Raw genomic sequence first — 104,167 nt, 5'->3', positions numbered from 1 at the left:
TTAATTGATAAGCCCTGACTGAAAAGTCAGGGCTTTTTCATATCTGCAATTTTTTCATTATTTTTGATAAAAAATCAAAATTCTTCTGCTTATGAACGGATTTTTCAGCAACAATAAACCTGCCAAAATAATTCCCATCGAAACATAACGCTATACGATGAGGAAATCATGACAATCCCCGCCTTTGGTTTAGGTACTTTCCGCCTGCAAGATGACGTTGTAATCCATTCAGTTAAAACTGCGTTGGAACTTGGCTATCGCACAATTGATACTGCGCAAATCTATGAAAATGAAGCGGCTGTGGGCCAGGCGATCGCTGAGAATGGCGCAGCACGTGGCGACTTGTTTATTACCACTAAAATTTGGATCGACAATCTTTCGGCTGAAAAGTTGATTCCCAGCTTGAAAGAGAGCCTGGCAAAGCTGCGCACAGGTTATGTCGATCTCACCTTAATCCACTGGCCTTCTCCCGGATCAGCGGTATCGTTGAAAGAGAGCATGTTGGCATTGATGGCAGCAAAAGAAGCAGGGCTGACGCGTCAAATTGGTATCTCAAACTTCCCAATTGCTTTGATGAAAGAGGCGATTGACGCGGTTGGCGTGGAAAATATAGCGACTAACCAGATTGAGCTGCATCCCTTTTTGCAGAATCGGCAGGTGGTTGATTTTGCTAAAAAGAATGGTCTTCATATCACTTCTTACATGACGTTAGCTTATGGAGAAGCGCTGAAGGATGAGGTAATTAATACCATTGCACAGAAGCACAAAGCTACTCCGGCACAGGTTGTTTTGGCATGGGCGATGAAGTTAGGTTACGCGGTGATCCCGTCATCAACTAAACGTGAAAACCTGGCGAGCAACATGACAGCGGTTGATCTGCAGCTAGACGATCAAGATATGGCAAATATTGCCGCGCTGGATCGTCATCAGCGCTTAGTGAGTCCAGAAGGTCTGGCGCCAGACTGGGATTAATCACTGCATCCCTTTTCAGCCCTGCACTCGCCAGGGCTGAGCTTTAACCCATTCACTCAGAAAATCGATAAACGCCCTGACGCGTTGGCTAACTCCTAAGTCACTGTAATAGACTGCATTAAAAGGCATCTCAACTGGAATACGCTGTTCAGCAAGCAGTTCAATAAAAGTACCATCAGCTATCTCTTTATCCACCATAAAATCTGATAAACACGCGATACCTTGGTCGCCTAGCACTAGCTGTTTAAGCGTTTCGCCGCTGTTAGATGACATTCCTGGCGTGATTTCATAAAGATCGCCACCTTCATTTGCGACAGGCCAGCGATTTAAGCGTGGCGTTTCAACGAAGCCAAGGCATTCATGCTGAGCCAAATCAGCTGTTGATGCAGGGACACCATATTTCGCCAGATAAGCCGGCGTTGCTACTAATTTGCGATAGCTTATAAAGAGCAAACGAGCGCGCAGTGTAGAATCCGTCAAATTGCCAGCGCGAATCGCCACATCGACTTTACGTTCGATGAGGTTAATAAAGCTCTCTGAGGAGATGAGCGATAGTGTGACATTGGGATAGCGCTCACGAAAGGGTTTAATCATCGGTAGCAACAGATGCAGAATCACGGGTGTAGCAGCATCAATACGCAGTACGCCCTGAGGCGCTAGCTGACGCTCAATCAACTCGCTCTCGGCGGTTGACATCTCCTGCATCAACTTTTGCACGCGGCGAAAGTAATGCTCGCCTTCATGAGTGAGCGCTAGCTGACGCGTAGTACGCGTTAAGAGCGCGACACCCAGCTTATTCTCCAGTTTTTTAACCGTACGACTCACCGCTGAATTGGCCATGTGCAACTGCTCTGCAGCGCGACTGAAGCTGCCGCTCTCCACTACAGCGATAAACACCTTAAGCTCATCTGACGATGCCTTCATTATCCCTCCAAAAGCAAAAGTCTGTTCGAACTTTGCATCTTTTTGTCATTAAAGCATGCGGCAACACTAATGCCCATCAAAACCTTAATGGGAGTTAATCATGCCAATTGCACTTTGGGCGCTGACGATCAGTGCCTGTGCGATCGGAACGACAGAATTTGTTATCGTCGTTCTGAGCCCAACCATCGCTGAACAACTCCGTATTACGCTGCCTGCCGCAGTGAGCGTGATTCTGCATTGTTGAACATTATGGATTGGCGCAAACCCCGTGGATCGGTACGGTGTATGTACCTGGCACGCTGCTGCTAGTGCGATTGAGTGGCCAACCCGATAAAACTCAGACTGCAATAGCGATGGAATAACATGCACAAAAGCCTGCCAACTGGCAGGCTTTTACATTGGTAAGCTGTGAGGCGAATTCCGACAATCAAGAACACCAATTGAAACCCCGCGCTAAAATCCCTATAACAGTCAGGTGAAGTACGAGTCGTAAACCAGTTGGGCGGGAAAGTGCGGAAAAAAACTTATTCAATGCGTTATGTAGCAGGTCAGCCAGCAGAACGGATTTTTCCGCCGGGGGCAATGCTGCATCTTGGGCAGGCATTACCGCCTGGCGCACCTTTGCCAGCTGATCCCACACTGCGAGTTTTAGTCTGGAATATCTTCAAGCAACAGCGTGCAGACTGGATGTCTGTGCTCCAAGGTTTTGGCAAAGATGCCCACCTTGTTCTGCTGCAGGAGGCGCAGGCCACGCCTGAACTGGTCAAATTCGCCACCAGTAACTATCTCGCGGCCGATCAGGTGCCAGCCTTTGTCTTACCGCAACATCCTTCCGGCGTCATGACGTTGGCGTCTGCGCACCCTGTGTACTGTTGCCCACTAAGGGAACGTGAGCCGCTGCTGCGTTTGGCCAAATCTGCGCTGGTCACGGCGTATCCATTACCCACGGGCGAAATGCTGATGGTGGTGAATATCCACGCGGTCAATTTCAGTCTCGGTGTCGATGTCTACAGCAAACAGTTGGGGCCGATTGGCGAACAGATTCAACATCATCGCGGGCCGGTGATCATGGCGGGGGATTTTAACGCCTGGAGCCGCCAGCGCATGAATGCGCTATATCGCTTTGCGCGGGAGATGTCTTTGCGTGAGGTGAACTTCACCGATGACCATCGCCGAAAAGCCTTTGGGCGCCCACTGGATTTCGTCTTCTACCGCGATATGAAGGTCAGTGAGGCTTCGGTACTGGTGACGCGCGCATCAGATCACAATCCGCTGCTGGTTGAGTTCAACTCTCTCTACGGTATCGAGCGTTAAGCTAATACGCTCGAACTCACGCCTCGCAACAGTTAATGTTCAGCTGAAATAATACAGGGAAGGGCGAGTCAGAGCCTGAACAGGCGATATGCAGAATTTAGCAGAAGCAGAAAATGAAAAAGGCTGACAAAAGTCAGCCTTTTCGGGGCATTAGGTATCAGGTGTTGCGCTATTATTCACAAACAGCGTGAGCTTGTCGCCCGGCTGAATGTCTTTAGCGTCACTGTTCCAGCGCATAACGTCTTTGGTGTTCACACCGTGGCGTTTAGCAATACTGGCAAAAGAATCACCCTTACGTACACGGTAGGTGATGCTGTTGCCGTTATCAGCCAATTGCGTGCTCGCTTTGCCGCTCACGGTCAGAGTCTGACCGGTACGAACTGAAGCGCTGCGCAGATTGTTCTGCTGTTTCAGTGCACTGACGCTTACGCCAAGCTTGTTGGCAATGCCAGACAAGGTGTCGCCTTTGCGTACCGTATAGCTGTTTCCTGCCGCACTGACTTTCGCCATCTCGGTAGGCTGCACGGAAGCGATATCACCGGAAGCCAGTGAATCGCGCAACTTAGCAACGTTGGACTTAGGCACCATAATGTAGTGCGGTCCATTTGGCGCAGTGGCACCGTTTTTATAACCGGCATTAAATGTCTTCAGCTTGCTGAGAGACATTCCGGCCATATCGGCGGCCTGCGTCAGTTCAATCTGCTGTCCCACCTCTACGCGAGCTAAAGCACGGCTCTCGTTCGGGGTCGGCAGTTTGATACCGTAACGCTTGTTGTTCTTGAGAATCTCACTCAAGGCCAACATTTTAGGTACGTAAACCGTGGTCTCGCGGGGCAGCGATAAACTCCAGAAGTCAGTCGGCTTACCGCGCGCCTTATTCTGTTTCATCGCCTTCAGCACACGTCCTTCACCGCTGTTATAGGCGGCGATGGTCAGTAACCAGTCGCCGTCAAACATACCGTTCAGACGCTGCATCATATCCAGCGCTACTTTGGTCGAGGCCACCACATCGCGGCGTCCGTCGTACCATTGGTTCTGTTTCAAACCATAGTTTTTGCCCGTTTGTGCAACAATCTGCCAGATGCCGGCGGCATTCGCAGAAGATGTTGCGTGTGGGTCAAAAGCGCTCTCCACTATGGGTAGCAGTACCAGTTCCATCGGCATTTTACGTTTCTGTATCTGCTCGACAATCCAGTACATGTACGGCTCTGCCCGTAATGTTACATCGTGGAGATAGCTCTTATTTTTTAAAAATTTTGTTTTTTGTTCGCGGATCCGGCTGTTTTCCGGAATCCCCATCTTCAACTCGTCACTAATGTGATTCCAGAGATCAGTATCTTCTGCGAGGCTTGTTCCATCATCCTGCCATCGCGGCGACAACAATCGATCTCCGTACTTTCCATTTTCACCTTGACCAGCTGAAGACAGACTCTGGGCATGCTGTACGGGGATATTGGCGTCATTCCTTGATGCCTGACATCCTACCAGCAAGACCGAGGCGAGTAAGATCGCTTTAGCCTTCATGTGTGTGTCAATAGTTCGCTTAAAAGACGAGCAACTATACGTGACGGTCCACCACAACACAACCTCAAATATCAAAAGCGGTCTTTCTTCTCGCGTAGATCGGCGAAAGTTTGCCATAACGCTGATGATGAGACATTAGTGCCTAAAGCCTGTTGTAAATCAGCCTCTTGCGTGCGTAAAAATAAATTTATTTCCCGCTCTAAGGCCAGTTTTGTTGGTAAAGTGATGCGGTTTTCTGCGCGTAAGTCCTTAATTTGCTGATACCTTGCCAAAATTTTAGGGTCATGGGGCAGAATAGCCGCAGCAAACTTCATATTGGATAAAGTGTACTCATGCGCGCAGCAAACGAGAGTATCTTCAGGGAGCTGATTAAGTTTTTGAAATGATTCGAACATTTGCTCTGCAGTGCCTTCAAATAAACGCCCGCAGCCGCCAGAAAACATCGTGTCACCACAGAAAAGATAAGGGGAGCTGAAATATGAGATATGTCCTAAAGTGTGACCGGGTGTTGCGATGACACGGAAATTCAGCCCAAGCAGGGTAAATTCATCACCTTCGGCCACAATACGCTTCGCCCCTTTATCTGCCGTTTCCTGTGGACCGAAAACCGCCAATTCGGGATAGTGCTGCAGCAGCTCATCCACACCGCCGACGTGATCGTGATGATGATGTGTCAGCAAAATCGCCACGGGTTGCCAATGATTGGCCCTGATTTTATCCAGCACCGGCTGTGCTTCGCCGGGATCGACTATCAAACACCTGTTGTCATCGTCCGTCAGTGTCCAGATGTAGTTATCCTGCAATGCGGGAATGCTGGTAAGATTCATAAACACCTCTCAGGTCGTAGAAAAAGGAAAATGGTAGAGCATGAAGCCGGCTAAAACACGCCAAATCCTGACTGCACCGCGCTCCTGGCGCGATATGCCAATGGGAGACTATTTTCGCGACGCGCTCACTCAGCAACTGCAGCCTTATCTCGGCAAGCTGTATGGCTTTCATATGCTTAAAATTGGCAGCCTCAGCGCAGAAATCAACACCAGCCAGTGTGCCATATCGCATCAGGTGAATGTGGGCATTGAGGGCGATGAATTACAGGTTATCGCCAATAACACGCAATTACCCTTTGAATCTAAATCCGTTGATGCCTGTTTACTTGCGCACACGTTGGCGTGGAGTCAGGATCCGCACCGCGTACTGCGTGAAGTGGATCGGGTATTGATCGATGATGGCTGGATGATCATCAGTGGCTTCAACCCTTTCAGTTTATTAGGGATTAGCAAAGGCATTCCGGGTTTGCACTCGCGCGCGCCGTGGAGTGGACGGATGTTCAGCCAGGTACGATTGCTCGACTGGCTGGGCCTGCTGAATTATGAGGTGGTTTACCGCACCCGTTTTCAGGTGGTGCCGTGGCATCGGCAGGGCGGCAGGGTGATCAGCGCGCATTTACCGGCGCTCGGTTGTTTGAACATTGTGGTGGCACGTAAACGTACGTTCCCGCTAACGCCCACCAAAATGAAGAAGAATCTGAGTCAAAGCCAGCTACGGCAAACGGTTAACGTCACGCGCCAGTTTCGTGAAGTGAAGGATCAGGATTCAACCTGATAACCGATATCATCCTGAGTGGGCTTTCCCGCCGCGCTGCGTGCCAGTTCATCGCAGCGTTCGTTCTCCGGATGCCCGGCGTGGCCTTTTACCCATTCCCACTTAATTTCATGGTTGCTGAGCGCCACATCGAGACGTTTCCACAGATCGACATTTTTTACCGGTTTTTTATCGGCGGTTTTCCAGCCGCGCTTCTTCCAGTTATGGATCCAGCTGGTGATACCCTGACGAACATATTGGCTGTCGGTGCTGATCACCACCTCACACGGCTGTTTTAACGCTTCGAGCGCCACGATAGCCGCCATCATTTCCATACGATTGTTGGTGGTGAGGCGATAACCTGTACTGAACTCTTTTTCATGCGCGCCATAACGTAAAATGGCGCCATAACCGCCGGGACCGGGATTGCCCAGGCAAGATCCATCGGTGAATATTTCTACCTGTTTGCGCATCTCTGGTAGACTTCCTTCTGACAAAACGCCAAGTCTGACATAAAACGAGTCCTATGAGCACTGCAAATAACCGCCAGATCGTCCTCGATACTGAAACCACCGGCATGAACATGATCGGTGTGCATTATGAAGGACATCGCATCATTGAAATTGGTGCGGTTGAGGTGATCAACCGTCGCCTGACCGGCAACAACTTCCATATGTATCTGAAGCCCGATCGGCTGGTGGATCCGGAAGCGTTCGGCGTTCACGGTATCGCCGATGAATTCCTCGCTGATAAGCCGATGTTTGCGGATATCGCCGACGAATTCCTTGATTACATCCGTGGCGCAGAGCTGGTGATCCATAACGCATCGTTCGATATCGGCTTTATGGATTATGAATTCGGCATGCTGAAGCGGGATATCGGCAAAACCGAAACCTTCTGCCAGATCACCGATAGCCTGGCGATGGCGCGTAAGATGTATCCCGGCAAGCGCAACAGCCTCGATGCATTGTGCAACCGTTATGAGATAGACAACAGTAAACGTACGCTGCACGGCGCACTGCTCGATGCCGAGATTCTGGCCGAAGTATTCCTGATGATGACCGGCGGTCAAACCTCACTGGCATTTTCTCTGGACGGTGAGCAGAACAATCAGGGCGGCGCGGAGAACATTCAGCGCATTGTGCGTCCGACTTCAGGTCTGCGCGTGGTCAGCGCCAGCGATGAAGAGATTGCTGCGCACGAAGGTCGTCTGGATTTGGTGCAGAAGAAGGGTGGTAGCTGCTTGTGGCGCGTGTAAAACGGCTGATTTTGCGTGCAAAATCGACGTTAAGCTGAAAAAAACGTCAAACGAAACATTCCCACAGAAAAAGCGTTGACGGGTGTGAAAGCTGCTATTAATATGCGCCTCGTTCTCGACGGGGAACAAAGCGCGGAGCGGTAGTTCAGTTGGTTAGAATACCTGCCTGTCACGCAGGGGGTCGCGGGTTCGAGCCCCGTCCGTTCCGCCAATCTATTTAAAGAAGCCGATGCAGAAATGCATCGGCTTTTTGCTTTTTCTAAATGGTGTCGTTTCCCTCATCCCCCGCCTTCTCCCGCAAGCTGGCGAAGGCGCTGATCGCGCTCGATGTTAACCCTCGCAGCGGGCTGCTCCTTCTCTCGCTAGCGGGCGAAGGTGGGATGAGGGCCAGCGCGCGCAACTTAATCCTTCTGTACCGCCACCGTCGCGCGATACGCCGCCACCGACTCTTCGCGATCAGCGCGCGCCAGCCAGCGATAGCAGCCCGCACCCAACGCCACGCCGATAAACCAGCTAAAGTTCGCCACCGCATGCAGTGAAGGAATAAAGCTGATCACCAGACAAATGCCCACCGACGGCAGCAGCGCGGCAATCGCTTTCGGGTTGAAGCCGCCGCGATACCAGTAACGTCCTTTCGGCGTGTCATCAAACAGGTCATCCACGTAGACTTTGCTGCGTTTAATCAGATAGAAATCGGCCACCAGGATGCCAAACAGCGGCCCAATAAACGAGCCCAGCACATCCAGCGTGTAGTGAATCAGTTCTGGCGACTGGAACAGGTTCCACGGCGTCAGTAACACCGAACCGACTGCGGCAATCATGCCACCGGTGCGGAAGCTGATTTTCTGCGGTGAGCAGTTCGAGAAGTCGAATGCTGGCGAAACGAAGTTCGCCACGATATTAATGCCGATGGTAGCGATAATCATGGTCAGCAGGCCAATCGCCACCGCCACGTCGTTACCCACCATGCTGACAGTTTCAATCGGATCGGTGATCATTCTGCCGAACAGCGATTGCGTACCGGAGACAATCACCACGGTGACAATCGAGAACAGCAGGAAGTTGAACGGTAAGCCCCAGCGGTTGCCGCGACGAATTTCGCCCATGCTTTTGCCATAACGCGAGAAGTCACCAAAATTCAGCAGCGGACCGGAGAAGTAGGAGACCACCAGCGCGGTGGCGGTAATCATCTGCCAGGTTTGCTCGCCGGTGCTCAACTGCTTGCTGGCCAGCGTAAAGGAGATACCATCGAAACCGGTTTTGTATACAATCCAGCCCGCCAGCGCCACCATCACCACGTACACCGCCGGACCGGCGACATCAATAAAGCGTTTAATCGCGTTCATGCCGTGCCAGAACACCATCGCCTGCAGTAACCACATCACACCGAAACAACACCAGCCCAGCTGAGATAAGCCGAGCCAGCTGCTTTGCGTCATGCTGCTCAGGGTGGGGAAGAACTTCAGCAGCACCAGCATTAGCGCGTTAGCCGCCAGATAAGTCTGGATGCCGTACCACGCAAAAGCGATCAGCCCGCGAATAATCGCCGGGATGTTAGCGCCAAACACGCCAAACGCCTGACGCGAAATCACTGCGTACGGTACGCCCGCCATCTGGCTCGGTTTGGCCACCAGATTGGCGCACAGCTGCACAATGCAGATGCCCATTAACAAGCACAGCAGCACCTGCCAGCTCGCCAGCCCGAGGGTAAAGAAGCTGGCGGCCACCACGTAGCCGCCCATGCTGTGCACGTCCGACATCCAGAACGAAAAGATGTTGTACCACGACCAGTTCTGGTCGCGCGTCGGCGCCAGATCGTCATTACACAGACGTGGACTGTATTGTGCGTTGGCTTCAGAGGCCACCCGCGAGGTCACTTCAGAATGATTTGGCATGAAACCTGCTCCTCTCAACATCATGGAAAAATAATCACAGCGTGAAACGGTATTGCAGGATCCAGGCCAGAAATGATTTCTTGTATACAAAAAAATAATTTCACGTATACGATGTGCAGCACACAGTCACTTACCGGAGCAGGTAATGAAGAGTGAAACAGGCCAGAAAACGGCTGCCGATCTGAACGATCGCGATGAACCTATCTATCAGGCGCTGCTTACCGCCATCGTTGAGCATCAACTGCCGCCGGGCAGTAAATTGCCGGAAGAAGCCTTATCGGATGTCTTCGGCGTGAGTCGCACCGGCATTCGTAAGGTGCTGCAACGCCTCGCCGCGGTGCAAATGATCACTTTGTCGCCCAGGCGTGGTGCACAGGTGGCGACGCCGGGCGTGGATGAAGCCCGCGACATCTTCGCCACCCGCAGTTTATTAGAGTGCGCCAATCTGCCAGCGGTGCTGAGCCACGTGCAGGCACCGCACTTAGCGGCACTCGGCGTGCTGATTGAAGAAGAGCAACAGGCACATGACCAGCACGATGGTGCCGCGGCGATTCGTCTCTCCGCCGCCTTTCATATTCAGCTGCAGGCGATCTCCGGTAACGCAGTGCTCACCGATATGGTGACGCGCCTGACGCAGCGTTCGTCGCTGGTGATTGCCGCTTACGGTGCACCGTGGCAGCGCGGCTGCCGTTGCGATCATCACGATCGGCTGGTGGATCTGCTGCGGCAAAAAGATCTGCCGGGGTTAACGGCGGCGCTGCAGCATCACTTCGAACATATTGTTGCCAGCCTGCACTTTGAGCGCAGCGGCGAAACCTTGCCTGATTTCACCCGGTTATTTGCCGGTAACAAAGGAGCGGCATCATGAGCCTGATTCAGGTCATCAATCCCAACACCAGCTTAGCGATGACGGAAACCATGGGTACTGCCGCGCGCGCCGTCGCCGCGCCGGGCACCGAGATTCTGGCGGTGTGCCCGACTCACGGCGTCGAGTCGATTGAAGGTCATTTTGATGAGGCCATCGCGGCGATTGGTGTGTTGGAGCAGGTAAAACGCGGCAAAGAGCAGGGCGTGAGCGGCCATATCATTGCCTGCTTCGGCGATCCGGGATTGCTGGCGGCGCGTGAACTGGCAAGCGGCCCGGTAATTGGCATTGCGGAAGCGGCCATGCACACCGCCACGCTGGTGGCGACGCGCTTTTCGATTGTCACCACCTTGCCGCGCACGCTGGTGATTGCGCGCCATCTGCTGCAGCAATATGGCTTCACACACCATTGTGCCGCGCTGCACGCCATCGATCTGCCGGTGCTGGCGCTGGAAGACGGCAGCGGCGTGGCGCAGGAGAAAGTGCGTCAGCGCTGCATGCAGGCCAAACGCGAAGATGGCAGCGGCGCGATTGTGCTGGGCTGTGGCGGTATGGCTACGCTGGCGCAGGATCTCACCAAAGAACTGGGCATGCCGGTAATCGACGGGGTCAGCGCTGCGGTAAAAATGGTGGAGTCGCTGGTGGCGCTAGGCTTTGGTACCAGCAAGCATGGCGATCTCGATTATCCACTCGAAAAACCGCTCAGCGGAGCCTTTCAGCACCTAAACTAACCACTGGTTGAGCGACAGGAACTTACAGAATGAATGATGTATCTGGCAAGAAAGAGTACAGCTTCAACAAAAACTATCCCCGCGATCTGATCGGCTATGCTGGCAACCCGCCGCATGCGCAGTGGCCGGGCAAAGCGCGCGTCGCGGTGCAGTTTGTCCTTAATTACGAAGAGGGCGCCGAGAACAACGTGTTGCATGGCGACGCCGGTTCCGAGCAGTTTCTTTCCGATATCATTGGCGCGGCCAGCTACGCCGATCGCCATATGTCGATGGATTCGCTGTATGAATACGGCTCACGCGCCGGTTTCTGGCGCATCCATAATGAGTTTCAAAAGCGCGGTTTGCCGTTGACGGTGTTTGGTGTGGCGATGGCGCTGGCGCGTCATCCGGACATCGTTGAGGCGATCAAAGCGGCGGATTACGACGTGGTGAGCCACGGCTGGCGCTGGATTCACTATCAGGCAATGGATGCCAAAACCGAGCGCCAGCACATGCAGCAGGCGGTGGACGTGTTAACCGACCTGTTTGGCAAAGCGCCAACCGGCTGGTACACCGGCCGCGACAGCCCCAACACCCGACGCCTGGTGGTCGAGCAGGGCGGCTTTAGCTATGACAGCGACTATTACGGCGACGATTTACCGTTCTGGACGCAGGTCACCTGTCAGGACGGCACGGTTAAACCGCATCTGGTCATCCCTTACACGCTGGAGTGCAACGATATGCGCTTCGCCTCGCCGCAGGGCTTCAACACCGCGGAGCAGTTCTTTACCTATTTGCGCGACACCTTTGATGTGCTGTACGAAGAGGGCGAAACGGCACCGAAGATGATGTCGATTGGCATGCACTGTCGTTTACTGGGACGTCCGGGGAAATTCCGTGGCTTGCAGCGCTTCCTCGATCACATTCAGCAGCATGAGGATGTGTGGGTGTGTACGCGGCAGCAAATCGCCGATCACTGGATCGTGACGCATCCGGCACCGAGCGCTTAGCCCCTCATCCCAACCTTCTCCCGCCAGCGGGAGAAGGAGCCGCTCCGGCCCCGGTTCAACAAATCACTCCACCTAATCATTCCCTCTCCCGCATGCGATAGCCCAATCATTCCCTCTCCCGCGTGCGGGAGAGGGTTAGGGTGAGGGAAAAACCACCCAACTCAACTCATCAAACTCACCTGCGCCGCGACAATCCGCCAGCCGCATGGTAATCGCACCCACGTCTGCTGCTGGCGTCCGATCTTCTCTACGCCTTCACGCGTAAACTCCGTACTGCACACCGCATAGTCATCGCCAAAAGTGGTGATCACCGTATTACGTAACTCGCGATCCAACCCTTTCGACGGACGCGCCGCGCGAAAAGCGCGGATCTCATCAATGCCATACAAATTCTCACCCGCGCCCAAACGCACGGTGCGTTTGTCGTGCCAGAACAGCTCATCCAACACCTCCACATCATTGCTGATCAGCGCTTGCTCATAGCGGTAAAAGGCGGCGGTGACTTCGGCGAGAATTGCCGGGCGATCGATATGTTCAGGTGTCATTTTCAGGCGTCCATTAAGGTGGTTTGTGGCAGCGTCAGCCCTTGCTGTTGCAGCGCCCAGGCGGCGCGCAGTGCCAGATGTTCTTTAAACGGCGCAGCGATCAGCTGCAAGCCTATCGGCAAGCCGCTAGCGGTTTGCAGCGGCACGGTACAGACCGGTAAGCCGAGGAACGAAATCGGCTGGGTTAGCATGCCCATGCTGGCGCGCGTCGGCAAATGCTGGCCGTTGATATGAATGGTTTCCTGGCCGATGGTGGTGGCGGTGCAAGGCGTGGCGGGCGCAATCAGCACGTCAAACTGCTCAAACAGCGGCAGCACCTGCTGCTGGAAGTGGCGGCGGAAACGCTGGGCCTGCACGTACCACGCCGAAGGCAGCATCGCACCGGCCAGCAGGCGCTCACGCGAGTTGGGCTCGAACTGCTCCGGCTGCGTGCGCAGCATCGGCAGGTAGTGATTGCCGCCTTCTGCGGCGGTCATGATAAAGGCCGCCGAGCGTGCGATCTCCGCATTCGGCAAGGTCACTTCGTCGATTGCCTGCAGCGCTTTAGCTGCCACCGCCACGGCGGCACGCGCTTCATCGCTGCACCAGGTTGAGAAGAACCCGCCGAGTACCGCGCTGCGCACGCCTTCTGCGCCCTTGCTGAGCCCTGCGCTAGCTGGCGAGACGGGCTGCGCGGCCTGGAAGGCATCGCTGGCATCGGCACCTTGCAAGGTGTCGTACACCAGGCTCAAATCTTCAACCGAACGGGCAAACGGGCCGATGTGATCGAGGCTGGCGACAAACGGATGGCTGCCGCTGCGCGACAGGCGGCCGAAGGTCGGCTTCAGGCCAAAGATGCCGCACAGTGAAGCTGGCACGCGGATCGAGCCGTTAGTGTCGGTACCGAGCGAGAAGTGCACCAAACCCGCAGCCACCGCCGCCGCTGAACCGCCGGACGATCCGCCCGCCACGCGGGTTAAATCGCGCGGGTTGCGCGTTGCGCCGTAATGGGTGTTTTCCGTGGTAAAACCATAAGCATAGGCATCCATATTCAGCATGCCGGAGAGCAGCGCGCCAGACTGACGCAGTTTGCTCACCGCCCACGCATCCTCGCGCGCCGCCGCACGTGCGCTGAACAGGCTGGCACCGGCTAAGGTGCTGTGTCCGGCGACATCAAACAGGTTTTTCACCGCGTAAGGAATGCCGGCTAACGGCGGCAAGGCTTCACCGCGCTGGCGCAGCTGATCGATCTGATCGGCTTCGCGCAGCATGCGCTGGCCGGTGACTTCGGTCCAGGCGTTGATCGCCTTATGCTGTTCAATCGCCGCCAGCGTGTTTTGCGCGATATCGCGGGCGCTGATCTCGCCCTGACTCAGCGCCTGCTGCAGGGCATTAATCGATAATGACGACAGTTTCATGGATGAAACACTCCCGCCACTTCCAGGCGATCGTCGAGCGGCAGCGCCATCAGCGGCTCGGCCATGGCGGCGATGCGGTTGAACTGCGTCAGCAGCTCGGCGCGGCGCGCATCATCCAGCTCCAGCGCCAGAATCTGCTCCATTTGGGCGATATAGGTGGCCCAGTCCGGTTGTGAACTCATCAATAATCTCCGTTAGAAACCGGCGGCGCTGCCGTTGCTGCGCGGATCGAACGCGCCTTCCAGCATGCCGTTGTTGTGTCTGACGATCGCGCCCGCATGGCCGACCACCTCACTGAAATCGGGTAGCAGTTCAACCTCATGGCCGAGCGCACGCAGCTGCTGCACCGTTTCCGGCGCGATGCGCGCTTCGAGCTTGAGCGAATCGGATGATTGTCCCCACGTACGACCCAGCAGCCAGCGCGGCGCGCTCACCGCCTGTTGTAGCGGATGTCCCTGAATTACGTGACGGGTGAAAATCGCCGCCTGGGTTTGCGGTTGGCCGTCGCCGCCCATCGAACCGTAAACCATGGTGCGGCCATCTTTGAGACGCGCGGCAGCGGGATTGAGGGTGTGGAACGGCTGTTTGCCCGGCTGCAGTGCCAGCAGATGTTCGGGGTGCAGGCTGAAGGCGGCACCCCGGTTTTGCCAGGTGATGCCGGTGCCGGGCAGCACCACGCCACTGCCGAATTCGTGATAGACGCTCTGGATAAACGAAACCGCTAATCCGCTGCTGTCCATCACGCCCATCCACACGGTATCGCCCGGCCCGCGCCCGGTGCCCCACGCAGCGGCTTGTTGATCGTCCACCTGCGCCGCCAGCGTGCTGAGGTGTTCCTCATCCAGCAGACGCTGCACATCAATGTCGATGTGGCGCGGATCGGTGATGTGCTTGTCACGCAGCGCAAAGGCTTTTTTAGTGGCTTCAACGATGCGGTGCACGGTTTGCGCTTCATCGGCGTCAGCCATATTCAGCCGATCGGTAATGCCGAGGATCGCCAGCGACACCAAACCCTGCGTCGGCGGCGTCATGTTCCAGATGTCGCCTTCACTGTGTGCCAAATGCAGCGGCGTGCAGCGCCGGGCTTGGTGCGTCTGCAAATCCTCCAACGTGATCGGCATCCCCAGCGCAGTCATTTCGCGCGCCAGATGGTGCGCCAGTTCACCGCGATAGAAACTTTCCAGCCCGTGATCGCACAGCATGCTCAGCGTATTCGCCAGCGCCGGCTGGGTGAAGCGACTGCCAGCAAGCGGCACGCTGCCGTCCGGTAAAAAGGTGGCGGCAAAACCAGGTTGATGCTGCAACTCGTGCTGTTTGGCGGCGGTGGCGGCGGCTTGCGAGGCGGTGACCGGAATGCCGTCGGCGGCATAGCGAATTGCATCGCGCAGCAGACGGGTTAACGGCAGCGGCGTCGCGCCAAGTTCCTGCGCCAGCGTCAACGCTTCCTGCCAGCCGCTGACGGTACCCGCCACGGTTAAGGCGGCTTTGGGGCCGCGATGCGGAATCTGCGTTTCGCCATGGTAGAAATCAAGATGTGCCAGCGAACCGGCTGCGCCGCTGGCGTCAATGGCGATGGGATCGCCGTTTGGCGGCACCACCAGCCAGAAGCCGTCGCCGCCCAAACCGTTCATGTGCGGGTAAACCACGGCGATGGTGGCTGCGGCGGCCACCATCGCTTCCAGCGCATTGCCGCCTTCGCGCAGTACGGCTAAGGCGCTTTCGCTGGCGAGATGGTGCGGCGTAACGGCCATGCCTAACGGCGCCATGTTGCTCTGTATCATAAAGAACTCTTTTTCTGGGTACGTGGTTAATGGGAAGCAAGAGCTGTTCCAGTTTTGAACGGACATCAATCTGGATCGATTTATGCTAGCTTGTGATGAAACGAAAGTTACAGGACCGATGATGAAACAACTTGATGAACGCCTTCGTAGTCACTATCCGCAACTGTCGCCGCAGGAGCAGCGCATTGCCGACTTCGTGTTTGACCATTTTGATGACCTGATCAGCTACAACAGCGCCGAGCTGGCGCGGCTGAGCGGTGTGTCGAAGGCCACGGTCAGCCGTTTATTCAAGCGTCTCGGTTACGAGAAATATAAGGACATGCGCGACGAGCTGCGCATCCTGCGCCAGAGCGGCATGCCGCTCACCGACAACCGCGATGCGGTACAGGGCAACACCTTGCTGTCGCGCCACTATAAGCAGGAGATGGCCAACCTGACGCAGTGGGTCAACAGCATCGATCCGCAGCAGTTTGGCGAGGTGATTAGCGCGCTGGGCGCGGCAAAACGGGTATTTATCATCGGCATGCGTAATGCCTATCCGGTGGCGCTGCACCTGCGTCAGCAACTGATGCAGGCGCGTCCGCAGGTGCATGTGCTGCCGCAGCCGGGCCAGACGTTGGGCGAAGAGCTGGTGGATATCACGCCCGACGATATCGTGGTGGTGATGGCGTTTCGCCGCCGTCCACGCATCATTCGTCCGCTGATGCAGCAGCTGCAGCAGAGCAACATTCCGGTGCTGGCGCTGTGTGAGCCGCAGGCGCAGGGGATTATTACGCTGGCGCGCTGGCAGCTTTGCGCGCCGCTCGACAGCGTTTCCGCTTTTGATAGCTACGCCTCCGCCATGAGTCTGATTAACCTGCTGGCGAATGCGTTGCTGCATGAAATGTTGTCGCAGGGCCGTCAGCGCATCCATCAAATTGCCGATCTTTATCAGCATCTCGACGAGCTGGAACACCGTTAACGGGCGCCATTATGGTGCATTGCACTAATTTTGATCGTTAATTCCAACGGGCGCAATGCCCGTTTTTGTTGCCTTCAACGCGGTAATTCCGCGTTTTTTCTCCTTTCTTCTCCCGGCACTGCGGTTGGCACATTAGTTGCAGAATGATTCATCAAGAATCTTTTGTTTCACGTAAACTCACCGGGGTGCATAATGAAAAAAGTATTATTAGCGGTAGCGGGCGCGGCATTGCTGATGGCGCAGGTCGGGAGTGCGATGGCCGATCAGCTGCAGGATATCCAAAAGCGCGGCGTGATCCGCGTGGCGGTTCCGCAAGACTTCCCGCCGTTCGGTTCTGTAGGTACAGATCTGCAACCCCAGGGCTACGATATCGACATGGCGAAGTATCTCGCTAAACAGATGAAACTGAAGTTGCAGCTGGTGCCCGTTTCCAGTGCCAACCGCGTGCCGTATCTGCAGACCGATAAAGTCGATCTGGTGATCTCCAGCATGGGTAAAAACGCCGAGCGTGAAAAAGTGATCGATTTCACCCGCGCTTACGCGCCATTCTTCCTCGGCGTATTTGGTCCGAAAGGCGAAACGCTGAAAGATGCGGCAGCGCTGAGCGGCAAATCGATCGGCGTCACGCGCGGTGCAGTGGAAGATATGGTGTTAAGCGATATCGCCCCGAAAGAGGCGCAGGTGAAGCGTTATGAAGATAACAACACCACGCTGTCGGCCTACCTTTCCGGACAAGTGCAGTACGTTGCGACGGGCAACCTGGTAGTGGCGGCGATTGCGCGCCAGAACGCCGAAAAAGCGCCGGTTGCCCAGTTCATGCTGAAAGATTCACCGTGCTACATCGGCCTGAAAAAAGATGAGCCAGCGCTGAAAGAGAAAGTGAATGCGCTGATTGAGCAGGGAATCAAAGACGGCACGCTGAACAAGCTGTCGGAAGAGTGGCTGAAAGCGCCGCTGCCAGCGAACCTCGGCGCATAAAGTATGGCGCAACTTAACTTCGCCGATCTCTGGCCGCACTGGCCAGAGTTGCTGGCCGGACTGTGGGTCACGATTCAGATCACCGTGCTCGCCACCGTGGGCGGTGTCAGCCTCGGTATTCTCGGCGCGGCGCTGCGCAGCGGCAAACCGAGCTGGGCGAGCCGCATCTGGGGCCTGTACGTCGAGCTGATTCGTAATACGCCGTTTGTGGTGCAGCTGTTTTTCATCGTCTTTGGTTTGCCCAATCTGGGTCTGAAACTCACGGCGGGTGAAGCCGCGCTGCTGGCGATGTTGATTAACCTTGGCGCGTACAGCACCGAAATTATTCGCGCCGGGATTCAGGTGACGCCGCGCGGCCAGTGGGAAGCGGGCCGCGTGCTGGGATTGACCCGCACGCAAACCTTTATTCGCGTGGTGTTGCCGCCGTCGCTGCAGCGTATTTATCCGGCGCTGGTCAGCCAATGCATCATTGTGATGCTCGGCTCGTCGGTGGTGTCGCAGGTGTCGTACGAAGAGTTGACCTTCGCCGCCAACCTGATTCAGTCGCGCACCTTTTTGAGTTTTGAAGTCTATTTCGTGACCACGCTGATCTATCTGGCGTTGTCGATTGCCATGCGCCAACTGCTGCTGGCGCTGGGACGTAAATGGTTGGGAGCGCAGCCGGCATGATGACGCAATTTACCGACTGGGACATCCTGCGCAACCTGCTGCTGGCAGCGCGCTGGACAATTTTACTTTCGCTGGTGGCGTTTTTTGGCGGCACGCTGGTGACCTTGCCGCTGCTGTTTATGCGCCTGCTGAAACGTAAATGGCCGATGCGCCTGGTGCGCGCCTACACCGAGCTGTTTCAGGGCACGCCGCTGCTGATGCAGCTGTTCCTCGCCTTCTTCGGCGTCGGCTTGTTCGGCATCGACGTGGCGCCATGGACCGCCGCCTCGCTGGCCTTAACGCTCTACACCAGCGCGTTTCTGGTGGATATCTGGTACGGCAGCATTCGTGCCCTGCCAAAAGGGCAGTGGGAAGCGTCGCGCTGTCTCGGCCTGACCTTTGGTCAAACGCTGTTTCGCGTGGTCGCGCCGCAGGCGATTCGTATCGCCATCGCGCCTACGGTTGGGTTTGCCGTGCAGGTGATTAAAGGCACCGCGCTGGCCTCGATTATCGGTTTCGTCGAGCTGACCAAAGCCGGCACCATTTTGAATAACGTGACGTATGAGCCGTTCAAGGTGTTTGGCCTGGTGGCGCTCGGTTACTTCCTGATGTGTTATCCGCTGTCGCGTTACAGCCAGTACCTGGAGAAAAAATTCAATGCCGCTCATCACCATTAATCAGGTACAGAAGTACTACGGCGACAACCACGTCTTGAAAGGTGTCGATCTCGATGTCGATCACGGCGAAGTGATCTCGATTATCGGCCGCAGCGGATCGGGTAAAAGTACCCTGCTGCGCTGCATGAACGGGCTGGAAGGTTATCAGGAAGGCAGCATCAAACTCGGCGGTATGACGATTACCGACCGCGAATCGCAGGCGCGTGAAATTAGCCGTTCGGTCGGCATGGTGTTCCAGAACTTCAATCTGTTCCCGCACATGACGGCGCTGGAAAACGTGATGCTGGCGCCGCGCCGTGTGCTGAAGAAAAGTGAAGCCGAATGCCGTGCGCTGGCAACGCAGATGCTGGAGAAAGTCGGCCTCGGTGAGCGCATCAATTACTATCCGGCCAATTTGTCGGGCGGTCAGCAGCAGCGCGTGGCGATTGCCCGTGCGCTGGCGATGCAGCCCAAAGTTTTACTCTGTGATGAGATCACCTCCGCGCTCGATCCCGAGCTGGTGGGCGAAGTGCTGAAAGTGCTGGAGCAGCTGGCCGCCGAAGGCATGACGTTGATTCTTGTCACCCATGAAATGAACTTCGCCCGCGACGTGGGCGATCGCGTGGTCTTTATGCATCAGGGGCGCGTCTGGGAGCAGGGCGACAGCAAAACGCTGTTCGCCAATCCGCAAACCGCGGAGCTGAAGCAGTTTATCTCTACCGTGCGCCTCTAAGCTTTCTTTAAGGAATACAACATGGATATCAGCCAATTTTCGCAAATCAATCCGCCACAGCGTCTGTTGATGGGACCGGGCCCGATCAATGCCGATCCGCGCGTGCTGCGCGCCATGTCGAGCCAGCTGATCGGCCAGTACGATCCGGCGATGACGCACTACATGAACGAAGTGATGGCGCTGTACCGTGGCGTATTCCGCACTGAAAACCGCTGGACGATGCTGATCGACGGCACGTCACGCGCCGGTATCGAAGCGATTCTGCTGTCGGCGATCCGTCCGGGCGACAAAGTGCTGGTGCCGGTGTTTGGCCGTTTCGGTCATCTGCTGTGTGAAATTGCCCGCCGCTGCCGCGCGGAAGTGCACACCATTGAAGTGCCGTGGGGCGAAGTGTTTACGCCGGATCAGATCGAAGACGCGATCAAAAAAGTGCAGCCGCGCCTGCTGCTGACGGTGCAGGGCGATACGTCCACCACCATGCTGCAGCCGCTGGAAGCGTTGGGCGCGATTTGCCAGAAGTATGGCGTGCTGTTCTACACCGATGCCACCGCGTCGCTCGGCGGTAACGCGCTGGAAACCGATGCGTGGGGCCTGGATGCGGTCTCAGCCGGGATGCAGAAGTGCCTCGGCGGTCCATCCGGTACGTCGCCAATCACGCTGAGCCCGCAGATGGAAGCGGTGATCCGCAAGCGCAAGTGCGTGGAAGAGGGCATCCGCACCGCCGATCATCAGGATGGCGACGACGAGATGATCTACTCCAACTATTTCGATCTCGGCATGATCATGGATTACTGGGGCCCGGAGCGCCTCAATCACCACACCGAAGCCACCACCGCGCTGTTTGGCGCGCGTGAATGTGCGCGTCTGATATTGGAAGAGGGATTAGATAACGGCATCGCGCGCCACAAGCTGCACGGCGATGCGCTGCTGAAAGGCATTCAGGGCATGGGCCTCGAAACCTTTGGCGATTTAAAAAACAAAATGAATAACGTGCTCGGCGTGGTGATCCCGCAGGGCGTGAATGGCGATCAGGTGCGCAAGCTGGTGCTGGAAGATTTCGGTATCGAAATCGGCACTTCGTTTGGTCCACTACATGGCAAAGTGTGGCGCATCGGCACCATGGGCTACAACGCGCGTAAAGATTGCGTGATGCAAACCCTGAGCGCGCTGGAAGCGGTGCTGAATCATGTTGGCTTCCGCACCACGCAAGGCGCGGGGATGCAGGCGGCGTGGGATCTTTACGGGAGCCGCGCATGAATAAAAGCCTGATGACCGCCAGCGAGGCGCAGATCGCCGCCGCTCGCGTCATGGCGCGCTGTGATGCGCTGGCTGAGATCAGCGAAAGCGAAGATGGCCTGACGCGCGTTTATCTGTCGCCGGAGCAGCTGCGTGCCAACGCGCGCGTTGGCGAATGGATGCAGGCTGCGGGCATGACGACGTGGCAGGACGCGGTGGGCAACATTTGCGGTCGCTACGAAGCGGCGCAGGCGGGCGCGCAGGCGCTGCTGCTCGGTTCGCACCTGGATACGGTGCGCAATGCCGGTCGCTACGACGGCATGCTCGGCGTGTTAAGCGCCATTGAAACCGTGCAGTGGCTGCACGATCGGCAGCAGCGTTTGCCGCTGGCGATTGAGATTGTCGGCTTCGGCGACGAAGAGGGCACGCGCTTCGGCATTACGCTGCTCGGCAGCCGTGGTATTACCGGCAGCTGGCCGGAAAGCTGGGTGACGCACCCGGATGGCAACGGCATCACCGTGGCGGAAGCGATGCAGGATGTCGGTTTCGATGCGGCGAAGATTCACGACGCGGCGCGTGAGGTCAATGACATCGCCGCCTATCTGGAACTGCATATCGAGCAAGGTCCGTGTCTTGAGCAGGAAGATTTGGCGCTTGGCGTGGTCACGGCGATCAACGGCGCGCGTCGTCTGAACTGCAGTTTTATCGGTGAAGCGGGTCACGCGGGCACCGTGCCGATGACGCATCGCAAAGATGCGCTGGCCGCTGCCGCTGAATGGATGGTGTTTATTGAGCACACCACGCAAGAGCACGATCCGCAGCTGGTGGCGACCGTCGGCACGCTGAGCTGCTTGCCGGGCGCGGTTAACGTGATCCCGGGTGAAGTGCAGTTGTCGCTTGACGTGCGCGGTCCGCAGGATGAGCCGCTGGAGCGTTTACTCTCCACGCTGCTGACGCAGGCGCAGGCGATTGCGCTGCGTCGCGGCTTAACCTTCAGCGCCAACGAGTATTACCACATTGCCGCTACCGCCTGTGATGCGCGGTTGCAGCAGGCGCTGAGCCACGCAGTAGAAACCGTGCAAGGGCGCAGCCTGTCGCTGCCGAGCGGCGCGGGACATGATGCAATTGCTATCGCCGAGCGCTGGCCGGTGGGCATGCTGTTTGTGCGCAACCATCGCGGCATCAGCCATCATCCGGCGGAATCGGTACACACCGCTGATGTGGCGCTGGGCGTGCAGGCGTATCTGCAAGCGGTTTGCGATATTGCGCGCGCTAAGGAATAAAGATGGATTTGGTCAACTTTAATCAGCTTTCACCTCAAGCTGCGCAGGCGGCGATTGCGCACTGCGTGGCGATTCCCGCCTGGCAGCAGGCGATGGTGGCGGCGCGACCTTTCGCCGACGTTGCGGCTTTACAGGCCGAAGCCGATCGTTTGGCGCAGTTGTGGCAAGCCGCTGATCTTGAGCAGGCGCTGAGTGCCCATCCACGCATTGGCGACAACGTGGCGGGCGCGGACAAAGAGGCCACGCTGTCGCGCAGTGAGCAGTCGGCGATGCAGCAGGCGGACGGCGCGTTGCAATTGGCGATGCTGGCGGGCAATCAAACCTATGAGCAGCGCTTTGGCCGGGTGTTTCTGATTCGTGCCAAAGGGCGCAGCGGCGAAGAGATGCTGGCGGAATTGCAGCGTCGGCTCAACAATGATGCAGCGAGTGAACAGCGTGAAGCGCTGGCGCAGCTGCGTGAAATTACCCTGTTGCGGCTAAAGGAGAGCATCACATGAGCACCATTACGACGCATATTCTCGATACCGCGCTGGGCAAACCGGCGATTGGCGTGGCGGTTTCGCTCGAGCAAAATAGCCCGGAAGGCTGGCTGCCGCTGGTGGAAGGCAACACCGACAGCGACGGACGCATTAAAGATCTGACGCCCGAACCGCTGGCGCCAGGTCATTACCGTTTGACGGCGGAAATTGGCGACTACTTTGCTGCCGAAGGGCGCGATGCGCTCTACGTGAGTGCGCAGATTGATTTCGTGATTGGCGCCACAGGCAGCCATTATCATCTGCCGTTTCTCATCTCGCCGTGGTCGTGGTCGACTTATCGCGGCAGCTGATAATGTGCGCCACTTCACGCGCTGCGCTTGAAAGCCAGTAACTATCAAAACCTTCGGTTCATCCAAATATATTCCTGGCGAAAGTGCGGCTAATCTTAGTCGCATATTAGAAAGCAATATGAAGCCAATGGAGCCGATAAACATGAGCACGCACGACAATAACGATAATGCAGCAGCCGCAGGCAAGTGCCCCTTTCATCACGGGGCGTCTGAAGAGAAGAGTGTTCTGGCGCGCGGCGCCGGTGGCGGGACATCCAACCGCGACTGGTGGCCTAATATGTTACGCGTCGATCTGTTAAACCAGCACTCCAACCGTTCCAACCCGCTTAGTGACACCTTCAACTACCGCGACGAATTCAGCAAACTGGATTACTCCGCGTTAAAAGCCGATATCCGCGCACTTCTCACCGATTCGCAATCCTGGTGGCCAGCCGACTGGGGCAGCTATATTGGGCTGTTCATTCGCATGGCGTGGCACAGCGCGGGTACTTATCGCACCATTGATGGTCGTGGCGGTTCAGGTCGCGGTCAGCAACGTTTTGCGCCGCTGAACTCATGGCCGGATAACGTCAGCCTCGATAAAGCGCGTCGCCTGTTGTGGCCGGTAAAACAGAAATATGGTCAAAAAATTTCCTGGGCCGATCTCTACATCCTGGCGGGTAACGTCTCGCTGGAAAACGCCGGCTTCCGCACCTTCGGCTTTGGTGCCGGTCGCGAAGACGTGTGGGAACCGGATATGGATGTGGATTGGGGCCACGAAACCGAATGGCTGGCGCATCGCCATCCAGAAGCGCTGGCCAATGCACCGCTGGGCGCTACCGAAATGGGCCTGATCTACGTCAACCCGGAAGGCCCGGAAGCCAGCGGCGATCCAAAATCAGCGGCGCCGGCGATTCGTGCCACCTTCGGCAACATGGGCATGAACGATGAAGAGATCGTGGCGCTGATTGCTGGCGGTCATACTTTGGGTAAAACCCACGGCGCGGCAGAAGCCAGCCATGTTGGCGTTGATCCTGAAGAGTCACCGATTGAAGCGCAGGGCCTTGGCTGGACCAGCAGCTATGGCAGCGGCGTGGGTAAAGATGCCATCACTTCAGGTCTGGAAGTGGTGTGGACGCAAACTCCCACGCAGTGGAGCAACTACTTCTTCGAGAACCTGTTCAAATACGAATGGGTACAGACACGCAGCCCAGCGGGCGCCATCCAGTTCGAAGCGGTTGATGCCGAAGCGATTATCCCGGATCCGTTTGATCCAGAGAAAAAACGTAAACCAACTATGCTGGTGACCGATCTGACGCTGCGTTTCGATGAAGAGTTCGGCAAGATTTCGCGCCGCTTCCTCAACGATCCGCAGGCATTTAACGAAGCCTTTGCCCGCGCCTGGTTCAAACTGACGCACCGCGATATGGGACCAAAAGCGCGTTACATCGGTCCGGAAGTGCCGAAGGAAGATCTGCTGTGGCAGGATCCGTTACCGCAGGCGATTCATCAGCCAACGCCGGCTGATATCAGCGAGATTAAAGCGCGCATTGCGGCTTCAGGTCTGAGCGTCAGCCAGCTGGTTTCAGTGGCCTGGGCTTCAGCCTCCACCTTCCGTGGCGGTGACAAACGTGGCGGTGCCAACGGTGCGCGTCTGGCGTTAGCGCCCCAGAAAGATTGGGCGGTGAATGCCAGCGTAATCAATGATGTGCTGCCAATCCTGCAAAAGATTCAGCAGGAATCAGGCAAAGCATCGTTGGCCGATGTCATTGTACTGGCAGGTAGCGTGGGTATCGAACTGGCCGCTTCAGCCGCTGGCGTGGCAACGCAAGTGCCGTTTACGCCGGGCCGGGTGGATGCGCGTCAGGATCAAACCGACGTTGAGTCGTTCAACTTCCTGCAGCCGCTGGCCGATGGTTTCCGTAACTATCGCCGCAGCGCCAAAGGTTCTTCAACCGAAACGCTGCTGCTGGATAAAGCCCAACAGCTGACGCTGAGCGCGCCAGAATTGACGGTATTGCTCGGTGGCCTGCGCGTATTGGGCACCAACTTCGACGGCGGCCAGCACGGCGTATTTACCGATCGCGTTGGCGTACTGAGCAATGATTTCTTTGTTAATCTGCTCGACATGCGCACCGCGTGGAAAGCCACCGATGAGAGCGAAGAGCTGTTTGAAGGTCGCGATCGTCTGAGCGGCGAAGTGAAGTTCACTGCGACACGTGCCGACTTAGTGTTTGGATCGAACGCTATTCTGCGCGCGCTGGCCGAGGTTTACGCCAGCAGCGATGCGAAGCAGAAGTTCGTGACCGACTTCGTTGCCGCCTGGACCAAAGTGATGAATCTGGATCGCTTCGAGCTGTAATTTAAAAATATAAAAAAACCCCGGCTAGCCGGGGTTTTTTATTACTTCAGCGTATACCCATCCGCATCGCGCCATGCCGGGAAGCGTTCGCGGTAGGCTTGCAGCTCCTCTAGCGAAAGCTCCGCATCAAGACGTGCGCGCGCAAAGGGCTCTCCACTCGCCAGAATCTCACCCAGCGGTGAAATGATTCGACTGTCGCCACTGTATTGATGCTGATTGCCATCGCTGCCGACGCGGTTACAACCGGCGACATAAGCCTGGTTTTCAATTGCACGGGCTAACAGCAGCGATTGCCAGTGCAGCGCACGCGGTGCCGGCCAGTTGGCGACATACAGCGCCAAATCGTAATCGTTGTGGTTACGCGAAAAAACCGGGAAGCGCAGGTCGTAGCAAATTTGCGGCAGAATCCGCCAGCCGCGCCACTCAAATACTTCACGTGTTTCACCCGCCACATAGTGCTGATGTTCATTGGCCATGCGGAACAAGTGACGTTTGTCGTACTGATGCAGCGTGCCGTCTGGCTCGACCAGCAAGAAGCGGTTCACCGCGCCTTTTTCCGTCTGGATTGCCGCGCTGCCGCCGACTAACGCATTGCTGGTTTGCGCGTGCGCGTGCAGCCACGCCACGACGTCATCCTGCGGCAGCGAACTTTCGGCAGCTTCCATAGCAAAACCGGTAGTGAACATTTCCGGCAGCAGAATGATGTCGCGGCCTGTAATGCCTTTCAGCACACCGTCGAAATGACGCAGGTTAGCCGCGCCATCCATCCAGCTCAGGGTTTCCTGCAGAACGGTAATTTTCAAAGCTGACATAAGCGCTCCGCAGCGGCGTCGAGCGTCGCTTCCTGTTTGGCAAAGCACAGGCGAATCAGCTTGTGCGGGAAAGGTTCGGCGCAGAACACCGACAGCGGAATCGCCGCCACGCCGACTTCTTTGGTCAGCAGCTGGCAGAAGCTCACGTCATCCAGATCGGAAATGGCGCTGTAATCGACCAGCAGGAAGTAAGTGCCTTCACACGGCAGCAGCTTGAAACGGCTGGCGGAGAGCGCCTGGATAAAGCGATCGCGGCGCGCGCGGTAGAACTCCGGCAGCTCGCGATAGTGCTCAGGCGCCTGACGCAACATGTCGGCAATCGCCAGCTGTGCCGGCGTATTCACCGAGAAGGTCAGATATTGATGTACCTTGCGGATTTCAGCGCTGATCGCCGCCGGGGCAATGCAGTAACCCACTTTCCAGCCGGTCATGTGGAAGGTTTTACCAAAAGATGACACCGCGATGGATCGCTGACGCAGTTCAGCATGCGCTAACACGCTGGCGTGGCCCTCTTCGGTGAAACAGATGTGCTCATACACTTCGTCGCTCAGCACAAAGATTTCCTGCTCAGCAATCGCCTGCCACAGCTCGGCATAATCGCTTTTACGCCACACGGTGGCGGACGGATTATGCGGCGTGTTCAGGATCACTAAGCGGGTTTTGCTGCTCAGCAGGCCGCGAAATTCGCGCCAGTCAACGCGGAAACCCGGCGGCTGCAGGGCGATGCGTTTTAACACGCCGCCCGCCAGTTGCACCGCAGGCGCGTAGCTGTCGTAGCTTGGGTCAAAGCAGATCACTTCATCACCCTGACGCACCAGCGCGGTGATCGCTGCGTACAATGCTTCTGTCGCGCCCGTCGTCACGGTAATATCGCTGTTGACGTCAGGCGTGTGGCCGTAAAGCGCGGCGGTTTTCTCAACAATCGCCTCACGCAGTGGCAGTACGCCGATCATCGGTGCATATTGGTTGGCGCCCTGACTCACGTGATGCGCCAGGCGCTCCTGCAAATAGCGCGGACCGTCAAAATCGGGGAAGCCTTGCGACAGGTTGATGGCGTTGTGCTGCTGCGCTAACGCACTCATTTGCGTAAAGATGGTAGTGCCGAGCGCCGGTAATTTGCTCTCGGGGATCAGGTTGTGCTGCGTCATTGTTTTGTGGCCTTAAGCGCGAATGTCGTTGCGGAGAAACCCTGTGTTGCTGCCACTATAAACAGGATGTTAACATTTGGCAATCGAGACGCTTAGACGTCTAAACTAACCTGCGGAGTCGGTATATCGCTATGACGGATTTTCTTCCACTGGAACATTTAGTGGCCGCCTGCCACTGGATTGGTGGCAAAGGCTGGGCACCTGCGACCGGCGGTAATATGTCGGTGCGGCAGGACGCGGAGTATTGTCTGCTGAGTGCGTCCGGCAAAGATAAAGGCAGCCTGACGCGCGATGATTTTATCCAGGTTGAGATCGCTACCAACGCCGTGCCATCGGGCCGCACGCCTTCGGCGGAAACCGGCCTGCATACCTTGATTTATCGCCTGTTTCCGCAGGCGGGTGCGGTGCTGCATACGCACACGGTCAACTCGACGGTGCTGTCGCGGGTAGAGAAGGGCGATGCGCTGCTGCTCAGTGGTTATGAGATGCAGAAAACGCTGGCCGGGCAGCAGACGCATCTGAACACCATCGGCATTCCCTTGTTCGATAACGATCAGGACATGACGGCGCTGGCGCAGCGCATCGAAGCTTTTGCCGCCGCTACGCCGCTGCAATATGGTTTTCTGCTGCGCGGCCACGGTTTGACCTGCTGGGGCAAGGACGTGAACGAAGCGCGTCGCCATCTGGAAGGCCTGGAATTTCTGTTTGAATGTGAACTGCAACGTCGCCTGCTGGAGGCCAAATGATCCGCGCCATTGTTACCGATATTGAAGGCACCACCAGCGATATCCAGTTTGTGCATCAGGTATTGTTTCCTTATGCGCGTCAGCATTTAGCGGCGTACGTGCGGGAAAATCATACCGATGAAAACGTCGCCGCCGCACTCAACGCGGTGCGTGCAGAGTCCGCTGCGCCTCAGGCCACGCTGGAGGAGCTGATTACCACACTCACGAATTATATCGATGAGGATCGCAAGTCACCGGGCCTCAAAGCCCTACAGGGCATGATTTGGCGCGCCGGCTACGTTGAAGGCCAGTTCACCGGCCACCTTTATCCCGACGTGCTGCCGGCTTTTGCGCGCTGGCAGCAGCAGGGGATTGGTCTGTATGTTTATTCCTCGGGATCGGTCGCCGCGCAAAAACTGTTATTTGGCTACAGCGATGAAGGTGATTTAACCTCGCTGTTCAGCGGCTATTTTGATACCGGCGTCGGCGCGAAACGTGAAGCGCAATCGTATCGCAATATCGCCGAAAAAATCGGCCTTGCGCCTGCGTCATTGCTGTTCCTGTCGGATATTCATCAGGAGCTGGATGCGGCAGCGGATGCGGGCTGGCATACCGTGCAGTTAATTCGTGGCGCGGCGGATAACGCCAGTCGTCATCACCAGGTCAACGATTTTTCCCAGATTAAACCGGAGTCGATTTAACATGAGTGCATTGACCATTTTTACCGATACCGAAGCCCAGCAACCGGTGTGGCACAGCACCGATGCCGAGGCGATTCGCGAGCGTCTTAACGCGAAAAACGTGCGCTTTGAACGCTGGGAAGCCGATCGCGATTTGGGTGCGGATCCTGATGCAGAGACGGTGATCAACGCCTATCAACATGCGATTGATCGTCTGGTGGCCGAGAAGGGCTATCAGAGCTGGGATGTGCTGAGCATGCGTGCGGATAATCCGCAGAAAGAGGTGCTGCGCACCAAGTTCCTTAACGAACATACGCATAGCGAAGATGAAGTACGCTTCTTTGTTGAAGGTTCAGGGCTGTTCTGTCTGCATCTGGAGGGCGAGGTGTATCAGATTTTGTGTGAGAAGAATGATCTGATCTCGGTGCCCGCTGGCACGGCGCACTGGTTTGATATGGGTTCTGAGCCGCACTTTACCGCGATCCGCATTTTCGATAATCAGGAAGGCTGGGTCGCGAATTTCACCGGCGATAAGATTGCTGATGCGTATCCGCGTTTGGCGTGATTTTATGCCCTCATCCTAACCCTCTCCCACAAGTGGGAGAGGGAACCGATCGTGCAAACAGGCAAGTATGGTTTTCCCCCTCGCCCGCTTGCGGGAGAGGGCCGGGGTGAGGGGAAAATTGCGCCTATTTACGGCAAAAATATCCCTTCCTCTACCTGCGCAGGCGTTACCACACCCGTATCCAGCACCCAACCGCTAATCAACGCCGCTGGCGTCACATCAAAGGCCGGGTTATAGACTGCCGCACTTTCCGGTGCCCACTGCACGCTACCAAAACTGCCTGCAACGCCGGTCACTTCGCTGGCTGCGCGCTGCTCGATAGGGATGGCGTCGCCGTTTGGACATTGACGATCCAGCGTGGTGTGCGGTGCAGCGACGTAGAACGGAATACCGTGATAGTGCGCCAGCACGGCCAGGCTATAGGTGCCAATCTTGTTCGCGACATCACCATTCGCTGCGATACGATCCGCGCCGACCCAAATAGCATCGACCACGCCGCGCGCCATTAGACTGGCGGCCATCGAGTCGGTAATCAGCTGATAAGGAATGTTTAGCTCACCCAGCTCCCACGCGGTTAAACGGCCACCTTGCAGCAGCGGCCGCGTCTCATCCACCCAGACATTTTTCACCAAACCTTGCTGGTGGGCATAAGCGATAACGCCGAGCGCCGTGCCGACGCCGGCCGTCGCCAGCCCACCGGTATTGCAGTGCGTCAGCAGCTGGCTGCCCGGTTTTACCAGCGTGCTGCCGGCGCGGGCGATGTTGTCACACAGTTGCTTATCTTCGGCCACCAGACGCAGTGCTTCGCGGCTCAGCGCCGTGACGAAATCACTTTCGGCCAACGCAGTTTTCATGCGATCAAGGTTATTCATCAGGTTCACCGCCGTTGGGCGCGCCGCGCGCAGCACCTCAAGCGCCGTCACTAATTCTGCGCGCGCTGCGCCTTGCTCACCCAGCAGCGCCAGCAGCAAACTGGCTGAGAGGCCAATCAGCGGCGCACCGCGCACGCGCAAGGCGTGAATGTGTTCAACCAACTGCGCGACGCTGTGCGCGGGCAGCCAGTTCTGTTGTTGTGGCAGCGCCTGCTGGTCAAGGATCCACAGTTGATTATCGCGGACCTCAAGGCTGGTGGTACGAAGTGTTTGCATGGTGTGAAATCCCTGTTGCGTTAATGCTGGCTATTGTGCCAACATGCGTAGCGGATGTATAGACGTCTGAACGGCTTATTACTATCGATAATCGAGGAACAGGCAATGTCGCAATACCGTACGTTCAATGCTGCCGATGCTGTGGAATATGCTCAACAATTTGGCGGCGTGGACGATCCGTCAGCGCTGGTGAGCGCCGAGGAGATCGGGGATGGCAATCTCAACCTGGTGTTTAAAATTTTCGATAATCAAGGCCGCAGCCGCGTGGTGGTAAAACAGGCGCTGCCCTACGTGCGTTGTGTCGGCGAATCCTGGCCGCTCACGCTGGATCGCGCGCGTCTTGAAGCGCAGACGTTGATTGAGCACTACAAACATTGCCCGCAGCACACCGTTAACGTCACTCATTACGATGCAGAATTGGCGGTGATGGTGATGGAGGATCTCTCCAGTCATCGTATCTGGCGCAGCGAATTGGTGAAGGGCGCGTATTATCCGCAGGCCGGTCGTCAGGTTGGCGAATATCTGGCGCAGACGCTGTTCCATACCTCCGATTTCTTCCTGCATCCGCACATGAAAAAAGCCGAAGTAGCGCGTTTCATTAATCCGGAAATGTGCGAAATCACCGAAGACTTATTCTTCAACGATCCGTTTATTGACCATGAGCGCAACAAATATCCTGCGGCGCTGGAATCGCTGGTGGTCAGCCTGCGCAGCGACGATGCGCTAAAAATCGCCGTGGCCGGTCTCAAACACCGTTTCTTCGCCGATGCGGAAGCCTTGCTGCATGGCGATGTACACAGCGGTTCCATCTTTGTCGCCGATGGCAGCCTGAAAGTGATTGATGCGGAGTTTGGTTACTTTGGGCCGATGGGTTTTGATGTCGGCAGCGCGATAGGCAACTTGCTGATCAACTACTGCTGCCTGCCGGGCTTGCTGGCACCGCGTGAGGCAGCAGAAGGGCGTGAACGTCGTCTGAGTGACGTGCAGGATATTTGTAATCAGTTTGCCAGCCGCTTCCTGGAATTGGCGAAAGAGAAAACCCGCGATGTGGCGCTGGCCTATCCCGGTTACGCCGAATCTTTCCTGCGCAAAGTGTGGCGCGATACCTTGGGTTATTGCGGTACCGAGTTGATCCGCCGCACGGTGGGAATGTCTCACGTTGCGGATTTCAAACAGATTGAAGATGAAACCATGCGCACCGAGTGTATTCGCAGCTGTATCACTTTGGGACGCACGCTGATTCTGGCTGCCGATCATGTTGCTGATGTGGATGCGCTGATTGCGCGGATTCGTCAGGCGGGTTAATGCTGGTGTCGGGAAATCAAGCAGGGGCTGCAGAATAACCGGCTGACGCTGCGCAGCAAATACCAGATAGTCAAACTGCGGGGCGACGGGAGAGGTCGTTCCCGAGAGTGGAGAAAGAGAGGCCCTGGAAGTACCCGACAGCCAAAAGAAAAAATGCCAGTCAGGCATAACTGACTGGCACTAGCCCCGTTTCCGGGGCTTTTTTTATTTCACGTTTAAGCTGGATTTTTTAGCTTCATAACGATGCGTTCAACACCCGGCTCATTCGGTAGCAGCTAAAGGGACGATTCAATGACAGTAATTTTCCCTGCGTTAATGTCATCCAGGCGGCCACGCACAATCTTATCGGTGTGAACGTTTAAGTCGATGCTAAAAACATCAGCGCTTGCGATCATTTTGTCACGTTCAGACTGTGGCAAGGCATAAAATTCTTCGAAGTTCATTGGAAAAGCTTTATTTGCTGAGTGAAAGTTAATTACTAACGGATTACGCAGAAGGACGTTCGTTCCATGCGTCCGTGTACTGGATATTACCATCCACGATACGCCAGGTGATTTTTTCATACTGCAGACTGACGCTTTCCGTGTGGTTCAGCTTGTCATTGCCCGACAGTTTTGTGTTGGCCACGCCGCAGTTAACGCCGGTGACTTTCACGTTTTCCATCAGCACGGTGTAATAGCATACCTCTTGGCCCGCATCGCTGATGTTGTAGAAACGAATTTCGGCGCTTTTCAGCGTCTGGCCGGTGGCCGCTGCTTTATAGAGATAAGGCGTTGAGCTATCCACCTCTTTCTCGATCATCATTGATGAATGCTGGCGCGTGCCGGTTATTTTGCCGTTAGCGGTGTCTACCGGCAGGTTAATACCGTGGCTCAGGCCGATAATTTCAATGCTGCCTTCACGTTCGTGAACATCGACAGAACCTCTAATATCCGCGCCACCATCGTCTTTAAGCCATATATACGGAGGAATTGGCATTTATTTGCTCCTTATTTTTTTGATTAACTTCATTGTTAAAATGTAAATAACAACCGTGATGGGAATCACTGTGCATACGGACATGTAGAAATAGATGTCGTAAAAACGATCCGCTCCAATCTCTTCATTCCCGTAGATCATTTGGCCGATTTTCAAGGCTAATTGTTCGTTAAACCATAACTCTGGCGGGCCCAGAGTACGGGCGACAACGAGCATTAGCGCGAGAAAAAAAGCGACTTTGGCCGCTTTACGGGCAAGTGTTTGAATAACCACCGGCAACCACCTCAATGTATCCGCGCGCCATTAAATTTTTCATGCAAGGAACCGGGATCGGCGCTGTTCTCAGAAGGGCATTACGAACTAGCGCATAGTCTGAATTAAGGTGGAGAGTTATACATCCTTCAGATACGCGGCCGGGATGAAGGCGAAATAATCCGCGTTTGACGTCATTAATCCACGTTTCATCATCAATGCTCAGATCGTCACGATATAAAGCAAACCATTCGTCGCGATCAAATTCAGCACCGTTAAAAACGCGGTTATATAAATCCTGTGACTTTGCCTTAGCCCATGACAGCAGGCCACCCCTCCCACGCTCAACAATCCAGTATTTACCCGGTGGGATAGGCCCAACGTTTGGGACGGCCATACATGCAGGAATATTTCTGTAGGCACCTTTCCCGGAAAACGCCATGAAGACGCCCACGCCATACAGATTCAACGGCACGAAATCTGAGCCGTTCAAAATCATCTTACCGATAATTGGCATCGTTAATCCCTAACCTTTAATCCATGTAGTAACTGATGTTTACGTTACATCCCTCAGATTGTCAGGACCAGAAATAATTAGAGTTGGTAATCAATAAAGCTTTTACGATCACGCTTTGCTATTGGCGTTGTTAAAACAACAACGAGAGATAGAGAATCTCAACGAACAACTCCTCCTTTCGCGCAAGACGTGCGACACAAACAGGATATTCGTTATGTCGCAGACGCTGACCGATCAGGATTTTAAGAACGCCGCCACCAAACTCAGCTGCAGTGAAGCCGCCGTGCGCGCCGTCGCCGAAGTAATGAGCTCCGGTATCGGGAAATCAAGCAGGGGCTGCAGAATAACCGGCTGACGCTGCGCAGCAAAAAACCAGATAGTCAAACTGCGGGGGCGACGGGAGAGGTCATTGCCGAGAGTAGAGAAAGAGAGGCCCTGAAGTATCCGACAGCCAAAAGAAAAAATGCCAGTCAGGCTTAACTGACTGGCATTACTCCATGCGGAGGCTTTTTTGTTTTAAGCGGCTTCACTGGCCCGCGGGTTGGATTTCGTCTGCGGCTTTGGCACCGCCAGCGCTTCCGGCGCGAAATCATCGACGTTAATCGCTTTCAGACGGCTGGCTTCAGCACGGATCAAGACCTGCGCTTCGCTCTCATCAATCCAGCCCGCTTTTAGGCCCTCTTGTGCCAGCGCATCCAGTCGGGTAAACGACAGATGTTTTTTCTGCTGCTTGCATAAACGATCGTGAATCACTTCGGCGGCCATCACATCCTGCAGCGCCTGCTCCAGCTGACCGGCAGGATTATGTGCGCTTGGTGCCAGATATTGGCCGCGGCCCAAACGGGTACGGGTCGCAGAAGGCAGCTGCAGCAGTTTCGCCAGCTTGTGGTCCAGTTTATCTGACGGTGCCGGGCAGTGATGACCACCGGCGAAGATCACCAGTCGCAGCGCACCGGCCACCATGCGGTTCGGGAAGTTACGCAGCAAATCATCCATCGCCACTTCGGCCTGATGCAGCGCATCCTGCACGCCCCAATGTACCAGCGGCAAATCGGCTTCGTTGCGGCCTTCATCGTCATAGCGCTTCAGGGTGGCGGAGGCCAGATACATCTGGCTCAGCACATCGCCGAGACGCGCCGAGATACGTTCACGACGTTTCAGGCTGCCGCCCAGCACCGCCATTGATACATCTGACAGCAGTGCGAGGTTGGCGCTCAAACGGTTAAGGTGCTGATAGTAGCGGCGCGTGGCGTCGCGGGTTGGTGTGGCGCTAGTGCGGCCGCCGGTTAAGCCCAGCCACAGGCTGCGTACTTTATTACTGCCTACGTGGCCAATATGGCTGAACAGCGCGCGGTCAAAGGTCACCAAATCGTTTTTCGCTGCGGCGTTCATCTCTTCCAGCACCCATGGATGGCAGCGGATCGCGCCCTGGCCGAAGATGATCATGCTGCGCGTCAGGATGTTAGCGCCTTCCACGGTGATGGCGATCGGTGCGCCCTGATAAGCCCGCGCCAGGAAGTTGTTTTCGCCCAGCATAATGCCTTTACCGCCAGCGATATCCATCGCGTCGATAATCGCGCGCTGACCGCGATGGGTGCAGTGATACTTCACAATCGCCGATAGCACCGCCGGTTTTTCACCGAGCATAATGCCGCTGGTGATTAGCGTTGCGGCGGCGTCCATCACGTAGGCATTACCGGCAATGCGCGCCAGCGGCTCTTCGATCCCTTCCATCTTGCCGATAGAGACTTTGAACTGACGGCGGATGTGCGCATAGGCACCGGTCGCCAGCGCAATGCTTTTCAGACTGCCGGTTGAGTTTGAAGGCAGCGTGATGCCGCGACCGACTGAAAGACACTCCACCAGCATGCGCCAGCCCTGGCCGGCCATGGATGGGCCGCCGATGATGTAGTCGATGGGTACGAAAATGTCTTTACCGCGCGTCGGACCGTTCTGGAACGGCACGTTGAGCGGGAAGTGACGTTGGCCGATCTCTACGCCAGGCGTGTGCGTTGGGATCAGTGCGCAAGTGATGCCAAGCTCTGTAGTCTCGCCCAGCAGGTGCTCCGGATCGGAGAGTTTGAACGCCAGGCCTAACACGGTGGCAATCGGTGCCAGCGTGATATAGCGCTTGTTCCAGGTAAGACGCATGCCCAGCACTTGCTGACCTTGCCACTCGCCCATGCACACCACGCCGGTATCGGGAATCGCGCCGGCATCCGAACCCGCTTCCGGGCTGGTCAGGGCAAAGCACGGGATCTCATCACCGCGCGCCAGACGCGGCAAGTAATGATCTTTCTGCTCATCGGTACCGTAATGTTGCAGCAGTTCGCCGGGGCCGAGTGAGTTCGGTACGCCAACGGTGATCGCCAGAATGCCGGAGACGCCCGCCAGTTTCTGCAGCACGCGCGCCTGCGCATAGGCGGAGAATTCCAGGCCGCCATACTCTTTCTTAATGATCATGGCGAAGAAGCGATGCTGTTTCAGATACGCCCACAACTCCGGCGGCAGATCGGCCATTTCATGGGTGATTTCGAAATCGTTCGCCATGCGGCACGCTTCTTCGACCGGACCATCGATAAAGGCCTGCTCCTCTTCGGTCAGGCGCGGCTGCGGATAGTTGTGCAGCTTCTGCCAGTCCGGTTTGCCGCGGAACAGGTCGCCTTCCCACCATGTGGTGCCAGCGTCGATCGCCTCTTTTTCGGTGCGCGACATCGGCGGCATCACTTTCTGGAAGCTATGCAGCGCCGGTTTCGAGAACAGGCTACGACGCATCACCGGCAGGTTAAATGGCAGCAGAATAATCGCCAGCGGCAGCAGCATCCATGGCGTCCATAGGTCAGCGGCCGCCAGCGCGCCGGTCCACAGCAGCAGAATTACGCTGCTCAGCTGAAGCGAAATTTGGTGGTAGAACAACACGCTAAGCAGGATTAGCGTCGCAACGATTGAGGCAACCAACATAATGAACCACTCCATAAGTAGTAAGAGGTCTGACCTGTTATGGATGTAGGTTTAGAATATGGGGCAAAATTTATCAATCTGTTTACATCGCAATTACAACACATCTCACAAATTCGTTGCAGGATACGCAACAACTGCCAAACTTGCTCGAGACGCCGCGCTTTTCCTTATGGCAGGCGCTTTGCGGCTTAGCCCCATTCCGTTAAACTTGCCGGGTCAATCTTTCCTCTAAAGGACATCTCAATGTATCAGGACATTATTCGCTCAGAACTCAATGAAGCAGCCGATACGCTCAACACGTTCCTGAGTGACGAAGCCAACATTCACGCCATTCAGCGCGCCGCAGTTCTGCTGGCCGATAGCTTTAAAGCGGGCGGCAAGGTGCTCTCCTGCGGTAACGGCGGCTCGCACTGCGATGCGATGCATTTTGCTGAAGAGCTGACTGGACGCTACCGTGAAAACCGTCCTGGCTACCCGGCTATTGCCATTTCTGATGTCAGCCATCTGTCGTGCGTCAGTAACGATTTTGGTTATGACTATGTGTTCTCGCGCTATATCGAAGCGGTAGGCCGTGCAGGCGATGTGCTGCTGGGTCTTTCTACGTCCGGTAACTCTGCCAACATCATCAAAGCCGTGGAAGCTGCGCGCGCGAAAGGCATGAAAGTGATTACTCTGACCGGCAAAGATGGCGGCAAGATGGCAGGTTCAGCGGATATTGAAATTCGTGTGCCGCACTTTGGCTATGCCGACCGCATTCAGGAGATCCACATCAAAGTGATCCATATTCTGATGCTGTTGATTGAAAAAGAGATGGTTAAGTCATGATGCGTTCCTCTCGCCGCGCGCGAGAGGATCTAACTTAAGGCGGTTGCTATGTGCGAATTGCTCGGGATGAGCGCCAATGTCCCCACGGACATCTGTTTCAGTTTTACCGGTCTGGTGCAGCGTGGCGGTGGAACCGGGCCGCACAAAGATGGTTGGGGCATCACGTTCTATGAAGGAAAAGGGTGCCGCACCTTCAAAGATCCGCAGCCGAGCTTTAACTCGCCGATAGCCCGTTTGGTGCAGGAATACCCGATCAAATCGCATTCGGTGGTGGCGCATATCCGCCAGGCGAATCGCGGTGAAGTGTCGCTGGAAAATACCCATCCGTTCACGCGTGAGCTGTGGGGCCGCAATTGGACCTACGCACACAATGGTCAGCTCAAAGGTTATCGTCAGCTGGATACCGGGCCATTTCGTCCGATTGGTGAAACCGACAGCGAGAAAGCATTTTGCTGGATGCTGCACAAACTGACCGAGCGTTATCCGCGCACGCCGGGCAACTGGCCAGCGGTGTTCCGCTACATTGCCGAGCTGGCAGCAGAAATGCGTGAGAAGGGTGTCTTCAACATGCTGTTATCGGATGGGCGCTATCTGATGGCGTTCTGTTCGACCAATCTCTACTGGATTACGCGCCGTGCGCCGTTTGGCAAAGCGACGTTGCTCGATCAGGATGTGGAAATTGATTTTCAGCAGCAGACGACGCCGCAAGATGTGGTAACGGTGATTGCTACGCAACCGCTGACGGGGAATGAAACCTGGCACCGGATAGTGCCAGGCGAGTGGGCATTATTTTGCCTGGGTGAGCGCCAGGAATGATTTCGAGGCAGCATCCGGTGTAGCGATCACCGGCGTGCTGTTCACCGCATATTGGCCGGTGGCCGTCACGTTCACGGTAGGCGGCACACGGTACTTAGCGAAGTACGCATAGCCCGGCTGCAGTTCACGCCAGAAGTTAATGTACGTCGAGTATTTATGACGCTGCATATTGCTGTCTGTCATGCGGAACGGATAGATATTGACCTGAATCTCCTGCTGACCATTACGCAGCGCGGCGTTGGTGTAGGCGAAGATCTCATCCATCGATGCATCCGTCATTGCGTAGCAGCCCACTGACACGCAATCTCCGTGAATCATTAAATAGTTACCGTTATAGCCTTTAGCGCGATCGTACTGATTGGGAAAACCGGTATTAATAGCGCGATAAAAACGGCTATCCGGTTTTAACTGGTTCAGCTTAACGTTATAAAAGCCTTCCGGACTTTTGAAATCGCCCTGACGACGTTTAGGTCCTAAACCGCCAGAGAAATTACAGATGCGATAGCTGTCCAGCAGACGATATTCATTCCCGATTTTGCCGTACAGTTCCAGCGTACGCTCTTCCTTGAAAATCTGAATAAAAACGGGGGTGCCAATTAGTTGTTTCTTTAACTCTTTGCTCACCGGAGCCAGCGGTTGCGTAGGCTCGGGGTTCATTGCCCAGCTAAGGAGCGGCATAAGAATCATCGCAAGCGTTAATGCGATTCTGCCCATTCTGTAGATACCTTGATGTGGAGAGAGACGATGACGCTGTGCGTCCGGGTATTGCATTATCGGAAATATCCGCTATCGCAGCGCAACATTAACATTGTCTGGCTTTTAATCAAGCCAGTGTCCGAGAAAATGGCGCGTTCCTAAAAGGAATACGACCACTAATTTGTAAACTTTAATCTCGCTCTCAACAAATATTGCCGATATTTTTCGCTGCTGTATACTTATCCAGTATCTGGGAGGGCGTATGCGCAAAATTATTCATGTCGATATGGACTGCTTTTATGCAGCGGTTGAGATGCGCGACGATCCCTCTTTACGTGATATTCCTATCGCCATTGGCGGCAGCCGCGTGCAACGTGGCGTGATCAGCACCGCGAACTATCCGGCACGTAAATATGGCGTGCGCAGCGCGATGCCGACCGGCATGGCGCTGAAACTCTGCCCGCATCTGCGGCTGCTGCCTGGCCGCTTTGATGCCTATAAAGAAGCCTCCCGCCAGATCCGCGACATCTTCTCACGTTACACCTCGCTGATTGAACCGCTGTCGCTGGATGAAGCCTATCTGGATGTGACCGACAGCCTGCACTGCCATGGCTCGGCGACATTAATGGCGCAGGCGATTCGCGCCGATATCCTGCGTGAAACCGGGTTGACCGCTTCCGCCGGCATCGCGCCGATCAAGTTTCTCGCCAAGATCGCTTCCGATCTCAACAAACCCAACGGGCAATATGTGATTACGCCGGACGAGATGTCCGATTTTCTACTGACGCTGCCGCTCAGTAAAATTCCTGGCGTGGGTAAAGTGGCGACTAAAAAGCTGGAAGAGATGGGCTTGCGCACCTGCGCGGATGTGCAGCGCGCCGATCTGGCGCTGCTGCTTAAACGCTTTGGCAAGTTTGGCCGTATTTTGTGGGAACGCAGCAACGGCGTGGATGAGCGCAATGTGGTGGTTGAGCGCGAACGCAAATCGCTCGGCGTTGAACGTACCCTGATGGAAGATATTCACAGCTGGGAGCAGTGTCTGGAAATTATTGATTTTCTCTATGCGGAGTTGGATCGCCGCTTAAGCGCCATCAAGCCGGATAAGCAGATCGCCCGACAAGGCGTGAAACTGAAGTTCAATGATTTCCAGCAAACCACGCAGGAGCACGTTTGGCCGGTGCTGAATAAAGACGACATGATCGCGGTGGCGCGTCAGGCGTGGGATGAACGCAGAGCAGGGCGCGGCGTACGGCTGGTGGGATTGCATGTCACGATGGTGGATCCGCAGTTGGAGCGGCAGTTGGTGTTGGGGTTGTGAGATTGTGCGCGCTGCCCCTCATCCCGGCCTTCTCCCGCCAGCGGGAGAAGGAGTAAAACAAACCGCGCCTATCGGTTCCCTCTCCCGCCAGCATGAAAGCGAGAAGACAACGCCGATCGGTTCCCTCTCCCACATGTGGGAGAGGGTTAGGGTGAGGGAAAACTACTTCTTACCGTACTTCGCTTCCAGCGTTGCAAACCATGGCGCGATGAAATCGTTATTTTCGCCCCAGCCTGGAATGATCTTATTCAGCGACGCCACGTTGACCGCGCCTTGCTGGCTATTCAACTGCTGCTGAGAAATCGATGACGCTTTAAACTCGTAAGTCGCCGGTGTGGTTTCGCCTGCAATCTTGTTCGCCACCAAACGCATATTCACTGCGCCAATGGTTTTCGGATCCACCGCCACGGTTTGTACCCACGGGCTGTTTTTCTCGTGCATCAACTGCAGATCCTGATTGGATACGTCGATGCTATACAGTTTGATCTCGCTACGACCATTCTCCTGCAGGGCTTTATACGCGCCCTGGCTGAAAGCATCCCACGAACCCCAGATCGCATCGATCTTGCCTTTCGGGTATTTCGCCAGAATCGCGCCAATCTTGTTGGCGGTATCGCCCTGTACATCAGATGAAACCGCGCCAATCGACTCCAGCTGATGAATGCCCGGATTCTCTTTCAGCAGCTTCTCATACACCACCTGACGACGATCCATCGCCGGGAAACCGGCCACCCACAGCTTGACGATATTCGCCTTACCGTTGAAGTCTTTGATTAAGCTGCCGAGTGATTCCTGCGCCAGCGAAGCATCATTCTGCGCCGTCACGGTGACGCCCTCTACCGGCGTATTAACCGGCGTATCAAACACCGACAGCTTGATGCCCGCTGCGGCAATACGCTGCACCAGCGCCGTGGAGTAGGGATCTTTACCGTGCGACAGGATAATGCCGTCATATTTCTGGCTAATCGCCTGGTTAACGAAATCCTGGAAGCGCGCATCGTCGCCATTGCTGAGGAAAGTGCTGACCTTAAAGCCAAGCTGGCGGCCTTGCTGAATCGCACCGGCGACAAACTGCGTGGTGTTATCGTCCGAACCCAGGTTGCGGATGATGGCGATGCGTACCGGGCCTTCATGGTTAGCGATAACCTCAGGCACTGCGGCATCGGCGAAGGCGGCGCTGGCGTTGAGCAGGCTAACCGCCAGCAGCGAAAGGGTAATTTTTTTCATTATGATCTCTTTCTGATTAAACGCGCCTTAACGGCGCTGGATGTAAGTCATCGCCAGCGCCAGCGCCAGTACCAGACCTTTAATAATGTCCATCGCGTAATAGGGCACCGACAACATCACCAGCCCGTTCTGCAACACACCAAGAATGATGGCGCCCACCAAGGTACCCAGCGCATTCGGTTTGCCCGAACCGGCCAGCGAGAAGCCGATCCACGCCGCGGCAACGGCATCCATCAGATAACCGCCGCCGGCATTCACCTGCGAAGAGCCGATGCGTGATGCCAGCAAAATGCCGCCCAAGCCAGCCAGCAGCGAGGCAAGCACATACGCCAGCACGCGATAGCGCGTGGTACGAATACCGGAGAGACGCGCCGCTTCAGGATTGCCGCCCAGCGCGTACATACGACGGCCATGCTTGGTCAGCGACAGCGCCAGCTGCGCCACAATGGTGACCACCAGCATGATAATCACGATAGTCGGCACCTGGCCGAGCAGGCCAAAGGCGGCAGGAATGGTGCCTTCGGCCATGTCGCCGCTCGGCAGCACCATATTCTCGGTAATGGAACCACCAAAGCTGTAGGTCATCGCCACGCCCTGAATCACAAACAGCGTGGCGAGGGTGGCGAGCATGTCGGGAATACGTAGCACCACAATCAGGAAGCTGTTGAACAAGCCAACCAGCGTACACAGCAGCAGCGTAATAATGATGGCTTCGGTGGTGCCAAAGCCGTGCCAGACGAATAGCGAAATCACCAGCGCATTGGCCAGCGAAGCGGTGGATCCCACCGACAGGTCAAAGCCGCCAATGGTCAGCGAAATCGACACGCCAATCGCAATCACCGTGACGATGGCAATCGAGCGCAGGATGTTAATGATGTTGGTCGGTTCGAGGAAGCTGTCCGAAGCGAGACCAAATGCGGCAATCAAAATCACCACGGTCAGCAACATGCCCCACTTATAGAGGAAATCAAACAGCTGATGGCGCAGAGAAGGCTGCGAGTTTAGGGATAGTTCTTTGCTGCTCACGCAGGTGTTCCTCCGGTGGAATAAAGCAAAAGTGCCTCTTCTGTGGCGGTGTTGCCCTCCATCTCTGCCACAATGCGCCCATCCCAGAGCACACAAATGCGGTCGCACAGACCGACCAATTCAGAAAACTCGCCCGAGGCATAAATGATGCCTTTGCCCTCACGCGCTAAGCCATCGATCAGCGTGAACAGATCGGTTTTGGCTTTGATATCGACGCCTTTCGTCGGCTCATCAAAAATCAGCACATCGGCGTTGTTGCGCAGCCACTTGCCAATCGCCACTTTCTGCTGGTTGCCGCCCGACAAACGACGCAGGATTTGCCCCGGTCCGGTGGTGCGCACATTCAGGCGCTGAATCACCGCTTCCGCCCAACGCCACGCCTGGCGATGACCAAACAGGCTCCAGCGCGAGAAGCTGTTATCGGCGCTGATGCTCAGATTCATGCTCACCGGTTCATCGATGAAAATGCCCTCTTTGCGGCGCTCTTCCGGCACCAGCGCCATGCGGTTTTCTACTGAATCATGTGGTGAACGCGGTCGCCACGGTTTGCCGTGCAGTTCGCCCTTTGTCACGCGGCTTTTGCTGGCACCAAACAGCGCTTTACACAGCTCGGTTTTACCGGCACCCGCCAGACCGGCAATGCCCAGAATCTCCCCTTTGTGCAGACGCAGCGAAATATCCTGCAGTAGCCGATCGTCGTGTAAGCCTTCCACCGACAGCAGCAGCGGCAGAGTCGCACGGGCGCGACGCGGCGGAAAAACATCATCCAGCCGATGTCCCAGCATTTTTTCCACGATCTGCTCGCCACTCAGCGCCGCCATCGGGCTGCTTTCAATCAGACGACCATCGCGCAGCACCGTTAAGCGGTCGCAAATTGCTTTCAGTTCGTGAATGCGGTGCGAGATAAACACCACGCCAATGCCGCTGGACTGCAAGCGGCGCACCACGGTAAACAGGCGCTCGCTCTCATGCTGATCGAGCGGGGCGGTGGGTTCATCCAGGATCAGAAAGCGGCAGTGATGGGACAGGGCGCGCGCCAGCAGGATTTGCTGCTTCTCTGCCAGCGAGCAGCGCTCCACCAAACGGTTGACGTCGATGTTCACTTCCAGCTGCGCCAGTAACGTACGCGCCTGGCGGCGAATCTCACGCCAGCTGTAGACGTGACCCGGTTCGGCTAAACGATCGAGCAGTATGTTTTCGGCCACGCTGAGCTGTGGCACCAGCGCCACATCCACTTCCTGTTGGACCAGATGAATGCCGAGCTTTTTGGCATCGCGCGGTGAGCGAATAGTGACCGGCACATCATCCAGCAGAATCTCACCGCTGTAATGATCGTGTGCGCCAGCCAGCACCGCCATCAGCGTAGATTTTCCGGCGCCGTTAGCGCCCGTCAACGCATGCACCGAGCCGCCTTCAGTCAGAAAATCCACCTGCGCGAGCGCGGCGAAACCGCCAACCGCCTGGAGATATTACGCATCTCCAGGCGGTTGATCGCACTCATTGAACCGGGCCTTTAATTAGTTGAGTTGGGGGCATTTTTTCCTGAACCATCACTCTCGGCAACGAACGAAAGGGCATAAGCTAGCACGAAATCTTATTAGCCATCCAGACATCTGGATGTAACGGTGGCTAAATCTGATGTTATGAGGTGTTCTGGTTTAACCGGGAGGCATATCAACGTTTTTTCAGAGGAATGTGCTAAATGGCGGTGGACGCAATCCTTCGCAGGCATAAAAAAACCCGACCGAAGCCGGGTTTATCGCGAAAGCGCAATCTTACGCTTTTTCTGGCACCACGCTGAGCAGCGCGGTCAGCAGTTTCCAGTACAGACCCACGCTTTCGATGTGAACCTGCTCATCCGGCGAATGCGGGCCGGTGATGGTTGGGCCAATCGACACCATATCCATGTTTGGATACGGCTTCTTGAACAGACCACACTCCAGACCGGCGTGAATCACCTGAATGTTCGGCGTTTTACCAAACAGCGCTTCATAAGTTTTGCGCGTTAGCGCCATCACCGGTGAATCGGCATCAGGCTGCCAGCCCGGATAGCCGCCTTTAGGTGCGCTTTTCGCCCCGGCCAGATCGGCCAGCGAGGTCAGCACTTCAACCACCCAATCTTTACCGGTATCGATCAGTGAACGAATCAGGCAGATGATTTCGGCATTGTCCTGATCCATGGTCACCACGCCGACGTTCAGCGAGGTTTCCACCACGCCTTTCGCCACGTCAGAGTTACGAATCACGCCGTTTGGCGTAGCGTTTAGCAAATTAAGGAAACGATCGCGGCTGTCAGCGTTCAGCGCCTGGCCTTGATGCGCCAGCGCTTCGGTGACCACGGCGATGTTCTTCTCTTTAATGCCCAACTCGTTCAGCAGCGTCGCCTGGAAATGTGCCGCAGCAGATTTCAGTGCATCAACCTTATGGCTGTCGATCGCCAGCGTAGCAAAAGCTTCACGCGGGATGGCGTTACGCAGCGTACCGCCGGTGAATTCGATCAGACGGACATCGAGTTCACGCGCGTGCAGCGCCAGGAAGCGTGCCAGCAGTTTGTTGGCGTTGCCGAGACCATGATGAATGTCGGCACCGGAGTGACCGCCTTTCAGGCCTTTCAGCGTCAGCTTCAGGGTTTCATAGCTTGCAGGAATCGCTTCACGCGTTAGCGGCAGGGTGGTGATGAAGTCGATACCACCAGCGCAACCCATGTAGATCTCACCTTCCTCTTCCGAGTCGGTGTTGATCAGAATGTCGGCCTGCAGCCAGTTCGGCTGTAAACCAAAGGCGCCGTCCATACCGGACTCTTCGGTCATGGTCAGCAGCACTTCCAGCGGACCGTGAATCAGGCTGTTGTCAGCCAGCACCGCCAGCGCAGACGCCATACCAATGCCGTTATCCGCGCCCAGCGTGGTGCCGCGCGCTTTCACCCATTCGCCATCAACATACGGCTGAATCGGATCTTTAGTGAAGTCGTGCACCGTGTCATTGTTCTTCTGCGGCACCATATCGAGGTGCGCCTGCAGCGCCACCGGCGTGCGTTTTTCCATACCGGCGGTAGCGGGTTTACGAATCAGGATGTTGCCAACCTGATCGCGCTCAACCCACAAACCTTGCTCTTTTGCCCAGCCGACAACGTGTTCGGCCAGTGCTTCTTCGTGGTAAGAAGGGTGCGGAATGGAACAGATTTTGGCAAAAATATCCCACAGCGGTTGGGGTGAAAGTTGCGACAATTCAGACACCATGCATCTCCTGTGTCAGCGTGGCGGACATACCGCACGCACGCGGGTTTCCAGTAAAAATCGTCGTCAGAAGATCTGACGTGATGGGCCTGAGAATATCACTGTTTCTCGCCGGGTGCGTAATCAGCCGCGCTAAAAACCTGCAACCAGTAAGACAGATGCTGGTTTTTAAGGCGTCAGATCCTTATAATCTCGCGCAACCTTTTCCCCCTTGCATATTTTTTAAGCCAAGTTTCTTGGCCGGGATTCCTTTATATGAGCGAAAAATACGTCGTAACCTGGGACATGTTGCAAATCCATGCCCGTAAACTGGCCCAGCGCCTGCTTCCTGTGGAACAGTGGAAAGGTATCATCGCGGTGAGCCGTGGTGGTCTGGTTCCGGCATCGCTGCTGGCGCGTGAACTCGGTATTCGCTACGTCGATACCGTGTGCATCTCCAGCTACGATCACGATCATCAGCGCGAAATGAAAGTGCTGAAGCGTGCCGAAGGCGACGGTGAAGGCTTCATCGTGATTGATGACCTGGTGGATACCGGCGGCACCGCGCAGGCGATCCGCGACATGTATCCTAAAGCGCGTTTCTGCACCATCTTCGCTAAGCCAGCTGGCCGTGCGCTGGTGGACGACTACATTGTCGATATCCCGCAGAACACCTGGATCGAGCAGCCCTGGGACATGGGCGTGGTCTACATCCCGCCAATCGTCAAAAGCTAATTGATGCATCGCAAACAACGCCCGGTTATGCCGGGCGTTGTGCTTTCTGCGCCTCGCGCGCGTATGGCGGGTGCAGTACACTCTTAGCCATCGCCACGTTGTTGGCAGGAGAATAGCTGAGATGTCTGATAAAAACCTGAGCGAAGAACTGTTCAAACCGCGTTTTAAACACCCGGAAACCTCCTCATTAGTGCATCGCCAGCATCATGCCGCCGTGCAGGTGCATAACGCCCTCGAAGGGGATACGCAGCGCGGCTGGTATCGCATGCTGAACAAGCTGCTGTGGACGTGGCGCGGTCTGTCGCCGCAGGAGATCAGCGAAGTGCTGGCGCGTATCGCGGTGAGCGAGTTCGAACGCACCAATGAAGCCTTGCTCGATACCGTGATTGGCTATCGCGGCGGCAACTGGAATTACGAGTGGTCGAAGCAGGCGGCGATCTGGCAGCAGCGCGCGTTAGAGAGCGAAAACCATGACGATGCAGGTCAGCATTGGCTGCACGCCGCCAATCTGTTCAGCCTCGCGGCTTACCCTTACATCAAAGGCGACGAGCTGGCCGATCAGGCGCAGGTGCTGGCCAATCGCGCCTACGAAGAGGCCACGCAGCGTCTGCCGGGCGAACTAAAATCCCTGACCTTCCCAATGAGCGGCGGCAGTCCGGTGACGGGATTCCTGCACATGCCGGCGCAGGCCGAAGCGCCGTATCCCACCGTGCTGCTGTGCGGCGGCCTTGATTCGCTGCAGAGCGATCACTATCGCCTGTTCCACGACTATCTCGCGCCGCGCGGCATCGCCATGCTGACGCTGGATATGCCATCGGTAGGATTCAGCAGCAAATGGATGCTGAATCAGGACACCAGCCAGGTGCATCAGCAGGTGCTGCGTGAACTGAGCAATGTGCCGTGGATCGATCACACCCGCGTGGCGCTGCTGGGCTACCGCTTCGGTGCCAACGTGGCGACACGTCTGGCCTATCTGGAAGTGCCGCGAGTACGCGCGGTAGCGACGCTGGGAGCCATGGTGCACAGCGTGTTTGTGGATGCGCAACAGCAGCAACAGCTGCCGGATATGTACATGGATATGCTGGCGAGCCGTCTCGGTATGTCCTCAACTTCCGACAGCAATCTGCGTACTGAACTCAACCGCTACTCGTTGAAGGTGCAAGGCTTACTCGGCCGCCGCACGCCAACGCCGATGCTGGCGGCTTATTGGCCGGATGATATTTTCGGTCCGGAAACAGACGCGCAGTTGATCGCCAACTCCTCGTCGCAGGGCAAGACGCTGGCGATTCCCGCCAAGCCGGTTTTTGCCAGTTTTGACAAAGCGCTCAATCAAATTTGTGACTGGCTGGAAAAACAGTTGAAAGGCTAACTGGCGAAATCTCTGAACTCTGCTACTACTTATATCCGGGATTTTCCATTTTTATGTTAATGGAAAGCTGGAAGTGCAATTTAAAGGGTTAAGGGAAAAGAGATGACATTACCGAGTGGTCACCCCCGTAGTCGCCTGCTTAAGCGCTTCACCGAATTGGGGCCGTATATCCGTGAAGGCAAATGTGAAGAGACACGCTTCTTCTTCGATTGCCTGGCAGCGTGTGTCAACGTCAAGCCTGCACCTGAGCTGCGTGAGTTTTGGGGCTGGTGGATGACGCTGGAAGCCTATGAAGATCACTTCACATACGAATATCATTTTGGCCTGTTTGATAAAGCGGGTGATTGGGGCGCTGCGACCATCAAAGGCAAAGAGAACAATGCCAAAGTGGAAAGCACGCTGCGTAATTTCCATGAGCGTCTGAAAGCGATGCTGCTGGAACAGAAACTCGATCTGCGCCCGGCGGAAGGCTTTAAAGAAGAGCCAGTGAAACTGAGCGCCTGATAGACTTTTAAGGGTTTAAAAAGGAAAGAGCCGGTGATGAGCCGGCTCTTTTTTTATAGACACAACGAGGGTAGAGCTCAATCAGAATTGGTAAGTTAAGCCAACGGCCACAACGTCATCGTTGTTCAGGTTCAGCTTGTTGTTGTCATCCAGCTGGTTGATTTTGTAATCCACAAAGGTCGACATGTTTTTGTTGAAGTAGTAAGTCATGCCCACGTCGATGTATTTAACCAGATCCTCGTCACCGATCCCTTCGATGTCTTTGCCTTTGGTCTGGATATAGCCGAGGGACGGACGCAGGCCGAAGTCGAACTGATACTGCGCTACCACTTCGAAGTTCTGCGCTTTGTTAGCAAAACCGCGGGTGCCGATTGGCGTCATGTTGCGGGTTTCGGTGTAGATAGAAGCCAGGTAGATGCTGTTCGCATCGTACTTGATACCGGCGCCCCATGATTCCGCTTTATCACCGCTACCCAGCGCCTGCAGCTGCTGCTGGTTAGTACGGTCTGAAGAGGTGATGGCCGACATCAGGCTGATGCCGGTGTCAGCGATGGTGTAACCCAGTGATGCACCGTAACCGTCGCCGTTCTGACGAGAAGTATCGGTGATGCTGCCACGGGCGTTAGCGCTGGTGGCGTCGTTTTTGCCCTGATATTGCAGCGCGAAGCGCAGGCCATCAACCAGGCCAAAGAAGTTGCTGTTGCGGTAAGTGGCTACGCCAGTTGCACGCGCAGTCATGAAGTTATCGGTACGCGCTGTACCGTCACCGCCGAACTCTGGGAATACGTCAGTCCAGGCCTCGACGTCATACAACACGCCGTAGTTACGACCGTAGTCGAATGAACCGTATTGGCCGAATTTCAGACCAGCAAAGCCCAGACGGGTTTTGTTGCCTGCGTTGGCATCAGAACCTTCAGAATTATTCGCGTTGTACTGATATTCCCACTGACCGTAACCGGTCATCAGGTCATTAATCTGCGTCTGGCCTTTGAAACCGATACGCACGTAAGATTTGTCGCCGTCGCTTGACGCGTTATCGCTGAAGTAGTGTTCAGCTTTAACACGGCCGTAGAAGTCCAGTTTATTACCGTCTTTGTTATACACTTCTGCGGCGTTTGCGGTGGAAGCCAGTGCCAGCGCTGATACAACTAATGCCAGTGTGCTCTTCTTCATTTTGCTATCAATCCCAATGAGTAAAATTTGTTGTACCCGTGAAAGGTTTTGTAAAACACCGACTTTTTACCGGTTGGTGATGAACGTTTTATGACAGTTTTTCGGCTTTCTTGTTAATCGCGAACTTTTGGTCTACCGCATTGTCAGGGGATTTTTGTGCTTTTCCCCTTGCTGTTGTTGGCTTCCTTGCTCACTCCTGATAAAACGTCCCTTCGCAGATTTTTTTCTTACATGGCAGGAAAAACATGAGTGGCAGTCAGACCCTTGTGGTCAAGTTGGGTACTAGCGTCCTCACCGGCGGTTCACGTCGGTTGAATCGGGCGCACATGGTGGAGTTGGTTCGTCAGTGTGCGCAGTTGCACGCCGCGGGCCATCGCATTGTTATCGTTACCTCTGGCGCCATTGCCGCCGGACGCGAACACCTTGGTTACCCCGAACTGCCGCCTACCATCGCCTCAAAGCAGCTGTTGGCTGCGGTGGGGCAGAGCCGTTTGATCCAGCTGTGGGAACAACTGTTTTCGATTTATGGCATTCACATCGGGCAGATGCTGCTGACGCGCGCTGATATGGAAGACCGTGAACGTTTCCTTTATGCGCGTGACATGCTGCGCGCGCTGCTCGACAACCACATCGTGCCGGTGATTAACGAGAACGATGCGGTGGCCACCGCTGAAATTAAAGTGGGCGACAACGACAATCTGTCGGCGCTGGCGGCGATACTAGGCGGCGCGGATAAACTGCTGCTGCTGACCGATCAGCAAGGGTTGTTCACCGCCGATCCGCGTACCAATCCGGAAGCGGAGTTGATCAGCGACGTGCACCAGATCGATGATGCATTACGCACCCTCGCGGGCGGCAGCGTGTCGGGCCTGGGAACCGGCGGCATGGCGACCAAGCTGCAGGCGGCGGACGTCGCTTGTCGCGCAGGGATCGATGTGATCATCGCCGCCGGCAGTCGTCCGGACGTGATCAGTGATGTGCTGTATGGCAAACCGGTCGGTACGCGTTTCCACGCGCAGCAGTCGCCACTGGAAAACCGCAAGCGCTGGATCTTCGGCGCACCGCCGGCGGGCGAAATCACCATCGATGATGGTGCGCTGGCCGCGATGCTGGAGCGCGGCAGTTCGCTGCTGCCAAAAGGCATCCGTGACGTGCAGGGCAACTTCTCGCGCGGTGAAGTGATCCGCATTCGCAACCTGCAAGGGCGCGATATCGCCCACGGCGTCACGCGCTATAACAGCGATGCCATGCGCATGATTGCCGGTCATCACAGCCAGGAAATCGGCGAGATCCTCGGTTACGAATATGGCCCGGTAGCGGTGCACCGCGACGATATGATCGTCAGTTAAGGAGCAGATAATGTTAGAAGAGATGGGTAAAGCGGCGCGCGCTGCGTCGTACAAACTGGCAGAACTCTCCACCGAACAAAAAAATCAGGTGCTGCTCACCATCGCCGATCGTCTGGAAGCGGAAAGCGCGGACATCCTGGCGGCGAACGAGCAGGATTTGGCGGATGCACGCCAAAATGGCATGAGCGAAGCGCTGCTCGATCGCCTGACACTCAACCCGCAGCGTCTGAAAGGCATTGCCGATGATGTGCGTCAGGTGTGTCGCCTGGCCGATCCGGTGGGGCAATTGATGGATGGCGGCCAGCTTGATAGCGGCCTGCGCATTGAACGTCGTCGCGTGCCGCTGGGTGTGGTTGGCGTGATTTATGAAGCGCGTCCTAATGTCACTGTTGATGTGGCATCGCTGTGCCTGAAAACCGGCAACGCGGCGATTCTGCGCGGCGGCAAAGAGACTTATCGCACCAACGCCGCCACCGTGCGCGTGATCCAAAATGCGCTGACCCAGCACGGTTTACCAGCAGGCGCGGTGCAGGCGATTGAAAACCCGGATCGTGAACTGGTGAATCAACTGCTGAAGCTCGATCGCTACGTCGATATGCTGATCCCACGCGGCGGAGCAGGTTTGCACAAGCTGTGCCGTGAAAACTCCACCATTCCGGTGATTACCGGCGGCATCGGCGTGTGCCATCTCTATCTCGATGAAACCATGGAGACCGAGGCCGCGCTGGAGGTGATCGTCAATGCCAAGAAGCAGCGGCCAAGCGCCTGCAACTCGCTGGAAACCCTGCTGATCCATCGCGATCAGGCGGACACCTTCATTCCGGCATTCCTGCAACGTATGGCGCAAGAGAAGATTGCGCTGCACGCCGACGAAAATGTGCTGGCGCTGCTGCAAAACGGTGCTGCCGAGGTGGTGGCGGTGCAAGCGGAAAATTATGATGACGAATGGTTGTCCAACGATCTGAACGTCAAGCTGGTGTCGGATATTGATGAAGCCATCGCGCATATCCGTGAGCACGGCACGCAGCACTCTGATGGCATTCTGACGCGCAGCATTGGCAACGCCAATCGCTTCGTCAACCAGGTTGACTCATCGGCGGTATACGTTAACGCCAGCACACGCTTCACTGACGGCGGCCAGTTTGGCCTCGGCGCCGAAGTGGCGGTCAGTACGCAGAAGCTGCACGCGCGTGGTCCAATGGGACTTGAAGCGCTGACCACCTACAAATGGATAGGGTGGGGCGACGATACGCTACGTCGCTAATGTTCGCTCCTGCATGATAATGGGCACCGAAAACGGTGCCCATTTTTTTCGCTTTCGATCCAGTTATTCCAAGAGCTTTTTGATTTATTTCTGTCATCTATGGCGGGCTCGCGGCTTTTCACCCATTTTTTCCTTTAGATGCTGGTCTTATTGCTACAGAACAATCCTGAAAACCCCTGTCAGAACAAGCGATATGGCACTGAACACTGGTTTCGCCCTAACCGAAGGGGATAATGATTGTCCAGCTTCATTGATAAAAGCGGTTGGGTAGTAAACTGCCGGTAATATAAAATGAACTGGTAGCAAAAATGAAAATAACATTCAGTCTTTTACTGAAGGCAGATTATTAACTGATGGTTAAAAAAGAAAGTACGAGACAAGCATTCACTGCCAGGCTGATTGCCGCATGCGAAAGCGCGGGAATTGTCGGACATGGACGGAATAAACAGGTTGCGCTGGCTCTGCAAGAGAGGGGATGCAAGATCTCAACGCCGGGGGTGTGGAAATGGTTTAACGGGCAATCGATCCCCGATGATAATAATTTACTGGCGCTCAGCCAGTTACTCGACGTGCGCGTGGAGTGGCTGCAATTTGGCATGGAAAAACCGGCCGCCTTGCTGACGCAGCGCAGTCTGGTGAACCCAAAACATCTGTTTCGCGTGGAGAGTCTGGATATTGGCCAGCACGGTGTGCGCAGCGGCTCCTCGCGCGATGAACTGGTGGAAACCATTCAAGCCATTGAATATGGGCTGGAAGAGGCGCGGGTGCTGTTTAATGGCCGCCCGGCGGAAAATATTCGCCTCATCGCGCTGAACAGCGATTCGATGGCCGGCACCTTTGCGCCGCGCGATCAGCTGTTTGTCGATATCAGCGTGCATCGCTTCGATGGCGATGGCATTTACCTGTTCACGCTTGACGATCAGCTCTATCTCAAACGCCTGCAACTTCAGCACAAAAAGGTCGCGGTAATCTCCGATAACAAGCGCTATGAAACCTGGTACCTCACGCTGGAAGAAGCCAGGACGCTGCAAGTGGTGGCGCGGGTGATCATGAGCCAGGCGCGGGATTATCAAATCCTGGGCTGATCACAAAACGTCAGATTGCGGCAAAAAAATATTTTGGCTGAAATCATTAATTTAACTGACGGTAAATAAAAAATTAACCATTGGTGTTTGCCAATGCATTAGAACCTGTTAATAATTTGAGCATGGATGGACAACATACCTGCTCACGGATGAGCCCGCTCTTAAACAATTGAGGCGCTGCACAAGCGCGATACATACCATCCAAAGTTAGTGAACTTTGGGATGGGGTGGATACGCACTTTGCAGCGTTGTCAGTTGCCCTCTGATTTTCACTCTCCTCTACTTCACCCTGGCCGCGAAAGCAGCCGGGTAAGTTGACGTCGGGTATTTTCCAGAGGAATAACGAACGCGTCGGCCTCAGCCGAATTGCCGTGCCTGCCACCCCATCGCCAAAGACTCATTAACAGGAGGAGTTATGGCGATTATCCAGTACGGAAAGTCAGTATTTTCAGGCAATGCACGCACGCGCCGCCATCGGCGACGCCAGTCCCTCAGCCTTAAGCGCAGCATCGACAGCGCACTCGGCATCGAATACGAAAACGTCACCTTGCGCACTGCTGAACGCATCTGCCAGCGCCAGACGCTGTCGCGCGTTGACAGCGCCGTGCTAGCGCCCGTTCGTGTTCAGCAGGCACAACCCAGCTTTGATAACTGCTGTCTGCCCCACGTCTATTTGTATGCCGTGCGTTAACCCTGCATCACTTTCCCCAGTTTTAAACGGAACGTTCCATTGTTGCTCACTGTTTAACCATTCTTGAGCGTTTCGCTTATATGAAAACGCGCTCAATGTCGTAAACGATCAGCAGGATTTATGTTTTTTGCCGTTTTGCGCAGCCATTTTCAGGCTGTTGCGCCCCGTCAAAGAGGAATTTCTATGAGCCAGATTATTGCCATCCTGAATTTCGAAGAGGGTTACCGCGAAGCGCCTTACCTCGACTCGCTGGGTTTCCCCACGGTCGCTGGCGGCATTCGCATCGGCCCCAAAGGGGCATCGCTTAGCAACTACATCTTCCAGGTGCCGCGTCCCGTCGGCGATGTGTGGAAGCAGTGCATTGTCGAGGGCAAGGTGCAGCAGATGCATCAGCGTGCGCTGGTGCAGCAGGCGCTGGCCAAATGCAATGAGGCGCGCAGCGATGTGCTGATCAGCATGGGATATCAGCTGGGGGTGGATGGGCTGGCGATGTTTCGCGGCATGCTCACCGCCATCACGCAGGGCGATTTCAACAGCGCGGCCAACGCCATGCTCGACAGCCTGTGGGCAAGACAAACGTCGGGTCGCGCACGGCGCCATGCCGAAGTGATGCGCAGCGGCACCTACGACATCTATCGGGGGCTGCTATGAATCTGAAACTGCTGATTTTTGTCACCGCGGTGCTGGCAGTGATTGTGGTGGTGTTGGTGATGCAGCGCTTCACCACGCTGGAGTTCGTGAAACATGCGCGGCTGTTATTCAAAACCTGGTCGGTATGGCTGGCGTCGCTCGGTTCGATGCTCAGCGCGTGGGTGCAATCATTTCCCACCGCTGCGCTTGATGCCTGGAACAGCATGCCGCCCGACGTGAAAGCGATTCTGCCGCACAACTATCTGGGGCTGATTGGCGCCTTTATGGTGGCGATGGGCGTGATTGCCCAATTCATCCGCCAGAAAGGCCTCAACCAGCAGAAAAATGCGATGGAGGAAAAAGTATGACATTGCTCATGACATTGTTCGGCGGCAGCTGGCACTGGGTTGCCGCGCTGGCGGGCGTCATCGCCGCGCTGGTTGCCAGCTACTTCGGTGGCAAGAAAATCGGCAAGGTGCAGCAAGCATCCCAGGCCGCCGTCGAGCGCGCCGATAAAGCCGCGGCGCAAGCGGTAGCGGTTAACCAACAGCAGCAACTGCTGCGCGAGGAGGCCAAACGTGTGGAAGCCAGCAACCTTAATCTTGATGACGCTGCTGCTCGTGACAAGTTGCAGCAATCGAAGTACCACCAGCCCTGAATCTCCCGTCGTCATCGACTCAGCCTGTACCCTGTTTTCCCCGATTTACACCCACGGCAATGACGCCGAGCGCATGGACGTTCGCACCGTGCGCGCCATCAACAACCACAACGATCTTTGGGATCAGCACTGCGGCCAACCGGCTCAGTAACGTTGCTCTCATGCATTTGCATTACCTACCCGAAAAGCCGAGGAGGCTATGATGATCGAAGTTAACTCTTATGCAGAACTGCGCACCACTGTACCGACCAAAAACGGCGATTTGGCATTCTTACGTCGTTACAACGCGGACTCCACCTTCCACGGTGGCGGTGATTTTACCGGTTTTATCGGCACCACCACGGCGGTAGAAGATGGCGGTACGCTGGTGATCGGTAACGGTTTTTACTGGAAACGCGTGATTAACGATCCCACCGAAATCAACGTTTATCACTTCGGTGCCAAAGGCGACGGTTACGCCAACGATACCGAGGCGTTTAACCGTATGCTGGCGTGGACGCAAAGCTACTCAGGCAACATCACCGCATTACCGGTGCGTTTTCCAGGCGGTCGATTCCTGATTAGCCCCATCGACATCAGCGGTACCGAGCGCGCCTTCTTCGGTTTGCAGGGGGATGATGTTGAGCTGGGTTCGCTGCCGCGCACCACCATCATTTCCGACAAAAGCGCCAACACGGTGTTCAAGGTGAAGGCGCGTCGTACCTCAATCCGCGGTATTGCGTGGAACGGCCAGGCATCCGCCGATATCACCACCAACAAAAGCACCATCACTGCCGACATGTGCAGCAACGTGCAGCCGTTCTTCGAAAACACCTGTATCGAAGGCACCACCGTCAATATCTACTGTTTCCGCGCGCAGAATAACGGCGGTACGGTGATTAAAGTGCTGGATACCCTCGACAGTAAATTCGACCAGATTTACACCCTGTATACCTACGGACGCGTGTTTGATGTCGGCTGGTCAAACTCGCCAAAAGGCGCGTGGGATCACTCCACGGCGATTGAGCTGTGTAACTGTAACTTCCAGACCGGTTATGGCGACGCCACGCTCTACATGCCGCGCGTGACGCAGGGAATTATTCGCAACGTGTGGATTGAGCACACACGTAATCCGGGCGATCTCTCTGACGGCGGCTGGACGGTGGATACGCTGAACATTGAGGATTGCGGTACGCCGTTGAATCTCAACAATGCGCGCGTGGTGATCCGTCAGCTCAATCTGCAATCCGGCGCAAAACTCAGCCTGGATGCGGTGGCTGGACGTTGGTTATCCACCTTTGAGTATGGCTACCGTCGCGACGAGAACTACGGCACCTTTATGACCGGATCGCTGCGCGCGGGCTACTTCAGCGGCTACAAAATTACTAATAACACCGATACCGATAACTGGTATCGCGTCGGGCAGCTGTTCTTCCCGAACGCTAACCAGCAGTGGGTAATGGAGTTTATTGGTAAAGCGGATGCCACTCAGCCAACGGGCACTGCCGGCTCACCGGTCAACGTGGCGGCGACCGGGAAAACCTGGGTCAATCTGCAGCGTCTGGAAACGGTGTGGGCTGATGCCTATCACATGGGACAACCTGCGGTGCTGGATATCCGCTACAGCCGCGTCGGCACTACCTATGCGGCGGTGTGGGTAAAACTGCGCGCCAACAGCGGTGACACCATGATGAACCTGAAATGCACCGGCCCTACGCGTTTCGATACCGGTTCCTGCTCGCTGTTCCAGCAGGACTTCTCGGTCGTGACCGATACCACCAAACTGGGCGGTTTCAAACCGGCGGCGCGTTTCGGGCTGCATAACGGTTTGGCCGGTATTGGCGCGAACGAGAAAGGGGTGCTGACGGTCGCGACGGCGGCCGGTACGCCGACCAACAAAACCGCGCCTACGGGCTTTGTGCTGGTCAACATTAACGGTGTCGATCGTAAACTTCCTTATTACGATTGAGGTCCAGCACCTGTTTGGCGAGGCCTTTGGCCTCGCCTTTTTTTGTTTGTGGGGAAAGAGCTCTGGCCATAAAAAAAGCACCGCTGTTTCCAGCGATGCTCTGATTAAAAGAGGCCGATTGCGCTATCAAAAACTGACTTTGACGCCCAGCGTGGCGCTGGAATCGCTGAAGCCTTTACCGCCAACCTGTTGCGCGATGCCGCCCCAGATGCCGACGTGCTGGCTCGGATTCACTTCAAGACCCAGTTTCACTTCGCCGATGTTGCGCGCACCCGCCTGCTCAATCTTCACGCCATCCAGTTTGCTGCCGAAGCGCTGCGTGTTATGCAGCCAGTTCACTTCAGCGTAAGGCTGCGCGGTGGCGGTGTGCATGGTTGCCCGAACGCCGGTGCGGGTTTGCACGTTATTTTTGCCGGTGGCGCTGACGCGGGTGCCGTTCTGCTCGGTATAATCGCCGGTTTTTACGCCCATCCACACCGCCTGCGCTTTCGGCTGCAGGCGATACTGCTGCTGCTCGCCGAAGGCGAAGCTGTAGCCGCCTTCCAGTGACGCTGTCATCCCCTTCGACTTGTAGCTTTCCTGACCGAGACCTTCACCTTTTACGCTGTTATTGAAGGTGTTGTAGGCCAGCCAGCTGTCGACAAAGGCGCCGCTGCGCGTCTGGCTGTCCTGCTGCCAGCCGGCATAGATACCGCCGCTGTAGCCGTTAACCTGGCCTTTGGCGCTGTAGCCGGTGGTTTTCGACAGCGTATTGCTTTTGGCGTTGCCGTAACCCGCCATCACGCCGAGGCTGAAACGGTCGCTGCCATTCAAACTCCATTGTGCGATGTCGCCACCCAGCTGCGTCATGTAGCTGTTGGTGATGCTTTTCAGCTGCGCGGTGCTGTCACTGAAGCGCCCGTGCGCGCCTTCGTTGCGCAGCCACAGCGTGGTTTTTTCCACTTTGCCGGTCAGCGCATCACGGTATTCTGTCACGCCCGGACGATCGGCTGCGCTCAGGGTAAACAGGTTGCTGGCCGCCGCAAGGTTAGCAATATAGCTGCCGACTTCCGGACGAGCACGCGGGGTACGTTTCGGTTGCGGCACCTCCGGTGCAATGACGGTACCCGTATCACCGCCCTCGTCTTTAATAGGATCGACAGGCGTTGGATCAACGGGAACAGAATCGCTAACCAGGCGCCACTTGCCGTTTGTATCCTGCACCAACGCATAATCCCACGCGCCTGCGACAATGCGACCATCCTGCAGGAACTCACCGTTTTGTGTGCCCTCAACGCGAATCAACTCAATGCCCTCCAGCGTGGCAGCACCTTTACCGCCCGCATTGTGCACCTGAACTTTGGTAGTGCCGCTGGCGTTGCCGGCGATATGCAATTTATCGCTAGCCGCGTCGTCACCCGCCAGCGCAAGGTTCATCATCAGTTTGGCGTTGTCAGCGTGGTAGTCGCCCTTAACGGTTAAGGTGTGGAAATCGCCTGCACTGTGATCGAAGATGATGGTGCTGTCTTTGGCCGTCAGGTTGTCCACGGTGGAAGTGCCGGTCATGTTCCACTGGCTGCTACCCGCTAAGCTGAGATCCTGCAAATCATGCGCGGCGCCCTGCCAGCGCGAACCGGAATCCAGGCTGACGCTGCTGGCCTGCGTTTTGCTGCGATCAATATTGGCATCGCCCTGAAGCTGAGAATAATTGCTGGCGTTAACCGCAATGCCGCGCACGTCTCCTCCTGCATCACCGCCATTCGGTGCAAACCCGCTTTCGAGCAGCGTTGTACCGGACAACAGGCTGTTGTCAAGATTCACCGTCGTTAAGGCTTGGTTATAAGCGACGATTGCAGGCCCATTATCTACCGTCAAGATTGTGTTATTGAGGTTGACTTCACCTTTAGTATATTCAGTCACAATTCCAGCGGCGTTATTTCCTTTGATATGTAAAAATGAATTATTAATGTTAGCCGTAGGGTCAGCGGAGCTTAAATAAGAGTTAGAGATGTTTATAGCAGTAACTAGTTTTTCTGGGTTATTAGTGTTATCCATTTCTGCAAAAACATTGTCAGCCGTTAATACGGAGCCACTTTCAACATAAAATGCAGTGCCACCGCTGTTACTGTTTATTTTTGATTTTTTTAAATTTGTTTTTCCACTATAATCTAAGTGTATTCCGTATCCACCACCCAGGATGTCAATATCTACATTTTCTGCTTCAACTTGCCCTGAATCATCGGCATAAAGACCAGCAGAAGCTCTATCAACGGCAATCAATTTACTGTTACGAACGGTTGCAAATCCTTTATTACGGGCAGTTATTGAGCCGCCATTATAAGCCCCGGAAGAAATTGTACTGTTATTGACATTTATCCGGGAGCCCTCATTTGTCGCCCAGGCTCCATTTCCTCTTGCATCAATCTGTATATTTTCAGCATTCAGGACGCCACCGTTTTTCGCAAACATGCCGGTGCTGTTTTTTCCTGTTGTAGTGATGCTCCCACCAAAAATATTCAGTTCCGAACCGGTATTGACCCACGCACCATAGGCACTGTCGCCCGTCGTAATATAGTGGCTATCGATGCTGGTCGTCTTTCCGCCGTTTTCAGCCAGTAATCCGTACGCCCCTTTATCCGTAACGGTGACATGACTGTTGGCCACATTTGCCACGGCTGAGCTGTAGCTATTGATGCCCTGACTGGTAGACACGACGGTCACGCCATCAACATTTACTACGCCACCGCTTTTGGCGAAAATACCGATGCTTTCTTTTCCGGTATTGGTAATGCTGCCACCGATAATGGTGAGTTCAGATCCCTTGTTTGCCCATGCGCCGTAAACGCTGCTACCTGACGTGGTGTAATGACTGTTGGTGCTGGTAACGTTGCCGCCATTTTCAGCCAGCAGCGCGTAGGCTCCATTACCATTCACGTTTACATTGCTGTCGGCAATGACAAGCTCGGTACCTGCACCCAAACCGTAAACGCCATAGGCGTTGGCCTGTACGCTCAGGTTCTTGGCCAGAATGTTGGATCTATCGGCGTAAACGCCCACGCCGGAAGTATTCAGGGTAATATCGCTAGCCATTAACTTGCCGCCATTGCCAGCCGCTAAACCATATCCCTGTGGACCTGTAGTGGTAATTGTACCACCCGTGACATCAATACTTGATCCGGCACCATTAACATAAACTCCATACGCTTTTTTACCGCTGGTCGTGAAGTTCACATTATTGCTGTGCGCGGTGGCGCCTTTTTCAATAAATAAGGCGTGCGCATTGTCATCATTGGTGGCTACGTCCTTATCCTGAATATCAATAATATTGCCTGCGCCAGAAGCATATTCACCGTAGGCGGGGGCGGCCAGCGCTGGCTGGATAATCCCGACGCTGGCAACCGCCATGAAGGCCGTCGCCACGCAGCCTGCGGTGAGGCGACGTGCTGTGCTGGAGCGGGATGATTTCACTTTACCGCGTGCCAGCTCGGAGGTGACAACATAATTACCCTGGCTGTGGTTCCAGATAACCCGATAATTTTTATTCATTTTGACTCTCTGCCTGTAAAAATACATCACGCCGCAATAACACGATGATTCGCACGCGGGATGGTTAAGGGATGGGGATATAACTTGATGGCAGAGAGAATATGAAAGATGCGGCAAAAAACCGGCTAAGACATGTCTTGAATAAAATAAGTACAGAAAGAATTTAATTATTGAGCGGCGTATTTAATAGCAGGAGGTGATGTGTCGCTGTTTATTCTGTTTTAAAAAATTTATTTTTAATGAGGATTATCAGTGAAGAAAGGAGGCAGCTGGCCGCCTCCATAAACATCACCCTTTCGGGAAAATCCACACATGGTTTTCCGGCAATGCCAGATGGCAATGTTGCGGATCGCGCACCTCGCTGCCATAAGCGCGAATGACAAAATCATCGCCTCGGGTGCGGAACAAATATTCCCAACGATCGCCCAGATACATGCTGGTGAGCAGCGGCAGTTCCAGCTGATTTTCGCCCGGCCCCTCGACCAGTTTCACCCGCTCGACGCGGATCACCGCCGTGGCTTCCTGGCCGTTTTGCACGCCTGCGCCCGCCAATCCCCACAACGCCCAGCCTTTGCCCTCGATGCGCGCTTTGCCGTCGCGCAGCTCGGTGATTTTGCCGTGCAGCCGATTGTTGCTGCCCATAAACTCGGCGGTGAACAGGGTTTTCGGTGAGCCGTACATCTCCTGCGGTGTGCCTTGCTGTTCGATTTTGCCGTTATTGAGCAGCAAAATACGGTCGGAAATCGCCATCGCCTCATTCTGGTCGTGTGTCACCATCAGCGCCGACAAGCCCAGTTTGATGATCAGCTCACGCAGGAACACGCGCGCCTCTTCGCGCAGCTTGGCATCCAGATTCGACAACGGCTCATCCAGCAGGATCACCGGCGGGTTGTAGACCAGCGCACGACCAATTGCCACGCGCTGCTGCTGACCGCCAGAAAGCTGGTGCGGATGGCGTTTACCAAGGTGGCCTAACCCCAACTGCACCAACACATCCTGCACGCGTTGGGTGATCTCCGCCGCCGCTACTTTGCGCAGCTTTAACGGATACGCCACGTTCTCGAACACGGTTTTGTGCGGCCACAAGGCGTAGGACTGGAACACCAACCCCAGATTACGTTCTTCCGCTGGGATCTCACTGCGCGGCGTGCCGGCGTAAACCGTGTTGTTGCCAATCACAATCGTGCCTTGCGTTGGCTTCTCCAGTCCGGCGACCGCACGCAGCAGCGTGGTTTTGCCGCTGCCGGACGGACCAAGCAGAGAAACCACTTCGCCGCGCTGCAAGTTCATCGACACGCCTTTCAGCACCGGATTGTCGCCGTAAGTTAAGTGCAGGTTCTCGACCGATAATTCAATCATGTAATTTGACTCCAAATCGCAAGGCAATACCCAAACCGACCACGACCAGCAGGATGTTAATAAACGAGAGTGCGGCGACGATATCTATCGCGCCCGCCGCCCACAGGGAAACCAGCATGGAGCCGATGGTTTCCGTGCCGGGCGAAAGCAGGTACACGCCGGTGGAATATTCGCGCTCGAAAATCAGGAACATCAGCAGCCATGAGCCAATCAGGCCGTAACGGGATAACGGAATGGTGACGTGACGCGTGATCTGTCCGCGCGTGGCGCCGGTGCTGCGCGCCGCTTCTTCCAGTTCCGGCCCAACCTGCAGCAGCGTGGAGGAGATCAGGCGCAGGCCATACGCCATCCACACCACGGTATACGCCAGCCAGACGCTGAAGATGGTGCTGCGCAGTGACCGCAGCCAGACGATCAGGTTATCGCGCAGCCACTGCGACCAGACGAAATCAGACAGCCAGCCCGATTTGAGCGAGTTATCCAGCCACATCGGCAGGAACAGGAACACCCAGAGAAACGCCAGGCCTGCCAGCAAGCCCGGCACCGCACGCGGCACCAGCACGCTGTAGTCGAGGAAGCGCGTGGTGTTATCGGGTTTGCGGTGCATGGCGATACCGATAAACAGATAACACACCACCGCCAGCGCGCCGCCAATTACCCCAATCGCCATCGAGTTGACGATGGCGCGCAACAGGTTAGGCTGCGCCCAGATGGTCTGGAAAGTTTTGATCGACAGCTCATCCCAGAGCGAGACGCCAACGCCCCAGTTTGAGATAAACGCACGCAGTACCACGCCCAGCAGCGGCACGCCAATGGTCACCGTCAGCCAGAAGGCAACAACCGCGCCCGCCACCCAGCGCCATTTGCCCAGCGGCAGCGCTCGCGCCTGCGAAGCTTTGCCTTTCACGGTGACAAAGCGATTGGCGGTGCGCATCAGGCGGCGTTGCAGCATCACCAGCGGAATGGTGATACAGATCAGCACCACCGCTACGGCGGCCATCAGATGATAAGAAGGCGTGCCGAGTTTATTAGTCAGTTGGTAGAGATAGGTAGCCAACACCATGTTGCCTTCGGGATCGCCCAGCACCAGCATCAGGCCGAACACCTCCAGCCCGAGGAAGAACAGCAGCACGGTGGCATACAGCATCGAAGGACGCACCATCGGTAAGCTCACCGCCGTCATCACCTGCAGCGGTGTCGCGCCCGCAATACGCGCCGCTTCTTCCACATCCGATCCCACGCTGCGCAGCGCAGAAGAGATATACAGATAGGCGTGCGGGACGTGCGTTAGCCCGGCGATCACTACGATGCTCGACATGTCGTAGATATTCCACGGCACAAAACCGAACAGCGATTGTGCCCACAGCGAGAAGAATCCCACCGGGCCCGCCGCCACCACGTAACCAAAGCCGAGTACCATCGGCGAGACAAAAATTGGCACGAGGATCAGCGGCTCAATGATGCGTCGGCCGGGCAGATCGGTGCGCACCATCAGAAACGCCAGAATACCGCCCAGCGGAATGGCGATGATCACCAGCCCGAAGGCGAGAATAAATCCGCTGCGCAGCGCTTTATAGAAGTCGGGATCGGTGAAAATAAATTCAAACGACTCGAGGCTCCACGCTTTCGACGGCGAAAAGAACGGGGCGGACAAGAAACTTTGTATCACGATAAACGACAGCGGAACGTAGATAACCAGCGCGGTTATCAGCACCACAACGCCGCGCGGCAGGCTTTGCCACTTTCTCTGCAATGCACGCATATTGAGACCCTGAATGGCGAATCAGATAACAGAAAGAGAAGCGCGACGCAGCGGCCGCGCTTCGGTACTGCCGTTATTTACCGGCGGCTGTGCGCCACTGTTTGATGTAATCCAGACGTTTTTTCGGTTGCAGATATTCCAGCAGGCTTTCATCAACCGGGATCGGTTTCAGCGCGTTACCTAACATTTTGGTCAAGCCATCAATGTCATTTTTGCCTTCAATATCGTTGCGCAGGGAAGGGATGTCGGCCTGATTGGCCAGAATGCTTTGCCCTTTTTCAGACAGCACGTAATCGAGCCACAGCTTAGCCGCATGGCTGTGTTGCGCTTGCTGGCTGATGAACGAGACGCGTGACAGCACCAGCGTGTAATCCTTCGGATAAGCGATGCCCAGCGACGGATCGGTTTTGGCGCGCGCTTCGGCGTAAGAACCCAAAATGTTAAAGCCAATCAGGTTTTCGCCGGATGAAACCCTTTCCATCATGGTGCCGGTGGAAGACTGCACGGCTAAACCGCCTTTCGCCACGTCGGCCAGGGTTTTGAAGTAGTTGGGGTCGGCTTTGGCATCCTGTACTGAGAGCATGAAGCCGAGGCCCGATTTCTCAATATCGTAGGTGGTGACTTTGCTCTTGAATTTGTCGGTCTGGCTGGCGATCAGCTTGGCTAACGCAGCGTGCGAATCGGGCACGTCACCGGCCGGGATCATGCGCTTGTTGTAGATAAAGACCACCGGTTCGTAGGTGGTGCCGTACGCCTTGTTATTCCACACCGCCCACGTCGGCAGCTGCGCCAGTTCAGGGGATTTGTACTCCTGCGCGTAGTCGGTCGCCAGCTTCAGGCCGGTATCCATTGAGGAGCTCCACACCACATCGCCGCTGGTGCCACCCGAGGCTTGTTCACTGATAAAACGGTTGTACAGCTCGGTGCTGTTCATATCGTTATATTCAACTTTGATGCCGGGATAAGTGGCCTCAAAGCCTTTGACCAGCGGTCCGGCGGCTTTGATGTCGGTGGTGGAGTAGACCACCACTTTGCCCTCTTTGGTGGCGGCATCAATCACGCTTTGGTAGTCCGAAGGGTAACCTTGCGGCGGAGCCGCTACGGCTGACATGGAAACAAACACAGTGGCGGCAATCAGAGACAGAGGGAAAATGTTCGACATTATAATTAACCTTTTAGTTACATTTGAGGAACTAAAGGTCAACATAGCCGATCGCCTTTTCCACACAAGAGGTGACGGATTGTTATCTTCACGAAGTGTGATTGTTGGCGTCGTTTAGGCAATTAACACCATAAAAACCACAAGTGGCCGCGCGCGGAATTTGCGCGTGATCACAGGATTTTGCGGTACAGCCGTCGCGGGTGGCCGATATTGCCGTACTGCATCTCGACGCCAATAAATCCGATCTCTACGCAATATTCGAGGTAGCGGCGGCCGGTGGTTTTGCTGATGCCGATGTTTTCTACCACCTGTTCAACCGACCAGCTGCTGTGCGGTGCTGCGTTAAAAAAGCCTTTCACCCGTTCCAGCGTAATCGACTCAATGCCTTTGGTGGATGGCGCAGCAGGCGCGTCACTGGCTGGCAGGTTGAACAGCTTATCCAGCGCCTGTTGATCGACATTCTTCATCTGGCGCAGGGTCTGCACCAGCAGCATGAAGCGCTCCAGCGACGCGCGCAGGCGATGGAAAAACACCGGTTTCAGCAGGTAGTCAAAGGCGCCGCTGCGCATCGCGTGGCTACAGGTTTGCATGTCGCTGGCGGCGGTGATGAAAATCACTGAGCACTCAAAACGCTTCAGCAGCGGATCGTCAATCAAGGTTACGCCCTGACCATCCGGCAAATAGTTGTCGAGCAGCAGCAGGCGTGGCTGATGCGCGGCAATCAGCGCGCGCGCCTGCGCTAGCGTGGCGGCAATGCCGACCACGCGCAGATGAAAGTTCTGCTCAATATATTCACGATGCAGATCGGCCAGATGCGGCTCATCTTCCACAATCACCACATCAAGCGGCTTAGCATTATTCATGGGAAAGTCCTGTTAATGCGGCGGGCTGGAACGGAATAAACACCGAGAAGATGGTGCCCTGCGGTGAGTTGTCGCTGATCTCAATGCTGCCGCCCGCCTGCTGTACATAACCTGCCGCCAGATAGAGGCCGATGCCGTGCTCAGCACCGAACATATCGTCGTTGCTGGACGGCTTGCTGGTGACGCCTTGCTCAAACAGATGCGGTTTAATGCTGTCATCGATGCCGCAACCCTGATCGGCCACTTCGATTAACAGCTCCTGATTACGGCCAGAAATATACAATTCTATCGGGGCGGCGGGCGTTGTGGCATTGAGCGTGGCGTCGACGGCGTTATCCAGCAGATTACCGATCACCGACATCAACGCCGTTTCACTCAGTGCGGCAGGAATGCGGCTCAGCTGGCAGGCCGGATCAAATTTCAGCTCCACGCCTTTTTCCCGCGCACTGACATATTTCCCTAGCAGCAGCCCACAGAGCGCGGGTGAGGTGAAGCGCGCCGAGACAAAATCCAGCACCTGCTGCGCGCCAGCTGATTGCGCGTGGATGTAGCGCATCGCGTCGTCGTAACGCTGCATCTGTAACAGGCCGACCAGCGTGGCGGTCCAGTTCAGCTGTTCATGACGCATGATGCGTAAATTATCCGCATAGCGTTTCACCTGGCTCAGCTGGCTGCTCAGCGTATTGATGTCGTTTTTATCGCGGAAGCTGCATACCCAGCCGCCAGGCTCGCCGGGTTCCAGCTCGATTGCCACCCGGTTAACGATCACCTGACGCTGATTGAGCACGGTAACGTGATCGTGAGTTTTCACCTCATGCTGGCGCAAAAACGCCGCAGGAATCTGCAACACCGCATCCAGCGGTTTACCCAGCAGTTCACTCTCACTCTGCTGAATATCCAGCAACTCGCGTGCGGCGCGGTTGATGAGAATCAGCTGCCGCTCCGCGTTGACCGCAAACACGCCTTCATACATCGCTTCCAGCAGCGCTTTTTGTTGCAGCACCAGCAGGGCGATATCCTTCGGCTCCAGCCAGAACATCTGTTTTTTCAGGTTGCGACTAAACATCCAGGAAAAAATAAACAGCAGCAACAGCAGCGCCACGCCATACAAACTGGCCTGCCACAGCAGGCTAACGTTGATATTGGCAATATAGGAAGTGAGATAACCCACCGAGACAATGCCAATCACCTGATGCTGGGCATTTAAGATCGGCGCCTTGCTGCGCAGCGACACGCCGATGCCGCCTTTGCGCACCGAAATAATGGTTTTGCCCTGCAGCACCTCGGCATTGTCGCCGCCAATCATCGGTAAATTGAGGCGCTCCGGTGATTCCGAGTGGTAGAGATGGTGTTCTTGCGTGTCGCCAATCACGATATAGCTGGCATCGCTTTGGTTGCGCAGCGGCTGAATCAGCGCGGCGATGCCAGCGATATCACGGCGCGCTACTTTCTCCGCCAGGCCGGGCATCAGCGCAATTTCACTGGCCTGCACCCGCGCGCGCTGTCCCAAATCGTGATGCAGTTGGCGATCGATAAAATGAAACAGAATGGTGCCCAGCAGGGCGAGTAGCAGGCAGGAAAACAGCACCAGCGACAGGAAGAGTTTTACCTGGAAAGATAATCTGCGTTTCATACAACCTGCAGTGAAGAGAAACTGGAGAGAGGCATGGCTGGAGACTAGCACGCGAAAATGCGTGCCGTGACACGCTATCTTCAGAGTTGTGAGCTGGCTTCAATCCCGGCGCGGCTTGGGCGCTGGTTACTGTTGGCACCATGTCAGCGATATTCCCATCTTATTCCTGGTATTCGCCTGCTGTGGCGCTAATCAATCGGCAAAAAATCAATTCACCACGGCTAATCTATGCGCCGTTGTTTAATCCAGCCTTTCTCTGAGTAAATTCCGGTTTGGCCTGGCAACCATTGACCTTATAACCCGGAGTGGTGAGAATGCCGGGAAAAGTTTTGAATTAGATCGCAAATTTTGGGCATTAAGCCCGTTGCAGTGCGACCGCAAGCGCCGCACTGAATTAACGCCACTTGCACTCATCGGAACGCAAAAGACGCGCCGAAGTAATAAAAGTGCAGGGCACACAGCAAATATCGTTAATGTCGTGACGTTCGTTGAGAAGGCCCGTCTGTTGATGCACCTACTCAGCCCCGGTCGGCATTTCTTGTTTTTGGTGATGAGCGCGATAAAAACGCCAGCGTTTTTTTACGCTTACTACCAGACAGATAAAAATTTAATTTAAGTTCGCCGTGAATGACGTGGTGACGCTATTAAGCCAAATCACCGCAAGATAAAACGTAACTGGCTGAAAATTAACTGAACTCTTACGAGCGCAGCGCAGCCTTTTTATGCCTGAAAAATGGGTTTGTGCGTAGTCAGTAAACAGGTAGCTGCAAGCCTGGGGCGGTAGCCTGCCTGTTTTACCTGACGAAAGCAGAATAAATCTGCACGGTTTATTTGGCGATTATCTTATTTAGCGATCTTTTTACAGAGAATTAAAGGCCAGTTTTATTTGACCTGAGGAAACTCTGAAATAGACAGGCAATAAATGTTAAGCCGGGCGCAAGCAACGTGCACTGTTAATCACTGCAATGTTCAGCAAATATTTTTCCGCCCGCAACTTTTACTCCGACAGAGTCCAGAGGTTATATGCAAAATCCCGTTAACGACGTTTTAATCAGCGTCATCGTGCCGGTGTATAACGCCGCGGCGTATCTGGAGCGATGCATTGACAGCCTGCTACAGCAGGAAGAAAGCCGTTTTGAAGCGATCTTTATTAATGACGGCTCCAGCGATAACTCGCTCGCGATATTACAGAATTACGCCCATTACCCACATTTTCACATTATCGATAAAACCAACGGCGGCGTTTCATCGGCGCGCAATCAGGGCATTCGCGCCTCGCGCGGCAAACTGCTGTGCTTTTTAGACGCCGATGATTTTCTGCCGGCCAGCGCATTTGCCACCTATGTGCGGCTGATGCAAAACAACATCGCCATGGTGGGTGGGGAATCGCAGCACTTCACGCCGCAAGGCGATCCGCTCGATTTCCCGGCCAACAGCAGTGACGTGCGCCAGTTGACCGCTTCGGCGGCGATCAACGATCTGCTCTATTTCAATCCGCGTCACGGCATCTGCGACAAGGTGTTTCGTGGCGATGTGATTCGTCAGCATCAGCTCACCTTCAACGAGGAGATTTATAACTTCGAAGATCTGCTGTTTGTGGTCAATTACCTGCACCTGCAACAGGATCGTCAGGTGATCTTTACCCAGCAGGTGGTTTATCACTATGTGGAATCCACCAACTCCGCCACGCGATCGGCGTTACGCGAAAAGCATTTCTCCTTTGCACGTTCGTTTAATGGCATGCAGGCGTTTTTATCCGCGCAGCACAGCCGCTGTTATTACCATCTCTATTTAAAAGTGACCTCGTCTTATATCTATAAAGCGCTGCACAGCGACGGATTTAGCCGCGCCTTTATTGATGAATATATTTCACTCTACCGTCGCAGCTTTAAGTCCTATTTCACATCAGGATTGATGCTCAATCCGTGGAGCCTGTACTTTGCGCTGTTTTTTGTCAGTCCACGACTGGTATCGCGTCTGCGCCGCCTGGCACAGAAATAAACGCTGAGGTTGAGTTGTGAAAGATAAATTAAAAAATTCTCTGTGGATGATCGCTGAAAAGCTGATTGCGGTGTTCGGCCTGATATTTGTCACCTCTTATGTGGCGAAATATGTGGGGCCCACCACCTTCGGCATTATCTCAATTTCGATGCTGGTATTTCAGTTCATCCAAAGCATCGCGCTGATGGGCAGCGATGTGATTCTGCTGAAACGCTTATCGCAAAATCATCACTCCGGCATGCGCTTAATGATGGCGACCTTTCTGCTGGTGTTAGTGATTTACGGCATTCTGGCAGCCAGCGGCATGCTGATTATGGGCGAAGAGTGGAGTGCTGAAGCGCGGGTATTTGTCTGCGCAGCGGCGATTGCCTGTCTGTTTTCTTCGCTCGATCTGGTCAATATCTACAACGAGGCGATGCTTAATGCGCGCCTGAATGTCATCGCCAATCTGGCGGGGCTGGCGATCAGTTTAACCGTGCGCTTCTTTATTTCGTATTACGGTTTGGATCCGCAACTGTTGTCGATTCCGATCGTACTGGCGACCTTTATTCCTTTTGCCATCAAACTGACGATATTCCTGAAATACCATCGTCAGGTACCGATTCCGGCACTGCGCCAGATGAAGAAATATTCCCGCTATATGGTGGCGTCCGGTATTTCTCTGGTGTTTTCCGTGATTGCGGTGGCGATTTATACCCGCGTTAACCAAATCAGCGTGTCGTATTTCCTTGGCGTGAAAGAGGCGGGGATTTTCTCTGTCGCGCTGACGCTCGCCACCGCGTGGGTATTTTTACCCAATGCCTTGCTGGCTTCCTTTTTCCCGGCGTTCTTTGCCGAACGTGACGATCGGCAATCGATTATCAAAGCGCAGAAATTACATCTGCTGGTGATAGGTGTCTCGTCGTTGGTGATTCTGGCGATTTGGTTATTGTCCGGATGGTTTATCCGTGACTTTTACGGTGCGGAGTATCTCGATGCGGTAGCGCCAACGCTGTTACTCAGCGTGGGTGCGATGTGCGCGGTGCTAAGCAGCGTGATGGATCGTTTCATTATTAAGTACAACGGATATCGCTATTTAGTGAAGAAAACCTTCGTGGTGTTATTAATTTGCGTGGCCTCCTCTTTATTGTTGGTTCCTTATTTCGGTTTAAATGGCGCGGCCATGAGCGTGGTATTAACCGAGTTTTTATCTTTCTCCCTGCTTAATTACTTTTTCCCTGCTCAACCCGTAATGCGTATTCATCAAATTTTTATCAATCCCAGGAAACTATGGCTGTTATTTAACAATATCAAAACCTCAGACAGTAAAGAGAGTTTATCATGAATGAAAAACCCCTGTTTAGTCTTATCATTCCCGTCTATAACTCACAAAAAACCATTAAACGTACCTTACTGAGCGTGCTTAAACAGACGTTCAGCAGTTACGAAGTGATTGTGGTTAATGATGGCAGCAGCGATTCAACCGCGAATATTCTGCAGGAGTTTAGTGCTTATTCGCAGGTTACGGTAATTCACCAAATTAATGCCGGTGTCAGCGCCGCTCGAAATAGCGGAATGCAGCAAGCCAGCGGTGAATATGTGTTATTCCTTGATGCGGATGATTGGGTGGATGATAACTTCCTGATGATCTTCAAACAGAATCTCGATGCCTGGCCAGCGGAATCTGTCGATTTGATGGTGGGCAACCTCAACGACAATCGTGTGGGCAAAGTGTCGCAGGCGGGCTTCTTCAGTCAGGAGGACATTCCTTATGTGCTCGGTGAGTTGGAGATGAGTGATAACATCGGTTATCTGCATAACAAATGTTATCGCCGTCAGATTATTGAGGAGTTGAACCTGCGCTTTTTGGAAGGTATCTCCATGAGCGAAGATTTGCTATTTAACCTTAAATTCTTCAGCTGCATTAGCAATTTTCTGGTCACGCCGGGTGCGGCTTATCATTATGAAGACGTGGCGGGTTCATTATCGAAGCGTAAAGTGCAATACAGTGAACTGAAAGTACGTAAACAGTTTCTCACCGCACTGTATGATTCGATCATCAGTAAATATCAGGCCAGCGATCTCGACTATTTCCTTAAAGGCATCTCCAAACGTGTGCTGGCGCTGGATATGCAAATCGTGACCGCAATGTATCACTCATCGTTTTCACCTACGGATATTGCCCAGGAAATTGATCAAATAAAGCGGGGTAAATACTCAAAAGGTATTTTCATCCTGCTGAATAAAAATGAAAAATTGAAGTACATGATTATGAATTTGAATACACTCACAGCGTACTATTTTCTTTATGCACTCTACAGAATGCGCGCATTCTAATTAAATTCTCCCGGCGTTAGCCTCTGGACGCATTTGCTGTATCAGAGGCTAGTGGCCGGGGGAGTTGCTCTTGTGTCATCTGCACCACCCGTGGTAACAGCCCAGCGTTGCCACACCTTTCCACTTTCCTCACGCCTTTCTGCTGACTCCCCGTTACTCCTTCTTGCACTCATTCCGCGTCTCATGTCAAATAGCGCCCCATGCAATCGATTGCGCGCATGTTTCGTGCATTTACTGCGGCGCAAAACATCAGGATGCGTGAATTTCATCTCATGAAGCGTCATCCTTTGCGTTCCGGCCGGGCGGAGCAGCCCACGCCATGTTTGGTAGCCATCTTTGTGGCTGCATGTTGATAAAGCTTGAAATTCTGGAGAGACAGATGGACAACTCACAAACCGGTACGCTTGGCACCGTAGAAACGGCGGCTAAGGGCTGGCGTAAGAGTGATACCGTGTGGATGCTGGGTCTGTACGGTACGGCGATTGGTGCGGGCGTGCTTTTCCTGCCGATTAACGCCGGTGCAGGCGGGCTGATTCCGCTGATTATCATGGCGATTCTTGCCTTCCCGATGACCTATTACGCGCACCGTGCGTTAACGCGCTTTGTGCTCTCCGGTAAAAATCCCGGCGAAGACATTACCGAAGTGGTGGAAGAGCACTTTGGCGTGGGCGCTGGCAAGATCATCACCTTGCTCTACTTCTTTGCTATCTATCCGATCCTGCTGATGTACAGCGTGGCGATCACCAACACTGTCGATAGCTTTATCGTGCATCAGCTGGGGCTGGTTTCGCCGCCGCGTGCGCTACTGTCGCTGATTCTGATCATCGGCATGATGACGGTGGTGCGCTTTGGCGAGCAGATGATTGTGAAAGCGATGAGCATACTGGTATTCCCGTTTGTGGCGGTGCTGATGCTGCTGGCGGCTTATCTGGTACCGCACTGGCATGGTGCAGCGCTGGAAACCTTGTCGTTAGATGCGAATGTAAGCGGCCACGGCATTCTGATGACGCTGTGGCTGGCGATTCCGGTGATGGTGTTCTCCTTCAATCATTCGCCGATTATCTCCTCTTTTGCTGTTGCCAAGCGCGATGAGTACGGCGCAGGCGCGGAGAAGAAGTGTTCGCGCATCCTGGCGAACGCCCATCTACTTATGGTCGTGACGGTGATGTTCTTTGTGTTCAGCTGCGTGCTGAGCCTGTCGCCCGCCGATCTGCAGGCGGCGAAAGATCAGAACATCACCATTCTGTCCTATTTAGCCAACCACTTTAATGTACCGATGATTGCGTGGATGGGGCCGATTGTGGCGATGGTGGCGATCACGAAGTCGTTTCTCGGGCATTATCTGGGGGCGCGTGAAGGGTTTAACGGCATGGTGGTGAAGTCGCTGCGCAGCCGCGGTAAAACCGTCACGCCGCAGCGTCTGAATCGCCTGACCACCGCGTTTATGCTGCTGACCACCTGGCTGGTGGCGACGCTGAACCCCAGTATTCTGGGCATGATCGAAACGCTGGGTGGGCCGATTATTGCGATGATTCTGTTCCTGATGCCGATGTATGCCATTCAGAAAGTGCCGGCGATGCGTCAGTACAGCGGGAAAATCAGTAACGTGTTTGTGGTGATCGTTGGCGTGCTGGCGATTTCGTCGATTGCTTATTCGCTGGTCAGTTAAGCATACATATTAGAAAGGTCGCCAGGCATGGCGACCTTGTCATAACTACACCGCAGCCGTTTTAAACACACTCATCGACTGCGCCAGGCGATCCGCCTGTTCCTGCAACGCCTGCGACGCCGCTGAGGCTTCCTGCACCAACGCGGCATTCTGCTGCGTCACCGCCTCCATCTGCGTAATCGCTGAGTTGATCTCGCTAATCCCGCTGCTTTGCTCGCTGCTGGCAATGGTGATTTCGCTCATAATATCCGCCACGCTCTTCACGCTGTTGACCACTTCACCAATCGTTGAACCGGCGTGCGTCACCAGACGGCTACCTTCATCCACCTGCGCGACCGAATCCTCAATCAACACCTTGATCTCTTTAGCGGCAGATGCCGAACGTGCCGCCAGATTACGTACTTCGGTGGCCACCACGGCGAAACCACGGCCTTGCTCACCGGCGCGTGCGGCTTCGACCGCGGCGTTAAGGGAAAGTATGTTGGTCTGGAAGGCGATGGAATCGATCACGCTGATAATATCGACGATCTTCTTCGAAGAGAGCGTAATGGCTTCCATCTTCTCGATCACCTGTTCCATCACCACGCCGCCTTGCTTCGCCACGTTGGAGGTGTTGGCCACCAGCTGATTGGCTTCCCGCGCGTTTTCGGCGTTGTGCTTGACGGTGGCGGTCATCTGTTCCATCGCCGATGCGGTCTCTTCCAGCGAGCTGGCCTGCTGTTCGGTGCGTGATGAGAGATCGATGTTACCGCTGGAGATTTGATTCGAGGCGACAGCGATGGTATCGGAACCGGCGCGCACATCGGAAACGATAGTGAGCAGATTGTCGTTCATCGCCTGCAGCGCCTGCATCAGCACGGCGGTTTCATCTTTACCGCTGATTTCAATGTGCGAACTGAGATCGCCTGCCGCGACTTTCCCGGCGATTTCCACCGCTTCATTCAGCGGACGCACAATTGAACGCGTCAGCATAAAGCCTAATACGATGGAGGCCGCAATGGCGAGAGCGGAGAAGATTAGCGTCATCTCAATAGCGGATGATCCGTTATCAATAATCTTCGCGCCTTCTTGCTGTAACTGCTGCGATTGCGAATCGGCAAACGCCACCGCGCTCGCCAGGAAAGCGTTTTGCGTAGCGGTAATGGATTTCAGTACATAGGTGCTGGCGGCGTCTGCATCGCCAGCGCGTACCAGCTCAATCAGCTGATGTTTCTCGGCCTCGAATTTGTCACTGGTCGCCAGCAGCCCGGCGATTTTCTTTTTACCCACGTCGGTAACCTGTATCGCTTTGATTTTATTCATCGCGTTGTTGGTATGTTCAGTGGCTTCGGCGAGTTGCTGATAACGTTTAACGTTATTTTCCGGACGCGTGGTATCAATCACGATGCCACGCAGATATTTAATTTGATCGTTAACACCGTCACGGACGTCAAAACCAAGACGCACTTTCACGTAACGGTCTTCCACTATCGACGTAATACCGGTTTTGATGTTGTTAATTTTGGTAATCGACGTGATGCCGACAATGACTAACAGTGCCACCACTAAACCAAAGGCGATGCCCAAACGGACGCCGACCTTCATATTCTTTAAGCTCAACATTGGTTCTCCCCGTAATGCCAAAAATTGATGTTTTCAAGACGGAAAAGCAGGCAAGGCGCCCGCGTCAGGTTAATGTTTTCTAAGGTAAAAATGGTTACGCAGCGTGACAAATCTGGTATGGCAGCACCAGCGCAAGCGCTATCTGTTATCGGTTGTTAATGTTTTAACTTTAATTTTTTAGAGATGCGTCACGGTTTGGTTAATGACGTTAACCTTGATTTTTAACTGGATGGGAAAGTGAGGCGGGAGGATCCTGGTTGGAGGGTTGCCAGGAATGGCGTAATGCCGATCAGTTAAGCACCTTATCAAATCACCGCACATTCCGTAGCGGCGCGATTTATCGCGCAATGAATTGCGCCGCTACAAGGTGTGCTCTGGTAATTAAGGGTTCTCAGGTCTTAACTGACAAGCATTACGCTATGAACGGTGGCGTTACGATAATTAACGCGGCTTTTTCAGCACGCCGTGGATCACATTCGACAGCTCGTTGATTTCGAACTTCGCCACGTAACCATCGGCACCGACTTTACGCACGTGATCTTCGTTGGCGCTGCCGGAGAGTGAAGAGTGGATCACCACCGGAATCTGGCGCAGGTTGTTATCGCGTTTGATGTTGCGCGTTAAGGTAAAGCCATCCATCTCCGGCATTTCGAGATCGGTCAGCACCAGCGCGATCTTGTCGTGGATCGACTCACCGTTTGCAGCCGCTTCTTTCTGCATCTCGTTAATTTTGATCCAGGCTTCCAGACCGGTGTTGTGCATAATCGCCGGGATGCCCATGCTTTTCAGGCCTTGCTCCAGCAGCTGACGCGCCACTTTGGAATCTTCCGCCACAATCGCCACCTGGCCAGGCTTCAGATTGAAGTCTTTGGCGGTCTCTGCGCTTGGCTCAACGCCGCGCACTGAAGGAATGATGTCATACAGAATCTGCTCAACGTCCAGCACCATCGCCAGATTATTGCTTTGGCCGTCGGTATCCAGACAGGCGATGCTGGTGATGTTGCGGCTACCGATGCCCGCTTCCGCCGTGTGCACCTGGCTCCAGTCGAGACGCACAATGTTCTCCACCGATTCCACCGCAAACGCCTGAGTGCTGCGCGCATATTCGGTCACCAGCAGCAGGTTAAGGCCGGTTTCTGGTTTGCAGCCGGTGACGGCGGGCAGATCGATAACCGGAATAAACTGGCCGCGAATACTCGCCATGCCAAGCAGCGGCGATTGCATGCCAGCGGCGCGAGTGATGGTGGGCATCGGCACGATTTCACGCAGTTTAAACACGTTGATGCCGTACAGCTCAGATTTGCCTTTCAGCTGATCGGAACCCAGTCGGAACAACAGCAGTTCGAATTTATTGGAAAGCGCAAGGTTGGCGCGTTCATCGATCTCTTTCTGAAAATTATCCATCATGGCCTCGGAGCAGATCTGGGCTGAGTAAAGGGCAGGGCAATATCGCCATGATTAACTTATCGGCAGAAGAGAAAAAAAATGAAGGGGGAGATAACGGAAATTTTAGCGTGAGAGCGATCGCCCTCACGCGGGTACCCTTTACTTCAGCAGAATGGCGCGCACGCTTTTGCCTTTGATCTTGCCCTCTTTCAGCTTGATCAGCGCTTTCTTCGCCTGAGCGGCGTCGATGGCAACATAGGCGTGGGTGGCGGTCATATCGATCTTGCCGATCTGGTCGCCGCTGAATCCGGCTTCACCGGTCAGCGCGCCGAGAATATCGCCCGGACGGATTTTGGCTTTGCGGCCGCCATCAATGCACAGCGTCATTTTGGTCGCCGGCAGCGATTTGGCGCTGGTGCCTTTCAGCGAGCTGGAGGAAACCCAATTCAGCTTCTGCTGCAGATACTCTTCCAGCGCATTGGCGCGCACCATTTCGTCGGGGGCGACAAAGCTTACCGCCAACCCTTTCTCACCGGCGCGACCGGTACGGCCGATGCGATGAATGTGCACTTCCGGATCCCACGCCAGCTGAAAATTCACCACCAGCGCCAGCGATTTAATATCCAGACCGCGTGCAGCGACGTCGGTGGCGATCAACACGCGGATGCTGCCGTTGGCGAAGCGAATCAGCACGCGCTCACGATCGCGCTGCTCCAGATCGCCATGCAGCGCTAACGCACTGATATCACGCTCGTTCAGCGCGGCAGCAACGTCGTCACACTCGCGCTTGGTGTTACAGAACACCACGCAGGAGGCCGGTTGTTGCTGGCTGAGCAGCGCGCCGAGCAAGCTGTGGCGCTCTTTGGCGCTGGCTTCAATAAACTGCTGCTCGATGGTCGGTAACTCGGTTTTATCTTCGGTGGCGACTGCCAGCGCATCGCGCTGAAAACGCTGGCTGAGACTGGCGATGGTATCCGGCCAGGTGGCAGAGAACAGCAGCGTCTGGCGCGTTTCCGGTGTAAAGCCGATGATCGCTTCCATATCGTCGCGGAAGCCCATCTCCAGCATGCGATCGGCTTCATCCAGCACCAGCGTTTGCAGCTGGCTGAGATCAAGGTTGTCGCGCTTCAGGTGATCGAGCAAACGGCCCGGCGTGCCGACCACGATATGTGGCGCATGCACTAAGGAATCACGTTGCGCGCTCATCGGCTGGCCGCCGCACAGCGTCAGAATTTTGATGTTGCGGGTAAAACGCGCCAGCTGACGCAGCACGTTGCTGACCTGATCGGCCAGCTCACGCGTCGGGCACAGAATCAGCCCCTGGGTGTGGAACTGGCTGTTATCGATGCGGTTCAGCAAACCCACGCCAAAGGCGGCGGTTTTGCCACTGCCGGTTTTCGCCTGCGCACGCACGTCGCGCCCTTCCAGAATCGCGGGCAGGGAAGCGGCCTGAATCGGCGTCATGGCGTCGAAACCCATCTCGCGCAGGTTATCGAGTTGGCTGGCGGGCAGTTGCGTCAGGGTAGAAAAAGCAGTCACGGGAAAGTCTCTAATTGCGGGTAGGATGGCGGCGGTCAGTCTGGCAGAAAGGGGCGTGATCGGCAATGGCAAAAGCGCTTCTGCTGCCTGCCTGAAAACCGTTAGCGTTATAGCAGGCTTGTCTCGTTTTTATACGCATACTGTTGCGAAGTTCTAATGCTTTTGAGGCTGATTTTATTCTGCAATGAAGGCGCTAAACCTCGACATATGCAACGAAAAAGGAGAATTAGCGTTATTAAACAAGCATTATCAGGGTTTGTTAATGCTTACTTATAAGTATTGTGCTAATGAATGGCTTCGCTTAGGTAAAATTCTGATTAAAACGAATAGCCGATTTGCTTTATATTTACCCCGCCGTTTGGCTAATCAGTAAATACCCATAATATTTCAGAGGTCATTTCATTGAGTCATTATGTCCAGGGACAAAACGAAGACATTCTGAAAATCGTCGGCCGCGCCGTGTTAACGCTGCATCTGCATGGGGAAACCTTATCTTCGGATAAAGTCAGCTCTATGATTGCCTGTTACGCGGAAGAAGAGCCTGTCAGCGACGATGAAAACCAGCGGCTGTATGCGCTGGCGATTCAGATGCTTTCGTAAAATCCAGCACTCACCGGGTGTGCGCATGCTGCCTGTTTATGTCGTACGTAAAGCCTCCTTGCGGAGGCTTTTTTGTTGGGTGCCTTCAGCCACGCGCCGCTACGGGAATGTGCGATTTTTGGGCTTACGCACTGAACACTGGCAATCCGCGGTGGAAGGTGGCGCGGACCGGGGAGATGCGGGCAACGGCTTCGGCGGAGCAGCTGGCCTCGACCAGCATCATGCTGGCTTCATCGTCGACCTTCGGCCACTGACGTTCGCCCTGATTCGACAGCGGCAAAATCCCGCCGGTGGCGATATGCAGCGCGCGGCTCAAACCGAACTCATCGGAACCGCGATACAGCTGCGCGTACAAATTGGCTTTCTCCAGCATGCTGCCGGTGCCAAACGGTGACCAGTGATCGATCACGCTGTCCGTGCCGGTCATCACCGTGATGCCCGCCGCCTGCAACTGCGGCAGCGGCATGGTCAGTTTGCCAATCGGAATGGTCGACGCCACGCTCATCTGCTGCTCGGCCATGCCCGCAATCATCTTATCCAGCGCTTTGCCTTCCAGCGTGCCGAGCGCAAAACCGTGGCTCAGCGTCACTTTACCCTTCAGCTGCGGGTTTTTCGCGATGGTGTCGATCATGTACTGAATGGCCGCCACGCCGGATGGCGAGGTTTCGTGCAGATGGATATCCACGCCGCGCTGGAAATCGAGGGCGATCTGGAACATCGCATCCAGCGACGCTTGCATCGCGCCATCCACGTTGGTGGGATCGAGCCCGCCGACAAACTGCACGCCCATCTGCATCGCTTCGCGCATCAAGCCATCAACCTTCGAGTGCAGCAAACCGTGCTGCGGGAAGGCAACAATTTCACACGGGAATTCCGCATGATTCGCTAGCGCCAGCTTGAGATGCTCAAGGCTTTTCAGGCCGCTAACCGGATCGATATTGCAGTGGCTGCGCGCTTCGGTGGTGCCTTTGCTGTGCAGCAAACCAATGATCGCTTCGGCACGCGCCTGCGACGTCGGCAGCAGTTGCGGGATCAGCACCTGTTCGCGCGCAATCATATCCATGATGGTTTTGCCCTGACGCGGACGCGGCGCTTCCCACGGACCACCGTAAAAGGTTTTGTCGAGATGGATATGCATATCGCGGGTGCGCGGCAGCAGCAGGGCGCCGTTGGCATCCCACTGAGGCAGATTGGTGTTGCGCGCTTTGCCTGCGGCATCAATCGCCGCGAAAGTGCCGTCTTTGATGGTGATGTCGTACAGCGCGGTGCGCGTGGCGATCACCTCTTTACCGTCGCGCTCAAAGCCCTCTTCGAGGCGGACATTGAGCAGCTGGTAGTGCGCAACGCGCGGTGGCGGCGTGTGCGGCTGTGTGCTGTTAGCGAGCAGCGGTGAAGCGGGTGCAGCGTAGCTGATGCCGGCGGCCAGCAGGCTTCCGGCGGCGGTCAGACTGAGAAATTCACGACGGCTGGGAGAGGTCAGTTGCATCAGAGGTTCCATCAAATGAGAAACGCTTAATCTGGCAAAACTCAACGCAGCGCGCTGCGATATTTGCCACTGGTTAGCAGTGGAAAAATCACTGCCACTGCAGCTGACAAAAGGTCACCAGCGCGGCGGCCAGCGTCTGCTGCAGTTCGTCCTGCGGCGCACGGCAAAATAGCGCCAGTTCAAAATGGTTGATGGTGGGTAAACCATCGGCTTCCCCTAATACGCGATGCTCAGGCAAGCGGCAGCTGGCGGGCAGCAGCGTTAAGCCCAATCCGGCGGCGCTGGCGCTGGCGAGCGCCACCAAACTGGCGCTGCTGTAGCTGATGCGCCAGCTTCGGCCGAGGTTATCCAGCGTCTGCGCCATCTCCTCGCGATATAAACCGAGCTGCGGGAACACCACCAGCGGCACCGGCGTTTGCTCAAAGCAGGGATGTGCGGCGCTGTCCAGCCACAGCAGCGGCTCGGGGCGCGCAGCCAGCGGACGTTCACCGCCCGGCTGTTTGATCAGCATGATATCCAGCTCCTCACGCTGCCAGGCGCGATGCAAATCGACATACATGCCGCTCATCACATCAAGGCGCAGTTGCGGATGTTCGCGGCTGAACTCCGCCAGCAAACCGGCGGTCGGCGCGGCGAAATCTTCAGGCACGCCAAGGCGCAGCACGCCGTCGCGCCATTTATCGCTCAGCACGTCGTGCGCTTCGCCGTTTAGCGCGATGATGCGGCGCGCATAGCCCAGCAGCTTCTCGCCCTCTTCGGTGAGCGCCACCTGATGCGATGTGCGCTGTAGCAGCGGTTTACCGATCATCTCTTCCAGCCGACGCACCTGCTGGCTCACGGTGGATTGCGACAGATGCACGCGATCGGCGGCGCGGGTGAAGCTGGCGGTTTCGCACACCGCGACAAAACTCAGCAGTTGCTGCGGGGTGAACATCGGCTGACGATTCATTTTTCCACTGGTCGTTATGGTGTTATTTCATTTCCAAATAGTAACGACTGCTGCGATGCTGACAACCTCTTTGCAGCAGGATTGTGTATGAATCGACATTTCAACGGATTAACGCTCGCCGCTTTGGTAGTGGCTGGGCTGAATATGCGACCGTTACTCACTTCTCTTAGTCCGTTACTCGGCCAGCTTCGGCAGACGATGGGACTCTCTTCACTGGCGGCTTCGCTGCTGCCTGCGGTACCGATGGTGATGATGGGCGCGGTCGCGCTACTGAGCGCTTCGCTGATGCAGCGCGTGCCGCTGCAACGCTTGCTGCTGGCCGGATTGACGCTGCTGCTGCTGGCGCTGGCGGCGCGTGGCGTGATCCACGACGGCAGTTGGCTGGTGGTCAGCGCGCTGTTTGGCGGCTTTGGCGTGGGCGTGGTACAGATGGCGATGCCGGGCCTGATTCGTCAGCGCTTTGCACAGCGCAGCGCGCCGGTCACCGGATTGTGGGCCGGTGCGCTGATGGGCGGCGGCGGTTTAGGAGCGGCGTTATCGCCGTGGCTCAGCGATCATTTTGGCGAGCCGCTGGCGCTGAGCGGCTGGGCGCTGCCGGTGCTGCTGGCGATTGCACTGTGGCTTTACGTGCGCGTACCAACCGTCGCCAGCACGGAAAAGGTTGCGCTGCCGTCGCTGTGGCGCACGCCGCGCGCCTGGACGCTGGCAATCAGTTTTGGCCTGGTGAACGGTGGTTACGCCACCTGCGTTGCCTGGCTGCCGGATGCCTATCATCATCTTGGCTGGTCGGCGCAGGCCGGCGGATCGCTGCTCGGCGCAATGATTCTCTGTCAGGTTGCAGGTGCGCTGTTGATGCCGCTGCTAGCGCGTAAGGCGGATCGGCGTCCGCAGCTGATTATCAGCCTGGTTTGTCAGCTGATCGGCATGAGCGGCTTTCTGTTTGCCCCGCTGTTCGCGCCGTGGCTGTGGGCGGCGATTGCCGGATTTGGACTGGGCGCGGCATTCCCGCTGGCGATGGTGCTGGCGCTTGATCACCTGCCGCATCCGCAGGCCGGTGCACGGCTGGTGGCGTTTATGCAGGGCGCGGGCTTTATCATTGCTGGCTGCATGCCGTTTATCGCCGGTCAGCTGCAGGCATTAACCCACAGTTTTTCCAGCGTCTGGCTGATGCAGGCGGCGGTGACGGTCGGGCTGATTTTGCTGAACCTGCGCTTTCATCCGCGCAGTTATGGTCGGGCCTTTGGCCGGACTGCGGCGTAATTGGTCCTACCAAAATATTCAAATGTGGCCGCGTCGTCACATAACCTGAAAAATCCTGCCTGTTTCGTTGCATCGAAGTAACAAAGCATTAACCATTCTCCTCCATTAAGCCCGCCACGCTGCATTTTGGTCCTACCAATGCAGCATGGTGGGGGAGCCTTTCTCAGGATAATGCGATGACCGAAAATACGCTGCGGGCGCGGCTCTGCGCCTGGATTACCGAGCATCAGCTGGAGCCGGGCATGCGGCTGCCGTCCGAACGCGCGCTGGCGGCCGAGTTCGGTTCATCGCGATCGTCACTGCGCGAGGCGATCCAGCAACTGATCAGCAGCGGCGTGTTGATCAGTAAACGCGGTGGCGGCACCTGGCTGCGTCAGCCGCAGCAACCGTGGTCGGAACAGCGCATCGTAGAGCCGATTCGCCAACTGCTGGCTGAGGATCCCGATTATCGCTACGACATCCTTGAAGCGCGTCACGCAATAGAGGCCAGCACCGCGTGGCATGCGGCGTTGCGCGCCACCGAAGCCGATAAAGAGCGGCTGGCTTACGCCTTTGATGCGCTGCTGAAGATTAAGCAGAGCGACGATGCCGATCTCGCGGCGCAGGCCGATCTGCGTTTTCATCTCGCCATCGCCGAAGCCTCGCACAACGTAGTGCTGCTGCAGACCATGCGCGGCTTTTTCGATCTGCTGCAATCCTCGGTGCTGCACAGCCGTCAGCGCATGTATACCCATCCGGTGATTTTTAATCGTCTTAACGAACAGCATCAGGCGATGTTTGATGCGGTGATGGCCGGTGACGCGGAAACGGCGCGCCAGGCGGCGATGGATCATCTCGGCTTTGTTCACACCACTATGAAAACCCTGCATGAAGATGAGGCGCGCCAGGCGCGCATTACGCGTCTGCCGGGCCACCAACCTCAGCACAAGGAAAATAACGGATGATCATTTCTGCTGCCAGTGACTATCGCGCCGCGGCGCAACGCATCTTGCCACCGTTCTTGTTTCACTATCTGGATGGCGGCGCTTACGCCGAGCACACGCTGAAGCGCAATGTCGCCGATCTCTCCGACGTGGCGCTGCGCCAGCGCGTGCTGAAAAACATGTCGGCGTTGAGCCTCGAAACGAAGCTGTTCAACGAAACCCTGTCGATGCCGGTGGCGCTGGCGCCGGTCGGCTTGTGTGGCATGTATGCGCGACGCGGTGAAGTGCAGGCGGCGCGCGCGGCGGCGCTGAAAGGCATTCCGTTTACGCTCTCAACCGTGTCGGTTTGCCCCATTGAAGAAGTGGCGCCGGCCATAAATCGTCCGATGTGGTTCCAGCTCTATGTGCTGCGCGATCGCGGCTTTATGCGCAACGCGCTGGAGCGCGCCAAAGCCGCCGGCTGTACCACGCTGGTGTTCACTGTCGATATGCCGACGCCTGGCGCACGTTACCGTGATGCGCACTCCGGCATGAGCGGCCCCAATGCGCCGCTGCGTCGTTACTGGCAGGCGGCAACCCATCCGCAATGGGCGTGGGATGTCGGTTTACATGGCCGTCCGCACGACCTCGGCAACATCTCCACTTATCTTGGTAAACCGACCGGGCTGGAAGATTACATCGGCTGGCTGGCGAACAATTTCGATCCGTCGATTTCCTGGAAAGATCTGGAGTGGATTCGTGAATTCTGGGATGGCCCGATGGTGATTAAAGGCATTCTCGACGCGGAAGATGCGCGCGATGCGGTGCGATTTGGTGCCGATGGCATTGTGGTGTCGAATCACGGCGGGCGTCAGCTGGACGGCGTGCTGTCGTCGGCGCGCGCGTTGCCGGCAATTGCCGATGCGGTGAAAGGCGATATTACTCTTCTCGCCGACAGCGGGATTCGCAGCGGGTTAGATGTGGTGCGGATGATCGCCCTCGGTGCCGACTGCGTGCTGCTGGGACGCGCGTTTGTCTATGCGCTGGCAACGCACGGTCAGCGCGGCGTTGAAAATCTGCTCAACCTGATTGAGAAAGAGATGAAAGTGGCGATGACGCTGACCGGCGCGAAATCGATCAAAGAGATTACGCAGGCTTCGCTGGTGCAGGCTAACGCGCTGTTGAGCGAGGCGGGCTTGAGTCCGGCGCGTCCACGCGCGGTGAGCTAATCCAGCAGAATGAGTCATGTTGTCTATACTCAATAGCTGTCGAACACAACAGGAGGAATGACATGACCATACATAAGAAAGGATCGGCCCATTGGGAAGGCGACATTAAAGGCAAAGGTACGGTAAGTACTGAAAGCGGCGTGTTGAGCAATCAACCGTACGGTTTCAATACCCGTTTTGAAGGCCAGAAGGGCACTAACCCGGAAGAGCTGATTGGTGCTGCGCACGCCGCTTGCTTCTCAATGGCGTTGTCATTGATGTTGGGCAATGAAGGGCATCCGCCAACAAGCATTGATACCACCGCGGATGTGTCGCTGGATAAAAAGGGCGACGGTTTTGCCATCACCAAAATCGCGCTGACCAGCGCCATCGTCTTACCGGGCATTGATGACGCGAAGTTTGATGAGATCATCCAGAAAGCCAAAGCGGGCTGCCCGGTTTCTCAGGTACTGAATGCTGAAATCACGCTCGACTACACGCTGAATAAATAATCGCCCAAATGGGTGACCAGCGTTAGAATCAACGGTGCGCCTTAGGGCGCATCGTTGCTTTCTGTCGTCTGGAGGATGCGTGGCAAAAAAACTGGCTGCAACCAAACACTGGAAAATGATCGTGGTGCTGTTGTGCATCTGCGGGGCGCTGATGCTGATTCGCTGGGCAGCGATGATATGGGGATGAAAGAGTGGATCAGCAGTCACAAGCTTGGCGTGTTGGTGATGGTGATTTTGGTGCTGGAGTTACTGCACTACCTGCTCACGGCGTCATGGTTCCCATGGCAGATTGGCTAATCAATCAGGCGTACTCACCGTCTGTCTGGCGTACGTTACGTGCACTGCTGCGCGCAATGCGATAGGCCTTGCGTGGATCGCCCGCCACGAACTCAAACGTGGGCGAGAAATAGAATGGCAGCCAGCCGCCGAAGCCGCTTTCCCATTCCCAACGTACGGGGCAGGGCCAGAGAATGCCATCATACAAAATGTAATAAACCCAGCGTCCGTTTGGACGACGGGGGCGAGATGTTTTCATTGGATTCACAACGATGATAGTGAAAAGCAGCTTATATTTTGAACGCTACAACCCATTCTTGCAATGCCGTTTGGCTACTATTTGCGCAACTTTAATCAAGCTGGCACCGAATTAACGGTGCACTTCGCCACAAAGTAAGACCACATTTGGCCGCACTTTATGGATGCGATCGGCCATCTGCTCACAGGCCACTTTGGTCGGATAGATACGCTCCGAAACCGGTAAGGCATCACAGGCATCATGCCCACATGCGCTCACTAATAAAACAAAACCAATCAGCATAATCAGACTCCTTTAACACCTTCTCGCTGGTACGGAATGTGTGGCTGGTCGTTCCCTTTTTTGATCCAGTATAGCTAAACGCGTTGAGAGTCAATTATCACCCTGAGCGGCTTTCTTGTCCGGCTCGCAAGATTATACGTATCGCAGTGCGCAACCGTAGCTCAATCTGGGCTAAACTATGCGGCCCTGATAAAAACGATGAGTGAGTTAACATGTCGAACGAAATTGCCCAACCAGCCAGCAGCCCAAAACAAGCCGCCTTGCAACTGGTGATTGAACTGGTGCGCGCGGGAAAACTGAGCCCGCTGCACGGTGATGCTTCCAACATGATTTCTATCTACGAACAGTTCAAAACCCATTTCGAAGCGGAAAAAGAGTAATTTTTGTGCCAGCGGTCGCCATGAATGGCGGCCCTAGGCGATCTCATCCGTGTGGGTGCGGTCGTACTCTTCCTGCGCGCGTTCCAGTGATGGACCGTGCTCCAGCGCCCAGTCATACAACGCGATAAACGGTTGTTGCAGCGTCTGTGCCAGCGGCGTCAGGCTATATTCCACACCGATCGGCGCGGTGTTCAGCACTTCGCGATTCACCAGCCCATTACGCTCCAGCCGCTTTAACGCATCCGCCAACGCTTTGTGAGTGATGCCATCCAGCCGACGACGAATCTCGTTAAAACGCGACGGCTTAGTACAAAGCACGGTGAGAATTAAAATCGACCATTTATTGGTGATGTGCTCCAGCACCGGCCGGGTTTTTCCTACATCTCTCAAGCTGTTACCGTCGATCTCTGCCATGGCGATATACTCCGCGATATCTGGTATAAATGAAGTGCGTAATTGTTATTAAGTATAAAATATATACCATCAGCTTTCTACCCAAACAGGAGAGAGCAGATGAGCAGACTGGATAACAAAGTGGCAGTGGTACTGGGCGGCGCAAAAGGAATTGGTCTGGCAATCAGCCAGCGTTTTGCCAGTGAGGGCGCTACCACCTGGTTTACCTCGCGCCGTGACGAGGAGTTACAGACCGCCAGCAGCAGCATCAGCGGCAACGCGTATCCGCTGCGTGCCGATGTGAGCCAGCAGAGTGAATTGACGCGCATTATTGAAACGATCACGCGTGAATCCGGCCAGCTGGATGTGTTGGTGATCAACGCTGGGATGGCGGAGTACGCCACCATTGATGAGATTAGCGCTGAGCATTTTGATCACATCTTCGGCCTCAATGTGCGCTCGCCGGTGTTTGCCCTGCAGGCCGCGTTGCCGCTGCTGAAGCCCGGCGCCAGCGTGGTATTGATTGGTTCGATTGCCGATGTGATTGGCACCGAAGGATACGGCGTTTACAGCGCCAGTAAAGCCGCGCTGCGATCCTTTGCCCGTACCTGGACGCGCGAGCTCTCTGCGCGCGGTATCCGCATTAACGTGGTGGCGCCCGGCCCGATCGATACCGATATGATGCGGGCGGCTTCTGAAGAGGTGCGCAACGGCATCACCAGCACTATTCCGCTCAGCAGAATGGGCAAGCCCGAAGAGGTGGCCAACGTCGCGCTGTTCCTCGCCAGTGACGAGAGCAGTTACATCGCGGGCGCAGAAATCTGTGTGGATGGCGGTTTGACACAGGTGTAAGCATCATACATAGCCATCTCAGGATGGCTGTTTTGCTTTGGTCAGGCGAAATACCAGGCGGGCAGGATAGCGATTAAATTGTTTAGCGTGTGCAGGAAAATCGGCAGCGCCAGGCTATTACTGCGCAAACGCGCGTAGCACAGCAGCATGGAAAACAGCGTTAAGGCAACCAGCGTTTCCCAGTGCACATATTGGGTATGCATCGCGGCGAACAGCAGGGAGGTGAGCAGCATGCAGGCAAAACGGCTTCTCGGCGCCCACAACAGAAAACCTTGCAGTAAAAATCCCCGAAATAGCACTTCTTCAAACACCGGTGCCAGCAGCACGGCGGTGAGCAGCAGAATCAACATCGAGCTGCGTCCCTGCTGCGATTGCGCAATCAGCCAGCCTTCGGGTTGCAGAAACTGCGTCTGCGCCACCATCAAAGCAAACAGCAATCCAATAAACAGCAGCGCCTGCATCGGCCGCACAAAGCCCAGCGGAATGTCGCTGCGACGCTGACAGTAAAAACGGTACAGCGGATAAATCACCGCAAACTCCACCAGGCAAAGCACCGGCATCAGCAAGCCGTTGGTACGCAGCATCCCGTAATTGGGAAACAGCGTAACCAGCATGGTCACAAGGTAATAGACCACAAAGCTACCCACGTAGAACAGCGTTAACGTAACTTTGTCGGATTGGGTGTCCATAGGCGACTCAGCGAGCAGAGGAGAGCGCATAGTAGCAACGCCGATCATCCCTGTCGAGGTGGCGTGCTGCACATTTGCGCTGCTCAAATATTCCACCAACAAGACTAAATCTGCGGCGCTCGGGGCCGATAACCGATCAAACCCTTACAGGGTGGAGATGTGCGCAGTCTGCGTTGTCATCCGCCTTTTTTTGCTGCCTGTATTCTACGAGCAATGCGCATGAATTCTGAGTTTCACCGGCACACGGCACTGGCCGCCAGGACCAATATGGAAGCACATACGGTAAGGCTGACGCGGCGCATTCTGCGCACCTTATCCTCGCTGCTGTTTGGCGTGCTACTTCTCTCTGTGGTGATGGTGCTGGTTATCGCCCATCGACAAAACATCGACTCAATCCAGCAGGATGCCAATCTGATGCGTCAGGCGTGGCAGCAACAGCAGCAACAGATGCTCGTCGATGCACGCGATTATGCTAACTGGGGCGAAGGCTGGAAGAACCTGCATCTGACGGTCAATAAGGTTTGGGCGTGGGACGAAGAAAACTTTGGTCCGGGGCTTTACAAGGAGTATCACTACGACGGCGTGTTCGTGGTCGATGGCAATGGGAAAACCCGCTATGCGGTGATTAACGGTGAATTATCGGATGCTTCGATTGAGAGCTTGTTAGGCGCACAAAGCAACGTACTGCTAAGCGCGGCGCGCTCACGGCATGACGCCGTTGCAGGCAATGCGCTGGTGGAGAGTAACCCGGCGATCGTCGTGGCCGCACCGATTACGCCGGGCAAAGGACAGGATTTGCCGACGATGCCCGGCCCCGCTTCGGTCATGGTGTTCGTTAACACTTTCACGCCACAAAAACTGCAAACGCTGGGCAAAGCCCTGAATGTGATTGAACCGCGCATCGCTAGCGATTTAAACGATGCGCGGTTTGAGCCACGGCTGGTGGAGCCGGTGCTGCAGGGCGAACCCCTGGTGCTGCGCTGGCAGCCGAAAAATCCCGGCTTCGGTGTGATGTGGCTGATGATGCCGCTGCTGCTGTTCACCGCGCTGGCGGTGGCGCTGGTGACGCGTCGCGTGCTGCGGCATGCACTGCACAACGCGGTGATCTCCGATCGTCGCTTTGAAATGCTGGCGATCAGTCAGCGTGAGTTGGCCAACAGCGAAGAGCGTTTTCGCGATCTGGCGGAAGCCGCGTCGGACTGGATTTGGGAAGTCGACGCACAGGGCCGCCTCTGTTATCTCTCGTCGCGCTTTGCTGCGGTGACCGGCCATGAAGTGAAAAGCTGGATTGGACGTCCGCTCGATCAACTGCTGAGCCATCCCAGCCATTCGCTGGTCTCCTGGCTGATGCGTCAAGGCGAAGAGGTGAAACATGTGCCGCTGCGCTGCCAGTTTATGTCGGCCAACGGCGAGCGCCGCATTGGGCAGTTAATGGCGAAAGCCATTCGGCGTAACGGCTTGCGCTCGGGTTTTCGCGGCACGGTGTCGGATATCACTCATGAAGTTGACGCCGAAGCGCGCATTCAGTTTCTGTCACGTCATGACATGCTGACCGGCCTCGCGAACCGCATGCAGCTGCAGGAGTATTTAACCGCGTATCTGGAGTGCGTCAGCGCGGATGATCCGCTATTTGTCATCAGTTTCGATCTCGATCAGTTCAAACCGATCAACGACACGTGGGGCCACGCGGTCGGTGATGACGTTCTGAATGAGATCTCGACACGGCTGAAAAGCTTGCTGGCGCCGAATGAACTGGCGGCCCGGCTCGGCGGCGATGCCTTTATTTTGCTGCTGCGCGAAAGCACGCGGGCGGGTGTGGAATATCGCTGTCGTGCGCTGCAGCGCATGGTGCATCAACCGATCATCAGCGGATCGCATCAAATCAGCCTCACCGCCAGCATGGGCATCGTATCAGCACCGCAGGATGCGGCTCAGCCGGAAGCGCTGTTACGCCTGGCCGATATTGCGCTGGCTCAGGCGCGCAGTGCCGGACGCGATCGGTGGGTTTGGTACTCCACCGATATGGCGAACCATCTGCAGTCAAAACGCGACATGGTGCAGGCGATTGAGGGCGCGCTGCACAATCACGCCTTCACGCTGCATTACCAGCCGCGCTATCAGCTGCAAAGCGGGCAGCTGGCTGGCGCTGAAGCGCTGATTCGCTGGCAGATAGCCGACGACCAATGGATCACACCCGATCGCTTTATTCCATTAGCGGAAGAGAACGGCCTGATCGCTGCGATCAGCGATTGGGTGCTGATGCGCGCATGCGTGGACGCCCGCGACTGGGGCGAACAGCGCTATGTTTCCGTGAATATTTCGCCGGTGGAGTTTCGTAATAACGATCTGGTGCAGCGCGTGGCGCATGCGCTGGAGGTGAGTGGATTACCGGCCACACGGCTGGAGCTGGAGATCACCGAAAACGTCACTTTTGAAAATCCGGATCGCGCATTGGAGATCATGCAAGGCCTGCGCGCGCTCGGCGTGCGGCTGACGGTGGATGATTTTGGTACCGGCTATGCGGCGTTGGGCTATCTGAAAAGCTTCCCGTTCAACGGTTTGAAGATCGATCGTTCATGGATGAAGGAGTTCCCGGAATCGCAGCAGGCGCAATCGGTGGTGGCGGGGATTGTCGGTCTGGCACGCGCGTTTGCGCTGACCATTACCGCAGAAGGGATTGAAACCGAAGCACAGCTAAAGGCGCTGAAAGCGCTGTCGTGTGAAGAAGGGCAGGGATATGTCCTTGGCCGACCCATGTCGCTGGCAGCCTTTAATGCGCGGTTACAGGAAGAGGAAACCGTCAATTGATTTTGCACACATTGTAGCGGCGCAATGCATTGCGTGATAAATCGCGCCGCTACGAAATGTGCGCGGCTTTTTAACGCACTCTGATCGCAACAAACGTCATCAGAGCGGCGAAGCCAACAAAAATCACCAGTTCCATCATTGCCTCCTCGCTAAGAAAATTCTTAGTTAATTGTAGTGGCAGGCGGATTGATTTTTAGACAGTGCGTGCGATTAATCCTAACTTTTGAGAGGAAGATCGCCCTTTTGAGCTGATTAGTGCGACCAATCTGCTGTAAAAATTTCCGTTTCACGGTCACGCTTTGCTACTCTCAAAAACCGGTTGTCTATTTATCCAGGAGGAGAAACTTGTGACCCATTATGGAAAAGCGCTACTGGTAACGGCCTTTTTTGCCCTGACCGCTTGCCAGTCAGCCAGCAAACCTGACGCCAGCGCGGCTGCCAGCCACGATCCGGAAACCGATCAGTGCGGCGCATCGCAATACCAAAATTACGTTGGTCAGCCATTATCGACGCTCGACAACAAACGCTTCGCGGTGCCCGTGCGTGCTATTCCGTGGAATTCAGCGGTAACGATGGATTTCAATCTGCGTCGGATAAATTTCGCGGCGGATCAAAGAGGTAAAATTTCCCGGGTGTACTGCGGATAACAAAAAAACGACATTGCATTGTCATCTGGCTGTCACAGCGCTGGGCGAGGATAACTGCGCACTACGGAGATTTCCTCGTCACTCTCGAATATGCAATGTTCGTCTTATTTCTTCCCGCTGCGGCGGGAATTTTTTTATCTTTCGGCCTGCAAGGCTGATGGAGGAGTGATGATGAGAACGCGTGGAAAATTGCTGCTGTTAACGCTGTTGTTGAGTCCGCTGGCGCAGGCGTCGAGCGAAGCCGCATGGCAGCAGAACGACAAAAATATGCAGCAAAGCTGTCTCAAGGCCAGCGGCCTGAAGACAGCGAAAGTGGTGGGTAAGCCGATTCAGTATGATGACAGCGTGGGCTTTGATGCGCTGCTGCTGGAAGGTCGCTATCCGCAAAAGCACATGAAAAATCAGGTCGGACGCGAACTCTGCCTGTACCAGCGTCAAAGCGGCAAGGCATTTGTCAGCGAAGCCGACCATCTGCGTGCGGTAAAATAGTGGCGTGGGCCGCTATTTCTGCGGCCCCGATTCCAGCAGTTTTGCCAGTAAGTTGCGGTAGCTCTGCAGCTGCTGTTCATCCCCTTCAAATTCCAGCTTATCAATCACGCGCGCAATAATCGCTTTGCTGGTGGCAGGCTGTCCGTCATCCATCAGTTCGCGCATGATCGCCGCCAGCATGTCGCTCTCATGCGGTGCATGCCAGGCTGGGCTATTGAAGTAGTCGGTAATCGCCCGACTGGCGCTGTTTGGCTGGGTTCTCATAGCTGACCTCCGCAGAGACAACGATGCCCACCGCCGGATAATGGCAGCATGGGGAAATTGGGTTTAATCATGCGGACTGTCCAGAACAGACAGCGCGTCGCCAGTGATAACTGGTGGTTTTTTAAACATAGATGCGGTGTGGAATATTGTCAGTAACGTGTAGACATATTTTTTCACGTTTGCCTGCCATTGCGATGCGCTTATCTTGCGGCAGGCAGGGTTTCAGCACATAAAGACACTAAAAAACGGCTTTCAGACATGATTTGCTGTGAGCAAAATCACGCTCGACAGTGTAAAACTGCGTTTTTTCGCCCATGCCATGTTTTGCCGTCCGGTAATGTTATGAGATTGTTAGACTGAACTCTCGTTTCATTCTGCTGATGCCCACGCCCATGTTACGCTCCATCGAGTCCTGGAAAGTTAATCTGATATCTGTTTGGTTTGGCTGCTTTTTTACCGGCCTTGCTATCAGTCAGATCATTCCCTTCCTGCCGCTGTATGTGGAAGAACTCGGGATTCGTGGCGGTAACGCGCTCAGCGTCTGGTCTGGACTCACCTTCAGCGTCACCTTCATTGTTTCTGCCGCCGTCGCGCCATTGTGGGGCAGCCTTGCTGACCGTAAAGGGCGCAAGCTAATGCTGTTGCGCGCCTCTTTCGGCATGGGCGCGGTGATTCTGCTGCAGGCGTTTGTCACTCAGGCGTGGCAGCTGTTACTGCTGCGCGCGCTGATGGGCCTTACGTCCGGCTACATTCCCAATGCGATGGCGCTGGTGGCGGCGCAGGTACCGCGCGAACGCAGCGGCTGGGCGCTAAGCTGTGTTTCCACCGGGCAAATCAGCGGCGTCATTCTCGGGCCGATGATTGGCGGTTTGCTGGCGGACTGGCTCGGTTTACGCATGGTGTTTATCGTCACCGCCGTGCTGCTGATGGTGAGCTTTCTCGTCACCTTATTTCTGATAAAAGAGACCGGTTATACGCCGGTTAGCAAGCAGGACAAGCTGAGCGGGCGCGACGTGTTTCGTACTCTCGATAATCCGCGCTTAATGATCTGCCTGTTCTTCACCACTATGGTGATTCAGATGTGCAACGGCTCGGTGAACCCAATCCTGACGCTGTTCGTGCGCGAGCTGGCACCGAATGCGCAGAACATCGCGTTTCTCAGCGGAGTGATCGCCGCGCTGCCGGGCGTATCGGCGCTGATCTCCGCGCCACGGCTGGGTAAACTCGGCGATCGTATTGGCACGCAACGCATTCTGCTCGCCACTATGATGGTTTCATTATTGCTGCTGGTGGCGATGTCGTTCGTCACCAGCGCGACGCAGTTGGGCGTGTTGCGTTTCCTGTTGGGGTTTGCCGATGGTGCCATGATGCCGGCGGTGCAAACGCTGCTGGTGCGGCATTCACGCGATAACGTCACCGGGCGCATTTTCGGCTACAACCAATCTTTTATGTATCTGGGTAACGTGGCGGGTCCGCTGCTGGGCGCGGCGGTATCGGCGGCAACCGGCTATCGCTGGGTGTTCTTCGCCACGGCGATGGTGGTGATGGTTAACGTGATCTTCCTGCGCCGCTTCTATCGTCGGCCGAAAACCACGCTGACTCCACCTTTGAGCCAGCGTGAAACCGCAGAAAAACCTACTGACGCAACGTCAGCGCGTAGTGCCAGCGCTGCTGAGAAAGCAAAAACTCCGGGCTAACGCTTGGGCTCCATGAATCATCACCGCCGACGCCCATGTGGAAGCCATCGAGGTGCAGCCAGCAGCCATCCTCTTGCTGCAATAAGTGGCGATGCGAGGTGGCACGCAGCTGTTCAAGGCTGAAGCGACTGAGCGAAAAGGCGAAGTCGCCGCTCACCTGCAAGCCATTGCTCTGTAACTGACGCGTGCCACAGCGCAAACCATTTTCACCGGGGAACACATACGCGGTGCTGAGCGCTGCCAGCGGCAGCTGCCAGCGCGAGAACTGCGCCGCCAGTTGGCGATCCGGATAGTTCTCGTGCGGGCCCAAACCGAGCCAGCTCACCTGCTGCGGCGACTTCGCCAGTTGGCAGCGCAGCCCGATGCGTGCCGGCGCCGGCAGACCGGGCGCCTGTTCCACATTGACGCTAATGGACAACTCACCGTTAGCATTAATTTGATAGCGTTTGTGGCTGGTGAAAGCCAGCTGACCGTTGGCCAGCCACTGATGCCAGGTTTCAATCAGCACGCTGTGTTTCAGGCTATCGACCTGCATATCCACCAGCACCGCTTGCAACTCATCGTAGCCCGCACGTTTCCAGCGCTCGACCCACGCATTGGGATCAACATTGGCAGCTTCGCTGGTGCCGATATCGTTATCAATCGGCGCACGAATAAAGCACTCCTGCAGCGGCGTGAGCAGCGTTTCTTCATCATCGACAAACCATTGCACCAGCTCGCCGCTGCGGCGCGAGAAGTGCCAGCGCTGCTGCGGCACAACTACCGCCACCAGATCGTGATTGGCAATCAGTTCCGGCGCGGTGGCACCGATCTCCACAACGCGCACCGGCAGCGCAGCGGGCAACGGCCACTGATCCCAGGCGACGCGCGCATCCGCTTCGGACCACGGCGTGGCGTTGATTTGATGCACCGCCAGGTTCAGCCACGCGTTGCCCTGCAAATCTTCACTGGCGGGCAGCGTAAAGGTCTGGCTGCCTTGAGCGGCGAGATCGAGCGGCAATTCACCGCTGGCGATGGCAACGCCATCCTGCTCGATTGACCAGCGCAGCACTTCGTTATCGCTGCGGCGGAACAGATATTCGCTGCTGACGGTAAAGCGATACGGCTCGTTAGCGTCCCGCTGAAACTGGAAGAACTGCTGCGCGCGCTGGGCTTCAAACAGCGCCGGATGCGGTGAGCGGTCGGCAAAAACCAGCCCGTTCATGCAGAACTGGCGATCGTTCGGCGTATCGCCAAAATCTCCGCCGTAGGCTTGCCAGGCTTCACCGTTGTCGTCGTAGCGCGTCAGGCTTTGATCGACCCAATCCCAGACGAAGCCGCCCTGCAAGCGCGGGAACTGGCGGAAGGCTTGCCAGTATTTCGCGAAACCGCCAAAGCTGTTGCCCATCGCGTGGGCGTATTCACACAGAATCAATGGCCGCGTCTCGCCCGGCAAACCAATCCACTTTTTCAGCGACCACTTTGGCACCGCCGGAAAAGGCTGATCCTGATCGACGCGCGCGTACATCGGGCAGACGATATCGGTGGCGGCGGTGTTGGCGCCGCCGCCTTCGTACTGCACCGGACGCGTCGGATCGCTGCTTTTCACCCAGTGATAGAGCGCATCGTGCGTGCTGCCGTGACCTGATTCGTTGCCCAGCGACCAGATAATGATGCAGGCATGATTGCGGTCACGCTGAACCATGCGCGTGACGCGCTCGCTGTAGGCGGCGAACCAGCGCGGATCGCTGGAGAGGCGATTCATGGGCTGCATACCGTGCGTTTCGATATTCGCCTCATCCACCACATACAAACCGTATTGATCGCACAGGCGATACCACAGCGGATGATTGGGATAGTGCGCGCAGCGTACCGCGTTAAAGTTGTGGCGCTTCATCAGCTCGATGTCGCGGCGCATGCTGGCTTCATCCACCACCTGACCGTTTTCCGGGTGATGTTCATGGCGATTCACACCGCGAATCAGCAGCGGCTTGCCGTTGAGGCACAATTGGCCCTGTTCAATGCTGACGCGGCGGAAACCGACGTCGTAAGCTTCGGCTTCGAGCACGGCACCGTTTTCATCCAGCAGCGTCACCACCGCGCGATAGAGATGCGGCGTTTCGGCGCTCCACAGTTGCGGCTGGTTGACCGGCAAGATCAGCAGGGCGCGTTCGGGATAATGACCGCGCTCGTCGATAATCGCACTGCCGGGTGCCTGTTCCTGCTCACCAATGCAGCTGGCGCCGCGCCACAAACTGACGCGCAATCGGCACTGCGCGGGCTGACGAGCGCCGGCGTGGATCTTGACGCTGACACGCAGATCGCCGCGCAGGTATTCCGGGCTCAGCACGGTTTCAATCTGCACATCGGCCATTTGCGTCTCCGGCTTATGCAGCAAGCTGACATCACGGAAGATGCCGCTCATGCGCCACATATCCTGATCTTCCAGATAGCTGCCATCGCTCCAGCGCAGCACCATCACGGCTAAGCGGTTCTGGCCGGGCTGCAAAGCGTGAGTGAGATCAAACTCGGCGGGCAGGCGGCTGTCCTGCGAATAGCCGATCCACTGGCCGTTACACCACAGTAAGAAGGCCGAATTTACGCCATCAAAGATAATGCGCGTCTGGCCCTGTTGCAGCCAGCTAGCATCCACTTTGAATGTGAGCGAGTAGCATCCAGTAGGATTCTGTTGCGGCACCAAAGGTGGCGTTACCGGAATTGGATACTGCACGTTGGTATAAATTGGCGCGTCAAAGCCGTGCAGCTGCCAGTTTGCGGGCACCGGCAGCGCATCGGCGCCAGGCAAATCCTGCAGCAGCCAGCTTTGCGGTACCGCTTCCGGCTGCGTGAAGTAGCTGAAGCTCCATTGGCCGTTCAATAGCTGGCGTGAAGGCGAAGGGCGGTCATCGCGCGCGCTGATTTCGTCGCGCCAGCTGGCAAACGGTGGATGCGCATCCAGTCGATTAAGGCTGGTGATCACCGGATTTTCCCAGTCACGGCGCGCCAGAATTTCACTCAGGGAGACAGCAGATAAGCTCATGATGGGATCTCATTTATTGTAATGCGCTCACATTGCGTGAAATCGCACCGGCTGTAAAGCGTTCAACCACGATTTTGCGCAGCGCGTTGGCAGCAATTTATGCCACCCGTGCAATGTTTTTGCCGCTTTAGTGCCAGTAAATTGTTAAGCGTGGTGAGCAGAGATGAATAGCGCCGGGTTGCGGAGGATTCTGTATTGTCGTGCCCGATGCGGCCTCATACACTCAGCCCGATTTCACCATTCCGAGGTAATTATGGTCCGTATGATTAAAATCGCCGCAGTTGTGGCATTGGTCACCGCGTTGAGCGGTTGTATTTTCCCACCTCCGGGTGGCGGCGGTTGGGGCGGCGGTCATGGTGGCGGTCCGGGACGTGGATTTATGGGGCCGCATTAATACCCGTCATACTTCAGGCTGCAGGTGCGTTGGCTGCGTGCATTCACCTTCAGTCACTTAGTGAAGTAAGCTCCTAAGGATGATTGCACTTGCCGCCTTCCTGCACCTCGAATTATTCAGGGCATAGGTGAGCGAAACGTTTCAATAAATCTTTGAACGTCCAGTGAAACGTTTCGCTATTAACTATTGAAATCTAGCCGGTTTTTTTATTCTACCGTTTGGCTGTTTTTTCTCTAAAACGGCTTAAAAATCCTTGTTGTTTTATTCAGCGCAATGCTAACGTCTGTTTTTCTTCTCTCATTGAGCTTGTCGCATGAAAAACCTGATTGCGGAACTCCTTCTAAAGCTGGCTGAAAAAGAAGAAGAGTCTAAAGAATTAGTGGCTCAGGTTGAGGCATTAGAAATCGTGTTAACCGCGATGCTGCGCAAACTGAATCCCGATCAATTCCACGACATTGAGGCCGCTATTAAATTAGCCATGCCGCCCGTCGCCCCCGCGGCTGAAACGCCCGATACCACCATGCTGCGTAATTACGTAGAGAAGTTGCTGCATCATCCGCGCGTATAACGGCTATCGCCTGTTTTTGCAGGCAATTGTCATTATCGATTTCTCGTATTTGCTTATTCCGTGCCATGCTTAGAGAGCAATAATGCTACGGAGAATCCGGTAATGAAATCGTGTCTTTTGGCAATAATGACAGCAGGCTTGCTGATTGCAGGCGGAGCGAGTGCGGCAGAGAAAACCGCACAGCAGGAAAAAATGACCCAGTGTAACCAGAGCGCCGGTACACAAAATCTGAAAGGCGATGCGCGTAAAAGCTTTATGAGTGACTGTCTGAAAAAAGACAGCAAAATAGGCAGTATGACGCCGCAACAAATGAAGATGAAAACCTGTAATGCTGATGCGAGCGATAAAAAGCTCACCGGCGATGCACGTAAAACGTTTATGAGTTCGTGCCTGAAGAAAAGCTGATTTAATTAGCGATAATCGTCGCCGTTTTTAAATCACTCATGCGTGAAAAGGAATAAGGGTTCATGTTTAGCGTGAACCCTTTTTTTATTGCTGTAAGCTGCGGCGCAGACATATTCAATTTTACTTATCACGTCAGAGGAAAAACTCATATCAGGATCCTCATCACAAAACCGCACCGATAACGCTGCCAGGATGCTTTAGTCCTAAATGATGACTAATTATTCCATCCGCTCAATCCCCGCGAAGCCAGAGCGTTCGTTGGGCAGCCTTTACCTGTGGAGTCTGCTATGAATGTGCTTGATTATGCTGTGATGGCGCTTTATGCGCTGATGATTGTGGCTATAACCTTGTGGGCGATGCGCAAGGTGGGCAGCACGCGTGATTTCTTTGCGGCTGGCGGCAAAATGCCGTGGTGGCTGTCGGGCGTGTCGCATCATATGTCAGGATACAGCGCGGCGGTGTTTGTCGCCTATGCGGCGGTGGCTTACAACATGGGCATCACCATCTATTTTTGGTGGGCGTTTCCCATCGCGATCGCGGTGTTGATAGGTTCACGCCTGTTTGCGCCGCGCTGGGCGCGCTTGCGCATCTATATGAACATCGAATCGCCGATGGAATATCTCGCCACGCGCTACAACCTGCCAACGCAAATGGTGCTGGCGTGGAGCGGGGTGCTGCTGAAAACCTTTGACGTCGGCGCGAAGTGGGCGGCGATTGCGGTCATCATCAACGTCTTTACCGGACTCGATCCGCTGATTGGCATCTGCGTTTCCGGCGCGCTGAGTTTGTTTTACACCGTGATGGGCGGATTGTGGGCGGATGCCTGCAACGACTTCGGCCAGTTCGTGGTGCAGTTTGTCGCCGCGATTGTGATGGTGGTCGCGGTGTCGGTGCATCTCGGTGGCTTTGCTGAGCTGTTCACCATCTGGCAGCGTTTGCCGCCAACCCACACCCAGATCATCCAGGAGCCGTACAGCATCGGCTTTATTCTCGCCTATTTCGTCATCTACACGCTGAGCTACAACGGCGGCACCTGGAATCTGGCGCAGCGCTTTATAGCCGCGCCCGCCGGCCGCGATGCACGCAAAGCGGCGCGCCTCTCCGCCGCGCTCTATCTCATCTGGCCGCTGATTCTGTTCTGGCCGATGTGGGCAGCGCCGCTGCTGTTTCCCAATCTCAGCGATCCGTCGCGCTCTTATTCGATGATGGCGATGGAGCTGCTGCCGAATGGTCTAGTGGGTTTGGTGCTGGTGGCGATGTTTACTCACACGCTGTCGATGACCTCGTCGGATGCCAACGCCATTACGGCGGTGGTGACGCGCGATATCCTGCCCGGCATGCTGCCGAAACACTTTCAGCGCGGTAAAAGCTCGCTGCTGGTGGCGCGGCTCACCGCTTTTATCTTCATTATCACCACGCTGGTGATTGCCATGAACGCCAGCCACTTCGGCGGCGTGCTGTCGCTGCTGATCATCTGGTTTGGCGGCTTAGTCGGCCCGATCTCCATTCCCATGCTGCTGGGTTTGCTGCCGGCATTTCGTCGCAGCGGTAGCGCCGCCGCGCTGGTGAGTTGGGCGATCGGCGTCGGCACTTTCTTCTGCGTGAAATTTGTCTTTACCGATGTCAGCACCGCCACCGTGGTGGCTGCGCCGGTGATGTCCTCGCTGGTGCTGTTTGTGGTGATGGGCTGGTTACGCCGCGCGCCGGTGCGCCCGGAAGTAGATCAGCTGCTGAAAGCACTCAATCAGGATCAGGATGCGCCCGCCGCTCAGCGCTGGGCGCACAAAAGCAACGTCTCTCAGGAGGGATAACATGACGCTATTACAACAGGGAACCCGAGATCGCTTACGGATCAAACGCTTCGCCAGCCGCGCGGCATTAGGTGCTGCTGCTGCGCAGGATGTGGCCGCGTTTCTGCGTCAACGGCTGAGTGAACAGCATGTGGTGCGCATGGTGTTTGCCGCCGCGCCATCGCAAAACGAATTTCTCGACGCGCTGGTTGCGGCTGGGGATATCGACTGGTCGCGTATTCACGCTTTCCATATGGACGAGTACATCGGGCTGGAGACGGATGCGCCGCAGCGTTTCAGCCACTTTTTACGCCAGAAGCTGTTTGATAGGGTGCAGCCTGGCGAAGTCCATCTACTTCCCTCTTGCGGCGATCCTGCCGCGATCTGTGCGGATTACGCGGCAAAACTTACCGCTGCACCGATTGATGCGGTGTGTCTGGGGATTGGCGAGAATGGCCATTTAGCCTTCAACGATCCGCCAGTGGCCGACTTCAACGATCCTTTCTCCGTTAAGGTGGTGCAGCTGGATAATGCCTGCCGCCAGCAGCAGGTCAACGATGGCTGTTTCGCCAGTTTCGAGGCGGTACCGACGCATGCCGTGACGCTAACGATTCCCGCCTTGATGAGTGGTGCGCGGCTGTTCTGCATGGTGCCGGGTGCGAGCAAACGCGCGGCGGTGCGGGCAACGCTTGAGGATGCGATCTCCACCGCGTGTCCGGCGACGTGTCTGCGCCAGCATGCCGATTGCACGCTCTATACCGACAGCGATGCCTGCCCGGAGGTGACCTTTGACTAACCTCATTTTGCGCGGTCGCGATTACCGCACGCTGCAACCGATTGAGCTGGAGATTGAGCACGGCACCATCAGTGATGTGCGCGCGCTGAATAAACTGGAAGAGGAGATCATCCTCGCGCCGGGCTTGGTCGATCTGCAGGTCAACGGCTTTCAGGGCGTCGATTTCAACCACTTTCCTTTTAGCGAAGAGGATGTGCTAAACGCCACGTGCGCGCTGTGGCAGCAGGGCGTCACCAGCTTTCTGCCAACGGTGATCACCGCCATGCCGGAGGAAATTGCGCAGGCGATGCAGCGACTCGCCAGCGCCCGCCAGCATCATCCTGACGTGGCACGCGCCGTTCCGGGGTTTCATCTGGAAGGACCTTTTTTGTCGCCTGAAGATGGGCCGCGCGGTGCGCATCTGCGCGAGGCGATTCGCGCACCGGATATTGCGCTGTTCGACAGCTGGCAGCAAGCCGCGCAGCAGCATATTCGCCTGCTCACGCTGTCGCCGGAATGGCCGCACAGCGATGCGCTGATCAAACATTGTGTGGCGCAGCAGGTGCGCGTCGCCATTGGGCATACGTCCGCCACGCCAGCGCAAATTCACGCGGCGGTTGACGCGGGCGCCACGCTCTCCACCCATCTCGGCAACGGCGCGCATCTGCAACTGCCGCGTCATCCCAATTACATCTGGCAGCAGCTGGCGGAAGATGCGCTGACGGCCACGTTGATTGCCGATGGCGATCACCTGCCGGCGGACGTGTTGAAAGTGTTCCTGCGTGCCAAAGGCGAGCAGGCGCTGCTGGTCAGTGACGTCACCTCGTTCGCTGGGCAGCCGCCGGGCATCTACGACACCGCGATTGGCGGCCGCGTGCAGCTTAGCGCTAGCGGACGCCTGAGCATCGCCGATGCGCCGCAGCTGCTGGCGGGATCGGCGCGTGGTTTGCTGGAGGGCGTGAACTTCCTGCTGCGCCATCAGCTGGCGACGCTGGCGCAGGCGATTGAGATGGCGTCTGTTCGTCCGGCGCGGCAGCTCAATCTGCCGCAGCAACAAGGTTTGGCCTGCGGCGCACCCGCCGATGTGCTGCTGCTGGCTGCTCAGGCGGACGGCGGCGTGGCTTTACGCGGCTGTGTGAAGCAAGGCGCTGTCGTGTGGCGGGATGGTGAAGATTATCTTTAGCGAATAAACAATAACTTACCTACCGTAGCGCGTTGTCGATGCGGACAAATCACCATGCTTTGCCAGGCTTACTCTTTGTAGGGATTTGCTGATTACCTCAAAAACCACAAGAAAGGAGGCCTAACGTGAGCTATCAAACTGTCGTGGAACTCAAGTCGCTGGCACAGCGCAAACCCACCAAATTTACCGTCGGCGACACCGATGTGGTACTGATTCGTGACGATGAGCGGGTGCAGGCGTTTCAGGCCAAATGCCCGCACGCCGGGGCGCCGTTAGAGCAGGGCGCGGTGTGTGGCGACAAGCTGATCTGTCCGTGGCACAAAGCGGTGTTTCAGCTGCAGGATGGGCAGATGTGCGAGCCGCTGGCGCTGGCGAATCTCAAGCGTTATCCGGTGCGCATCGAACAAGGCAAAGTGCTGGTCAGCCCGCAGGCGATGTCGCCCGCCAGTGCGCCCTCCGCACAAGGTGAGTCACCGGTATGCGTGATTCTCGGTTCGGGCGCGGCGGGAAGTGCGGCGATCTGGACGCTGCGCGATGAAGGTTTTAAAGGGCATATTGTGTTGATCGAGCGGGAATCGGCCGCACCTTACGATCGCACAGCACTGAGCAAATTCGTGCCGTCCGGCAAAATGGCGATTGAGGATGTACCTAAGCTGCTGCAGCAGGATGTGCTGGGCACGGTGGAGCGGATTCAGGGCGATGTCGAGCAGCTCAAAGCGCTTGAGCAAACGCTGATCCTTAAAGGCGGTCAGCAAGTGAAGTTTGACCAACTGCTCATTGCCAGCGGCGGCGTGCCGCAACCGCTCGATATACCGGGTAAAGATCTCGATGGCGTGCATCTGCTGCGATCGCTTAATCAAGCCGATGAGTTACTCAAAGAGGTGGATAAAACCGAGCAGCTGGTGATTATCGGCAACAGCTTTATCGGCATGGAGATGGCAGGTTCGCTGCGTAATCGTGATGTTGATGTCACGGTGATTGCGCGCCAGCCGCTGCCGTTTGCTAAACAGTTTGGCGAAGAGATTGGCCGCCACTTTTACGATCTGCATCGCAGCAACGGCGTGAAGTTTGTCGAAGGCGATCCCATGGCGCTGGAAGGCGAGGGCAAAGTCACTGCCGTGCGCCTGAAGAGTGGCAAAAAAGTTGATGCCAGCCTGGTGCTGTTTGGCACGGGCGTGGTGCCGGCGACCTCATTCATCCACGACCTGCCGCTGGAGGACGATGGCAGCTTGCTTACCGACAGCCAGCTGCGCGTGGCCGATAACATCTGGGTGGCCGGTGATATCGCCAGTTATCCGTCGGTGCAGGGCCCACAACGCATTGAGCACTATCGCGTGGCGCACCAGCAAGGGCGCATCGCGGCGCTGAATATGTTAGGGAAAAAGATCCTGTATGACCGCGTGCCGTTCTTCTGGACCGCGCATTACGGTACCCGCTATGAGTATCTGGGGCATGCGGAAGAGTGGGACGATTACCGGCTGCTGGGATCGCTGCAGAATAAGCAGTTTATCGCTTTCTATTGTCAGGAGGGGATGATTGCGGCGGTGTGTTCTGCCGGGTTATATACGCTGACAGCAGCGCTGGTGCAGGAGATGCAGCAGCCCATGACGCTGGCGCAGGGTATTGCGCTGTATGAGGCGTACGCAGCGGCCTGATGCCCTCACCCCGGCCCTCTCCCACAGGGAGAGGGAGACGCAGCCACATGCCCGATCGGACCCCTCTCCCACATGCGCGAGTTCGCCACATGCTCGATCCGTTCCCTCTCCGGCTTGCGGGAGAGGGTTAGCGTGAGGGGCAAAGCGCACCGATCACTGCTTACTCAACGCCTCTGACTTCGCCATACACTGCTGCATCGCATTCATCACCGCGGCGCGGAAGCCTTTCTCTTCCAGCACTTTCACCGCTTCGATGGTGGTGCCGCCTGGCGAGCACACCATATCTTTCAGCTCGCCGGGATGCTTGCCGGTTTCCAGCACCATCTGCGCCGAACCTTTGACCGCCTGCGCCGCAAACTGATATGCCTGCGCACGCGGCATGCCGCCGAGCACCGCCGCATCGGCCATCGCTTCGATAAACATAAACACATAGGCTGGCGCTGAGCCGCTCACGCCAACCACCGCGTGAATCAGGTATTCATTTACCACCGCCGCTTTGCCGAAGCTTTCGAAAATCCCCACCACTTCATCCACTTCATGCGCTTCC

96 protein-coding genes, 1 tRNA gene and 4 pseudogenes (1 of these 101 running past the window's edge) are annotated in these 104,167 nt (G+C 55.6%); 62 read left to right on the top strand and 39 right to left on the bottom strand.

Translation table 11 applies throughout. From position 1 onward, the window contains the following. The first annotated feature begins 168 nt into the window (after positions 1 to 168). Positions 169 to 972 carry a 2,5-didehydrogluconate reductase DkgB gene (gene dkgB / locus MWH02_RS07300; RefSeq protein WP_271460159.1) on the top strand — a complete coding sequence of 268 codons (804 nt, stop codon included), beginning with the start codon at positions 169 to 171 and terminating at the stop codon, positions 970 to 972. 15 nt (positions 973 to 987) lie between these two features. Here dkgB and yafC read toward each other — a convergent pair whose 3' ends face one another. Next, on the bottom strand, positions 988 to 1,896 hold the full coding sequence (gene yafC, locus MWH02_RS07295; protein WP_271460158.1) for a DNA-binding transcriptional regulator YafC: 909 nt from the start codon (positions 1,894 to 1,896) through the stop codon (positions 988 to 990). 100 nt (positions 1,897 to 1,996) lie between these two features. Between yafC and MWH02_RS07290 the strand changes: the two are divergent. Both MWH02_RS07290 and MWH02_RS07285 read left to right on the top strand, forming a co-directional pair. After that, positions 1,997 to 2,116: pseudogene (locus MWH02_RS07290) on the top strand (MFS transporter); the annotation flags it as partial. 290 nt (positions 2,117 to 2,406) lie between these two features. Then, entirely contained in the window at positions 2,407 to 3,210 is an 804-nt protein-coding gene (locus tag MWH02_RS07285) for an endonuclease/exonuclease/phosphatase family protein (protein ID WP_008105211.1), read from the top strand. A gap of 150 nt (positions 3,211 to 3,360) precedes the next feature. On the opposite strand, the gene mltD is transcribed toward MWH02_RS07285, so the two are convergent. Next, positions 3,361 to 4,734 (bottom strand): murein transglycosylase D, encoded by a 1,374-nt coding sequence (gene mltD, locus MWH02_RS07280; protein WP_137385203.1) that lies wholly within the window; start codon positions 4,732 to 4,734, stop codon positions 3,361 to 3,363. A 71-nt stretch (positions 4,735 to 4,805) separates the two neighbouring features. Next, positions 4,806 to 5,561 carry a hydroxyacylglutathione hydrolase gene (gloB, locus tag MWH02_RS07275; RefSeq protein WP_210082099.1) on the bottom strand — a complete coding sequence of 252 codons (756 nt, stop codon included), beginning with the start codon at positions 5,559 to 5,561 and terminating at the stop codon, positions 4,806 to 4,808. A 40-nt stretch (positions 5,562 to 5,601) separates the two neighbouring features. Between gloB and MWH02_RS07270 the strand changes: the two genes are divergently transcribed. Further along, positions 5,602 to 6,336 (top strand): class I SAM-dependent methyltransferase, encoded by a 735-nt coding sequence (locus MWH02_RS07270; RefSeq protein WP_061723590.1) that lies wholly within the window; start codon positions 5,602 to 5,604, stop codon positions 6,334 to 6,336. On the opposite strand, the pseudogene rnhA reads toward MWH02_RS07270, so the two are convergent. Further along, positions 6,321 to 6,888, bottom strand: a pseudogene (gene rnhA / locus MWH02_RS07265) (ribonuclease HI). The gene MWH02_RS07270 and the pseudogene rnhA sit on opposite strands and share 16 nt — an antisense overlap. Here rnhA and dnaQ point away from each other — a divergent pair. Beyond that, positions 6,842 to 7,573 carry a DNA polymerase III subunit epsilon gene (dnaQ, locus tag MWH02_RS07260; RefSeq protein ID WP_137385206.1) on the top strand — a complete coding sequence of 244 codons (732 nt, stop codon included), beginning with the start codon at positions 6,842 to 6,844 and terminating at the stop codon, positions 7,571 to 7,573. The pseudogene rnhA and the gene dnaQ overlap by 47 nt on opposite strands. A 134-nt stretch (positions 7,574 to 7,707) precedes the next feature. After that, positions 7,708 to 7,784: transfer RNA gene (locus tag MWH02_RS07255), tRNA-Asp, on the top strand. 190 nt (positions 7,785 to 7,974) lie between these two features. Here the strand turns inward: MWH02_RS07255 and MWH02_RS07250 are convergent. Then, complete coding sequence (locus MWH02_RS07250; protein WP_271460157.1) at positions 7,975 to 9,468, bottom strand: NCS1 family nucleobase:cation symporter-1; 1,494 nt, start codon at positions 9,466 to 9,468, stop codon at positions 7,975 to 7,977. Between the two features lie 145 nt (positions 9,469 to 9,613). Between MWH02_RS07250 and MWH02_RS07245 the strand changes: the two genes are divergently transcribed. Genes MWH02_RS07245 through puuE form a run of 3 tightly spaced genes read left to right on the top strand, consistent with a single transcriptional unit; the run spans position 9,614 to position 12,053 of the window. Next, positions 9,614 to 10,336 (top strand): GntR family transcriptional regulator, encoded by a 723-nt coding sequence (locus MWH02_RS07245; RefSeq protein ID WP_101762549.1) that lies wholly within the window; start codon positions 9,614 to 9,616, stop codon positions 10,334 to 10,336. After that, entirely contained in the window at positions 10,333 to 11,064 is a 732-nt protein-coding gene (gene hpxA / locus MWH02_RS07240; RefSeq protein ID WP_110867823.1) for an allantoin racemase, read from the top strand. Before MWH02_RS07245 ends, hpxA begins: the two co-directional genes overlap by 4 nt. Before the next feature lie 29 nt (positions 11,065 to 11,093). Further along, complete coding sequence (gene puuE, locus MWH02_RS07235; RefSeq protein ID WP_271460156.1) at positions 11,094 to 12,053, top strand: allantoinase PuuE; 960 nt, start codon at positions 11,094 to 11,096, stop codon at positions 12,051 to 12,053. 161 nt (positions 12,054 to 12,214) lie between these two features. On the opposite strand, the gene hpxZ is transcribed toward puuE, so the two are convergent. From hpxZ to MWH02_RS07215, 4 genes are read right to left on the bottom strand one after another with little or no spacing between them, the layout of a single operon-like run. After that, positions 12,215 to 12,598: an oxalurate catabolism protein HpxZ gene (gene hpxZ, locus MWH02_RS07230; RefSeq protein WP_271460155.1), complete on the bottom strand. Its 384-nt coding sequence runs from the start codon at positions 12,596 to 12,598 to the stop codon at positions 12,215 to 12,217. Positions 12,599 to 12,600: 2 nt separating this feature from the next. After that, positions 12,601 to 13,995: an AtzE family amidohydrolase gene (locus tag MWH02_RS07225; protein WP_271460154.1), complete on the bottom strand. Its 1,395-nt coding sequence runs from the start codon at positions 13,993 to 13,995 to the stop codon at positions 12,601 to 12,603. After that, positions 13,992 to 14,177 carry an oxalurate catabolism protein HpxX gene (hpxX, locus tag MWH02_RS07220; protein ID WP_061723592.1) on the bottom strand — a complete coding sequence of 62 codons (186 nt, stop codon included), beginning with the start codon at positions 14,175 to 14,177 and terminating at the stop codon, positions 13,992 to 13,994. Before hpxX ends, MWH02_RS07225 begins: the two co-directional genes overlap by 4 nt. 12 nt (positions 14,178 to 14,189) lie before the next feature. Continuing rightward, positions 14,190 to 15,776: a gamma-glutamyltransferase family protein gene (locus MWH02_RS07215; protein WP_271460153.1), complete on the bottom strand. Its 1,587-nt coding sequence runs from the start codon at positions 15,774 to 15,776 to the stop codon at positions 14,190 to 14,192. A gap of 121 nt (positions 15,777 to 15,897) precedes the next feature. Here MWH02_RS07215 and hpxU point away from each other — a divergent pair, with 121 nt between their 5' ends. The 10 genes from hpxU (at position 15,898) to katG (ending at position 25,441) form a co-directional block, all read left to right on the top strand. Then, positions 15,898 to 16,737 carry a MurR/RpiR family transcriptional regulator HpxU gene (gene hpxU, locus MWH02_RS07210; protein ID WP_101762543.1) on the top strand — a complete coding sequence of 280 codons (840 nt, stop codon included), beginning with the start codon at positions 15,898 to 15,900 and terminating at the stop codon, positions 16,735 to 16,737. Positions 16,738 to 16,929: 192 nt separating this feature from the next. Continuing rightward, positions 16,930 to 17,715, top strand: a complete 786-nt coding sequence (locus tag MWH02_RS07205; RefSeq protein WP_097094836.1) for a transporter substrate-binding domain-containing protein — start codon at positions 16,930 to 16,932, stop codon at positions 17,713 to 17,715. A gap of 3 nt (positions 17,716 to 17,718) precedes the next feature. Next, complete coding sequence (locus MWH02_RS07200; RefSeq protein WP_061717544.1) at positions 17,719 to 18,384, top strand: amino acid ABC transporter permease; 666 nt, start codon at positions 17,719 to 17,721, stop codon at positions 18,382 to 18,384. Next, entirely contained in the window at positions 18,384 to 19,040 is a 657-nt protein-coding gene (locus MWH02_RS07195; protein ID WP_097097590.1) for an amino acid ABC transporter permease, read from the top strand. The genes MWH02_RS07200 and MWH02_RS07195 overlap by 1 nt, the downstream gene beginning before the upstream one ends. Continuing rightward, entirely contained in the window at positions 19,021 to 19,752 is a 732-nt protein-coding gene (locus MWH02_RS07190; RefSeq protein WP_101762541.1) for an amino acid ABC transporter ATP-binding protein, read from the top strand. Before MWH02_RS07195 ends, MWH02_RS07190 begins: the two co-directional genes overlap by 20 nt. A gap of 21 nt (positions 19,753 to 19,773) precedes the next feature. Beyond that, on the top strand, positions 19,774 to 21,009 hold the full coding sequence (locus tag MWH02_RS07185) for a pyridoxal-phosphate-dependent aminotransferase family protein (protein ID WP_210081283.1): 1,236 nt from the start codon (positions 19,774 to 19,776) through the stop codon (positions 21,007 to 21,009). Then, complete coding sequence (hpxK, locus tag MWH02_RS07180; protein ID WP_271460152.1) at positions 21,006 to 22,271, top strand: allantoate amidohydrolase; 1,266 nt, start codon at positions 21,006 to 21,008, stop codon at positions 22,269 to 22,271. Before MWH02_RS07185 ends, hpxK begins: the two co-directional genes overlap by 4 nt. A 2-nt stretch (positions 22,272 to 22,273) precedes the next feature. Then, positions 22,274 to 22,768 (top strand): 2-oxo-4-hydroxy-4-carboxy-5-ureidoimidazoline decarboxylase, encoded by a 495-nt coding sequence (gene uraD / locus MWH02_RS07175; RefSeq protein ID WP_271460151.1) that lies wholly within the window; start codon positions 22,274 to 22,276, stop codon positions 22,766 to 22,768. Beyond that, complete coding sequence (gene uraH, locus MWH02_RS07170) at positions 22,765 to 23,100, top strand: hydroxyisourate hydrolase (RefSeq protein ID WP_101762537.1); 336 nt, start codon at positions 22,765 to 22,767, stop codon at positions 23,098 to 23,100. The genes uraD and uraH overlap by 4 nt, the downstream gene beginning before the upstream one ends. A gap of 142 nt (positions 23,101 to 23,242) precedes the next feature. Next, positions 23,243 to 25,441 (top strand): catalase/peroxidase HPI, encoded by a 2,199-nt coding sequence (gene katG, locus MWH02_RS07165; RefSeq protein WP_110867814.1) that lies wholly within the window; start codon positions 23,243 to 23,245, stop codon positions 25,439 to 25,441. Between the two features lie 41 nt (positions 25,442 to 25,482). Here the strand turns inward: katG and MWH02_RS07160 are convergent, their stop codons facing one another. Together MWH02_RS07160 and MWH02_RS07155 are read right to left on the bottom strand one after the other, a co-directional pair. Next, positions 25,483 to 26,253 (bottom strand): amidohydrolase, encoded by a 771-nt coding sequence (locus tag MWH02_RS07160; RefSeq protein ID WP_271460150.1) that lies wholly within the window; start codon positions 26,251 to 26,253, stop codon positions 25,483 to 25,485. Continuing rightward, the gene (locus MWH02_RS07155) at positions 26,241 to 27,401 is read right to left on the bottom strand and encodes a pyridoxal phosphate-dependent aminotransferase (RefSeq protein ID WP_271460149.1); all 1,161 of its coding nucleotides are present in this window, start codon (positions 27,399 to 27,401) and stop codon (positions 26,241 to 26,243) included. Before MWH02_RS07155 ends, MWH02_RS07160 begins: the two co-directional genes overlap by 13 nt. Before the next feature lie 131 nt (positions 27,402 to 27,532). Between MWH02_RS07155 and MWH02_RS07150 the strand changes: the two genes are divergently transcribed. The 3 genes from MWH02_RS07150 to MWH02_RS07140 are packed head-to-tail and all read left to right on the top strand — an operon-like array spanning position 27,533 to position 29,371. Further along, positions 27,533 to 28,147, top strand: coding sequence for a methylthioribulose 1-phosphate dehydratase (locus tag MWH02_RS07150; protein WP_271460148.1), 615 nt, complete (start codon positions 27,533 to 27,535; stop codon positions 28,145 to 28,147). Continuing rightward, a complete protein-coding gene (gene mtnC, locus MWH02_RS07145) occupies positions 28,144 to 28,827 on the top strand; it encodes an acireductone synthase (protein WP_192415410.1) in 684 nt (227 codons plus the stop codon). The genes MWH02_RS07150 and mtnC overlap by 4 nt, the downstream gene beginning before the upstream one ends. A 1-nt stretch (position 28,828) precedes the next feature. Beyond that, entirely contained in the window at positions 28,829 to 29,371 is a 543-nt protein-coding gene (locus tag MWH02_RS07140) for a 1,2-dihydroxy-3-keto-5-methylthiopentene dioxygenase (RefSeq protein ID WP_101762530.1), read from the top strand. A 128-nt stretch (positions 29,372 to 29,499) separates the two neighbouring features. Here the strand turns inward: MWH02_RS07140 and mtnA are convergent, their stop codons facing one another. Continuing rightward, positions 29,500 to 30,519 carry an S-methyl-5-thioribose-1-phosphate isomerase gene (mtnA, locus tag MWH02_RS07135; RefSeq protein ID WP_192236756.1) on the bottom strand — a complete coding sequence of 340 codons (1,020 nt, stop codon included), beginning with the start codon at positions 30,517 to 30,519 and terminating at the stop codon, positions 29,500 to 29,502. 105 nt (positions 30,520 to 30,624) lie between these two features. Between mtnA and mtnK the strand changes: the two genes are divergently transcribed. Together mtnK and MWH02_RS07125 are read left to right on the top strand one after the other, a co-directional pair. After that, positions 30,625 to 31,824: an S-methyl-5-thioribose kinase gene (mtnK, locus tag MWH02_RS07130; RefSeq protein ID WP_271460147.1), complete on the top strand. Its 1,200-nt coding sequence runs from the start codon at positions 30,625 to 30,627 to the stop codon at positions 31,822 to 31,824. Positions 31,825 to 31,907: 83 nt separating this feature from the next. Continuing rightward, positions 31,908 to 31,994, top strand: a pseudogene (locus MWH02_RS07125) (hypothetical protein); the annotation flags it as partial. Between the two features lie 316 nt (positions 31,995 to 32,310). On the opposite strand, the gene MWH02_RS07120 reads toward MWH02_RS07125, so the two are convergent. Both MWH02_RS07120 and MWH02_RS07115 read right to left on the bottom strand, forming a co-directional pair. Further along, a complete protein-coding gene (locus MWH02_RS07120; protein ID WP_271460146.1) occupies positions 32,311 to 32,802 on the bottom strand; it encodes an Hcp family type VI secretion system effector in 492 nt (163 codons plus the stop codon). Positions 32,803 to 33,049: 247 nt separating this feature from the next. Further along, positions 33,050 to 33,571 (bottom strand): DUF2778 domain-containing protein, encoded by a 522-nt coding sequence (locus MWH02_RS07115; protein WP_271460145.1) that lies wholly within the window; start codon positions 33,569 to 33,571, stop codon positions 33,050 to 33,052. Positions 33,572 to 33,785: 214 nt separating this feature from the next. Between MWH02_RS07115 and MWH02_RS07110 the strand changes: the two genes are divergently transcribed. Further along, positions 33,786 to 33,926, top strand: a complete 141-nt coding sequence (locus tag MWH02_RS07110; protein ID WP_158238605.1) for a hypothetical protein — start codon at positions 33,786 to 33,788, stop codon at positions 33,924 to 33,926. 161 nt (positions 33,927 to 34,087) lie between these two features. Here the strand turns inward: MWH02_RS07110 and fadE are convergent, their stop codons facing one another. After that, complete coding sequence (gene fadE / locus MWH02_RS07105; protein WP_271460144.1) at positions 34,088 to 36,532, bottom strand: acyl-CoA dehydrogenase FadE; 2,445 nt, start codon at positions 36,530 to 36,532, stop codon at positions 34,088 to 34,090. A 243-nt stretch (positions 36,533 to 36,775) separates the two neighbouring features. Between fadE and lpcA the strand changes: the two genes are divergently transcribed. Next, a complete protein-coding gene (gene lpcA / locus MWH02_RS07100; protein WP_192415399.1) occupies positions 36,776 to 37,357 on the top strand; it encodes a D-sedoheptulose 7-phosphate isomerase in 582 nt (193 codons plus the stop codon). Positions 37,358 to 37,405: 48 nt separating this feature from the next. Continuing rightward, positions 37,406 to 38,173 (top strand): class II glutamine amidotransferase, encoded by a 768-nt coding sequence (locus MWH02_RS07095; RefSeq protein WP_008108933.1) that lies wholly within the window; start codon positions 37,406 to 37,408, stop codon positions 38,171 to 38,173. On the opposite strand, the gene dpaA is transcribed toward MWH02_RS07095, so the two are convergent. After that, positions 38,144 to 38,887 (bottom strand): peptidoglycan meso-diaminopimelic acid protein amidase, encoded by a 744-nt coding sequence (dpaA, locus tag MWH02_RS07090; RefSeq protein ID WP_101762523.1) that lies wholly within the window; start codon positions 38,885 to 38,887, stop codon positions 38,144 to 38,146. The two genes, MWH02_RS07095 and dpaA, sit on opposite strands and share 30 nt — an antisense overlap. Before the next feature lie 244 nt (positions 38,888 to 39,131). On the opposite strand from dpaA, the gene dinB reads away from it, so the two are divergent. Continuing rightward, on the top strand, positions 39,132 to 40,187 hold the full coding sequence (gene dinB / locus MWH02_RS07085) for a DNA polymerase IV (protein WP_271460143.1): 1,056 nt from the start codon (positions 39,132 to 39,134) through the stop codon (positions 40,185 to 40,187). Between the two features lie 162 nt (positions 40,188 to 40,349). Here the strand turns inward: dinB and MWH02_RS07080 are convergent, their stop codons facing one another. From MWH02_RS07080 to pepD, 4 genes and pseudogenes are all read right to left on the bottom strand, one after another. Continuing rightward, positions 40,350 to 41,414: a sugar ABC transporter substrate-binding protein gene (locus MWH02_RS07080; RefSeq protein ID WP_192236753.1), complete on the bottom strand. Its 1,065-nt coding sequence runs from the start codon at positions 41,412 to 41,414 to the stop codon at positions 40,350 to 40,352. A 27-nt stretch (positions 41,415 to 41,441) separates the two neighbouring features. Beyond that, positions 41,442 to 42,440: an ABC transporter permease gene (locus MWH02_RS07075; protein ID WP_101762520.1), complete on the bottom strand. Its 999-nt coding sequence runs from the start codon at positions 42,438 to 42,440 to the stop codon at positions 41,442 to 41,444. Further along, positions 42,437 to 43,941: pseudogene (locus MWH02_RS07070) on the bottom strand (sugar ABC transporter ATP-binding protein). Before MWH02_RS07070 ends, MWH02_RS07075 begins: the two are co-directional and overlap by 4 nt. A 274-nt stretch (positions 43,942 to 44,215) precedes the next feature. Then, complete coding sequence (pepD, locus tag MWH02_RS07065; protein ID WP_271460181.1) at positions 44,216 to 45,676, bottom strand: beta-Ala-His dipeptidase; 1,461 nt, start codon at positions 45,674 to 45,676, stop codon at positions 44,216 to 44,218. Between the two features lie 255 nt (positions 45,677 to 45,931). Here pepD and gpt point away from each other — a divergent pair, with 255 nt between their 5' ends. From gpt to crl, 3 genes are all read left to right on the top strand, one after another. Further along, positions 45,932 to 46,390, top strand: coding sequence for a xanthine phosphoribosyltransferase (gpt, locus tag MWH02_RS07060; RefSeq protein WP_007887137.1), 459 nt, complete (start codon positions 45,932 to 45,934; stop codon positions 46,388 to 46,390). A 121-nt stretch (positions 46,391 to 46,511) separates the two neighbouring features. Beyond that, complete coding sequence (gene frsA, locus MWH02_RS07055; protein WP_110867802.1) at positions 46,512 to 47,759, top strand: esterase FrsA; 1,248 nt, start codon at positions 46,512 to 46,514, stop codon at positions 47,757 to 47,759. A 102-nt stretch (positions 47,760 to 47,861) separates the two neighbouring features. Beyond that, on the top strand, positions 47,862 to 48,263 hold the full coding sequence (gene crl / locus MWH02_RS07050; RefSeq protein WP_008108946.1) for a sigma factor-binding protein Crl: 402 nt from the start codon (positions 47,862 to 47,864) through the stop codon (positions 48,261 to 48,263). A gap of 81 nt (positions 48,264 to 48,344) precedes the next feature. Here the strand turns inward: crl and ompC are convergent, their stop codons facing one another. Then, complete coding sequence (ompC, locus tag MWH02_RS07045; protein ID WP_101762516.1) at positions 48,345 to 49,436, bottom strand: porin OmpC; 1,092 nt, start codon at positions 49,434 to 49,436, stop codon at positions 48,345 to 48,347. Positions 49,437 to 49,681: 245 nt separating this feature from the next. On the opposite strand from ompC, the gene proB reads away from it, so the two are divergent. From proB to MWH02_RS07005, 8 genes are all read left to right on the top strand, one after another. After that, positions 49,682 to 50,785 carry a glutamate 5-kinase gene (gene proB, locus MWH02_RS07040; protein ID WP_271460142.1) on the top strand — a complete coding sequence of 368 codons (1,104 nt, stop codon included), beginning with the start codon at positions 49,682 to 49,684 and terminating at the stop codon, positions 50,783 to 50,785. A gap of 10 nt (positions 50,786 to 50,795) precedes the next feature. Then, positions 50,796 to 52,049, top strand: coding sequence for a glutamate-5-semialdehyde dehydrogenase (gene proA / locus MWH02_RS07035; RefSeq protein ID WP_101762514.1), 1,254 nt, complete (start codon positions 50,796 to 50,798; stop codon positions 52,047 to 52,049). Positions 52,050 to 52,402: 353 nt separating this feature from the next. After that, complete coding sequence (locus tag MWH02_RS07030) at positions 52,403 to 53,134, top strand: S24 family peptidase (RefSeq protein WP_101762513.1); 732 nt, start codon at positions 52,403 to 52,405, stop codon at positions 53,132 to 53,134. A gap of 415 nt (positions 53,135 to 53,549) precedes the next feature. Beyond that, the gene (locus MWH02_RS07025) at positions 53,550 to 53,825 is read left to right on the top strand and encodes a transcriptional antitermination N peptide (RefSeq protein ID WP_110867800.1); all 276 of its coding nucleotides are present in this window, start codon (positions 53,550 to 53,552) and stop codon (positions 53,823 to 53,825) included. Between the two features lie 183 nt (positions 53,826 to 54,008). Then, a complete protein-coding gene (locus MWH02_RS07020) occupies positions 54,009 to 54,476 on the top strand; it encodes a lysozyme family protein (protein WP_101762511.1) in 468 nt (155 codons plus the stop codon). Next, positions 54,473 to 54,823: a DUF7940 domain-containing protein gene (locus MWH02_RS07015; RefSeq protein ID WP_101762510.1), complete on the top strand. Its 351-nt coding sequence runs from the start codon at positions 54,473 to 54,475 to the stop codon at positions 54,821 to 54,823. Before MWH02_RS07020 ends, MWH02_RS07015 begins: the two co-directional genes overlap by 4 nt. Further along, entirely contained in the window at positions 54,820 to 55,113 is a 294-nt protein-coding gene (locus tag MWH02_RS07010; protein ID WP_110867798.1) for a hypothetical protein, read from the top strand. The genes MWH02_RS07015 and MWH02_RS07010 overlap by 4 nt, the downstream gene beginning before the upstream one ends. A 202-nt stretch (positions 55,114 to 55,315) precedes the next feature. Next, entirely contained in the window at positions 55,316 to 57,061 is a 1,746-nt protein-coding gene (locus MWH02_RS07005) for a putative phage tail protein (RefSeq protein ID WP_110867796.1), read from the top strand. 126 nt (positions 57,062 to 57,187) lie between these two features. On the opposite strand, the gene MWH02_RS07000 is transcribed toward MWH02_RS07005, so the two are convergent. The 6 genes from MWH02_RS07000 to MWH02_RS06975 form a co-directional block, all read right to left on the bottom strand. After that, entirely contained in the window at positions 57,188 to 60,586 is a 3,399-nt protein-coding gene (locus tag MWH02_RS07000; protein ID WP_271460141.1) for an autotransporter outer membrane beta-barrel domain-containing protein, read from the bottom strand. Positions 60,587 to 60,874: 288 nt separating this feature from the next. After that, complete coding sequence (locus tag MWH02_RS06995; RefSeq protein ID WP_271460140.1) at positions 60,875 to 61,945, bottom strand: ABC transporter ATP-binding protein; 1,071 nt, start codon at positions 61,943 to 61,945, stop codon at positions 60,875 to 60,877. After that, on the bottom strand, positions 61,938 to 63,707 hold the full coding sequence (locus tag MWH02_RS06990) for an ABC transporter permease (RefSeq protein WP_110867794.1): 1,770 nt from the start codon (positions 63,705 to 63,707) through the stop codon (positions 61,938 to 61,940). The genes MWH02_RS06995 and MWH02_RS06990 overlap by 8 nt, the downstream gene beginning before the upstream one ends. 73 nt (positions 63,708 to 63,780) lie before the next feature. Next, positions 63,781 to 64,869: an ABC transporter substrate-binding protein gene (locus MWH02_RS06985; protein ID WP_101762504.1), complete on the bottom strand. Its 1,089-nt coding sequence runs from the start codon at positions 64,867 to 64,869 to the stop codon at positions 63,781 to 63,783. A gap of 170 nt (positions 64,870 to 65,039) precedes the next feature. Beyond that, complete coding sequence (locus MWH02_RS06980) at positions 65,040 to 65,732, bottom strand: response regulator (RefSeq protein ID WP_110867792.1); 693 nt, start codon at positions 65,730 to 65,732, stop codon at positions 65,040 to 65,042. Further along, positions 65,725 to 67,365, bottom strand: coding sequence for an ATP-binding protein (locus MWH02_RS06975; RefSeq protein ID WP_271460139.1), 1,641 nt, complete (start codon positions 67,363 to 67,365; stop codon positions 65,725 to 65,727). Before MWH02_RS06975 ends, MWH02_RS06980 begins: the two co-directional genes overlap by 8 nt. A gap of 1,023 nt (positions 67,366 to 68,388) precedes the next feature. Here MWH02_RS06975 and MWH02_RS06970 point away from each other — a divergent pair. The 4 genes from MWH02_RS06970 to MWH02_RS06955 all read left to right on the top strand — a co-directional run bounded on the left by MWH02_RS06970 (position 68,389) and on the right by MWH02_RS06955 (position 73,351). Beyond that, the gene (locus MWH02_RS06970) at positions 68,389 to 69,366 is read left to right on the top strand and encodes a glycosyltransferase family 2 protein (RefSeq protein ID WP_217547447.1); all 978 of its coding nucleotides are present in this window, start codon (positions 68,389 to 68,391) and stop codon (positions 69,364 to 69,366) included. A gap of 16 nt (positions 69,367 to 69,382) precedes the next feature. Further along, the gene (locus MWH02_RS06965; protein ID WP_110867789.1) at positions 69,383 to 70,690 is read left to right on the top strand and encodes an oligosaccharide flippase family protein; all 1,308 of its coding nucleotides are present in this window, start codon (positions 69,383 to 69,385) and stop codon (positions 70,688 to 70,690) included. After that, positions 70,687 to 71,682 carry a glycosyltransferase family 2 protein gene (locus MWH02_RS06960; RefSeq protein WP_271460138.1) on the top strand — a complete coding sequence of 332 codons (996 nt, stop codon included), beginning with the start codon at positions 70,687 to 70,689 and terminating at the stop codon, positions 71,680 to 71,682. The genes MWH02_RS06965 and MWH02_RS06960 overlap by 4 nt, the downstream gene beginning before the upstream one ends. 379 nt (positions 71,683 to 72,061) lie before the next feature. Continuing rightward, positions 72,062 to 73,351 (top strand): HAAAP family serine/threonine permease, encoded by a 1,290-nt coding sequence (locus MWH02_RS06955; RefSeq protein WP_101762498.1) that lies wholly within the window; start codon positions 72,062 to 72,064, stop codon positions 73,349 to 73,351. Between the two features lie 45 nt (positions 73,352 to 73,396). Here MWH02_RS06955 and MWH02_RS06950 read toward each other — a convergent pair whose 3' ends face one another. From MWH02_RS06950 to dbpA, 3 genes are all read right to left on the bottom strand, one after another. Next, complete coding sequence (locus tag MWH02_RS06950) at positions 73,397 to 74,953, bottom strand: methyl-accepting chemotaxis protein (RefSeq protein WP_271460137.1); 1,557 nt, start codon at positions 74,951 to 74,953, stop codon at positions 73,397 to 73,399. A gap of 441 nt (positions 74,954 to 75,394) precedes the next feature. Beyond that, positions 75,395 to 76,357, bottom strand: coding sequence for a chemotaxis protein (locus tag MWH02_RS06945; protein ID WP_008105989.1), 963 nt, complete (start codon positions 76,355 to 76,357; stop codon positions 75,395 to 75,397). A 141-nt stretch (positions 76,358 to 76,498) separates the two neighbouring features. Continuing rightward, a complete protein-coding gene (gene dbpA, locus MWH02_RS06940; protein ID WP_271460136.1) occupies positions 76,499 to 77,878 on the bottom strand; it encodes an ATP-dependent RNA helicase DbpA in 1,380 nt (459 codons plus the stop codon). Positions 77,879 to 78,280: 402 nt separating this feature from the next. On the opposite strand from dbpA, the gene MWH02_RS06935 reads away from it, so the two are divergent. Continuing rightward, positions 78,281 to 78,478, top strand: coding sequence for a hypothetical protein (locus tag MWH02_RS06935; protein ID WP_039333073.1), 198 nt, complete (start codon positions 78,281 to 78,283; stop codon positions 78,476 to 78,478). Positions 78,479 to 78,602: 124 nt separating this feature from the next. On the opposite strand, the gene MWH02_RS06930 is transcribed toward MWH02_RS06935, so the two are convergent. Together MWH02_RS06930 and MWH02_RS06925 are read right to left on the bottom strand one after the other, a co-directional pair. Further along, positions 78,603 to 79,964: an amidohydrolase family protein gene (locus tag MWH02_RS06930; protein ID WP_271460135.1), complete on the bottom strand. Its 1,362-nt coding sequence runs from the start codon at positions 79,962 to 79,964 to the stop codon at positions 78,603 to 78,605. 88 nt (positions 79,965 to 80,052) lie between these two features. Next, a complete protein-coding gene (locus tag MWH02_RS06925) occupies positions 80,053 to 80,913 on the bottom strand; it encodes a LysR family transcriptional regulator (RefSeq protein ID WP_271460134.1) in 861 nt (286 codons plus the stop codon). Between the two features lie 87 nt (positions 80,914 to 81,000). On the opposite strand from MWH02_RS06925, the gene MWH02_RS06920 reads away from it, so the two are divergent. From MWH02_RS06920 to yniD, 5 genes are all read left to right on the top strand, one after another. Then, positions 81,001 to 82,173 carry a cyanate transporter gene (locus MWH02_RS06920; protein ID WP_271460133.1) on the top strand — a complete coding sequence of 391 codons (1,173 nt, stop codon included), beginning with the start codon at positions 81,001 to 81,003 and terminating at the stop codon, positions 82,171 to 82,173. Between the two features lie 176 nt (positions 82,174 to 82,349). Continuing rightward, entirely contained in the window at positions 82,350 to 83,117 is a 768-nt protein-coding gene (lldR, locus tag MWH02_RS06915; RefSeq protein ID WP_101762492.1) for a transcriptional regulator LldR, read from the top strand. Next, positions 83,114 to 84,304, top strand: a complete 1,191-nt coding sequence (gene lldD, locus MWH02_RS06910; RefSeq protein WP_222233062.1) for an FMN-dependent L-lactate dehydrogenase LldD — start codon at positions 83,114 to 83,116, stop codon at positions 84,302 to 84,304. Before lldR ends, lldD begins: the two co-directional genes overlap by 4 nt. Positions 84,305 to 84,366: 62 nt before the next feature. Next, positions 84,367 to 84,795: an OsmC family protein gene (locus MWH02_RS06905; RefSeq protein WP_101762490.1), complete on the top strand. Its 429-nt coding sequence runs from the start codon at positions 84,367 to 84,369 to the stop codon at positions 84,793 to 84,795. A 79-nt stretch (positions 84,796 to 84,874) separates the two neighbouring features. Continuing rightward, on the top strand, positions 84,875 to 84,982 hold the full coding sequence (gene yniD / locus MWH02_RS06900) for a small membrane protein YniD (protein ID WP_021507251.1): 108 nt from the start codon (positions 84,875 to 84,877) through the stop codon (positions 84,980 to 84,982). Positions 84,983 to 85,096: 114 nt separating this feature from the next. On the opposite strand, the gene MWH02_RS06895 is transcribed toward yniD, so the two are convergent. Then, entirely contained in the window at positions 85,097 to 85,330 is a 234-nt protein-coding gene (locus tag MWH02_RS06895; protein WP_110867781.1) for a hypothetical protein, read from the bottom strand. A 111-nt stretch (positions 85,331 to 85,441) separates the two neighbouring features. Then, the gene (locus tag MWH02_RS06890; RefSeq protein ID WP_007887091.1) at positions 85,442 to 85,612 is read right to left on the bottom strand and encodes a hypothetical protein; all 171 of its coding nucleotides are present in this window, start codon (positions 85,610 to 85,612) and stop codon (positions 85,442 to 85,444) included. Positions 85,613 to 85,824: 212 nt separating this feature from the next. Here MWH02_RS06890 and MWH02_RS06885 point away from each other — a divergent pair, with 212 nt between their 5' ends. Further along, positions 85,825 to 85,992 (top strand): hypothetical protein, encoded by a 168-nt coding sequence (locus MWH02_RS06885; RefSeq protein ID WP_168197444.1) that lies wholly within the window; start codon positions 85,825 to 85,827, stop codon positions 85,990 to 85,992. Positions 85,993 to 86,025: 33 nt separating this feature from the next. On the opposite strand, the gene MWH02_RS06880 is transcribed toward MWH02_RS06885, so the two are convergent. Next, positions 86,026 to 86,406: a winged helix-turn-helix transcriptional regulator gene (locus tag MWH02_RS06880; RefSeq protein WP_137385238.1), complete on the bottom strand. Its 381-nt coding sequence runs from the start codon at positions 86,404 to 86,406 to the stop codon at positions 86,026 to 86,028. Positions 86,407 to 86,505: 99 nt separating this feature from the next. On the opposite strand from MWH02_RS06880, the gene MWH02_RS06875 reads away from it, so the two are divergent. Further along, on the top strand, positions 86,506 to 87,237 hold the full coding sequence (locus MWH02_RS06875) for an SDR family NAD(P)-dependent oxidoreductase (protein WP_271460132.1): 732 nt from the start codon (positions 86,506 to 86,508) through the stop codon (positions 87,235 to 87,237). A gap of 41 nt (positions 87,238 to 87,278) precedes the next feature. Here MWH02_RS06875 and MWH02_RS06870 read toward each other — a convergent pair whose 3' ends face one another. Next, positions 87,279 to 87,926: a CPBP family intramembrane glutamic endopeptidase gene (locus tag MWH02_RS06870; RefSeq protein ID WP_101762487.1), complete on the bottom strand. Its 648-nt coding sequence runs from the start codon at positions 87,924 to 87,926 to the stop codon at positions 87,279 to 87,281. 219 nt (positions 87,927 to 88,145) lie between these two features. Here MWH02_RS06870 and MWH02_RS06865 point away from each other — a divergent pair, with 219 nt between their 5' ends. From MWH02_RS06865 to MWH02_RS06855, 3 genes are all read left to right on the top strand, one after another. Beyond that, the gene (locus MWH02_RS06865; protein ID WP_271460131.1) at positions 88,146 to 90,734 is read left to right on the top strand and encodes a bifunctional diguanylate cyclase/phosphodiesterase; all 2,589 of its coding nucleotides are present in this window, start codon (positions 88,146 to 88,148) and stop codon (positions 90,732 to 90,734) included. 347 nt (positions 90,735 to 91,081) lie between these two features. Continuing rightward, complete coding sequence (locus MWH02_RS06860; protein ID WP_271460130.1) at positions 91,082 to 91,381, top strand: I78 family peptidase inhibitor; 300 nt, start codon at positions 91,082 to 91,084, stop codon at positions 91,379 to 91,381. 171 nt (positions 91,382 to 91,552) lie between these two features. Further along, the gene (locus tag MWH02_RS06855) at positions 91,553 to 91,870 is read left to right on the top strand and encodes a hypothetical protein (RefSeq protein ID WP_101762484.1); all 318 of its coding nucleotides are present in this window, start codon (positions 91,553 to 91,555) and stop codon (positions 91,868 to 91,870) included. 12 nt (positions 91,871 to 91,882) lie between these two features. Here MWH02_RS06855 and MWH02_RS06850 read toward each other — a convergent pair whose 3' ends face one another. Next, positions 91,883 to 92,134, bottom strand: coding sequence for a biofilm development regulator YmgB/AriR family protein (locus tag MWH02_RS06850; protein WP_101762483.1), 252 nt, complete (start codon positions 92,132 to 92,134; stop codon positions 91,883 to 91,885). 392 nt (positions 92,135 to 92,526) lie between these two features. Here MWH02_RS06850 and MWH02_RS06845 point away from each other — a divergent pair, with 392 nt between their 5' ends. Next, entirely contained in the window at positions 92,527 to 93,831 is a 1,305-nt protein-coding gene (locus MWH02_RS06845; RefSeq protein ID WP_101762482.1) for a multidrug efflux MFS transporter, read from the top strand. On the opposite strand, the gene MWH02_RS06840 is transcribed toward MWH02_RS06845, so the two are convergent. Then, complete coding sequence (locus MWH02_RS06840) at positions 93,770 to 96,850, bottom strand: beta-galactosidase (RefSeq protein ID WP_271460129.1); 3,081 nt, start codon at positions 96,848 to 96,850, stop codon at positions 93,770 to 93,772. The two genes, MWH02_RS06845 and MWH02_RS06840, sit on opposite strands and share 62 nt — an antisense overlap. 253 nt (positions 96,851 to 97,103) lie before the next feature. On the opposite strand from MWH02_RS06840, the gene MWH02_RS06835 reads away from it, so the two are divergent. The 7 genes from MWH02_RS06835 (at position 97,104) to MWH02_RS06805 (ending at position 103,620) form a co-directional block, all read left to right on the top strand. Further along, entirely contained in the window at positions 97,104 to 97,244 is a 141-nt protein-coding gene (locus MWH02_RS06835) for a hypothetical protein (RefSeq protein ID WP_199559724.1), read from the top strand. 313 nt (positions 97,245 to 97,557) lie between these two features. Beyond that, positions 97,558 to 97,812, top strand: coding sequence for an anti-adapter protein IraP (gene iraP / locus MWH02_RS06830; RefSeq protein WP_101762480.1), 255 nt, complete (start codon positions 97,558 to 97,560; stop codon positions 97,810 to 97,812). Positions 97,813 to 97,914: 102 nt separating this feature from the next. Next, a complete protein-coding gene (locus tag MWH02_RS06825; protein ID WP_101762479.1) occupies positions 97,915 to 98,217 on the top strand; it encodes a PsiF family protein in 303 nt (100 codons plus the stop codon). Between the two features lie 287 nt (positions 98,218 to 98,504). Next, positions 98,505 to 100,028 (top strand): sodium:solute symporter family protein, encoded by a 1,524-nt coding sequence (locus MWH02_RS06820; RefSeq protein ID WP_271460128.1) that lies wholly within the window; start codon positions 98,505 to 98,507, stop codon positions 100,026 to 100,028. A gap of 1 nt (position 100,029) precedes the next feature. Beyond that, a complete protein-coding gene (locus tag MWH02_RS06815; RefSeq protein WP_271460127.1) occupies positions 100,030 to 100,803 on the top strand; it encodes a glucosamine-6-phosphate deaminase in 774 nt (257 codons plus the stop codon). Next, entirely contained in the window at positions 100,796 to 101,965 is a 1,170-nt protein-coding gene (locus MWH02_RS06810; RefSeq protein ID WP_271460126.1) for an N-acetylglucosamine-6-phosphate deacetylase, read from the top strand. The genes MWH02_RS06815 and MWH02_RS06810 overlap by 8 nt, the downstream gene beginning before the upstream one ends. 125 nt (positions 101,966 to 102,090) lie before the next feature. Further along, positions 102,091 to 103,620 (top strand): FAD-dependent oxidoreductase, encoded by a 1,530-nt coding sequence (locus tag MWH02_RS06805; protein WP_217547422.1) that lies wholly within the window; start codon positions 102,091 to 102,093, stop codon positions 103,618 to 103,620. Positions 103,621 to 103,773: 153 nt separating this feature from the next. Here the strand turns inward: MWH02_RS06805 and proC are convergent, their stop codons facing one another. Then, a protein-coding gene (proC, locus tag MWH02_RS06800; RefSeq protein ID WP_271460125.1) for a pyrroline-5-carboxylate reductase crosses the window boundary here: on the bottom strand, positions 103,774 to 104,167 show its final stretch. The gene runs 419 nt beyond the window's last position; 394 of the gene's 813 nt are visible here — the last part of the coding sequence; its start codon lies beyond the right edge, outside the window; the stop codon is at positions 103,774 to 103,776.

This window comes from Pantoea leporis (genome assembly GCF_028048155.1).
GTDB lineage: Bacteria > Pseudomonadota > Gammaproteobacteria > Enterobacterales > Enterobacteriaceae > Pantoea > Pantoea leporis.
Note: the sequence above shows the minus strand (reverse complement) of the source record. Positions and strands in the feature narration are given on the sequence as shown.

Coding starts and splice junctions, on each gene's coding strand:
- MWH02_RS06845 (WP_101762482.1), top strand. CDS start 92,527: ATGTTACGCTCCATCGAGTCCTGGAAAGTTAATCTGATATCTGTTTGG.
- MWH02_RS06825 (WP_101762479.1), top strand. CDS start 97,915: ATGAAATCGTGTCTTTTGGCAATAATGACAGCAGGCTTGCTGATTGCA.
- uraD (WP_271460151.1), top strand. CDS start 22,274: ATGGATTTGGTCAACTTTAATCAGCTTTCACCTCAAGCTGCGCAGGCG.
- MWH02_RS07150 (WP_271460148.1), top strand. CDS start 27,533: ATGACGGATTTTCTTCCACTGGAACATTTAGTGGCCGCCTGCCACTGG.
- MWH02_RS06895 (WP_110867781.1), bottom strand. CDS start 85,330: ATGAAAACATCTCGCCCCCGTCGTCCAAACGGACGCTGGGTTTATTAC.
- MWH02_RS07110 (WP_158238605.1), top strand. CDS start 33,786: ATGTCGCAGACGCTGACCGATCAGGATTTTAAGAACGCCGCCACCAAA.
- gpt (WP_007887137.1), top strand. CDS start 45,932: ATGAGCGAAAAATACGTCGTAACCTGGGACATGTTGCAAATCCATGCC.
- MWH02_RS06890 (WP_007887091.1), bottom strand. CDS start 85,612: ATGCTGATTGGTTTTGTTTTATTAGTGAGCGCATGTGGGCATGATGCC.
- MWH02_RS06945 (WP_008105989.1), bottom strand. CDS start 76,357: ATGGATAATTTTCAGAAAGAGATCGATGAACGCGCCAACCTTGCGCTT.
- crl (WP_008108946.1), top strand. CDS start 47,862: ATGACATTACCGAGTGGTCACCCCCGTAGTCGCCTGCTTAAGCGCTTC.
- MWH02_RS06850 (WP_101762483.1), bottom strand. CDS start 92,134: ATGAGAACCCAGCCAAACAGCGCCAGTCGGGCGATTACCGACTACTTC.
- dinB (WP_271460143.1), top strand. CDS start 39,132: ATGCGCAAAATTATTCATGTCGATATGGACTGCTTTTATGCAGCGGTT.
- MWH02_RS07010 (WP_110867798.1), top strand. CDS start 54,820: ATGACATTGCTCATGACATTGTTCGGCGGCAGCTGGCACTGGGTTGCC.
- MWH02_RS06855 (WP_101762484.1), top strand. CDS start 91,553: ATGAGAACGCGTGGAAAATTGCTGCTGTTAACGCTGTTGTTGAGTCCG.
- MWH02_RS07140 (WP_101762530.1), top strand. CDS start 28,829: ATGAGTGCATTGACCATTTTTACCGATACCGAAGCCCAGCAACCGGTG.
- MWH02_RS06990 (WP_110867794.1), bottom strand. CDS start 63,707: ATGCGTGCATTGCAGAGAAAGTGGCAAAGCCTGCCGCGCGGCGTTGTG.
- mtnC (WP_192415410.1), top strand. CDS start 28,144: ATGATCCGCGCCATTGTTACCGATATTGAAGGCACCACCAGCGATATC.
- MWH02_RS06880 (WP_137385238.1), bottom strand. CDS start 86,406: ATGGCAGAGATCGACGGTAACAGCTTGAGAGATGTAGGAAAAACCCGG.
- MWH02_RS07025 (WP_110867800.1), top strand. CDS start 53,550: ATGGCGATTATCCAGTACGGAAAGTCAGTATTTTCAGGCAATGCACGC.
- lpcA (WP_192415399.1), top strand. CDS start 36,776: ATGTATCAGGACATTATTCGCTCAGAACTCAATGAAGCAGCCGATACG.
- puuE (WP_271460156.1), top strand. CDS start 11,094: ATGAATGATGTATCTGGCAAGAAAGAGTACAGCTTCAACAAAAACTAT.
- MWH02_RS06995 (WP_271460140.1), bottom strand. CDS start 61,945: ATGATTGAATTATCGGTCGAGAACCTGCACTTAACTTACGGCGACAAT.
- MWH02_RS06925 (WP_271460134.1), bottom strand. CDS start 80,913: ATGAATCGTCAGCCGATGTTCACCCCGCAGCAACTGCTGAGTTTTGTC.
- MWH02_RS06885 (WP_168197444.1), top strand. CDS start 85,825: ATGTCGAACGAAATTGCCCAACCAGCCAGCAGCCCAAAACAAGCCGCC.
- MWH02_RS07120 (WP_271460146.1), bottom strand. CDS start 32,802: ATGCCAATTCCTCCGTATATATGGCTTAAAGACGATGGTGGCGCGGAT.
- MWH02_RS06950 (WP_271460137.1), bottom strand. CDS start 74,953: ATGTTGAGCTTAAAGAATATGAAGGTCGGCGTCCGTTTGGGCATCGCC.
- MWH02_RS06960 (WP_271460138.1), top strand. CDS start 70,687: ATGAATGAAAAACCCCTGTTTAGTCTTATCATTCCCGTCTATAACTCA.
- proB (WP_271460142.1), top strand. CDS start 49,682: ATGAGTGGCAGTCAGACCCTTGTGGTCAAGTTGGGTACTAGCGTCCTC.
- MWH02_RS06815 (WP_271460127.1), top strand. CDS start 100,030: ATGACGCTATTACAACAGGGAACCCGAGATCGCTTACGGATCAAACGC.
- MWH02_RS07245 (WP_101762549.1), top strand. CDS start 9,614: ATGAAGAGTGAAACAGGCCAGAAAACGGCTGCCGATCTGAACGATCGC.
- MWH02_RS07005 (WP_110867796.1), top strand. CDS start 55,316: ATGATCGAAGTTAACTCTTATGCAGAACTGCGCACCACTGTACCGACC.
- MWH02_RS07190 (WP_101762541.1), top strand. CDS start 19,021: ATGCCGCTCATCACCATTAATCAGGTACAGAAGTACTACGGCGACAAC.
- hpxU (WP_101762543.1), top strand. CDS start 15,898: ATGAAACAACTTGATGAACGCCTTCGTAGTCACTATCCGCAACTGTCG.
- MWH02_RS07095 (WP_008108933.1), top strand. CDS start 37,406: ATGTGCGAATTGCTCGGGATGAGCGCCAATGTCCCCACGGACATCTGT.
- MWH02_RS07205 (WP_097094836.1), top strand. CDS start 16,930: ATGAAAAAAGTATTATTAGCGGTAGCGGGCGCGGCATTGCTGATGGCG.
- hpxA (WP_110867823.1), top strand. CDS start 10,333: ATGAGCCTGATTCAGGTCATCAATCCCAACACCAGCTTAGCGATGACG.
- MWH02_RS06820 (WP_271460128.1), top strand. CDS start 98,505: ATGAATGTGCTTGATTATGCTGTGATGGCGCTTTATGCGCTGATGATT.
- mtnK (WP_271460147.1), top strand. CDS start 30,625: ATGTCGCAATACCGTACGTTCAATGCTGCCGATGCTGTGGAATATGCT.
- MWH02_RS07020 (WP_101762511.1), top strand. CDS start 54,009: ATGAGCCAGATTATTGCCATCCTGAATTTCGAAGAGGGTTACCGCGAA.
- MWH02_RS07195 (WP_097097590.1), top strand. CDS start 18,384: ATGACGCAATTTACCGACTGGGACATCCTGCGCAACCTGCTGCTGGCA.
- MWH02_RS06865 (WP_271460131.1), top strand. CDS start 88,146: ATGAATTCTGAGTTTCACCGGCACACGGCACTGGCCGCCAGGACCAAT.
- MWH02_RS06955 (WP_101762498.1), top strand. CDS start 72,062: ATGGACAACTCACAAACCGGTACGCTTGGCACCGTAGAAACGGCGGCT.
- uraH (WP_101762537.1), top strand. CDS start 22,765: ATGAGCACCATTACGACGCATATTCTCGATACCGCGCTGGGCAAACCG.
- MWH02_RS07115 (WP_271460145.1), bottom strand. CDS start 33,571: ATGCCAATTATCGGTAAGATGATTTTGAACGGCTCAGATTTCGTGCCG.
- MWH02_RS07200 (WP_061717544.1), top strand. CDS start 17,719: ATGGCGCAACTTAACTTCGCCGATCTCTGGCCGCACTGGCCAGAGTTG.
- MWH02_RS06930 (WP_271460135.1), bottom strand. CDS start 79,964: ATGCAACTGACCTCTCCCAGCCGTCGTGAATTTCTCAGTCTGACCGCC.
- MWH02_RS06985 (WP_101762504.1), bottom strand. CDS start 64,869: ATGTCGAACATTTTCCCTCTGTCTCTGATTGCCGCCACTGTGTTTGTT.
- lldD (WP_222233062.1), top strand. CDS start 83,114: ATGATCATTTCTGCTGCCAGTGACTATCGCGCCGCGGCGCAACGCATC.
- dnaQ (WP_137385206.1), top strand. CDS start 6,842: ATGAGCACTGCAAATAACCGCCAGATCGTCCTCGATACTGAAACCACC.
- iraP (WP_101762480.1), top strand. CDS start 97,558: ATGAAAAACCTGATTGCGGAACTCCTTCTAAAGCTGGCTGAAAAAGAA.
- MWH02_RS07250 (WP_271460157.1), bottom strand. CDS start 9,468: ATGCCAAATCATTCTGAAGTGACCTCGCGGGTGGCCTCTGAAGCCAAC.
- ompC (WP_101762516.1), bottom strand. CDS start 49,436: ATGAAGAAGAGCACACTGGCATTAGTTGTATCAGCGCTGGCACTGGCT.
- MWH02_RS06875 (WP_271460132.1), top strand. CDS start 86,506: ATGAGCAGACTGGATAACAAAGTGGCAGTGGTACTGGGCGGCGCAAAA.
- MWH02_RS06970 (WP_217547447.1), top strand. CDS start 68,389: ATGCAAAATCCCGTTAACGACGTTTTAATCAGCGTCATCGTGCCGGTG.
- dkgB (WP_271460159.1), top strand. CDS start 169: ATGACAATCCCCGCCTTTGGTTTAGGTACTTTCCGCCTGCAAGATGAC.
- lldR (WP_101762492.1), top strand. CDS start 82,350: ATGACCGAAAATACGCTGCGGGCGCGGCTCTGCGCCTGGATTACCGAG.
- hpxK (WP_271460152.1), top strand. CDS start 21,006: ATGAATAAAAGCCTGATGACCGCCAGCGAGGCGCAGATCGCCGCCGCT.
- MWH02_RS07225 (WP_271460154.1), bottom strand. CDS start 13,995: ATGAAACTGTCGTCATTATCGATTAATGCCCTGCAGCAGGCGCTGAGT.
- MWH02_RS06980 (WP_110867792.1), bottom strand. CDS start 65,732: ATGAATAATGCTAAGCCGCTTGATGTGGTGATTGTGGAAGATGAGCCG.
- MWH02_RS06905 (WP_101762490.1), top strand. CDS start 84,367: ATGACCATACATAAGAAAGGATCGGCCCATTGGGAAGGCGACATTAAA.
- MWH02_RS07000 (WP_271460141.1), bottom strand. CDS start 60,586: ATGAATAAAAATTATCGGGTTATCTGGAACCACAGCCAGGGTAATTAT.
- fadE (WP_271460144.1), bottom strand. CDS start 36,532: ATGTTGGTTGCCTCAATCGTTGCGACGCTAATCCTGCTTAGCGTGTTG.
- MWH02_RS07160 (WP_271460150.1), bottom strand. CDS start 26,253: ATGTCAGCTTTGAAAATTACCGTTCTGCAGGAAACCCTGAGCTGGATG.
- katG (WP_110867814.1), top strand. CDS start 23,243: ATGAGCACGCACGACAATAACGATAATGCAGCAGCCGCAGGCAAGTGC.
- MWH02_RS07155 (WP_271460149.1), bottom strand. CDS start 27,401: ATGACGCAGCACAACCTGATCCCCGAGAGCAAATTACCGGCGCTCGGC.
- MWH02_RS06920 (WP_271460133.1), top strand. CDS start 81,001: ATGAATCGACATTTCAACGGATTAACGCTCGCCGCTTTGGTAGTGGCT.
- hpxX (WP_061723592.1), bottom strand. CDS start 14,177: ATGAGTTCACAACCGGACTGGGCCACCTATATCGCCCAAATGGAGCAG.
- MWH02_RS06840 (WP_271460129.1), bottom strand. CDS start 96,850: ATGAGCTTATCTGCTGTCTCCCTGAGTGAAATTCTGGCGCGCCGTGAC.
- MWH02_RS07030 (WP_101762513.1), top strand. CDS start 52,403: ATGGTTAAAAAAGAAAGTACGAGACAAGCATTCACTGCCAGGCTGATT.
- mltD (WP_137385203.1), bottom strand. CDS start 4,734: ATGAAGGCTAAAGCGATCTTACTCGCCTCGGTCTTGCTGGTAGGATGT.
- gloB (WP_210082099.1), bottom strand. CDS start 5,561: ATGAATCTTACCAGCATTCCCGCATTGCAGGATAACTACATCTGGACA.
- frsA (WP_110867802.1), top strand. CDS start 46,512: ATGTCTGATAAAAACCTGAGCGAAGAACTGTTCAAACCGCGTTTTAAA.
- mtnA (WP_192236756.1), bottom strand. CDS start 30,519: ATGCAAACACTTCGTACCACCAGCCTTGAGGTCCGCGATAATCAACTG.
- MWH02_RS07080 (WP_192236753.1), bottom strand. CDS start 41,414: ATGAAAAAAATTACCCTTTCGCTGCTGGCGGTTAGCCTGCTCAACGCC.
- MWH02_RS07015 (WP_101762510.1), top strand. CDS start 54,473: ATGAATCTGAAACTGCTGATTTTTGTCACCGCGGTGCTGGCAGTGATT.
- dpaA (WP_101762523.1), bottom strand. CDS start 38,887: ATGGGCAGAATCGCATTAACGCTTGCGATGATTCTTATGCCGCTCCTT.
- proA (WP_101762514.1), top strand. CDS start 50,796: ATGTTAGAAGAGATGGGTAAAGCGGCGCGCGCTGCGTCGTACAAACTG.
- MWH02_RS06835 (WP_199559724.1), top strand. CDS start 97,104: ATGGTCCGTATGATTAAAATCGCCGCAGTTGTGGCATTGGTCACCGCG.
- MWH02_RS07270 (WP_061723590.1), top strand. CDS start 5,602: ATGAAGCCGGCTAAAACACGCCAAATCCTGACTGCACCGCGCTCCTGG.
- MWH02_RS06870 (WP_101762487.1), bottom strand. CDS start 87,926: ATGGACACCCAATCCGACAAAGTTACGTTAACGCTGTTCTACGTGGGT.
- MWH02_RS07215 (WP_271460153.1), bottom strand. CDS start 15,776: ATGATACAGAGCAACATGGCGCCGTTAGGCATGGCCGTTACGCCGCAC.
- yafC (WP_271460158.1), bottom strand. CDS start 1,896: ATGAAGGCATCGTCAGATGAGCTTAAGGTGTTTATCGCTGTAGTGGAG.
- MWH02_RS06975 (WP_271460139.1), bottom strand. CDS start 67,365: ATGAAACGCAGATTATCTTTCCAGGTAAAACTCTTCCTGTCGCTGGTG.
- hpxZ (WP_271460155.1), bottom strand. CDS start 12,598: ATGACACCTGAACATATCGATCGCCCGGCAATTCTCGCCGAAGTCACC.
- MWH02_RS07185 (WP_210081283.1), top strand. CDS start 19,774: ATGGATATCAGCCAATTTTCGCAAATCAATCCGCCACAGCGTCTGTTG.